General features: G+C 37.9%; 70 protein-coding genes, 1 rRNA gene and 2 pseudogenes. 24 read left to right on the top strand and 49 right to left on the bottom strand.

From position 1 onward, the window contains the following. Positions 1-219: 219 nt before the first annotated feature. Entirely contained in the window at positions 220-819 is a 600-nt protein-coding gene (locus ACQKNZ_RS18860) for an NADPH-dependent FMN reductase (protein ID WP_144540720.1), read from the bottom strand. A gap of 280 nt (positions 820-1099) precedes the next feature. On the opposite strand from ACQKNZ_RS18860, the gene ACQKNZ_RS18855 reads away from it, so the two are divergent. The 3 genes from ACQKNZ_RS18855 to ACQKNZ_RS18845 all read left to right on the top strand — a co-directional run bounded on the left by ACQKNZ_RS18855 (position 1100) and on the right by ACQKNZ_RS18845 (position 3907). Beyond that, complete coding sequence (locus ACQKNZ_RS18855) at positions 1100-1903, top strand: SDR family NAD(P)-dependent oxidoreductase (protein WP_427661229.1); 804 nt, start codon at positions 1100-1102, stop codon at positions 1901-1903. Further along, positions 1900-3417, top strand: a complete 1518-nt coding sequence (locus tag ACQKNZ_RS18850) for a class I adenylate-forming enzyme family protein (protein ID WP_427661227.1) — start codon at positions 1900-1902, stop codon at positions 3415-3417. Before ACQKNZ_RS18855 ends, ACQKNZ_RS18850 begins: the two co-directional genes overlap by 4 nt. 154 nt (positions 3418-3571) lie before the next feature. Beyond that, positions 3572-3907 (top strand): thioredoxin family protein, encoded by a 336-nt coding sequence (locus tag ACQKNZ_RS18845; protein WP_427661225.1) that lies wholly within the window; start codon positions 3572-3574, stop codon positions 3905-3907. Positions 3908-4242: 335 nt separating this feature from the next. Here the strand turns inward: ACQKNZ_RS18845 and ACQKNZ_RS18840 are convergent, their stop codons facing one another. Beyond that, positions 4243-4659: a DUF2512 family protein gene (locus tag ACQKNZ_RS18840; protein WP_427661223.1), complete on the bottom strand. Its 417-nt coding sequence runs from the start codon at positions 4657-4659 to the stop codon at positions 4243-4245. 161 nt (positions 4660-4820) lie between these two features. Further along, positions 4821-6317: a DHA2 family efflux MFS transporter permease subunit gene (locus ACQKNZ_RS18835; RefSeq protein WP_427661221.1), complete on the bottom strand. Its 1497-nt coding sequence runs from the start codon at positions 6315-6317 to the stop codon at positions 4821-4823. A gap of 165 nt (positions 6318-6482) precedes the next feature. Between ACQKNZ_RS18835 and ACQKNZ_RS18830 the strand changes: the two genes are divergently transcribed. Further along, complete coding sequence (locus ACQKNZ_RS18830; RefSeq protein ID WP_144540705.1) at positions 6483-7355, top strand: TetR/AcrR family transcriptional regulator; 873 nt, start codon at positions 6483-6485, stop codon at positions 7353-7355. A gap of 177 nt (positions 7356-7532) precedes the next feature. On the opposite strand, the gene ACQKNZ_RS18825 is transcribed toward ACQKNZ_RS18830, so the two are convergent. The 4 genes from ACQKNZ_RS18825 to ACQKNZ_RS18810 form a co-directional block, all read right to left on the bottom strand. Further along, positions 7533-9749 (bottom strand): YcdB/YcdC domain-containing protein, encoded by a 2217-nt coding sequence (locus ACQKNZ_RS18825; protein ID WP_427661219.1) that lies wholly within the window; start codon positions 9747-9749, stop codon positions 7533-7535. Positions 9750-9969: 220 nt separating this feature from the next. Next, positions 9970-10473, bottom strand: coding sequence for a lysozyme inhibitor LprI family protein (locus ACQKNZ_RS18820; protein WP_427661217.1), 504 nt, complete (start codon positions 10471-10473; stop codon positions 9970-9972). Between the two features lie 115 nt (positions 10474-10588). Beyond that, positions 10589-10951: a hypothetical protein gene (locus tag ACQKNZ_RS18815; RefSeq protein ID WP_427661215.1), complete on the bottom strand. Its 363-nt coding sequence runs from the start codon at positions 10949-10951 to the stop codon at positions 10589-10591. A gap of 39 nt (positions 10952-10990) precedes the next feature. Further along, a complete protein-coding gene (locus ACQKNZ_RS18810) occupies positions 10991-12019 on the bottom strand; it encodes an alpha/beta fold hydrolase (protein ID WP_427661213.1) in 1029 nt (342 codons plus the stop codon). 414 nt (positions 12020-12433) lie between these two features. On the opposite strand from ACQKNZ_RS18810, the gene ACQKNZ_RS18805 reads away from it, so the two are divergent. From ACQKNZ_RS18805 to ACQKNZ_RS18790, 4 genes are all read left to right on the top strand, one after another. Continuing rightward, positions 12434-13360 (top strand): DUF1672 family protein, encoded by a 927-nt coding sequence (locus ACQKNZ_RS18805; RefSeq protein ID WP_427661211.1) that lies wholly within the window; start codon positions 12434-12436, stop codon positions 13358-13360. A gap of 14 nt (positions 13361-13374) precedes the next feature. Beyond that, positions 13375-15456: an SA1320 family protein gene (locus ACQKNZ_RS18800; protein WP_427661209.1), complete on the top strand. Its 2082-nt coding sequence runs from the start codon at positions 13375-13377 to the stop codon at positions 15454-15456. A 195-nt stretch (positions 15457-15651) separates the two neighbouring features. Continuing rightward, entirely contained in the window at positions 15652-16242 is a 591-nt protein-coding gene (locus ACQKNZ_RS18795; protein ID WP_144540685.1) for a TetR/AcrR family transcriptional regulator, read from the top strand. Positions 16243-16249: 7 nt separating this feature from the next. After that, positions 16250-17662 carry a DHA2 family efflux MFS transporter permease subunit gene (locus tag ACQKNZ_RS18790; RefSeq protein ID WP_427661207.1) on the top strand — a complete coding sequence of 471 codons (1413 nt, stop codon included), beginning with the start codon at positions 16250-16252 and terminating at the stop codon, positions 17660-17662. A gap of 822 nt (positions 17663-18484) precedes the next feature. Here the strand turns inward: ACQKNZ_RS18790 and xylF are convergent. From xylF to ACQKNZ_RS18750, 8 genes are all read right to left on the bottom strand, one after another. Further along, entirely contained in the window at positions 18485-19540 is a 1056-nt protein-coding gene (xylF, locus tag ACQKNZ_RS18785; RefSeq protein ID WP_427661205.1) for a D-xylose ABC transporter substrate-binding protein, read from the bottom strand. Between the two features lie 16 nt (positions 19541-19556). Continuing rightward, entirely contained in the window at positions 19557-21104 is a 1548-nt protein-coding gene (locus ACQKNZ_RS18780) for a response regulator (RefSeq protein WP_427661203.1), read from the bottom strand. Beyond that, positions 21079-22542, bottom strand: a complete 1464-nt coding sequence (locus ACQKNZ_RS18775) for a sensor histidine kinase (RefSeq protein WP_427661201.1) — start codon at positions 22540-22542, stop codon at positions 21079-21081. The genes ACQKNZ_RS18780 and ACQKNZ_RS18775 overlap by 26 nt, the downstream gene beginning before the upstream one ends. Further along, on the bottom strand, positions 22539-23519 hold the full coding sequence (locus ACQKNZ_RS18770) for a substrate-binding domain-containing protein (protein ID WP_427661199.1): 981 nt from the start codon (positions 23517-23519) through the stop codon (positions 22539-22541). Before ACQKNZ_RS18770 ends, ACQKNZ_RS18775 begins: the two co-directional genes overlap by 4 nt. 385 nt (positions 23520-23904) lie before the next feature. Next, positions 23905-25080: a sugar ABC transporter permease gene (locus tag ACQKNZ_RS18765; protein WP_427661197.1), complete on the bottom strand. Its 1176-nt coding sequence runs from the start codon at positions 25078-25080 to the stop codon at positions 23905-23907. Positions 25081-25098: 18 nt separating this feature from the next. Beyond that, positions 25099-26619 (bottom strand): ATP-binding cassette domain-containing protein, encoded by a 1521-nt coding sequence (locus ACQKNZ_RS18760; RefSeq protein ID WP_427661195.1) that lies wholly within the window; start codon positions 26617-26619, stop codon positions 25099-25101. Between the two features lie 85 nt (positions 26620-26704). Then, positions 26705-27811, bottom strand: a complete 1107-nt coding sequence (locus ACQKNZ_RS18755) for a sugar ABC transporter substrate-binding protein (RefSeq protein ID WP_427661193.1) — start codon at positions 27809-27811, stop codon at positions 26705-26707. Between the two features lie 193 nt (positions 27812-28004). After that, positions 28005-28370 carry a hypothetical protein gene (locus tag ACQKNZ_RS18750; RefSeq protein WP_427661191.1) on the bottom strand — a complete coding sequence of 122 codons (366 nt, stop codon included), beginning with the start codon at positions 28368-28370 and terminating at the stop codon, positions 28005-28007. Between the two features lie 360 nt (positions 28371-28730). Between ACQKNZ_RS18750 and ACQKNZ_RS18745 the strand changes: the two genes are divergently transcribed. The 5 genes and pseudogenes from ACQKNZ_RS18745 to ACQKNZ_RS18725 all read left to right on the top strand — a co-directional run bounded on the left by ACQKNZ_RS18745 (position 28731) and on the right by ACQKNZ_RS18725 (position 34631). Then, on the top strand, positions 28731-30107 hold the full coding sequence (locus tag ACQKNZ_RS18745; protein WP_427661189.1) for a right-handed parallel beta-helix repeat-containing protein: 1377 nt from the start codon (positions 28731-28733) through the stop codon (positions 30105-30107). A 277-nt stretch (positions 30108-30384) separates the two neighbouring features. Next, positions 30385-31665: a VanZ family protein gene (locus ACQKNZ_RS18740; RefSeq protein ID WP_427661302.1), complete on the top strand. Its 1281-nt coding sequence runs from the start codon at positions 30385-30387 to the stop codon at positions 31663-31665. Positions 31666-32109: 444 nt separating this feature from the next. Next, a pseudogene (locus ACQKNZ_RS18735) lies at positions 32110-32190 on the top strand (exosporium glycoprotein BclB-related protein); the annotation flags it as partial. Between the two features lie 854 nt (positions 32191-33044). Further along, on the top strand, positions 33045-33509 hold the full coding sequence (locus tag ACQKNZ_RS18730) for a hypothetical protein (protein WP_427661187.1): 465 nt from the start codon (positions 33045-33047) through the stop codon (positions 33507-33509). A gap of 51 nt (positions 33510-33560) precedes the next feature. Further along, positions 33561-34631: a glycosyltransferase gene (locus tag ACQKNZ_RS18725; RefSeq protein WP_427661185.1), complete on the top strand. Its 1071-nt coding sequence runs from the start codon at positions 33561-33563 to the stop codon at positions 34629-34631. A gap of 758 nt (positions 34632-35389) precedes the next feature. On the opposite strand, the gene ACQKNZ_RS18720 is transcribed toward ACQKNZ_RS18725, so the two are convergent. Then, complete coding sequence (locus ACQKNZ_RS18720) at positions 35390-36469, bottom strand: glycosyltransferase (protein WP_427661183.1); 1080 nt, start codon at positions 36467-36469, stop codon at positions 35390-35392. 268 nt (positions 36470-36737) lie between these two features. Here ACQKNZ_RS18720 and ACQKNZ_RS18715 point away from each other — a divergent pair, with 268 nt between their 5' ends. Together ACQKNZ_RS18715 and ACQKNZ_RS18710 are read left to right on the top strand one after the other, a co-directional pair. Further along, entirely contained in the window at positions 36738-37040 is a 303-nt protein-coding gene (locus ACQKNZ_RS18715; RefSeq protein WP_427661181.1) for a hypothetical protein, read from the top strand. Positions 37041-37388: 348 nt separating this feature from the next. Continuing rightward, positions 37389-39698, top strand: coding sequence for a BclA C-terminal domain-containing protein (locus ACQKNZ_RS18710; RefSeq protein ID WP_427661179.1), 2310 nt, complete (start codon positions 37389-37391; stop codon positions 39696-39698). A 536-nt stretch (positions 39699-40234) separates the two neighbouring features. Here ACQKNZ_RS18710 and groL read toward each other — a convergent pair. Both groL and groES read right to left on the bottom strand, forming a co-directional pair. Then, positions 40235-41869 (bottom strand): chaperonin GroEL, encoded by a 1635-nt coding sequence (gene groL / locus ACQKNZ_RS18705; RefSeq protein ID WP_144540650.1) that lies wholly within the window; start codon positions 41867-41869, stop codon positions 40235-40237. Positions 41870-41909: 40 nt separating this feature from the next. After that, on the bottom strand, positions 41910-42194 hold the full coding sequence (gene groES / locus ACQKNZ_RS18700; RefSeq protein ID WP_144540647.1) for a co-chaperone GroES: 285 nt from the start codon (positions 42192-42194) through the stop codon (positions 41910-41912). A gap of 367 nt (positions 42195-42561) precedes the next feature. On the opposite strand from groES, the gene ACQKNZ_RS18695 reads away from it, so the two are divergent. Continuing rightward, complete coding sequence (locus tag ACQKNZ_RS18695; protein ID WP_151112601.1) at positions 42562-43281, top strand: CPBP family intramembrane glutamic endopeptidase; 720 nt, start codon at positions 42562-42564, stop codon at positions 43279-43281. A 12-nt stretch (positions 43282-43293) separates the two neighbouring features. Further along, on the top strand, positions 43294-43848 hold the full coding sequence (locus tag ACQKNZ_RS18690) for a GNAT family N-acetyltransferase (protein ID WP_427661176.1): 555 nt from the start codon (positions 43294-43296) through the stop codon (positions 43846-43848). A 169-nt stretch (positions 43849-44017) separates the two neighbouring features. On the opposite strand, the gene ACQKNZ_RS18685 is transcribed toward ACQKNZ_RS18690, so the two are convergent. Continuing rightward, positions 44018-44653, bottom strand: a complete 636-nt coding sequence (locus ACQKNZ_RS18685; RefSeq protein ID WP_144540638.1) for a redox-sensing transcriptional repressor Rex — start codon at positions 44651-44653, stop codon at positions 44018-44020. Positions 44654-44780: 127 nt separating this feature from the next. On the opposite strand from ACQKNZ_RS18685, the gene ACQKNZ_RS18680 reads away from it, so the two are divergent. Beyond that, on the top strand, positions 44781-46712 hold the full coding sequence (locus ACQKNZ_RS18680; RefSeq protein WP_427661173.1) for an ABC-F family ATP-binding cassette domain-containing protein: 1932 nt from the start codon (positions 44781-44783) through the stop codon (positions 46710-46712). 483 nt (positions 46713-47195) lie between these two features. Here the strand turns inward: ACQKNZ_RS18680 and tsaD are convergent, their stop codons facing one another. The 7 genes from tsaD to ACQKNZ_RS18645 form a co-directional block, all read right to left on the bottom strand. Then, the gene (gene tsaD, locus ACQKNZ_RS18675; RefSeq protein ID WP_427661171.1) at positions 47196-48215 is read right to left on the bottom strand and encodes a tRNA (adenosine(37)-N6)-threonylcarbamoyltransferase complex transferase subunit TsaD; all 1020 of its coding nucleotides are present in this window, start codon (positions 48213-48215) and stop codon (positions 47196-47198) included. After that, the gene (gene rimI / locus ACQKNZ_RS18670) at positions 48212-48670 is read right to left on the bottom strand and encodes a ribosomal protein S18-alanine N-acetyltransferase (RefSeq protein WP_340863800.1); all 459 of its coding nucleotides are present in this window, start codon (positions 48668-48670) and stop codon (positions 48212-48214) included. The genes tsaD and rimI overlap by 4 nt, the downstream gene beginning before the upstream one ends. Continuing rightward, positions 48660-49346 carry a tRNA (adenosine(37)-N6)-threonylcarbamoyltransferase complex dimerization subunit type 1 TsaB gene (gene tsaB / locus ACQKNZ_RS18665; protein ID WP_340863801.1) on the bottom strand — a complete coding sequence of 229 codons (687 nt, stop codon included), beginning with the start codon at positions 49344-49346 and terminating at the stop codon, positions 48660-48662. The genes rimI and tsaB overlap by 11 nt, the downstream gene beginning before the upstream one ends. Continuing rightward, on the bottom strand, positions 49343-49792 hold the full coding sequence (tsaE, locus tag ACQKNZ_RS18660) for a tRNA (adenosine(37)-N6)-threonylcarbamoyltransferase complex ATPase subunit type 1 TsaE (protein WP_144540623.1): 450 nt from the start codon (positions 49790-49792) through the stop codon (positions 49343-49345). Before tsaE ends, tsaB begins: the two co-directional genes overlap by 4 nt. Before the next feature lie 141 nt (positions 49793-49933). After that, a complete protein-coding gene (locus ACQKNZ_RS18655; protein WP_427661168.1) occupies positions 49934-50068 on the bottom strand; it encodes a hypothetical protein in 135 nt (44 codons plus the stop codon). Positions 50069-50309: 241 nt separating this feature from the next. Then, positions 50310-50720: a YugN family protein gene (locus ACQKNZ_RS18650; protein WP_144540620.1), complete on the bottom strand. Its 411-nt coding sequence runs from the start codon at positions 50718-50720 to the stop codon at positions 50310-50312. A gap of 74 nt (positions 50721-50794) precedes the next feature. Next, positions 50795-51421, bottom strand: a complete 627-nt coding sequence (locus ACQKNZ_RS18645; protein ID WP_427661166.1) for a GDSL-type esterase/lipase family protein — start codon at positions 51419-51421, stop codon at positions 50795-50797. Between the two features lie 108 nt (positions 51422-51529). Here ACQKNZ_RS18645 and ACQKNZ_RS18640 point away from each other — a divergent pair, with 108 nt between their 5' ends. Continuing rightward, the gene (locus ACQKNZ_RS18640) at positions 51530-52582 is read left to right on the top strand and encodes an acyltransferase family protein (protein WP_427661164.1); all 1053 of its coding nucleotides are present in this window, start codon (positions 51530-51532) and stop codon (positions 52580-52582) included. Between the two features lie 596 nt (positions 52583-53178). Here ACQKNZ_RS18640 and ACQKNZ_RS18635 read toward each other — a convergent pair. Genes ACQKNZ_RS18635 through ACQKNZ_RS18625 form a run of 3 tightly spaced genes read right to left on the bottom strand, consistent with a single transcriptional unit; the run spans position 53179 to position 56150 of the window. Then, positions 53179-54000: an ABC transporter ATP-binding protein gene (locus ACQKNZ_RS18635; protein WP_427661162.1), complete on the bottom strand. Its 822-nt coding sequence runs from the start codon at positions 53998-54000 to the stop codon at positions 53179-53181. Then, a complete protein-coding gene (locus ACQKNZ_RS18630; protein WP_154312247.1) occupies positions 53997-55001 on the bottom strand; it encodes a FecCD family ABC transporter permease in 1005 nt (334 codons plus the stop codon). Before ACQKNZ_RS18630 ends, ACQKNZ_RS18635 begins: the two co-directional genes overlap by 4 nt. Before the next feature lie 18 nt (positions 55002-55019). Then, positions 55020-56150: an ABC transporter substrate-binding protein gene (locus ACQKNZ_RS18625; protein ID WP_144540606.1), complete on the bottom strand. Its 1131-nt coding sequence runs from the start codon at positions 56148-56150 to the stop codon at positions 55020-55022. Positions 56151-56356: 206 nt separating this feature from the next. Between ACQKNZ_RS18625 and ACQKNZ_RS18620 the strand changes: the two genes are divergently transcribed. Both ACQKNZ_RS18620 and ACQKNZ_RS18615 read left to right on the top strand, forming a co-directional pair. Next, positions 56357-56998 carry a phosphate starvation-inducible protein PhoH gene (locus ACQKNZ_RS18620; RefSeq protein ID WP_427661159.1) on the top strand — a complete coding sequence of 214 codons (642 nt, stop codon included), beginning with the start codon at positions 56357-56359 and terminating at the stop codon, positions 56996-56998. After that, positions 56995-57600, top strand: a complete 606-nt coding sequence (locus ACQKNZ_RS18615; protein WP_427661157.1) for a hypothetical protein — start codon at positions 56995-56997, stop codon at positions 57598-57600. The genes ACQKNZ_RS18620 and ACQKNZ_RS18615 overlap by 4 nt, the downstream gene beginning before the upstream one ends. A 142-nt stretch (positions 57601-57742) precedes the next feature. Here the strand turns inward: ACQKNZ_RS18615 and purU are convergent, their stop codons facing one another. The 7 genes from purU to ACQKNZ_RS18580 form a co-directional block, all read right to left on the bottom strand. Beyond that, positions 57743-58648, bottom strand: a complete 906-nt coding sequence (purU, locus tag ACQKNZ_RS18610) for a formyltetrahydrofolate deformylase (RefSeq protein WP_154312244.1) — start codon at positions 58646-58648, stop codon at positions 57743-57745. A 122-nt stretch (positions 58649-58770) separates the two neighbouring features. Beyond that, positions 58771-59589, bottom strand: coding sequence for a 3D domain-containing protein (locus ACQKNZ_RS18605; protein ID WP_186318285.1), 819 nt, complete (start codon positions 59587-59589; stop codon positions 58771-58773). Positions 59590-60711: 1122 nt separating this feature from the next. After that, positions 60712-61032 (bottom strand): hypothetical protein, encoded by a 321-nt coding sequence (locus tag ACQKNZ_RS18600; protein ID WP_340863808.1) that lies wholly within the window; start codon positions 61030-61032, stop codon positions 60712-60714. A 238-nt stretch (positions 61033-61270) separates the two neighbouring features. Then, the gene (locus ACQKNZ_RS18595; RefSeq protein ID WP_340863809.1) at positions 61271-62269 is read right to left on the bottom strand and encodes an agmatinase family protein; all 999 of its coding nucleotides are present in this window, start codon (positions 62267-62269) and stop codon (positions 61271-61273) included. Then, positions 62244-63536: an imidazolonepropionase gene (hutI, locus tag ACQKNZ_RS18590; protein ID WP_154312241.1), complete on the bottom strand. Its 1293-nt coding sequence runs from the start codon at positions 63534-63536 to the stop codon at positions 62244-62246. Before hutI ends, ACQKNZ_RS18595 begins: the two co-directional genes overlap by 26 nt. A 6-nt stretch (positions 63537-63542) precedes the next feature. Next, positions 63543-65213, bottom strand: coding sequence for a urocanate hydratase (gene hutU, locus ACQKNZ_RS18585; RefSeq protein ID WP_342577540.1), 1671 nt, complete (start codon positions 65211-65213; stop codon positions 63543-63545). A 15-nt stretch (positions 65214-65228) separates the two neighbouring features. Further along, on the bottom strand, positions 65229-66509 hold the full coding sequence (locus ACQKNZ_RS18580; protein WP_154312390.1) for a YjiH family protein: 1281 nt from the start codon (positions 66507-66509) through the stop codon (positions 65229-65231). A gap of 270 nt (positions 66510-66779) precedes the next feature. Here ACQKNZ_RS18580 and ACQKNZ_RS18575 point away from each other — a divergent pair, with 270 nt between their 5' ends. After that, positions 66780-68264 carry a helix-turn-helix domain-containing protein gene (locus ACQKNZ_RS18575; protein ID WP_427661153.1) on the top strand — a complete coding sequence of 495 codons (1485 nt, stop codon included), beginning with the start codon at positions 66780-66782 and terminating at the stop codon, positions 68262-68264. Positions 68265-68381: 117 nt separating this feature from the next. Here ACQKNZ_RS18575 and ACQKNZ_RS18570 read toward each other — a convergent pair whose 3' ends face one another. The 4 genes from ACQKNZ_RS18570 to ACQKNZ_RS18555 are packed head-to-tail and all read right to left on the bottom strand — an operon-like array spanning position 68382 to position 72199. Then, entirely contained in the window at positions 68382-69719 is a 1338-nt protein-coding gene (locus tag ACQKNZ_RS18570; RefSeq protein WP_260866677.1) for an Nramp family divalent metal transporter, read from the bottom strand. Continuing rightward, on the bottom strand, positions 69671-70852 hold the full coding sequence (locus ACQKNZ_RS18565; protein WP_427661151.1) for a thiolase family protein: 1182 nt from the start codon (positions 70850-70852) through the stop codon (positions 69671-69673). Before ACQKNZ_RS18565 ends, ACQKNZ_RS18570 begins: the two co-directional genes overlap by 49 nt. 29 nt (positions 70853-70881) lie before the next feature. Then, positions 70882-71538, bottom strand: a complete 657-nt coding sequence (locus ACQKNZ_RS18560) for a 3-oxoacid CoA-transferase subunit B (RefSeq protein WP_151112566.1) — start codon at positions 71536-71538, stop codon at positions 70882-70884. A gap of 4 nt (positions 71539-71542) precedes the next feature. Then, on the bottom strand, positions 71543-72199 hold the full coding sequence (locus ACQKNZ_RS18555; protein WP_144541878.1) for a CoA transferase subunit A: 657 nt from the start codon (positions 72197-72199) through the stop codon (positions 71543-71545). A gap of 239 nt (positions 72200-72438) precedes the next feature. On the opposite strand from ACQKNZ_RS18555, the gene ACQKNZ_RS18550 reads away from it, so the two are divergent. Both ACQKNZ_RS18550 and ACQKNZ_RS18545 read left to right on the top strand, forming a co-directional pair. Continuing rightward, positions 72439-73218, top strand: coding sequence for an IclR family transcriptional regulator domain-containing protein (locus ACQKNZ_RS18550; protein ID WP_427661148.1), 780 nt, complete (start codon positions 72439-72441; stop codon positions 73216-73218). A 122-nt stretch (positions 73219-73340) separates the two neighbouring features. After that, on the top strand, positions 73341-73667 hold the full coding sequence (locus ACQKNZ_RS18545) for a nucleoside triphosphate pyrophosphohydrolase (protein WP_427661146.1): 327 nt from the start codon (positions 73341-73343) through the stop codon (positions 73665-73667). Positions 73668-73962: 295 nt separating this feature from the next. Here ACQKNZ_RS18545 and ACQKNZ_RS18540 read toward each other — a convergent pair whose 3' ends face one another. The 9 genes and pseudogenes from ACQKNZ_RS18540 to rrf form a co-directional block, all read right to left on the bottom strand. Further along, complete coding sequence (locus ACQKNZ_RS18540) at positions 73963-74337, bottom strand: immunity 22 family protein (RefSeq protein WP_427661144.1); 375 nt, start codon at positions 74335-74337, stop codon at positions 73963-73965. Positions 74338-75042: 705 nt separating this feature from the next. After that, positions 75043-75474, bottom strand: a pseudogene (locus ACQKNZ_RS18535) (recombinase family protein); the annotation flags it as partial. 652 nt (positions 75475-76126) lie between these two features. Next, entirely contained in the window at positions 76127-76534 is a 408-nt protein-coding gene (locus tag ACQKNZ_RS18530) for a hypothetical protein (RefSeq protein WP_427661142.1), read from the bottom strand. Positions 76535-76547: 13 nt separating this feature from the next. Beyond that, entirely contained in the window at positions 76548-76847 is a 300-nt protein-coding gene (locus tag ACQKNZ_RS18525; protein ID WP_427661300.1) for an EndoU domain-containing protein, read from the bottom strand. Next, on the bottom strand, positions 76811-77857 hold the full coding sequence (locus ACQKNZ_RS18520; RefSeq protein ID WP_427661140.1) for a hypothetical protein: 1047 nt from the start codon (positions 77855-77857) through the stop codon (positions 76811-76813). Before ACQKNZ_RS18520 ends, ACQKNZ_RS18525 begins: the two co-directional genes overlap by 37 nt. 224 nt (positions 77858-78081) lie before the next feature. Continuing rightward, positions 78082-78537, bottom strand: a complete 456-nt coding sequence (locus ACQKNZ_RS18515) for a YrhA family protein (protein WP_427661138.1) — start codon at positions 78535-78537, stop codon at positions 78082-78084. A gap of 391 nt (positions 78538-78928) precedes the next feature. After that, positions 78929-79201: a T7SS effector LXG polymorphic toxin gene (locus ACQKNZ_RS18510; protein WP_427661136.1), complete on the bottom strand. Its 273-nt coding sequence runs from the start codon at positions 79199-79201 to the stop codon at positions 78929-78931. 467 nt (positions 79202-79668) lie between these two features. After that, on the bottom strand, positions 79669-80295 hold the full coding sequence (locus ACQKNZ_RS18505) for an NUDIX hydrolase (RefSeq protein ID WP_427661134.1): 627 nt from the start codon (positions 80293-80295) through the stop codon (positions 79669-79671). A gap of 477 nt (positions 80296-80772) precedes the next feature. Further along, a 5S ribosomal RNA gene (rrf, locus tag ACQKNZ_RS18500) occupies positions 80773-80866 on the bottom strand; the annotation flags it as partial.

The following is an 80866-nucleotide window of genomic DNA, read 5'->3' as shown; positions in this document are numbered from 1 at the left end:
CAAATGGTTAAAAGCTCCGGTGGCTGAGGAACTGCCTCCTCGCTTTTCCCCATTTGCTTGTCGGGGCAGTAATAGGTGCTTGCGCTTTTCTTATTTGTCTAGCGCAAGCGCCTTGCCCCTCGAGGTCAAATGGTTAAAAGCTCCGGTGGCTGAGGAACTGCCTCCTCGCTTTTCCCCATTTGCTTGTCGGGGCAGTAATAGGTGCTTGCGCTTTTCTTATTATCGAATTGTTTTTAGAGCTGTTGCCCAAGGAATAACTTGGTCTAACATTTGATTTACAGAATCTGCTTGAACTGCAGCTGGTTTGAAATCAGTACCATTTTCAAAATCAGTAAATAATGATAAAGCTGGGTGTACGCGAACATCTGCAACTAGTAATTCCCCTAAGATTCCGCGTAAGTGTTCAGCTGCACGAGCTCCACCTACTGAACCGTAAGATACGATACCTGCAGCTTTGTTGTTCCATTCTACACGAAGATAATCTAAAGCATTTTTCAATGCACCAGTAATAGAGTGATTATATTCTTGAACGATGAATACGAATCCGTCACAATCAGCTACTCTTGAAGACCAAGCAGCAGCACCTGAAGCGTCTCCGCCAGCTTCCCCTAATAATGGAAGTTTGAAGTCAGCAATATCAATAATCTCATATTGAGCATCTCCACGTTTGTCTGCTAATTCTTTCACCCAGTTACCTACTTGTGGACTTAAGCGTCCTTCACGAGTTGACCCTAAAATAATACCTATTTTTAACATTTCTTTTCCTCCTATTTCTTTTTCTTTGTTATTTTGTCCAAAAAGTTTATTCCATAAACTCATACTTATTAGCCTCCTAGTTTTAGAACGCCAAATATTCTAACCCTTATATTTCGAATTCGAGATATATATCAAAGTTACCTCAACTTCATATATCTTTAATTCGAGATAATAATATCATATATAAAACTTAGAAGTCAACATTTCTTAACTTTAAATTTTATTTATACTTTATTTATAATCCAAGTGTTAAAATATAACTATCTAAATTTTCTAATAAAAAAGGATTGTTTTAATGCATAGATACAACCACATAGAAAAATTGTTGTTTTGTTCAACTCTTTTGAATGAAAAAAAACTTCATAGGAAGCTTGAAGGTAAAACAATTCTTATCACTGGAGCCAGCTCGGGGATTGGAAAAGAGCTAGCGTTTGTTTTAAAAGATATAAACGTCCACCTCATTTTAGTAGCTAGACGCGAGGAACAACTATTATTAATAAAAGCAGAAATTGAACAATCCAATGCCAAAGTTAGTGTCTTTTCTGCCGATTTGAGAGAAATAGCAGAAATGGACAACCTGTTACACTTTTTACATCGACAACCTGATGGAATAGATATTATTGTGAGCAATGCTGGATTATCAATCAACCGATCCATTGAAAAATCCTTAGAACGTTATCATGATTTTACTCGAACAATGGCTATTAATTACTTTGCTCCGGTTAAATTACTCTTGTCTACAGTTCCTTTATTAGAAAAAAATAAGGGACAAATCATAAATGTATCTACCATTAATGCATTACTTCTTCCTATACCTTTTTGGGCAGCCTATCAGGCATCTAAATCTGCCTTTGATACATGGTTTCGCTCAGCTGCTCCAGAGTTAAACGGGAAAGGTATCTCGACTACCTCCATTTATCTTCCATTAGTGAAAACTCCAATGATCGAGCCTACTGCCGCTTACCGAAATACTCCTGCCATGAGTCCAGTTCATGTAGCGAATATTATTGCGAAATCCATGTATACCAAAAACAAAATCTATAAGCCATGGTGGCTATTCATTGGTCAGATTGGTTCGTTGATTGGTCGAAGAATTTGGGAAAAAATATTACCTAGATTTTTACTGAAAAGAGGGTTGAACAAATGATTGGTTCCTTATTAAAAGTATTATGGAAGATGGGCCTCCTCTCACCTCTTGGATTATTTAGTTTAATATCTACTATTTATAAAGAAGGTATTAACTTAATGGTTTTAGTGCGCCTGGCGGAAAAAAAATATGGAAATAAAATTGCGTTAGTGTGTGACAAGGAAAGCTTTACTTATAACCAACTAGCTAAGCAATGCGAAGCTGCTTCGATTTATTTAAAAAACAATTACCATATTAGCACTGAGCTACGAGTTGCCTTTCTATGTAAGAATCATCACTATTTCGTGCAATCTATTTTTGCTGTTTCTCGCCTTGGAGCAAACATTTATTTACTTAATCCTGATATAAGTAAGAATCAGTTTAAACAATTGGTTGATGCCTATAATTTTGACTTTTACATACATGATGAAGAAGCCTTTTCACTCATAGACGAGCATCATCTATCCCACCAAGCTATTATTAGTAACTTTGCTAGCAATATTAATGAAAATATAAATATGAGGGAAGTACCACTCAAAAAGTCCTCTAAAAGTAATCTCGTCTTACTAACTGGAGGCACAACTGGGACACCTAAAGAAGCAATCCATAAACCTTCTATTCTTAATTACTTAAATCCGTTTTTAACCCTTTTAAAACGCTTGAAGTTAATGCAATACCAAACAGCTTATATAGCGACGCCACTATACCATGGTTATGGTATAGCTATATTGCTTACGTTTATTGCATTAGGGAAAAAAACGATAATTTCCGAGAACTTTCGAGCAGAAAAGGCAAGTAAAATTATTAGTGAGCATAAGGTTGAAGTAATCACAGTCGTTCCGCTTATGATTCATAAATTACTTCAGGTTTCTTCCAATGACTTAAGCTCTCTACAATGTATTGCTTCAGGTGGAGCCAAGCTAAATGCTAAGCTGATAGCTGAGGTTAGCAACAAATTAGGGCAAGTATTGTACAACCTTTATGGAACGTCGGAGGCAGGGCTTAATATAATTGCTACTCCTCAGGATTTACAGTACTCCTCTTACACTATCGGCCGATTGGTTAAAGGAGTGCGACTACAGACCATCCACAACGGGAAGCCGTTAAAGGAAGGACAGGTTGGTCAGCTTTGTATAAAAAATAAATGGTCTATGAAAAACACAGGTGCGTCATGGATAGAAACCGGAGATTTGGGCTATAGAGATCGGAATGGTTATTATTTCTTGTGTGGGAGAACAGACGATTTAGTTATCTCTGCTGGAGTCAATATTTATCCAATCGAAGTGGAACAAGTATTAATACTTCATCCTTCAGTAGAGGAAGTAGCTATTGTTGGTATACCTGACGAGCAGTACGGCCAAAGATTAGTAGCATATGTAGAATTAAAGAGCAGTACTGAGTATGTAACAAAGGACATCTTAATAGAGTGGCTTAGCCTAAGGGTCTCTCGCCTTCAACTGCCAAAAGAAATAGTATTCGTCGATCAATTACCATATACCGCTTTAGGTAAGCTAAATAAAAAACAGTTAGCTTGAAATAGTGGTTATTGCGCTGTAGGATTTGATGAAAATGGGTCTTTTAACAGCTCTTTCGAAGAATATGGTTGATTTTTGGAGTATGAGTTTTCCTGTAGATTTCTTTACTTTTGTCTAGCGGGTGGCTAAACTATGCACAGAAAGGTGGAGCAAAATGAGAACTTTCGAGGAGTTGCACACAATTGAAGCTGTGGACAGTTTCATTTCCAGCAATCCATTATCCTTTATTTATATTTCGCATACAGACTGCAGTGTTTGTCATGCCCTTTTACCACAGGTCAAGAAACTAATGGAAAATTTTCCAGAAATACAGCTTGCACATATAAATTCTGCAAAAGTGGAAGAGATTGCTGAACGGTTCATTGTTTTTTCAGTCCCTGCGCTGCTTCTATTTATAGATGGGAAAGAATATTTACGGGAAGCGCGTATTGTCCATATGAGTCAATTCGAAGAGAAATTACAGAAGATTTATGAAGGTTATACAAATTAAAGCTATTCTCGCATTCTGGGGGGATAGCCCTTATTTTTAAATCCTGATAAAGTGGATTTCTATTTTGTTGTAGGTTTTGGCTAGTAAGTTTTTTTAAGGAGCGCAAATAATTTGCAGAGGAATAAACCAACTGTTGAGAGCTATTTACCGAAGGATTGCTCTTCTTTACTACAATGTCTTCACTTTTTACGACAATCCCAACGGTTTTTACGACGATCATGCCGTATTTTACTACAATCCAGAAGTTTTTTACTACAATCCTGTTTCACGAGAGGACATTTCTTATCTTAATGTAAAAAAATCCCTTTCAAATTTCTGAAAGGGATTTTTTAAGGTTATTTTTTATAATCTGCTTCTAAATCAGCGGTTGTTCGAGTGTTTTTAGAAACTACATTTCCATCCAAGTATTGATGGAAGAACCATTCTCCTGCACCGATAATAAGCGCAGCAATAAATGAACCAAGTGCAATAGATCCGTTGGCATCTACTAGAGCAACTTGCATATACCAAATAGTTAGAAAGGCAATGATAATATCTCCGCCTGTCGCTATCATATTACGGACATTCTGACTGGAGCGATTTGCCGCAAGACGGAATAATAGAAAGTCTCCTAAAATGTAAGCTAATACAGTTAATATTAAGCTAGTCCAAATAGAATCCATAAATGGGACATCAAAAATGAGCGTCAAAACCACAATAAGGACTACTGCAATCATGACAAATTTAATAAGAAGTGCTTTTAAGTGATTCATAGTATGTCCTCCTTTTTTGTTGTATTTCTCATCTACCCTATTTTTCTCTAGTTAAATCCTGTTTTTTATGGGCTAAGCGTACTTCCATAACCTAAATAGAACTTTGCACTTACATATAAAAAGCCTCCTTCTAAATAAGAAGGAGGCCAAAATTATACACTTTATTTTGTTGTTTCTACTTGATTTTCTTCTTCTAGCTTACGAAGTGCAGCAGGGCTTACATCTACTCGTTTTAAGAAGAAGGCTAATACTAATGCGATTATGTTCATAACCAATGCTACTAGGAAAGAATATTGAATACCTGCTAGTAGGGCTTGTTGACCTAATAATCCCATAGATTGCTCAGTAAGAGTAGCAGGGTCTACTTTAGACATTAGACTTTCTCCTTCTTTTGTAGTCACATAATTCATGATCGATACTAGAACTGCAGTACCTATAGAACCAGCAACCTGTTGAGCAGTGTTATTAACAGCTGTACCATGCGGGTTTAAGCGTGTTGGTAACTGATTCAAACCATTGGTCATGATAGGCATCATAACCATAGACATCCCAAGCATGCGAGTTGTATAAATAGAAATAATATATAAGTATGAAGAATCTATTTGTAACGTGGACAATTCATACGTCGAAATTGCTGTAATAACTAATCCGATTATCGCTAAAAGACGTGGTCCAAACCTATCAAATAATTTCCCTGTAATCGGAGACATGATTCCCATAATAATTGCTCCAGGTAGCATCATTAAACCTGAGTCAAGAGGTGAAATACCACGTACATTTTGTACATACGCCGGTGTTAAAATCATACCTGAGAACATTGCTACCGAGTTAACAACAGCAATTATAGACGCTAAAGTAAACATCGGATATTTATATACACGCAAATCTAATAGTGGTTCGTCTAGCTTCAGCTGACGTACAACAAAAATTACTAAAGATACAGCTCCGACTATTAAGGTTGTTAATACAATTGCGTCATCCCAACCTGCTGAGCTTGCTGTGCTGACACCATATAATAAACCACCAAAACCAAATGTAGAAAGAATGACAGATGCAAAGTCAATGGTTGCAGTTTTATCCGTCTGCATTACATTTCCTAACTTCCATACAGCTAAGCCTAAACTAATGACTGCTAACGGCAGAATCATGATAAAAAGAACACGCCAGTCATAGTACTCTACTATAAACCCTGATAATGTAGGACCAATCGCTGGTGCTGTAATCATAACTAATCCAAAAATCCCCATTGCAGCTCCACGTTTTTCACGTGGGAAGGCAACTAGCATAACATTCATCAATAATGGCCCCATTACGGACGAACCTGCAGCTTGAACCATACGACCAGTTAATAGCAGGCCAAAATTTGGTGCTAATGCTGCCATAGCAGTACCTAATGTGAATATCGCCATTGATGTAATAAACAACGTTCTATTTGAAAACCTTCTTATTAAAAATGCGGATGCTGGTATTAATACTCCACTCACTAGCATGTAACCCGTTGCTAACCATTGTACCGTGGAATAATCGACATCTAAATCCACCATAATGGAAGGCAACGCTACGTTTAAAAGCGAGTTATTTAAAAACGACACAAATGCCCCGACAAACAGTACGGCTAGCATTAAGTACGTAGATTTTCTATTTTCAATATGACTCATCTTTCGTCTTCCCCTATTCTATTTTTCTCTTTTTATTTCATTACTCGAATTATATTAAACCATTAGTCCATTTATTTCAATATATTTATACTCAAGGTTTAAAAACATTGAACTTTATGTTCACAAAATATATACTAAAGCCATCAGTATAGTAGTGGAGGACTTATGAATAAACGTAAAAGACATGTCGCAGATGTAGCCTTAATGCTTTTTGTGGAAAAAGGCATCCAACAAACATCTATACAAGATATTATAGATCGAGCAAATATTTCAAAAGGAACTTTTTATAATTACTTTACTTCAAAAAATGATTGTATAGCAGAAATACTTGAAGGATTACGTTATGATGCTAGTCAGCTTCGTATGCAAAGTCAGGTCGGGAAAAACGAAAAAGACCAACAAGTTTTAACCGAGCAGATTTATAGTATCATTCAGTTAAATGAAGAGCGGAACCTTCATGCACTCTTCGATGCCATTCTTAGTTCTAACGAAAAAGATCTAAAAAAATTGGTTTTACAGCATCGCATATTTGAATTAGAATGGTTAGCCATAAGATTTAAAGCTGTATTTGGAGAAGAAATTTCAGAACACGCCTTTGAATGCGCTATATTATTCCATGGTATGCTACAGCACATTATGTTTACGATACGCATAACTAACGCACCATTCTCACTCCATCGGATTGTAGAGGTTTTACTTGAATACATTGGCCTTATCATTCCCCATATGATTCAACATAATACTTCTTTAATCGATCAATCTACTTTCCATTTGATGCGAATGAATATAGATAGAAAACCGCTAGAAATAAACGAACTATTGGAGATGGCCAAGCATCTTAAAGCAACAGGGAACTTCACAATGGAACAAGAGGATCTCTATGAGGCCATTATTTTTGAGCTTAAACAGGAGCGTATACGTAAAAGCGTGCTTCAGTCACTGCTTAATCCTTTCTTAGTAACCTTTAATGGGACATCTATTAAGGGTCAAACTCAGACATTCATCAATGCTGTTTGGTTTTATTTAAAACTGAAATAATAAAGTAAACTCACCAAGAGAAAATCTTGGTGAGTTTTTTGCACTGTCTTTTGATACCGTCTCGATTTCTACAAAACAGAAGAGCCTTCTAAAAATAGAGGGCTCTTCTTTAAACTTCTTTCCATTTGTACAACGTTTCTTTTCGTTATACAGCGTTCTTGACCGCTTTTTGAAAATTTAATAACCGAATCTATAGTCTCTGCCTTTTTTAGACATTTCATGTCCTAAACGGATAGTAGAAACTGCTAGATCTGCATAGGTTACTTGCTTAGTAGGGTTGAATTGATTTTTCTCTGCCTTTACTAATCCCAAAGAGTCTGCCAACACAACATAGCCTGCGTTCTCGGCTTTAATCTTTTTACTATCTGTATAATCATTTTTGAATATTTTAGATTGCTTTGCAGCTTCCTCTAAGCCTAGAGCACGGATGTACCATACTGATAGCTCCTCTTTAGTAATCGGACTATCCACATCAAAGGTAGACTTGTCTGCTGTGAGTACTCCTAGCTCTACCGCTCTTTCTATTGCCTGATAAGATGTATGCTTAGAATCTACATTAGTAAAGGTTTGTTTGACGTTTTCTGAATCTCCTCCAGGAAAACCAGAATACATATACGTCAAGGAATTCATCATTATTTTGATGGCTTCCCCCTTCGATACAGTTGCATCCCCATTAAAGGTTTTTGCATCCTTAACCGTTAACACTTTTGCTTGTATTAAATAATTTAATTCATCTGCTGCGGTTTTATGAGAGACTTCTGGCAACACTTCTCTATTATATTGATTGAACCATTTACCTGTGTTTGCCTCTAATACTTGATAATCTTCTTCATTAAACTGTGGAGAATATATTAAGTTATAATGATTATTTTCTATCTTCTGATATTCTTTCATGTAACTCGTTTTTAATGAAACAGACTTCTTGAAAATCTCTTCTGCTTCTTTTTCAGAAATCACTTTATCCTTTGATGGCCACTCGTCAATCTGTGGTCTATTAATACTTATACCGCCTAAAGTGCCATCGTTTTCTAAATGCACATTTATTTGATCTCCTGAAACAAGTACTCCATCTACAATTCGAGGGAATGAAAAGTAATAGAGACCCCTAGGATCTTCATAAAGAGAATCTGTCGGAAGTGCATATTGGTGAAGATTAGAAGGTAAATATTCCTTAGCATATTGCACTGCCTTAGCTAGTGCTTCTTCATAGGAAATAGCTTTGTCATCTTTTTTCTCTTCTATATATTCCGTTATTTCACGTTTCATACTATGAAACTGAACTAGCTCTCCTGTTTTCTTATCGAATTCTATATTAGATCCAGAACCGCTTCCGTTTGAGTAGTTATACATATATTGAACACTGATTACATCTTGTCCATTGTAATTCTTCGTCTCTTCTACCGATTGAATAGATAGCTTTACCTTACCTGAATCTACCTTTAGTAGATTCTCTGCCGTTTTTTTGGCTTCTTCCTTCGTGATACCATTTTGCTTTGCAGGCAATGCCTTTTCTACAATCATTTCATATCCCTTTTTAGCAGGCTTCTCGGCTAAAAATTCATAGCTATTAAACCATTCACCAGTTGTTGCATTTAAACTAAGCACATCTGGCGTATAAACTAATTTCACATCATATTTATTAATTTCATCCGATGCAGTAATTTGATATTGTAGTTTAGCTGTTACATTATCTTTTATTTTTGCTAGTGCTTCTTTTGAATCATTCATTTTTTTCACATCTTCAAACGTTGAAGATTTACTTGGATTAAAACGATTAAATTCTACAATCTCTCCGCTACCTAAAATAGTTACGTTTACATTCTGATCTTGAATAGCAATTCCATCCTGGACTCGATTAAATGAAAAAGAATAACGAATAGGTCTAGTTAGAAGTTGAGGAGAATAGTAAAAATCATTCATCCCTTCTGTTAGCTGGTAGCTTCCGTTCTTGATATACTTTTGTACAAAGTCATTGGCAATTTTTTTAGCTTCATCCTTGGATACCTTTGCAGGAAATAAAGCATCAGCGGTAGTCACCGGCTCATAGTGAAAAGATTCTATCTCAAAATTGTCTCCAGAAAACCCAATACTACCGTAGATTTCCTTACCTTTTACTTGCTTATTAAAAGACATATCATATCTTGTTTTGTTTTCATACGGACTTTCATAGGAGTGCATATAAAATTCACTAGCTTTTACAGAGTCAAATATCCCTGGAAAGCTCGCTTTAAATTTCTTTAGCAGGTCCTCCTTAGATACAGTAACATCCACTGCTGCAACCTGAGTCATCACATTATATGGTTGTGCCCCTCCTGTACCAGCAGCACTTACAGCAGATGAAAACATTCCAATCGATAAAGCAGAAGCCGTTAATATAATACCTATCTTCTTCAAAAATAGTCCCCCTTTTACGGTAATAATTATATTGTAAAGTAAATTCTGGAAATTAGAAACTAAAATTTACCTAATTTTAAAATTATTTAATAAATTTTTAAGAGTTAGATATTATTAGATTATTTTAATTAGACTTTCAGGTTCTGTCTTATCTAAATGTTGTCATTTCACAAATTCTTTCATAGAAAAAAACGCCACTCACTCGGAGGGGCGTTTTCACTTATTTCATATAATTATTTACTAATTCATAGCATCTTTCTTTAGTAAGATCAGCTAAAGCACTCGAATACAGGAATGGCTCAAGTGTTCCACCCTCTGCTTCCTTGGATTTTTCTTCTGCGATTTTATCACGCTGCTTAATCCAATCGCGTTGTTCTATCTTTAAATCCTCCATTTCGCTTTCAGACAGTTGCTCTTTAAGTACACCATAAATTTCATTTAGAGCATCGTCCCATCTTTTGAATGTTTCTGATTTAGCTTGATTCATATCAGCTTGTGTTCCAGACTCATATACCTTGTCGAATTCCTTTAAACTAACTTCAATCTCATTTAATTTATTTAAATAAGTTTCCTTTGTTCCTGAAGGGTCACTAGCTGTTTCTTCAGTATCCTCAGCCTCTTCTTGAGTTGGCGCAACGTTAGTTTCATTTATATCCTTTTCTGAATTAGAACTGCACCCTACGATCCAAACAAATGGTAGCAGTAACAAAAGTATTTTCTTCAATTAAATCCCTCCTACTTCCACTTCTACCCATTAGACGTAACGATAAGCAGGAAAGTTTTATTTTTTCTGTTTTTTATAAAAAATCATACAAATCTCCTAATGCATATGCTGAAACCTACTTTTCATAATAATAGATCTTAGTAAATTCATAGGCCTTGCCTTTATCCTCACACCATTGCACAAAGCCGACTGTACCTTCACTTGAAAACGAAATCCAATCACTCATCAAATTACTATAATAAGATACGAGTTGGTAAATATTTATTTTGTATTCTTCCTTTTCTACTTTCTCGCTTAGCTGTTCTATTTCTTTCAGTAGTAATCTATCTTCTTGTATATTACCTAAGTATAGGTCCTCTGAAATATGGTGAAAAGATTGTTTACGTAGACCTTTTTCCTTGTATTGGCAAAACTCTTTAAACAACGGATAATCATTTAAATTTTCACTGTTAATAATATTGGTTAAAGCCCTTTCCATTCGTTCACCTTCCTTAAAACTTGATTTAAGTTATATTTATTATGTAAAAGTGGTGGACATCCACTCATAAAATTTTTCCTTTTCCTCGAATTGTGGATAATGAGCTGATTTCTCAAAGGTAATAAATTCTTTCTGTTCTGCTTTTAAAGCATCAAAGTATTTTTTGGCTGTATTATAAGTAGTATGATAATCGTACTTTCCCATTACAAAATAAACTGGTAATTCAAGCTTTGTAACGATATTAGGTAACGGTTTTTTTAACAAATCAGGTAACATCATTTTCTGTGAGTAGGAAATCCCATAGTTATAACGAATCACGTCCAATAAATTATATTCCTTGCTAAGAAAATTATTTAAGCTATTACCGTCTGGACTTTCGATAATTCTAGAGGTCCCACCATATTTCATCACATAATTTCTTGGGGTAACCGTGTCACCAATTTTAATATCTTCCACTAACCCTTGTAAATATGTAACATCCTCCATATTCCCTTCCTTTTCAGCTTGATCAATACAGAAGGCTAAGCTCTCTAGCTCACTTTCAATGGTATCACTCATTTGCCCGATACCAATATATGCCTCATATTTTTCAGGTGATTGATATGCAGCTTGGGTAGCAATATAGGTACCTGCCGAATGACCAATTAATATGATCTTTTCTTTATTAAGTCGCTTCGAAATATAATCGGACATAGCTAACAGATCCTCTACTAGTAAATCTGTTGAAAGATTAGAATAGTCCTCTGTAAAATGATATGATTTCCCACTTGCTCTTTGATCATATTGAACAACTGTAAAATCTTGTTCTAGCAAGTCTTGGTATTGAGAAGCGTACGGTATTTCTGAACTTCCTGGTCCCCCATGCACAAAAAGGATAACAGGGTTATCGGTATCATTGCCACGGATCAATATTTCATGGCTACTTCCATTAACCTCCATTTGCTCTAAAACACTAATACTGTTTTCCCCTTTAATAGATGCTGTCCATGTCGGAGAAAAAAGGGCTCCTATTAGGACTACTACAATTGATACTAAGATACATATTATTAATTTCTTTGTCTTTTTCACGCGAACATTCCCCTATTCTCTTACTCTTTTATTCTCTTTCTAATTGCCCTATCTTTCCTTTTTTCTTTGTTTTCATAATAAGTATAACAATTTAGTAAAATTTTCTAGTACATCTCCGGAACGAAATTCTAGTACATCTTAGGGATGAGATTTTTTTATCTAAAATAAATAGTGTGCGATTGCGAAAAAGTGATTCACTCATCACTCTCCCTTCATGAATTTGCTGTTAATACATCAAAGGATGACCTTCTCCCCTTTAAAACAAAAGTCCTTATTTTACAAAATCCCTATACAACCTTTCACCTGTTTTCTCAAAATTCAAACAAAATATTAAGCTATTATTTTCTTATCTCGCAAGGTTTGATTACAATAAATAAAAACCGACGGATTTAGCTCTAAAGCGGGAGGATTAATATGAAGAAAAGTAAAATGGCCTTAGCAATTGTTAGCACAACACTTTTATTAGGAGGTTGCAACGTGGATGTAGAGAATACAAAGGAAACCAAAATACTTGGAAATGGTGATATTGCTTTAGATAGTGAAAGCTTTGTCAGCGTTCAAGATTACAAAGGGGACGAATACACCTTACAAAATGGAGAAAAAACGGACAAAATCGCGGAGGAGAATCGTGATTCGATTGAACAAGCGGTAAAGGAGTTCTTTCTAAACAAGTATAAAACAGAGGTAAAAATCCATAACATCGTGGGAGCTGTGGACGGTGCCTCTGTATTCGTAGAATCTATTGGAGAGCCTCATTTTTACACTTTTGCCATTGTACCTATTAATGTGGAAAAGGAAAAAGTAGAAACAGACAAAGTGTGGTCTCAAGAGGGACAGATAGAAGACGCAATTTCTACTGGTCTTTATGCAATGGTTAATGATCAGGAATTTTCTAACCTTGATAAATACTTAAATGAAATAACTTCAAAAAATCCTATAGTAGGAGTTCGTATGGAGGCAGTGGAAAGAGTAGGTGCTAATGGATTTGCAACTCCCTATTATTACACAAGTGCCTCAGGTGAATACTTTACAGAGCTTTATAACAAATATATAGAAGACCCAACAATTAGCAAGGAAGAATTAAAAAGCTCATTTGAAAAGTATAATTTCGATTCTAATCTAATGCTCATCACTATTACTTTATATATGAAAGAATCCGATACCGACCCAGATGAAGCACTTTATGACCAAATTGTTTCCGACATTGAGCAAATGGAAGGAATACCCCAAGGCTCTTACTCGGTAATTTTACACGATAACTTGATTAACGCAGAGTATGCTAACGGCTCAAAAAAAAGCTCGATAAACAAGACTAAATTAAATGAGATTATGAAAGAATAGGAGTGGAAATCTCGATGACTACTATTAATCCTGTTTCTAACGTCCAGACAAATGATCAAGATTTAGTAGAATTAGCTGGTTCTCATGCTTATCGAAATTATCCAGAAGGTAGAATTATAACAGTTAACGATAAAGTATTCAGAGTAGTGGATACCCAATACGGGATGTCTTCAGGTCTTGATGCACTTACCGTCCAAAACAATGAAACAAAGGAATTGACTGTAGTTTTTGTTGGTAGCGCAGACAACAAGGATTGGATCGATACAAATGCAAAGCTACTAGCGGATACTCCTCCCGCTCAATTAGAGGATGCACAAAAGTATTTTGATTGGGTAAATACTAGTCTTGGAAACGTAGATTCAGTAACAGGTAACTCTCTAGGTGGTGGACTTACTAACTCTGTTGCAATTAATAACCCTCAGGTTAAGGCTGTAACATTGAACCCCGCAATCCTTCCTGCTGGTTTAGTGGATCCTACGATGATGTATGAGAATATCACCAATTATTACAGCCGCTTCGACTTTCTTACGAGCACAGAAGAAGCTATTGGAATGGGCAATAGAATACCAGGGAAAAAATATAACATTAACAATGGGGTTCCCCTGCTTTCACAGATTGTATCGAATCATACAGGCTACGTTACCCCTGATAAAGACGGGAACTTTGTTGTTGAAGTTGGTATAAAAGGACAGCCCGGACATGGATATATCCACATTGGTGCTGACGATCATATTGTAACAAGTATTTGGACAGGAAATCCTATTTATGGAGGCTATACTGAAAAAATTGAGATTAACCAAGAAAATATGATTTTACTCTCCAACGGGATAAGAGACCAAGTAAAAGGTCGAATAACAAATGTCAAAGAGTATATAGGTAACTCGGTAAGTATTGTTGAGGATGAGAATGCTAAATTCAGTCAGCGTGTAACTACCCTCCAAGAAATCTTTCAACAAATGCTTGAAGAAATAGCCGGAGACCCCGTTTTTAAGGGCATCGCAGAGACAGGGGCCTTTATCAAGGCAGCCATAGATGATCTAATAGATCTTCTTAATACAGCTGAGGATCGTTGTAGAATATTAAACAGCATTTTAAACTCTAAACCGGCTGAAATCATTGAGTTTATTACCTCAACTGACATAAGTGTAGAAACACTCTTCGCTCCAGCAAGAGATTATTTAAATCAACTTAAGCTAGACGTAGATAATCTAGTGACGAGAGCACACAATATTATGTATAAGGATATACCTGAATTATTTAGAGGAGGAACAGACAATTTTGTCGATGCAGTCGTCGGGGAGCTGGATGCGCACTATAACATCTTAAAAATAAATAAAGAAGAAGTATACAATCAATTAACTGAGTACGAAACTCAGGTTAATGACATTGCCAATTCCTTTATTAACCGTGATGTCAGCCTAGCAGATGCTATACACATGAGATCTTCACCTGGAGATCGTGTAGATGCAGTTCAAAAAACAGAGATTAAGACGATTCAGGAATCCTCTTATTTAGTAGTAGGAATGAAAATTAAGGAAGTTCAAGTCCAATTGGCCCATAATACGATAGTTACTTTAGGAACAACGATATTAAGTCCCATCCTTTCCATCCTAGAAGTTATTGCACTTCTAATAGAAGCTGCATTAACTGCCATTATCCTCGCTGTAAAGGCTGCTCAAAATATCGGTCTGTACGGAAATCCCATCGGTTTGCTGATGAGTTTATTTACAGATTATGAACAGAGAGTAAAAAGTGCTGTAGCTAGTGCCCTCGAGCCTCTTATAGAAATGGAGGTCTTAATGGAAAGTTTGCGCATTGGATTCAATAGGATGAATGCAAACCTACCGGAAATGCTAGACAATTTTAAGCCCTATCTGGATACTGCCATTTTTGAACCAGCTAAATTTGAAAATGTAAGATTGTACAATGTCGCTGCCTTAGCTATATTAGAGGAGATGGAGCTGTTATTTAACGAAATAATTTACCAGCTAGCCGATGAAAAAGCTAATGCAATCGAAGAAACTTTAGAGGTCTCGAAGAATGTATTAGGTAATCTACAAATATTAAAGGAACAAGTAGATCGCGGAACATTGTAAAAAATACAGAGTGGAACTCCAGTGCAGCGTTGCTACATTAGAGTTCTTTTATTTTTGCCCATGCATTGATTTTTTTAATGGATTTAAGCTAAAGCTTGAGCTTTCAAGCTTGCTTTGTGTTTAATCACTCTTTATACTAGACTTTGTGCTAAAAACAAACCGACCGTTCTGTTTTTATGGAAAGGAGTAATTGATATGTCCGTTGGGCAGGAAACTAAACAGCATATAATTCAGACTGCTGGTCATCTATTTCGATGGTATGGTTTTGAGGCAGTTAGTATTGCAACAATCATTAAAGAATGTAATACAACAAAGGGTGCCCTTTATCATCATTTTCCTAATGGCAAAGAAGAGCTGTTATTAGCAGCTATTCAATATACAGGAAAAATTATGCTACAGGATGCAAGGAATTTGTTGAGTGAATCCGCAGATCCTATAAAGGTATTATCAAGCCATTTAAATCATATTGCTTCACAAGTGGAGTTGAACCGCGAAATAGATGGTGTCCCCATCGGTAATATTGCTGGTGAAATGGCGATTAAAAACAATGAGATACGCCTAGCCTGTGATCAAGTTTTTAAAAGCTGGCAACAACTCATAAAAGACATATTTATTGACTGTGGTATGCAGGAGGAAGATGCAAATAATCTTGCAATCACATTAAATGCACTATTTGAAGGTGGTATATTATTAAGCATCACAAGTGCTTCTGGTGATCCGCTCAGAGCAATCGCCAAGCAAATCCCTTATTTAGTAGCACCAAAAAGTAATTTATTAAGAGAGTAGGATTTTCATGTCACAACCAATCAAAAAAACACCAATACTAGCAGCATTTCTTATCGCTGGTTTTGTTGGACTCTTTAGTGAAACAGCACTAAACATGGCGTTAGGCCAATTAGTCATTGAGCTCGGCGTTGAACATACAACTATTCAATGGCTGACTACTGGCTATTTATTAACACTTGGTATTCTAGTCCCAATTTCCGGATTACTGATTCAAAAATTCACCACTCGTCAGCTATTCCTGACTTCCTTGATATTTTCTATAATAGGAACTATTATAGCTGGACTTGCACCGACCTTTGCGTTTTTATTGATGGCTCGTATAGTTCAAGCTATTGGTACTGCGATTTTATTGCCATTGATGTTCAATACGGTTTTATTAATTTTTCCAATTGAAAAACGTGGATCAGCGATGGGTGTCATGGGACTTGTTATCATGTTCGCACCTGCGATTTCCCCTACCGTTTCTGGAATTATTTTAGAATATTTAACTTGGCACTGGATTTTCTGGACTACACTTCCATTCCTTGTATTTGCATTGATTTTCGGCTTTTTCTATATGCAGAATGTCAATGAGCTTACCCATCCGAAGATTGATGTTCTATCTGTTATCTTCTCTAGTATTGGGTTTGGAGGCATTGTGTATGGCTTTAGTGTAGCTGGCGATAAAGGCTGGAGCAGTTCGATTGTAATTATTGCTCTAGCTGCAGGAGTAATTGGTCTTGCCTTATTCGCTTGGCGTCAAAACAACATGGAAAAACCAATGATCAATTTAAAGGTTCTAAAATATCCAATGTTTACATTAGGCTTAATCGCCGTATTTATAGCCTTTATGTGTATTCTTTCAACTATGATTTTACTTCCACTTTACTTACAAACTGGATTGGCTTTAGCAACATTTGCCGCTGGTCTAGTCTTGTTACCAGGTGGAATTATTAACGGTATTTTCTCTCCAATTGTAGGACGCCTATTTGACAATTACGGTGCAAAGGTACTTGTAATGCCTGGCTTCATTTTAATCGGGATTGCATTCGTATTCTTTATGCAAATTGACCAGCAGACATCTCAGCTAACGATTATCGTGCTACATAGTGTAATGATGATTGGTGTATCGCTTGTTATGGCTTCTGCTCAAACAAATGGCTTAAATCAATTGCCTCGTCATCTATATCCAGATGGCACCGCATTAATGAATACTCTTCAGCAAGTATCCGGTGCAATCGGGACTGCAGTGGCGATTACCATTATGTCCTCTGCCCAAGCATCCTTTGTGACAGAGCAAGGTGAATCAGCTTCATCAGTAGACGCGTTTATTTATGGGGTACAAACATCCTTTAAATATGCTATAGCTTTAGCAGTAGTTGGTATTATCTTATCGTTCTTTATTAAAGGAAAGAAACAAACGGCTAAACAAAGTAATTAGTATTTTTGCTCCATTATAAAACACCCTCCAGTTGATTTGAGGGTGACAGACTGTAGACAAACACCATGAATTTTGGGTTTTGCCTACAGTCTTTTTTCTTTTAAGGGATAAAGCTAGAAATGTTAATCTCCGCTGCGAGCGGACGCTTTCCGCGGGCACGGCTTCAGCCGCTTCCCTCGCTACGCTCAGTCCAGGGTCTTCAGCTCGCGCTATTCCCTCTGAAGTCACCGCTCTCCGCTCCAATCAACAATGCTTCCTATTAAAGGAATGAGGGGATGGATAATGTAGCTGAGGACTTGCGACACAACCATTAAAGAAATATATGGAAAGAGTAAAGAAAAGCATGGTATGCGATGGACAACCCTAATGGAATAAAAAAATTCTCCATGCAGGCGATGCTTACTTTTGCTGACTTAATTCTTAAGAAACTAGCCAGATTTAACCTAGATTAATTGGAGAAGGGTTGGAAATCGAAATGATTTCCAACCCTTTTGTCTAGACTCTAACACCCTCCAGTTGATTGGAGGGTGTTTTAATTTATAAGGACATCAAAAGTCGAGTCCTCTTAAAATGCTTTGATGACAATTAAATCAAATAAAATGCTTAGGTTAATATAAGAATAAGTTTTAAAGCTTTATACTTTAAATGACACAGTAGGTTAAATAGATAAAAACAATTATTACAGGAACATTCCATTGTTGTGTGGAATACATATAGACTGAATTACTCTGAGCGTTTTCTTAGTGTAATTTATATTGCTAAATTAGTCAGAAGTGGGTGGTTAATCAAACACATTGCCTTTTATTAAGGGGCCTACTCTTTCTACTCCTGATAAACTTCCTCTTCTGAATGAAAACCATCTGTAATAACTGTGGTATTAAGATTGGATTTATTTACTGGAATTGGTGTTAATAACACCGAAGGAACTTCAATTTTTCCGTTTTTAACTTTCTGCCCCGCATTAATATTTTCACCTTTAGCCATGGATACAGCCAGTTTCGCAACCTCCTCTGAGAGCATGTGAATAGGTTTGTATACAGTCATAGTTTGCGTTCCTTTAACTATTCTCTGTACCCCTGCTAAATCCGCATCCTGGCCTGCGACTGGTATTTGTCCAGCGAGCCCTTTGGCCTCAAGTGCTTCTATTACCCCACCAGCAGTAGCATCATTTGCTGCAATTACTGCATCAATCTGCAGATTTGTTGTACGAAGTGCTTCTTCCATATTTGCATTTGCATTTACTGGTGTCCAATCCTTCGTCCATTGGTCATAAATAATGTTGATATCTCCATTCTCTATATACGGACGAAGTACTTTAAATACTCCCTTTTTCAGAAGATGCGCATTGTTATCCGTGATTGCTCCTCCTATAATCACATAGTTCCCTTTTGGTACAAGCTCTGTAATAGCCTTGGCCTGCATTTCTCCCACTTGTTCATTATCGAAGGAAACATACAAATCGAGATTAGAGTTTTTCACAAGTCTGTCATATGCAATCACCTTTATACCTGCAAGATGAGCCTTATGGACAATGGCAGCGGTTGCCTCGGCGTTATGCGGAACAATTACTAATACATCGACACCGCTTTGAATAAGTCGCTCTGCTTGAGATATTTGAAGTGCATCATCTCCATTTGCTGCAAATATTTCTACCTCGGCACCCAAAGCCTCCACAGCCTCCTTGAACAAATCTCGATCCTTTAGCCATCGTTCTTCCAATAAGGTATCCATAGAAAACCCTATTCGTATCGGCTCCTCCTCTTTTGGAGAAGGGGGTCCTTCCTCTGGTTTAATACTTTCCCTTTCAGCATCAGGGGAACAAGCAACTAACATCAGAATGATACCCAAAAGCCAAATAGGTTTAGCCCTTCGTTTCATCCTTTTCCCCCTCTCTTCAAAATTCCACTTTCTTACTTAACTTTGTTTTTCTATATTCCTTTGGAGAGACTCCACACATCTTTTTGAATACCTTGCTGAAATAATTAGGATCATGATAGCCAATTTCAAACGTAATTTCCTTTAAGCTTCGTTCTGAATTATTAAGGAGCTTTTTAGCCTTTCCAATTCGACACTCCGTAAGAAAATCAATATAGTTAATACCTAGCTTCTCCTTGAACATTTTACTAATATAGATTGGGCTTAGGTCGACTTTTTGCGCCAGTATATCTAAGGATATGTCCTTATGGGAATTATCATATATAAACTGTTTGATTTGTTGAATTTTATCAACTTCCATCCGTTCAAAGTAGCTCTTATAAACAGTTTGCATACGATCAAGCAAACGCGTAGTTTCCAATCGCAACTGACGATACTCAAGTGCTTGAAGTGGGAAAACAGGTACCTCTGAGTCAATTCCTAGTTCATTCATGACTCTATGTGCAATCCACAATAACTCCAATACTCTTTGTTGAGTGTAGATTAGTGCATTTCCTTTTTTCTCATGCTGTTGAATCATATCCAATACAAATAAGCGAATCGACTCCCAATCCCCTAGTCTTAACTGTTCGAAATACAGCTGCTCCCGTTGTCTGATAACCTGATAGTCTGTTTCAACTGTAATAGCCTGAACTTCAGAATAAAACCGATACTTTACAACCAAAGTGGGATCCATCGTAGCAATAAGAGCCTCTTGATAGGATTGTCTAATTTCCGAGAGTTCCCCATATACTTGACCAATTCCAATAAACCAATCCATACCGATGTTTTCTTTATTTAAGGATAGAATCTCTTTTGAAAATGCTATTGCCTGTGCACGAAATGTTTTATCAGGGTTTCTAAACACAATAATTGGTAATTGTCTTCCATATAAGGCACCAACCCAAGCATTGGTTGTTTGACGAACTTTCTGCTTGATGTCCACATACAAATGCTCTGCCTCTTCCGGTAAGAGTATAACAGCTACAAATTTTTCTTGTGTAGAAGGGGTATCTAACATTTCCACTAGTAAGTCTATATGCACTTCATGAACATGATCAAATAATAGCTGTGTCACAATATCTGTCTCTGCTAGAGTCAATGTTTTTTGCCACATTTCATTTGCTAGACGGCTGCTAGCCTCCGCTTCTTTTTCTACTCTACATTCCTCTAATACTTTACCTACAGTAGAGACTATTTCGGTTACTTTACTAGGTTTGAGTAAGTAATCTTTCACTCCAAGCTTAATAGCTTGCCTTGCATAATCAAACATATCGAATGCAGTTACCATCACAAACTTGGTAGATGAATTCGTTTCTTTTATTTTTTCTATGGCTTCTAGCCCATTCATGCCTGGCATCATAATATCCATTAACACTAAATCTGGACGAATACTATCTGCAAGTTCGATTGCCTGTTTCCCGTTTTTAGCCTGATAAAAGGAGTACTCTGGAAAAGATTTTTGAAGTATAGCCTGCATTCCTTCACGTTCTATCGGTTCATCATCGACGATCAGAAGTTTCATCATCATTTTCCTCCCATGCTATTGGAATTTGTATGATTACCTTTGTCCCTTGACCTTCTATACTATGAATAGTGATAGTGCTTTTATCTCCGTAAAACAAAGACAGCCTTTTTACAACATTTTGAAAGCCCATTCCTGTCGAATGCCCCTCGCTAGGCACAATATCTCCCTTAAGTAATTCTTCAATTTGTTTCGTTGTCATACCCTTGCCACTGTCTTCTATCTCTATAATCACCAATGATTCCACTCTAAGAATTCTAAACCAAATTGTGCCTCCATCTATCTCAGGCTCAATAGCGTGAATAACTGCATTTTCGATAATTGGCTGAAGTGTTAGACCTGGGATTTTTATATGTAAGCACGTCTCATCAATGTGAGATATAAATCGTAATCGATCGATAAAGCGAGCCTTTTGAATCTCCATGTATTGATTGAGAACTATAACCTCCTCAAATAATGTTACCGTTCCATCCCCTCGCTTGAGGTTATAGCGAAGTAATCCTGCGACACTTACAAGTAGGTCACTCGTTTCCTCTGCCCCGTCCAAATAAGCTTTTTTAGAAAGGGTATTTAAAGTGTTAAACAGGAAATGAGGGTTTATTTGACTTTGTAAAGTCTTTAATTGGCTCTCCTTTAGTAGAAGTCTGCTTTGTTGTAGCTCATGCTCCAGTTGTGCTTTTTGTTGAATTTCTTGTATTAAATCATTAATATTGATTCGCATTTCATCAAATGTTTTGGCTAGAAATGCTATTTCATCATTAGATTTCACTTCTATCTGCTGGTTGAATCTCCCCTGTGCTAATTCATTGGCCGCTTTTGTAAGCTGATGAACTGGTTTAGTAATGCTCAGTGAAAACCAATAAGTCGCCAATAGTAGCACACAGGTAATCAATAGCAGCAAATAAATTCCAAGCTTTTTTAACTCTTCGGATTGGTTAATGATGGCCCGATAAAATTCGTTATATGTCTTCAGTTCACGATCCAAAATAGTCAATGTCATTTCTGATATGTACATAGAAATACGATTAGCTTCATTGAATTCCTTGGTGGAGTCTTCTATATCTCGTTCCTGTATGAGCATAATAGAACGCTCCGTGGTCTCTACTAAGCTATCAATTAAATGAATATAATTCGTTAAGGAAAATGAATTCTCCACGTTTCTAAGCTCTGCAACATCCTCTTGAACCTCTTTTATATCTACTATACTTTTCTCCAGCTGTTGCTTATGTGCTTCTGTAGGATTTAGTAAATAATTGTTTAAACTAGTTATTATTTTTTGACTAGCTGTAGTAACTTCATTCATCCTTAAGTATCGCTGTAATACATCATTTGTTTGCTCTTGTGTTCTTTGGTTGTAATACGTGAGCATTAACCAAATGATCCCCATTATAACGAGGACTACTGAAACGAGCATCCAAATCTTTTTATGAATCGTAGTCATTGCTTAGTACCATCCAATTCAGCCATTCTTATTTCAGTTAAATAACCATCAGAGTCAAGTGGAACAGTTTCATTAGTTAACCATTTCATGAGTCTTTTCACGCTTTCCTTACCCATTCTCTCCGGTTGTTGTTCCAACACACCATCTAGTAGCCCCTGCTCTAGTAAAGTTCTCGATTCAATTCCATCATCAAATGTATAAATATGATATGGCTCTACCCTTGTACGTCTCCCAATTTCCTGTATCATAGGTCCAGCATAATTTGCATTGATTGCTATAAAAGCTTGTGCCTGTGGAGTTTCGTTCATAAGTTGCTGAGTTGTAGCCATCACCTGTTCCTTAGTATCCTCGGTCCCTCTTACGGTCACCTGAATTCCCTCATAGTGTTTAAGCACTTCTTGAATTCCTTGCAAGCGTTCCTTCTGGTAATGTGCTAGTTTCTTATCTCCTAGAATGATTATATCTCCAGTTGTACCCATTGTACTGACTAATCGTTGTGCGACCATTCTTCCTGCTTCGAGCTGATTTGAACCGATATAGGTCTTTCTTAAACTTTCCTCGACCGGGACATCGTTAGCGACTGTAATGACTGGAATACCGTAGAATGCAGCCTTCACTTTGGTCAATTCTTTAAATTCTTCATTATCTAGTCCCTGAACAATTATTCCGCTAACCTTTGAATGAAGGGCTATCTCCACTCTTTTCAAAAAATCTTCCTCGTTATTACCATAACTTCCCCAGACCTCTAATTGAACATTTTCTAATTTTGCTTGTTCTGCTGCACCTTGCCCGACTTTATTCCAAAAAGGGGTGTCCAGTTCCTGAGTTATAAGTACAAGGCGAATGGTATCCTCATTAGAGGGAATGGTTTTGGGCATTTCGCTAGTAGTACGGAGCGCCTGGGTTGCCGTGGAAAAGGTCAAATAACTAAAGATCAAAATAAGTGCTCCAAGTATGAAAACTACTTTTTTCCCCATTCCCTTCTCTCCTTGCATCTCGCTTTTTCTACTATATTACCATTTGTCCATTAATTGACAATAAGCTATATAAAACGGAAGTTCATTCTTCTATGAAGACACCTCTACTAAGCTTGATTTCCGCTTTAGACTGACGCTTTCCGCGGGGGGAGCGCTAAGCCATCACCGTCGTTTGTGATGACTCATCTGTCTCACTCATCCCACTGGAGTCGTCACCTGCCGCTACAATCAACAGACTGATCAATCTTTATTTTTAAAGGAAAAGTTATAATGTTGAAAATGCATTAAGATACTGCAATAGTTTTCAAGTATTATAAAAATTGTAAGAAATAAAAAGACAAAAAGGTATTAGACCTTTCTTAATACCTTTTGTCCATTTCTTCTATTAAGCTCTTTGTTTTCGTGTCATCACATCAAATATTACTGCTCCAGCTAAAACCCCACCACGTATCATATACTGATACGATATTCCAACGCCTAGTAGGTTCATGCCACTTGAAAGAGAGGCCATAACAATTGCACCAATGATAGCGCCAGTTACTTTTCCGACTCCTCCTGCAGACGAAACCCCACCTACATAAGCCGCTGCTATAGCATCTAACTCAAAAAGAGTACCAGCTGTAGTGGTAGCTGATTGAAGACGCGAAGTAAATAATATTCCTGATAAGGCTGCAAGCATCCCCATAGAGCCGAAGACGATATATGTAATCTTTTGTACGTTTATACCACTGAGATGTGCGGCTTCTGGGTTACTACCCACCGCGTAAATGTGTCGACCAAGCACCGTTTTAGTAGATAAAAAATGATAAATAATAACCACAATTACCATAATAACAACCGTCCAAGAAAAACCATTATATCCCGCTAAAATCCAAGTGATATACGCAATAATTCCTGATATTAAAATAAGTTTAATAGTAAATATTCCATTAGACATCACTTCAAAGCCATATTTCAATTTATTTCGTCGATTAGAAAATTCACTATAAATATACAAAAGTATACCAATCAACCCAACAATCAATGTCATAAGGTGTAATCCGTTAATTTGCATAAGAGATGGTATAAACCCATTTCCAATAGCGTTAAATTGACTGTCCTTAATAATAATTGTCCCTGTTCTTTCCGTTACCTGTAAAAGCGCCCCTCGAAATATTAACATACCTGCTAAAGTGGCAACAAAAGATGGAATACCGATTCTCGCAACTAAAACACCGTTAAATAAACCTATAACTATCCCGAAGATTAAGACTACTGGAATTGTAATCCATATGGAAACTCCCCATTGTGTCAAAAATATTGCTGCCACTGCACCTAAAAACCCAGCGACAAAGCCAACCGATAAGTCAATATGACGGATGACGATAACTAGTGTCATTCCGACTGCTAGCACAGCAATGTAACCTGCAGAATCTAGTAAATTACTTATATTTCTCGAAGACATAAATAAACCGTTTGTCATAAACGTAAATGTTAATAGAATAACTGCTAGTGCAATATACATTCCATAATCTCTTATATTATCTTTCACAAGGTCCTTAGCCTCTTTGAATAAATTCATGATTCTTCCCCTTTCTATCTATTGAGTAGCGAGTTCCATAATAGCTTCCTGAGAAGCTTCTTCCGCAGTCAATTCACCTTTTATAGACCCATTAGCCATTACATAAATACGATCACTCATTCCTAGCACTTCACCGAGCTCAGAGGAAATCATGATAATACTCATTCCTTCATTGATCAGCTGATTCATAATCGTATAAATTTCAAATTTTGCCCCCACATCAATACCTCGTGTCGGTTCATCCAAAATTAAGATCTTAGGTCCAGTAAACAACCATTTTCCAAGAGACACCTTCTGCTGATTTCCACCGCTAAGTTTGCCAACTATTTGTTCTAGAGAACTCGCTTTAATATATAAAGAATCCTTATATTCTTTACCGACCTTTACCTCTTCATTTAAGTTAAGGACTCCTCTGCTTGATATCCCCTTCAGATGAGCAGCAGAGACATTGCTCTTTATATCCTGTAGCAAAAACAAACCGTCTCCCTTTCTGTCCTCTGTCACATAGGCAATCCCTGCTTTAATCGCATCACTAGTATGCTTTAGTGTTTTAGTTACCCCTTGCATTTCTAACGATCCTTGAAGTTTATAATTTTTGGGATTGCCAAAAATACTTAATGCAAGCTCTGTACGCCCTGAGCCCATAAGGCCAGCAACACCAATAATTTCTCCCTTCTTGAGTTGAAGATTTGCATTTTTAACTACGTTTCTTCCTAGCTGTGTATCATAGGCAGACCAATCTTTTAATGATAAAACGGTTTCTCCGATTTTCTTGTCAGGTCGTTTTGGATAAATATCTTCGATGTCTCTTCCAACCATATTTTTGATGATGACATTTTCAGCCACCTCTCCCTTGCTTGCATCTAATGTGCAAATGGTTTTCCCATCACGAAGCACCGTTACCTTATCTGCAATATGGATAACCTCTTTCAGCTTATGAGAAATCATAATGCAGCTAATTTCCTGACTCTTCAATTCTTTTAAGAGTTCTAATAGATTTTCGCTATCATCCTCATTCAGAGCTGCTGTTGGTTCGTCTAAAATAAGTAAGTTAACGTCCTTGCTTAGTGCTTTGGCGATTTCCACGAGTTGTTGTTTACCTACACCTAATTCCTTAATCAATGTTTCTGGAGTCACTTTTAAATTCACTTTTTTAAGTAAACCTGTAGCCTGGACAATCGTTTGATTCCAATCAACAAAGGGACCTTTTTTAACTTCATTTCCGGCAAAAATGTTCTCGTAGACCGATAAATCAGGAAAAAGGGCCAGCTCCTGATAGATGATTCCAATACCAGCCTTTACGCTATCGCTGATTACTTGAAATTGTTGTACCTGTCCTTCGAATACTATGTCCCCATCATAGGTGCCATATGGATATACACCACTTAATACCTTCATTAGAGTAGATTTGCCTGCTCCATTTTCTCCGACTAAGCAATGGATTTCTCCCTTACCTACTTTGAAATTTACATTGGATAAAGCCTTAACTCCAGGGAACTCTTTGGATATGTTATTCATTTCTAAAATATAGCCACTCATTTCTCGTACCTCCCTCACCTATACAAATTAAAGATAGAGAAAAAGTGATTGAGCGCTACAACACTTTTTCTCCTCTTATTGGCTTTTACTCTATACCGGTGAATTCACTTGCCTCATAATACTCTGAATCAATTAACTCTGATTTCACATTGTCTTTATCAACAACAATTACATTTGTTTGTTTCGCTTTCACTTCTACCGCACCATTATCATAAGAACCAGTAGTTTCAGGAGTTTTTCCATCCAAAATTTCAACTGCCATGCCCATAGCGTCTTTTACTAATGAACGAACATCTTTAAACACCGTCATCGATTGTTTTTCATCAATAATGTATTGTACAGAAGCTTTCTCCGCATCTTGACCTGTTACAAAATAGCTTGTAATAGCACTATCAGAACCAAACACATCTGCGATCGACCGTGCAGTTCCATCATTAGGAGCAAGGATTAAAACATCCCCTTTTAAGTCATCACTCGCGGCAGTTAAATGTGTTTGTGCCTTGTTTTTTGCTTCATTTGAATCCCAGTTAGTCGTAATTTGCCCAATGATTTTTCCAAGCTGATCACGAGAAAGATCTGCAGAATCCTTTAAAGCCTCTGCTTCACTGGAGTTAGCAATTTTAAATGTGCCATCAGCGATTTTAGGCTGAAGCACCTGCCAAGCTCCCTCAAAAAATAGGAATGCATTATTATCAGATGCCGCCCCAGCATACAGGTAAAGTGGTGCATTAGAACCCTTTGCATTGTCCACTAAGTACTGAGCCTGTGCTGCACCAACTGCTAAACTATCAAAAGTTACATAGTAATCCACTGCATCGGTATCAGTTATTAAACGGTCATATGCAATTACTGTAACTCCCTCTTTCTTAGCTGCCTCTACTGCAGATGCAGCTGCCGCACCATCATGAGGAGTAATGATTAATACTTTAATACCTTTATTCAACAATGCCTCTACATTTTCTTTTTCCTTTGCAGATGATCCTTGGCTGAATAGGATTTCCGTAGAATAATCCGAATCCGCTAGAGCATCCTTAAAACGTTGCTCATCCTGTACCCAACGAGGCTCATCCTTCGTAGGCAACACTATTCCCACATCTACTGAGCTACCCCCACTTGCGTCACAAGCTGCTGCTACTATGGCAAATGTCATTAACATAAGTAAAAATGTGAACCCCTTGAACTTCTTCAACATTTTTAACACTCTCCCTTTGTATAAAATCCTTACATTTTAATTATAAATTCTGAATACTTTTATGAAAGCGCTATCAATAGCACTCTTTTAATATTACCTATACTTTTTTAGCTTTTTAGTATAAAAATAGAGACGAGCCACCTTGGGTTCGTCTCAAACAGAGAGTTAAGTTTAAACAAAAAATAGAAGCTGGCTAAAAGTATTCATAAATGAGCGTTTTGGTCAGCCTCTCCTTGGCTTTACTTTTTATTCTATAGTCTTTAAAAGTTTTTGCATTTCTGTAGCCTGTTTTTGTTGAGTAGTTATTATGTTTTCTACAATTGTCCGACATCGATACAGCAGCTTGGTGATGTGGAATCATTTCATAAAGGAAATCAAGACTGGGATCACCTGTTTCAGGTGCATCTTCCATCCCTTTTTCCATTATTTTTAATATATTTTGGTAATTATCATAATACGCTTTTTCATCCGGACCCAACTGTGCATGTGCTTGAATACTAAACATGCCTAGTATAAATGTAAAAAATCCTATTCTGGTTATTTGAATGCCTGTCCTCATATAATTGTACCCACCTACTTTTATGCTCATTTTATTATGCAAAATAGAGAATTACTTTATACAAGTCAGAATGTGTCATTTCTTGTTCAATAGATTGCGTTGTAATGCTCTTTCATCAGATTATTTATTTGTATTTAGGGTATACATTTAAAAGATTGAACAACTGAATCCAATATCGATTTCCACTTTAGATGGACAGTTTTAAGCGGGGTGAGTGATAAGCCATCACCTTCGCTTCCGCATGTTTGTGAGGTTTATCTGTCTCACTCATTCTGCTAGAGTTGGGCCTTCCGCTACAATTGATAAAGAGCTAAGTTTACAATCATATTTAAAAGCATTGTCAGGAGGAACATAGGAATCATGAAAAAATTATTACTGATCTTAGTTGTCTGGAGTTTGTGGGCTATCTATCCTTCGAATTCAATTGAAGCTAAGGCAGAAACATATACTATTTCGCCAAATAGCGAAACATATAATAGGAATCTAATGAACGATTCTAATTACAATAATGATACGAAACATTATTATTTACTTCGTACATATCTTGAACGACTTGAAGAAACAGGTGGTGGCACACTCGAATTAGAAAAGGGAACATACATAGTTTCTAATGTATTGTTCGTACCATCTAATACAACGATAAAACTTAAGGATGGCGCGAAAATTATGAATGGTAGTAAAACAGGTAAATCTAAGCTCGATGCTGACCACTCACTTTTCCATTTCATTCGTCCTTCTCTTGGTAAAAAAGAAGGTGTCTATGGAGGGTATGATGGTGAAAAAAATATTTCCATCATTGGAGCTGGTTCAGCGACGATTGATTTGAATTTCGAAAAGGATGCTATTGCTATAATTGCTGGTCATAATCAAAATATTAGGATTGAAAATATTAATTTTCAAAACATGTATTCCGGTCATTTCATTGAGATAGATGCAACAAAGGATGCTGTTATAACCAACAATAAATTTATGAATTCAATACCTTCAACAACTGAAATCAAAGAAGCAATTAATATCGATACTCCTGATAAGCTAACAAATGGCTGGAGCTCTGTTTGGAGTACGTTCGACAAAACACCTAACTCCAATATGAAGATAGAAAACAATATTTTCTACGGCCTTGATCGTGCAATTGGCACCCATAAATATTCAGGTGGTAAATATCACGATAAAATCATAATCAGAAATAATAAAATAGAGAAAATGCGTCAGGATGCAATTCGCGTGTTGAACTGGAGTAATGCAACGATAGAAAACAATATGTTTAAAAATGTTGCCCCAGGTAAATACAACGCTAACAGGGGGATTATAGCAAGCGGCGCCCTTAATCCTACCTTCCAAAATAATGTGTTTATAGACATACCACGGGCAATGCAATTTACTGCCTGGAAAAACAGTGATTCTGGTTCCGAATATGATATAACTTATAATGAGCTAAGTGAGGATAATAAAGATGCACTTTCTACAAATACTATTATGAATTATGTAGAGGATTTTATCCGTATTAATCCTACATTTAGAAAGTTTGATCAAGCGCATACAGAATTTATTCCTTTAAAAACAGTACAGTCTCCTTCTTCACCGAACAGATACCCTGGCTCATCAAAAGCGCTAAATTTAAGGGGGCAAAATAACTCTGAAGAGAAACTTGAAAGTACATTTGGTTTTAATGAAGATCTATCCAACTCAAAGCTACTAAATTTACATTTACAAAACTATTTAAGAATGTATCAGTGAGAAAAATGATTGGTACACGAGAAGTAATCATTGCTGTATAAGAGAAGAACATATTACTCATAAAATATTAAGATTTATACTAACAGCCTCTTAAGAATTCCTTGCTACGATAAACGTACCAAAATTGTTGGAGGTTACGTTTCATGGATTTACTGAGTATAGTGTCTGGTCTTTTACCTTATATAAAATATTCTATTTTCATTTTCATCATCTTAATGATTGGCTACTTCGTATTTAAGAGCTTTTTTCATAAAAAATATACAATACATCTATCTAAATTTTTTTTTTTATCATTTTACTAATTTGCTGGGGAATTGTTGTATTAGGTATCACAACTTTAAATAGACCGGCAATGTTTGCAGGTCAGTTTAATCTTAGTCTTTTGAGTAGCTATGTAAGTTCATGGAACAAATGGTCAGTGTCTGAATTTCAGCTAATCATCTTTAATATGTTAATGTTTGTGCCATTAGGAGTACTCTTACCGTTAATTCACCCAAAAAACAAATCGTTTTCGCGTGTACTAGTTATAACAATTGTATTCACACTTTGCATTGAAATTTTCCAATTTGTTTCAGGTAAAGGAATTTTCGAATTGGATGACCTTTTGCATAATACAATAGGGAGTTTAGCTGGATACTTTTTCGTAATGGCAATCATATTAAGCATAGAGCAGCGTAAGTTAAAATTTGCTCCAATTGTAAAAGCTATATCTATTCCTATTTTTTTTGTTGCATTATTTGGTGTAGCAACCGTTATATATAATGCACAGGAATTTGGAAATCTGCCATTCGAGCCTTCACAAAAACAAAACATGGATCAAATAGATGTCGAACTGGAAACAAAGCTCTCCAACAAATCATCGAACGCTTGCGTTTATTACAATTCAGATGTTAAAGATATGAAAAATTTAAAATCCATCTCTCGATCCATTGCACAACAATTTGATTTACAACAGCAAGGCGGCATCCGCAGGGAAGGAGAAAACCGTCAATTAAAATTTATAGATGATGAAGGCCTTGTCTATTATTTAACTTATTTCATGTCAAATGGTTTTTGGTCCTTTTCCTCTGAAAATTACAGTGAACAGCCGCCAAAAGTTGATATTGAACAACAAAAGCAGGTTATAGAAAATTGGTTAAATAACGAAGGTTTATTCCCAAGTAACGCTATCTATCAGCAGCAGGATGAACTTACAATTCGTTGGGATTTGGCTGAAGCAGTGGATTTACAAACTGTATGTGATGATTTTTCTCAAGGTTTCCTCGTAATCACACTCTCTGATCAGCAAATACCCGACAACATAATCTACGATGTTAATAACAATGAAATGGTTGGGAAAGAGAAAATCATTTCACAACAGGAAGCATATGAAGCTTTGACAAACGGAAAGTTTAACTTATTCAATCCTTTACAAAAAGGAGATACGCTAACAATAACGGATGTTCAATTAGACTATACTTATGATACTAAAGGTTATTATCAGCCTATCTATGTCTTTACTGGCAATGTTAACGATCCAGACTCCACAGTTGAAATATCAATTCCAGCTATTCAGTAAAAAAACAGCACTTACTTTGGTTAGCTAAAGTAAGTGCTGTTTTTTTACTGAATTTTATTGTGACCCTAATCTCTCATATTCAAAAGATGAAAAAGAGTCTTCTCGAAAGTCTAATAAACTTTCGAGAAGCCTCCGTTAATAACCTCATGTTAGCAAATCACTTTCACCTTACATACAAACCCATTCATATTATGGGTTCATACGGCAGGTTACATCATGCCGCCCATAGATCCCCAACTTAGTAACATGTTTAACGAATGTGAATATTAGTTGCCTAAAGCGCAGTATATAAACGTTTTTTCAGGATTGGTACTGTAATATCTTTAACTCTAAATAATGCAATAACGGGATTATGTTACCCTCTTGTTACCCCATTTAAAATTGAATAAAAAAATTAAAATAGCTCTTCCAAAGGTTCTTTGTTGGGCTTTTTAAAATGAACAGGTGTTCTCTGCCACAGCAGCTGGTCTTTTTTTAGTAAATACTGTAGTAGGTTATGCAAGCGCGGGTGTTGCAATTAATTAAGCCAATTAAAAATCAATTTCTTTAAACATTAGGAATATCACCTTAATTGGTGGTATTCCTATTTTTATTATCTAAATAGTTAAGCGTTAAAAAACTATACATTTTTAAAGTAGAGGAGAGAAAATATTCAAAGGATTAATTTTTTTCGAACTAGCACCTAATTGTTAGCCTTGAATACAATGTTATATAGTTGGGTGTTTATCACGTCATGGTTCTTTAGAAATCACTAACTTTATGAAGAACATTAATTATAAAAATAATTGCGCTATTTAGAAGGGACATGATTGTTAACCCACCTACTCCCTTACAATTTAAAATAAAGAAAGTGGTGAATTTTATGTCTCTTCCTAATATCCCTAATATAACGCCTTTAATTTCACTAAATCGTTGTGACACGATTAATTTACTTCTATCTTCTATAGCCTTAGAGGAGATTGGCTTATCCCATATATTAAATGCAGAAGGAGAAAAACTTCAAGCATTTCTAAAATGCGCTCCAAGATGTTTGAGTGACTTTTTGGACATAAATGAAAGCGTAAATAAGACACTTCGTACAGTAGTAAAATCTCAAATTTTGCTTGAATTTAAACTAGAGGATGTAGTTGAGTTAGATAGAAAAACACATTGTAAAGATGAATGTTGCGATGATTGCCGTAAGTCTCGTTGTAAGCATCATAGTAAAGATGAATGTTGCAGTGATTGCTGTACGAATCGTTGTAAGCATCATAGTAAGAATCCTTGTAAGCATTGTCAGGATAGAAAACTGGGATGAAATTTCCAAGGAAAGATGCGTACTTATATAGAAAGTCTTCAGATTGTTTAATACTATCTCATAGGAAAAGGAGAACACACTAATGAAAATGGATTATGCCTCAGCTCATAATGAAGAACTAGAGTATATAAATTTCTTTCAGTCTTTTTTACTATTTCTTACTAAAACATTCGACGCCATTTTAACTCACGAATCCTTATCTTTAGAAAAAAGCAATCAAATGGAACGGAATGTTATGACCTCCCTCTTCTTATTGTGGACTTTGCATGTATGCATTTTTTCCAAGAGAATATTAAATCCTAAAGCTTCGCATGAAAAATTAATCATTCAAACATTTGATGAAGATCAAACAGAAAAGATTTTTCTTCTTCTTCAACAATTAAAGAAAGAAGTTGAACAATATGCTTTTCTTAACAAAAGTTACAAAATACAATGCGAAAATACATTAGAACAAATTCTTGAATATTATCATTTAAAATCTTTTTCCAAGCCCATTGTAGAATCAAATCTTCAAGCTCCTCCTCCATGGATATCAAAGAACTATTAAAAAATAGGATTTGCCTCTTTATAAGGTCATCCTAATTTAGGAAGTGAGTATATGATTACATTTCCAGCAATTACTCTGTGTATGATTGTGAAAGATGAAGCTAATTGCATTCAGGATTGTTTAGAAAGTGTCAAAGGAATAGTTAGTGAGATTATTATCGTAGACACTGGTTCTACTGATCAAACAAGTGAAATATGTGAGAATTATGGCGCAAAAGTACATTCTTATAAGTGGAATAACAACTTTGCGGATGCCAGAAATTATGGATTATCTTTTTCAACAGGAGACTGGATTTTATGGTTAGATGCAGATGAAGAATTAGATGCAACTAATAAAGCAAAAATTCCAGAGTTTTTAGCAAATACCAATGCCTATCTACTTTCTCTACCTGTCCTTAATTACTATGGAAAATCAACACCTGTTGATAAAAACAATGCTTATTTGATATACCAGTTGCGGTTATTTCGTAATCATATAAATATTACCTTTCAGAACCATATACACGAGACACTTTTTCTACCGACAGAAGTAATGGAGAAAGATATCGAAAACATTCCAGTACCTATCCATCATTACGGTTATTTACAGGAGGTAACAGAAGCGAAACAAAAGGGTCAACGAAACCTTCAGCTTTTGCAACACGAGTTGTCTAAACCTGCACATAGCCCTTGGATAGAATACCATCTGGCTAGTGAATTTTATAGACAGGAAAAATATCTTCAAGCATTTCATTTAGTAAATCAATCAATTTTGCTTTTTTTACAAGAAAGTCAGAAACCGCCTTCATTACTTTATAAATTGAAATATGCGATTTTAATAGAAACAAATAATCTAGAAGGGGCGTGGCCAAGTATCGAGAAAGCGATTCTTCTCTACCCAGATTATGTAGACTTACATTTTTATATGGGCTACATTCTTTATGAATTGGGAAAATATACTGCAGCATTACAAGCATTTGAAAAGTGCCTTGAATTAGGGGATTACCATACAAAATATCTTGTTCTAAAAGGGGCGGGAAGCTTTAGAGCGTGGCGATACAAAGGATTATGTCTTGAAAAATTGGGCATGGTAGACGAGGCACATGAAGCATATCAGTGCGAAAAGAATGCAAAGATATCTTAGTGTTGTATTAAAAATTTAAAACTAAAGAAAACTCTAGTATCATTCTAGAGTTTTCTTTAGTTTTTTCTCTGCTTATTATTAATATAAGAGACATTTCGCTTATTCACTTTCCTTACCTGAATAGATTATTAACAGAACAGAACTTGTTCTATCAGTCGATATACCTAATAATTCAAAATGATAACAAATAAGAGAAAAATATCTAAAATGAATATCCCTAATATATTCTCAACCACTTTAATCACGAGAGAAGCTACTATTAAACTACTCTTACTCCCGTACAATAGTGAGGCTGTTTAACCATTAAAGCCTAAATACATCTAGCAACCGACCCACTTAACAATAGCTTTAGCCTTATGCTCAGACAATGGTTCCAACAGCATCCTTGCCTTGGTTCTTTCTACTCGCTCATTTCAATACTTGTTGATGTTCAAAAAATTCCTTATATCCAATATTGTTTCATCTAGTGTACTCCCTCTTGCTATTTAAGGTGGGCAAGTACTGGTCTTAACATAACATAATTATTAATTTAAAGAACTTTTGCTAAGGTCATCCGAAGGTGCTAAAAAAATTCGCATTTAATTTCATAAATCAAATGCAAATCGAAAAGGCAACTTTTCGTTCAACATTGAACGGAAGGTCGCTTTTCTTCATGCTCTATTTTTTTCCTTCATTAGTTCATTAATCTTCTTCCATTGACAGTTATACACTTCTTAAAAGTATAGAACTTTTTTTAGTTACTCAATTCATCCTTATTTTTATTTATTATTTTTAAAAAATTCCTCATTGTATTTTACTTTAGGGTCATTGGGTCGATATTTCTTAGCTTTATTATTATGTTCTTCCGCAAGGCCAATGTCTCCTATTTCCCAATAACATACACATAACTGAAGATGTGGATACCAGGTCGAGTAAGCCTCTTGTTTAAAACCTTGGTGATCTTCTTCCTCTATTTCAAGGGCTAAACGATACCATGTGATTGCCTTTTTAAAATATTTTTTATTTTTATATAGATCACCTAATCGACAAGAAACCTCTGGGCGTGGGACATCATAACAAATAGACATGACTAGTGATTCTTTTTCTTTTTCTAACTTGCCCAGATTTCTATAACACTCAGCCATATTTATACATGCGCGTATTTCATCCTCCACCCACCCTTTTTTTGTTGCTAAGAATGCTTGATAATAAAGAGTCGATTTGTGAAATTGAGAATGATCTTTTAATTCATTTGCATAGTAATATAAATCTCTTGGTGTGAATTCTTCTCCCCTTTTCAAACGATACTCATAAATTTTAAGGTTGCGGTCACTTTGAATAGAATGAATTGACTTATCATTTTTGCGATGAGTTATCGCTATGTCAGCAGAAAGAATATTGCCGCCAACTTCTAAATATTCATGGACAGGGCCGATCCATTTAAAGTAATTTTCCCGTTTAACTAAACGATTCCTTCTAAAACTAAAGCTTGGATTGCCGTATTCATCAAATGCAATATGATAATTCATTGATACTGCATCTATTGAAAGATCCAGTTTCTTCTTTAAATTTTTAAACTTTTGCAGGTCCTCTTTACGTAAAATATCATCCGCATCTAGCCATAAGATATAGTCCATTGTTGCATGACTGAATGAAAAATTTCTTGCAGCAGAAAAATCATTAATCCATGGAAAATCAATAACCTTTTCCGTGAACTCCCTTGCGATTTCCTTTGTCTTATCTGTTGAACCTGTATCCACAATAATTATTTCATCACAAATTTCCTTTACACTGCTTAAACATTGGTGTAATACCTCTTCTTCATCTTTCACAATCATACAAAGAGTTATTGTACACAACTCAATCACCACCAAATTAGAAAATTATAATAATATATGGTGTTTTAAGATATTTGGGAACCAAGTTGGTATGAATCCTTACATAGTATGTATTGTATACTTTGTAGCATGTCTTATCCAAAGTAAATCGAAAAAGGAACATAATAATACAAACCATTTCTTTATGTCTTGAATAATCTATTGAAAGAACAACTTATCTACTCTCAGAACACTTTTTAACTATTAGAAGTACTTCGTTGTTCAATAAAAAAAGAAAGAGAGAGGTTGTATGTCCCAGCCAAATATTCCTAATATCACACCAATAATTACGATCGATAGAGATGATGTGATTAACCTACTCTTGGCTTCCATTGCTTTGGAAGAAATTGGTCTTGCTCACATCGTTAATGCGGAAGCAGAAAAAATTCAATATGCTCTTGGTACCTTACCTGGATTGACTCCAGCAGCTACATTAGACCAAATATTAGCAGTGAATAACAGCGTTCAAGATATGCTTGATTTGGTAATTAAAAAAGAATTGCTGTTAGAAAGTAAATTAAAAGAAGTAATCAAAACCATTCCGAGACCGTGAAAAGAAGACTCCAGTGTCATCTCTGGAGTTTTTATTTATATGCTTCTAAATATCCTTTATTTGAGATAAATAATACATTTTATTAGCGGCATTGCACACTACAATAATGATGCAAGTAGTCATCTCGTTCAAATGGCAAGCTATCGCCTCCCTTCTCATTCCCTGTTATAAGGACATGCTCGCTTATTCTTTTGATTAAAGTGCTGTTAATTTCTCGCTTCATTAATAACATAAGAGACATTTAACTTATCTCCTTTCTACTTACCTGAATAGATTATAGACAGAGCACCCCATGTTTTATAATTTACTATATGAAGGATTGTTCAAAATTTATAAAGGAGAGATTAAATGTCACAACCAAATATCCCTAATATTTCCCCAAACATTACAATTACAAGGGATGATGCAATTAACCTACTCTTAGCTTCTATTGCGATGGAAGAACTAGGATTAGCCCATATTATTAATGCCGAAGGAGAAAAACTTCAATATGCACTCGGCACGTTATCTGGCTTGACTCCGCCAGCTTCATTGGAGGAAATCTTGCAAGTAAATACTAGCGTCCAAGATATGCTCGAATTAGCGATGAAAAAAGAACTATTACTTGACAGCAAATTGAAACAAGTAATTCAAATTACTGCTGGAGGTGGGACTACCGGTCCTACTGGTAATACTGGTCCAGCTGGTCCTACCGGCAATACTGGTAATACCGGTCCGGCTGGTCCTACCGGCAATACTGGTAATACCGGTCCGGCTGGTCCTACCGGCAATACTGGTAATACCGGTTCGGCTGGTCCTACCGGCAATACTGGTAATACCGGTCCGGCTGGTCCTACCGGCAATACTGGTAATACTGGTCCGGCTGGTCCTACCGGCAATACTGGTAATACCGGTCCGGCTGGTCCTACCGGCAATACTGGTAATACCGGTCCGGCTGGTCCTACCGGCAATACTGGTAATACCGGTCCGGCTGGTCCTACCGGCAATACTGGTAATACCGGTCCGGCTGGTCCTACCGGCGCTACGGGCGACACTGGTCCGGCTGGCGCTACCGGCGCTACGGGAGCTACCGGCGACACTGGTCCGGCGGGCGCTACTGGTGCTACTGGCGCTACCGGCGACACTGGTCCGGCGGGTGCTACGGGAGCTACTGGTGACACTGGTCCAGCTGGCGCTACCGGCGCTACCGGGGCTACCGGCGACACTGGTCCGGCGGGCGCTACCGGCGCTACCGGGGCTACGGGCGGCACCGGTGCGGCGGGCGCTACCGGCGCTACGGGCGACACTGGTCCAGCTGGCGCTACGGGCGCTACCGGGGCTACTGGTGACACTGGTCCAGCGGGCGCTACGGGGGCTACCGGCGACACTGGTCCGGAGGGCGCTACTGGCGCTACCGGTGACACTGGTCCGGCTGGGGCTACTGGTGCTACTGGTGCTACTGGTGACACTGGTCCAGCGGGCGCTACCGGGGCTACCGGCGACACTGGTCCGGCGGGCGCTACCGGCGCTACCGGGGCTACGGGTGACACTGGTCCAGCTGGCGCTACCGGCGCTACCGGGGCTACGGGCGACACTGGTCCGGCGGGCGCTACTGGCGCTACCGGCGCTACCGGGGACACTGGTCCGGCTGGGGCTACGGGCGCTACCGGGGCTACGGGAGCTACGGGCGACACTGGTCCGGCGGGCGCTACTGGAGCTACTGGAGCTACTGGTGACACTGGTCCAGCGGGCGCTACCGGCGCTACGGGAGCTACGGGCGACACTGGTCCGGCTGGGGCTACCGGCGCTACCGGGGCTACCGGCGACACTGGTCCGGCGGGCGCTACTGGAGCTACTGGAGCTACTGGTGACACTGGTCCAGCGGGTGCTACTGGCGCTACCGGGGCTACTGGTGCTACGGGGGCTACTGGTGACACTGGTCCAGCGGGCGCTACCGGCGCTACGGGAGCTACCGGCGACACTGGTCCGGCGGGCGCTACGGGGGCTACTGGTGCCACAGGCGACACTGGTCCAGCGGGTGCTACTGGCGCTACCGGGGCTACTGGTGCTACTGGAGCTACTGGTGACACTGGTCCAGCGGGCGCTACCGGCGCTACGGGGGCTACTGGTGACACTGGTCCAGCGGGCGCTACCGGCGCTACGGGGGCTACGGGCGACACTGGTCCGGCGGGCGCTACCGGCGCTACCGGGGCTACGGGCGACACTGGTCCGGCGGGCGCTACCGGCGCTACCGGGGCTACGGGTACAGGGTTATCCGAATTCGCCTATATTTATAACTTACTTGCTCAAACAGTTGCAATAGAAGCGGACGTTCCTTTTAGTACAAATGGTGTTCTTACACCTGGAATTACACATGCTCCCGGAACATCTCCGATTCTATTTTCCACTCCAGGTATTTACGAGGTTACTTTCTCCGTGTCAGGCACAGAACCCAATCAATTTGCACTATTTTTAAATGGCACGGAGGTTCCAGGAACGGTCTACGGTCAAGGTGCCGGTACGCAGCAAAATAACGGGCAAGCGATATTCTCTATAGCAGCTGGTGATACTCTTACTCTTCGTAATCATTCTTCTTTTGCAGCGGTTGGCCTAGCTAGTGTCATCGGAGGCACACAAGCAAACGTAAACGCCTCTCTTGTCATAAAAAAATTAAATTAACTTTGAATGAACAATCTAATTCTCACAAAGAGTACGTGAATTTGAAAAGTGCTCCTAAGAATTAATGGATTAATCAGCGCTTATAGATATAGAGAAATATTGCATGATATTCAATTATTTTTCAAAGGGACTCTCCTAAAGGTCACTTGTAGATGAAAAGCCTTTAAAAAGTAGGAATTTACTCATCGCTATTGTTGCACAATTAAAAAGAGTAAAATACCACTCGTAAAACAGATAATACCCCGCCTACAGATTGCAGGCGGGGTATTATTTGATTAATCTACAGGAAATGTCTGGGCATTTAGGTAAATGTAATAACAATTAGGTTATAACGATTTAAATATCACCATTAACATTTAAGCACATATGACAAAAAACATGGAAGAAAAGGCCTCCCAACAGTTTAGCAAACTGATGAAAGACCTTCTCTAAAATTAGTCATATGCATTTTTTTACACACCGAAGTGGTCAAAAAGTGGTCAAGTAGTATAAAACAAACTGGAAAGCTCTCATTTACAAAGGCTTTCTGGTTCTTTTTACATCATGCCGCCCATTCCGCCCATGTCAGGCATACCCATGCCGCCAGCGCCTGCTGGTTCTGGGATGTCTGCTACTACTGCTTCTGTAGTTAAGAATAGAGAAGCTACAGATGCAGCATTTTGAAGTGCTGAACGAGTTACTTTAGTTGGATCTACGATACCTGCGTCGATCATGTTCACCCATTCGCCAGTTGCTGCGTTGAAGCCCATGCCGATGTCTTCGCGTTTTAGACGATCTACTACGATAGATCCTTCTAAGCCAGCGTTGTTAGCGATTTGACGAACTGGCTCTTCTAATGCACGAAGTACGATACGAATACCAGTTGCTACGTCGCCTTCTTTTGTTTCTGCAAGCTCAGCTACTTTGTTGTATACGTTTACTAGTGCAGTACCACCACCAGATACGATACCTTCTTCTACAGCTGCGCGAGTTGCGTTAAGTGCATCTTCAATGCGAAGCTTGCGTTCTTTTAGTTCAGTTTCTGTTGCTGCTCCTACTTTCACTACAGCTACTCCACCAGCAAGCTTAGCAAGACGCTCTTGAAGTTTTTCTTTATCGAATTCAGAAGTTGTATCTTCTAATTGGCCACGGATTTGAGCAACACGGCTAGCGATGTTTTTTGTATCTCCGTTACCTTCTACGATTGTTGTGTTGTCTTTTGTTACTACTACTTTAGAAGCGCGTCCTAATTGAGTGATGTTCGCAGATTTTAGGTCTAGTCCTAAATCTTCTGTGATTACTTCTGCACCAGTTAGGATAGCTATATCTTCAAGCATTGCTTTACGACGGTCACCGAATCCAGGAGCTTTAACAGCTACTGCATTAAATGTTCCGCGTAATTTGTTTACTACTAGAGTAGCTAATGCTTCCCCTTCTACATCTTCAGCGATAAGTAAAAGTGGTTTGCCTTGTTGAACTACTTGCTCAAGCACTGGTAAGATTTCTTGAATGCTAGAGATTTTTTTGTCTGTGATTAAGATATATGGATTGTCTAGGTTAGCTTCCATTTTATCTGAATCAGTTACCATGTATGGAGAAGCATAACCGCGGTCGAATTGCATACCTTCTACCACATCAAGCTCTGTTGTGAATCCTTTAGATTCTTCGATTGTAATAACTCCATCGTTACCAACGCGCTCCATAGCTTCAGCGATTAGCTCACCAACTTCTTCATCACCAGATGAAATAGCAGCTACTTGAGCGATAGATTCTTTACCTTCGATTTGTTTAGAGATTGCTTTTAGCTCTGTCACAGCAGAAGCTACAGCAAAGTCGATACCTTTACGAATACCAACTGGGTTAGCTCCAGCAGTTACGTTTTTAAGTCCTTCACGAATCATAGATTGTGCAAGAACAGTTGCAGTTGTTGTACCGTCACCAGCGATGTCATTAGTTTTAGAAGCAACCTCTGCCACTAATTTCGCACCCATGTTTTCGAATGCATCCTCTAGCTCGATATCTTTTGCGATTGTTACACCATCGTTAGTGATAAGTGGTGAACCAAATTTTTTCTCTAGAACTACGTTACGACCCTTTGGCCCTAAAGTTACTTTTACAGCGTCTGCTAATTTATCTACCCCACGTAGCATTGCACTACGAGCGTCTTCACTAAATTTAATTTCTTTTGCCATGTTAATATGCCCTCCTAATTTTTCTTTTTAAGTTCTTTTATTAGCCAATTACAGCAAGAATATCGCTTTCGCGTAAGATTAAATAGTCGTGGCCTTCATATTTTACTTCAGTTCCAGCATATTTAGAGAAGATAATACGGTCCCCTTCTGCTACGTCTAATTCAACGCGGTTTCCGTTTTCTAGTACTCGTCCAGTACCTACTGCAACGACTTTACCCTCTTGTGGTTTCTCTTTAGCAGAGTCTGGAAGTACGATGCCAGATGCTGTTTTTTCCTCAGCTTCGATTAATTCGATTACAATACGATCACCTAATGGTCTTAACAAGTGAAACTACCTCCCTAAAATAGTTGAATTTATTTTTATTAGCACTCTCACACTTTGAGTGCTAACACACTTATAATAATAATTAAACTTAGAAGAATTTGCAAGTGAGAACATCATTTTTTTTAATAATTTTTAACGCTCTAATCCTCAGTTGGTTTAAAACCTATGAGGCTTCTAGTTTTTGAAAACGAAGATACTAAAGTTGACTATTAAAAATGATTATAAAATGGCTAAGGAGCGATTTTATTTTTGTTTTCCTTTACAATAAGGCTAAGGCTAGTACATCTGACAAAAGCAAGATTATCTATTTACTATCCTGATTAGTAAACTTATAAAAGCAACTGCTATAAATAGAAAGGATATTTAGATGAAACAACAAAAGACAGGTTTATACATATTAATCACCTACTGTGTGATGCAGCTCTCCGGTGCATTATTTGCTCCTCTTCTACTAATAATCTTTAACTATTTCGGCTTAGAAAACGCCAGGTACCTAGCTTCTGGATGGTGGGTTTTCCTTGGAATGGGAATTGCTACAGCTATCACCTTGCTTATGATTCGCCAAGACAAGAATTTTATACGACCTTTAAAAGGGAAGGCATCTGGTCTTCCCGGAGCAATTGGCTGGGGAATTCTTGGCTTTCTCATGGTTTTGTACGGCCAAACATTAGCTGCTAATATTGAAATTAGATTTTTTGGTATAGAAGCTGGTTCTGAAAATACGTCGCAGTTTATGGATCTTGGCAATTCAGTACCTTTTGTCTTTTTCTCCATTGTGCTCTTCGCACCTATTTTAGAGGAGCTTATATTCCGTCGCATCATTTTCGGAACTTTACTGCCTAAAACGAACTTCTTTGTAGCAGCGCTCGTTAGCTCACTGTCCTTTGCCGTCATTCACTTTGAGTTCACACACATACTAATATATGCTGTGTCTGGGTTTATATTCGCTTTCATTTACTATAAAACAAAGCGAATAATCACCTCTATTATTGCCCATATGCTACTTAATGGATTCGTAGTAATTGTTCAGCTGTATAATGAAGAAATCGTCAACTTTTTAAAAAGACTTGCTGAGTTGCAGCAATAAGGGGTAATCATAATGACTTTTTCATTTGTAAGTTTTCCTACAATAGAAACAGAAAGACTCATCCTCCGAAAAGCAATCGAACGGGATGCAAAGGATATTTTAGAGTTATATTCTAATGAAAACGTAGTACAGCATATGGCCATTGGTCCCTTTACTTCTGTTGAAGATGCTCAGGGCGAAATTAGTTGGTACGAGAAAATTTTTCTCGAACAAACTGGTATGCGCTGGGTAATAGAAGATAAAATAACCTTAAAAGTAATCGGTACTTGTGGTTATTTAAACTATGAGGCTGAGCATAAGCGTATAGAAATTGGCTATGATCTTTCACCTAATGCTTGGGGAAAGGGAATTATGACGGAGGCGCTTAAGCCCATCATTCATTTTGCCTTTCATGATATGAACATGAACAAAATTGAAGCTGAGGTCACTTCAGAGAATGATGCCTCCCTTCACCTTTTGAGTAAGCTAGGCTTTCACAAAGATGGAGTCCTAAGACAGCATGAGTTTGAAAAGGGACGCTATATCGATCTTGCTATCTATTCCCTACTAAAAAGCGAATATAAATAGGAAAGCCTTCGACTAGATAATAGTCGAAGGCTTTTTTTCTTATAAGATTGGTATCAGCGCCCGCCTTGCCCCTCGAGGTCAAATGGACAAAAGCTCCGGTGGCTGAGGAACTGCCTCCTCGCTTTTCTCCATTTGCTTGTCGGGGCAGACATAGGCGCTTGCGCTTTTCTTAGATCTCGTTTCGAATCATGTAGATGAGTGTTTGAAGTTCAACTGAAAGGTCAATCGTATGTACGCGAATCTCATCTGGAGTACTTATTGGGACTGGGGTGAAGTTTAAAATTCCTTTTACATTAGAGCCCACTAAAAGATCAGCTACTTCCTGAGCCGCACGACTCGGAAGTGTAAAAATCACTAATTCAATTCCGTATTCCTTTAGCTTTTCCAACATCACACTAGAATGAAATACAGGAATGTCACTAATTATCGTTCCTTCGAGTGGTGCCTTCGTATCGAATGCCACTACAATTCTAGTGTTATGGTTTTTTTGAAAGTTATATTTTACAAAAGCTGTTCCTAAGCTACCAACACCTATTAGTGCGACCCGTGCCGCCTCATCTTGGTCTAGTGTTTTTCTGAAAAACTCAAGTAGATGGGGTACATCATAGCCGTACCCTTTCTTTCCTAGCGCACCGAAATGAGAAAAATCTCTTCGGATGGTTGCTGAATCTATCTTCATCGCTTCACTTAGCTGTTGGGATGAAACTCGTTTATGATCTGCATTATGAAAGCTTTGTAAAAATCTATAATATAAAGGAAGTCGTTTCATTGTCGCTTGAGGGATGCGAGGTACATCACGTTTCATAAGTGTCCTCCTATTGTATAAGGCAAATTCATTTTTACACGTAACCTTTCTTTTATTGTAAAGGGAGAACGTTGCAACGACAAGTCCTATCTATTACACTTAGGATAGAATTGAGGTGCAAATTAACGTGATTGTTTTACAAGTAAACCAAGTAACTAAATCCTTTAACGGTGAAGATATATTAACAAACGTAAAGTTAGAAATTCAAGACCGCGACCGAGTTGCACTGGTTGGGCGTAATGGTGCGGGAAAATCTACTTTACTTAAAATAATTGCTGGAGAAATGTCATACGATTCCGGTGACATTATTATGCCTAAAAATATTAGACTTGGCTATTTAGAGCAGCATGCGGGTCTTGAATCGAAGCTGACGATTTGGGAGGAAATGAAATCCATTTTTAGTCATTTGATTGATTCTGAAAGAGAACTGCGCTCACTAGAAGCACAAATGGCTGACCCTTCTATCTATGAAGATTCAGAAGCCTATGCTAGAGTTGCAGCTACCTATGACGAGCTTCAGCTTGCCTTTAATGAGGCTGGTGGATACCGCTTTGAATCGGATATCCGCTCCATCTTACATGGTATGCAATTTTTCCCGGAGGATTATGATAAGCCAGTACAAGCGTTATCCGGGGGACAAAAAACGAGATTAGCATTAGCTAAAATGCTGTTGAGCAAGCCCGATTTACTTATACTCGATGAGCCTACAAACCATTTAGATATTCAAACACTCAGCTTCCTTGAAAACTATTTGAAAAACTATAGTGGTGCCATTTTGATTGTATCCCATGATCGATATTTCCTAGACCAGGTAGTAAATTTAGTGTATGAGGTTTCACGTCATAACGTTACGAGATACGTAGGTAACTATAGCGCGTATTTAACACAGAAAGCGAAAAATTATGAGCTCGATAAAAAGAAATATGAGAAGCAGCAGGAGGAAAAAGCAAAGCTAGAGGACTTTGTTAGCCGTAACCTGGCGCGTGCATCTACAACGAAGATGGCACAATCTCGAAGAAAGGTTATCGAGAAGACTGACTGGATGGATGCCCCAGATGGCGATGAGAAATCCGCTAACTTCGGCTTTACCATTGACCGTCCTAGCGGTAATGATGTTCTGCGTTTAGAGGATATTGCTGTAGGTTATCCAAATAAAACCGTTTCCTCTAACATCTCATTTTCCGTTTATAAGCAGGACCGCATCGCTTTGGTTGGACCAAATGGTGTCGGTAAGTCCACCTTGCTAAAAACTATTATGAAGCAGCTCCCTTCAGCTGGTGGTAATATTCAATACGGCACAAATGTGCAATTTGGATACTATGACCAGGAGCAGGCAGCTCTTACTGGCAATAAAACCGTCCTTAAAGAGCTATGGGATGAATGGCCTCTGATGAATGAGAAAGATATACGCAATGTGCTAGGTCGCTTCCTCTTCTCTGGAGACGATGTGCAAAAAACTGTGTCTAATCTATCCGGTGGAGAAAAGGCTAGACTTGCACTTGCAAAACTCATGCTATTGAAGTCGAATACACTTGTACTAGATGAGCCTACTAACCATTTAGACTTAGACAGCAAGGAAGTCTTGGAGAATGCATTGCTTGATTTTCCTGGAACGATTATTTTCGTATCACATGACCGTTACTTTATTAATCGAATTGCAACGAAGGTAATTGAACTTTCCTCTGATGATGCCACCCTTTTCTTGGGAGACTATGATTATTATTTAGAGAAAAAGGAAGAGCTCGAGGAAATCGCCATGGAAAATGCAGTGGTTCAAAACACTGTAGTTCAAAAGGTCAATACGTCTACAATTGATAAAGAGGCGAAGAAAAAGGAACGCCAGCTACGTCGTCAAATTGAGGAACTAGAAGGACAGATTCCTTCCATAGATTCAGAAATTGCTTCTATAGAAGAGAAGCTATGTGATCCAGAGATATTCCAGGATCATGAGGCAGTCCAAAAGCTACAAGGCGAATTGGATATACTAAAGGTAAAGCAAGACACAATCTCCAACGAATGGCTGGAGCTACAGGAACAATTAGAAGAGATTACAGGGTAAACCGATTGACTCGGTTTACCTTTTTTTATATGGGGAAAAATAATATTGTCGAACGGTCCGATTTTAGAGAGAAAACGACCAATTTTTGGGGTGAACTGTCCAATTATTTTCTCAAACCGTCCGATTTTTGGAGATGGTTCTGCGCTCCTTCTGAAAGAATATATAATAGCCTTGTTGTATTTTGTCGAACACTGGCATATATATAGGTCAAGTACCTTTTTCAACAAATTCTTTTTCCACATATTTATTAACATCAAAAATACTGTTATATCAATCTATCAACAGGTTTATCCACATTATCCACAGTTTTAAAACAAACTTTTCCACAAGGTGTAAGCATAAATAACCACAATATATTGAAAAAACACAACTTACTAACAAGTTATTCACAGATTGTGCATAAGTACGAATGTTCTCTATTGACAACAGAAATAATACGTGGTAAAAAATCCTCTTTTCTTGTCGAAGAAAAGAGGATTTCATTTAGTTCCAACTATTTAGTTCTAACCCTGGTCTTCCATTCATCGACAAATCTCCCGTTTGCCCTGCTGAGTACTTAGAGCTCCCAGCAGCTGCGATCATTGCAGCATTATCTGTACATAAATTTATAGGTGGTACATAGAATGGAATGTTTTCTTTTTCAAAGGCTTCTTCTAAAGATTTACGAAGTCCTTTATTTGCGGCTACTCCACCAGCAGCAATTACCTGCTTTACATTGAACTCTCTAGCTGCTCGTACGGTTTTAGTAGTCAGTACTTCTATTACACTTTGCTGGAAGCCAGCTGCTAGGTGGTTTGGATTGATCTCTTCCCCACGTTGCTCCGCATTATGCTGATAGTTGATGACTGCCGATTTTAAGCCACTAAAGCTAAAATCATAAGAGCCTTCCTCTAGCCAAGCTCTTGGAAATGGAACTGCTTCATCGCTCTCATTCGCCAGACGATCAATATGTGGACCACCCGGATAAGGAAGATTCAAAACTCTTGCAACTTTATCATAGGCCTCACCAGCTGCATCATCGCGTGTTTCTCCGATTAGCTCAAACTGACCGTCTTTCTTCATCAATACTAACTCGGTATGCCCTCCCGAAACTACTAGAGCAAGTAACGGGAATTCCATCGGTTGGACTAATGCATTTGCGTAAATATGTCCTGCGATATGGTGGACGCCTACTAAAGGAAGGTCATTTGCAAACGCGAATGCTTTTGCTGCGTTTATTCCTATTAAAAGTGCCCCAACCAGTCCAGGTCCTTCAGTCACCGCTACTGCATCTAGTTCCTGCGGTGTCATGTTCGCTTGCTTCAATGCTTCTTCGATAACAAGCGTAATCTGCTCCACATGATGTCGAGAAGCAACCTCAGGCACTACTCCACCAAATCGTTTATGACTTTCTATTTGAGATGCTACTACATTGGTTATAATCACTGTTCCATTTTTGACGATGGAAGCTGCGGTTTCATCACAGCTCGTTTCTATTCCTAATATATATTGATCTTTTGTCATTTGAATTCCACCCACATTACAAGAGCATCCTCTTGTGTATCTGTATAATAGTTTTTTCGAATGCCTCCGTCTTGGAAGCCTAGCTTATAATATAAATTTTTTGCGACTATATTGGATACGCGCACCTCTAATGTCATGAGGACTACTTTTTGCTCCTTCACGACACGAATAGCCTCGCGCATTAAGCCTTCCCCAATTTTATGTCCTCGCATCCGCTCAGCAACAGCCACGTTCGTGATATGACTTTCATCCATAACAATCCACATTCCACAGTAGCCAACAATATCCTTTTCCTCTGTTTCTGCTACTAAATAGTAGGAATATAGATTGGTCGACATTTCATGCTCGAATGCTTCTCTAGTCCAAGGAAGAGTGAATGCTTCTTCTTCTATTAAAAGAACCTGGTCAATATCTTCTATTGTCATTTTGCGATAGGTGATAGTTTTAGTTTCCATTTTTCTTCTGCTCTTTCATCCAGTTTGCCTCTGCCTCAGTTATTCGCAAATATTCTGGCACCGCTGTATGTACATTTGTAGGCTCCATGCTTTGAGCAATTTCTATTAGAACAGCTGCACTTGGTAAGGAGAACGCCGCTCCCGCCTGTTTTACCTTATCACCAAGCACCTCATTTATTTGTTCCCAATGAAGATTTACATCCATTCCAACAAATAAAACAGGCTGCTCCATTTCATCTAACAAAGTTAACAGGTCTACCATCGACATATGAGCTTCCTTCACTGTTTCTCCGTTTACATAAATTCCTGCAAATACATTTCCACGTCGCGCATCCATAATTGAACAAACTGCACCTTGGAAATATGGCGCATTCCCAGCTAGCACCTGTAGGCTTGAAACAGAGTAAATCGGAAGGTTCAGCGTCCATGCAAGCGTTTTGCCAATTGTTACACCAATTCGCACTCCCGTATAAGAGCCCGGGCCTTTTGCAACAGCAATCGCATTTAGCTCACTCGGCTTGATGTTAGCTTTTTTCATGAGTTCCTCTATCGCGGGCATCGTTCCAATAGAATGAGTTACCTTCACTGAGGATTTATATTCCGCAAGCACCTGTCCATCTTTCACGATTGCTACTGCAAGCGGTGTATGAGATGTATCTATTCCTAACCAAATCATTCAAAAAGCTCCTCACATAATTGTTCATATCGTTTCCCAAAGGGTTCAAACGTAAATCTGCGTTTGTCTCCTTCTAGTCGGTGAATCTGTATCGCTAAACGTTCTGATGGTAAATCATCCTGTATTAAATGAGCCCATTCGATAATACTTACCGCTTCACCATAAAATAGCTCGTCCCATCCTAAATCTTCATCACTATTAGCTAAACGGTACACATCCAAATGATTTAAAGGCAGTCTGCCCTCATATTGCTTCAATATCGTAAACGTCGGACTGTTCACATTTCTCGTGATTCCAAGACCCTTCGCCACACTTTTCGTAAATGTTGTCTTTCCCGCTCCAAGGTCTCCCTCTAATGTCAGGACATCTGCAGGATTTAGTTTTTCAGCGAGCTGTCGGGCTAATGCTTCCGTCTCCTGCTCCGAATCAATCAATCGTTCATACATCGTCGATCGCTTTCCTTTCAAGTACAAATCTATTTGACTCTATTATAAAGAATTACAGCTCATAATGTAACTATAGGGCATTTTTGTGGAGAGATCTCTTAAACAAATTAACGATAATCTATTTTGCAATAAGCAGTCCGCTCACTGGACTTCGAACGGTTTGAGACATTCCTCAATCTGTTCTACTATTTCCCGCTGTTTTACTACAATCCCATCGTTTTTTACGACAATTCGCGCTTGGTTTACTACAATCCACGTCTGGATTACTACAATCAACCCGTAGTTTACTAAAAACCTATATCCGCTCTACATTTTCCCTCTGATTTACTACAATCCAATCGTTTTTTACGACAATTCATGCCTGAATTACTTCAATCCCCTCGTAGTTTGCGACAATCCCCTTCCAGTTTACTACAATCCCCAATCTACTCTCCCTCTCCCATGCAATTTTCTCCAAACACTCCAAAACGCAAAAGGACCGCCTCACATCCCTTGTGAGACAGTCCTAAGTAAGATTTTATTGCAGTAATCGAAGCACTTTTTGAACTTCCTGCTCTCCAGCATGCTCCCAACGGTTTTTGTCAGTGATATTGCCATCCTGATCAACAGGCGACTGAAACTGATCGAAGCCAGTAGTGGTAAGCAATGAATTTTCATCCTTATCTAAACCGACGTTTACGACATGCTTAATCAAATAGGGGGACTGGAATCTAATGTGTGCATCAGAATCATCAAGCATCCCTTGAGTCACTGTAAAGGGAATTCGAAGGTAGATTGTTTCCCCTTCCTCGCGACAGAGGATAGAGTCAAAGCTACCTTTATGGTAATCCCAGTTTCCTCCGATTGAATAGCCTAGACTTGAGATACGATCCTGTAAATCTCCAAAATTTGCGAACTTACCTTCTAGTTCTGTGTTAAGCTGAAGCATTTGCTATCACTCCTTCATATGAATTCTCGTTTATAGAGTTTCCCAAAGCGAGCGATAACATACAGATGAGAAAATCATTTTTCTTTTTCAAAAAATAAGCTAATGACCTTTTCAAAAAGCCCTTTTTTTGGTGGATCTCGATTTATTTCTACGAGCTTATTTGCGATTAAATCAGACAATATTTCGTATCCCGCCTCTCCAAAATGGAGGCCATCATCTTTTTCTCCAATTAAAAGCTCCTTGTAGTTTTCTCTGGAATACATAGCGGTAAAAAAATCGATATAGTGACTTCCAGTTTCTTTGGCGACCTCATTTACTACAGTTGCATACCTTTGTAGTCTCTCATTAGTGCGATTTTCTTGTAAGAATTCATCTACAGGAGCTGGAGTGATGAGAATAGTTTTATGGGGACCAATTACTTTAGCAAATGTACATAAGTTTCGCTTATACTGCTCAATGTCTACTAATCGATGTGAGGCAGAATCATTGGCTCCAAATAGAACAGTTACAAAATCTGGCTTTTTCGCAATAACATCTGCGGCAAAGCGCTCGATTGCCTGTTCGGTTGTATTTCCCGAAACTCCAGCATTAATAAAGTCATAGTCAGGCAATTTATGAGATAGCTTAAACGTTAGCGCTGGAGCAGGGTAACCTTCTTTTCTTGCGGTGATACTATCACCAAAGCAAACGACAGTAGTCATATTACAAACCTCCAATCTATTAATTTTTATATTTTTATAGTGCTCTATAAGTTTATATTCACTAAAAAACGGTTATACAAACATATAAGACTGCCTTGGAGGAACATCATGAATAAAAAAAGAGTTACTTGGGTAGATGTCACAAAGGGTTTTTTAATGATTTTAGTAGTTATAGGTCATTATCCTGGTGAACTAAACTTCCCATTATCCAAATATATCTATTGGTTTCATATGCCAGCTTTTTTCTTACTAAGCGGTATATTTTTTAAGGAAATTAAAGAAGATGAAGCATCTAATAAAACCGTCAAAAAGAGATTCTTACAGCTTATGGTTCCGTATCTATTTTTCCTTTTATCCATTACCAGCATTCGTTACGGAATGGAGGTAGCTCAAGGTAATTATAATATATCTTGGTATCTTCAAGATTTATGGAAGCTAATTATTGCAGGAAGATTTGTACGAGGTGCATACGGAGTTTTCTGGTTTGTAACCACTTTATTCTTTACGTATTTACTATTTATGTGGATGACTAAATATTTAAGCAAAACAAAACAAATAAGCCTAATCGCTATTTGCTATTTAGCTGCACATTTGCAAAGTATTTTTGCTAGAGAAGTAATTAGTGAATCTGCAGTAGAGTCAGCACAATCTATTCCAATGGTATGGAATTTAGATGTAGTATTAATGGCAGTTGTATATTTCTCCTTAGGTTATTATGGTAAATCTCTTTGGATGAATGTAACCAAGCCTTGGCTTTTCAGTGCAAGCTTTGTAGCGTTTGGTATGATTCTAGCTGACCAAAACGGATTAATCAATTATAAGCTAAGTATGAAATTTTTACGATATGACCATATGTTATTAGATTTAATCGTTCCGATCTCCTTTATCATCGTCATTGTCGGTCTTTTCCAAAGAGTTACGAAGATGATTTCGTTAGATTGGTTAAGAAAAATCGAAAATCATTCCATTGCAATTATGTACTTACATATTTTTACGGACATGATTCTAAACGATTACGTTGAATATGGAGTCGTCGGTTACACTATATTATGTACTCTAATTCCAATTATTATTTCGGTCATTATTCAAAACGTTATCCCATATGGTAAATTTTTGCTAGGAGATATCCGCGCAAAAAAACCAATGCAGATAGAAATTTAAAAACCGCCATTTTGGCGGTTTTTTGATGTTTCAGTAAATATTTTCTAAATAAAAACTTTACGAATAAGAACATTTGTTCTAAAATGTGTTATAATAGAAAAAGCAATTGCATACCAGGTTGGGCGGCGGTCACTTCTTTCAAAGGGGTGATGCCAATGACAATTTACGAAACGATGAATTTGTTAATGCAGCTAAGTGCTGTCTTTCTAACAGCTTTTTCTATCGTAGTGACATTGATTATTTTCTTCATAAAAAAGAAATAACCGTCCCCTGGCAAAGGTTTGACGGTTATTTCTGACCTAGGACCAACCGCTCTTTCTGCGGTCTGCATATTGTTGGACTGGATATTGCAGTATCCAGTCCTTTAACTTACTTGCTTATTGTTATTATATACAGAAAGCAATGCATATTCAACTCATACTGGTCAAATATGCCTTACTTCTCTGCTTTTTACTAATAGATTTCATTACTAATGGATTACTTCATTTTATGCAACTATATTTTATATGTGTATCCTAAACAGTACAAATCTTAGATTATATAAAAAAGAATAGACATTTAAACGTCTACTCTTTTCTGATTTCTTCAACTCGCCCCTAATAAGTATCATTTCCGAAATATGTAGGCACCACGGTTTCATAAACCTGTCCGTCCAATTCATGTCTTAGACGCTTTACTTCAATTTGGAAATAATTCAAAATGTTTTCTTCGGTCATAACCTCAGAAACACTTCCGGTTATCACTGGCTTTTCTTTGGAGACCATTAAAACTTTATCTCCTAAATAAAATGCATGGTTGGCATAGTGTGTATTGATGACACAGGCTAACCCTTTTTCTTTCACTAACCTTTTAATTGTTTGTAGTATAATCTTTTGCTTTTGCATATCTAGATGCGATTCAGGTTCGTCTAATACTAAAATTTCTGGCTCTGCCACTAATGTTCGAGCGATTAATGCTAATTGCAACTCTCCCCCACTGACAGATGTACAGGATTCCTCTGCTAAATGCTTAATGCCTACAGAGTCTAATGCTTCTAACGCTAAAGCATAGTCCTTTTTAGATGGCTGGGCGAATGAGCGAATGTAAACTGCTCTTCCCATCGTCACTAAATCTAAAATGGAATAGCTGAACGTCATACTCGAAGCTTGAGGAACGTAACCAATTTTTGTCCAGACTTCCTTAGAATTCATATTAGAAAGCGGCTCGCCATCGAGTAAGGTTGCCCCTCTTTTCCAATCCTGTAAACCCATCATGCATTTTAATAGAGTTGTCTTCCCTGCACCATTTGGGCCAAGTATGGACAATATTTGACCAGGATGAAGCTCAAAGTTGATATCATTTGCATAAAGTAGTTTTTGAGCATCAGGATTTTTGGCTTTTTTGTAAAAATAATTGCCGTCCTTTACCTGTAATATCATTTCCAGCCACCTCCTGTTTTACGAAGTAAATATGCGAAAAAAGGAGCTCCGATAATAGCTGTCAAAATAGAAAGTGGGATTTCAGCTGCCGTTAGACTTCGAGCAAGATTATCAATGACTAATAAGTATACTGCTCCTATGGAAATAGATGCAGGAAGGACATATTGATTGTTACTCCCTACAATCATTCGAGCTATATGTGGGATAATCAGCCCTACCCAGCCAATGATACCAGCTATTGAAACTGCTGCCGCAGTGATCAGGGTTGCCCCTAAAATAATTAGCCATTTCAGCTTGTTTACAGAAATACCTAATGATAATGCCTCTTCCTCCGAAAGGGAAAGGATATTCAATCTCCAGCGCAGCACATACAAAATTAGTATTCCAACCAAAATAATTGGTCCACCAATCATTAAATCGCTATAGCTTGCAGTACCAAGACTACCCATCAACCAATATGTTATTGCTGGCAGCTTTTCTTCAGGATCAGCTAGGAACTTCACGAGAGAGATTAAGGCCTGAAACAATGCACTAGTAACTACTCCTGCAAGGACAAGCATAAATATAGGCATATCTCGTTTTACTCCACCTATTAAAAATGTGAAGCCAATTGCAAGCATCCCCATTACTAATGCAATGATTTGCATCGTAAAGCTATTACCGAATAACAAAATTCCAATTGATGCACCAAATCCTGCACCAGCGGAAACACCTAAAATATCAGGGCTAACTAAAGGATTGGCGAACATTCCCTGGAACGCTGCACCGGCGATAGATAAACCTCCACCGATCAGCATAGCTAATAAAATTCTCGGCAAACGGACATTCATGACGACTGTTTCTTCCATATTAGACCATGTTTGCTCCATTGGAATTATTTGTGAAAGTAATATTTTGATTTGAACAATGAAATCAATTTGATACCGGCCTACCCCAATCGAAATCAGACCAACTATGACAGGCAATGTCCAAAGTAATATCTTGATTAATTTAGACTTCATTTTTAAGACACCTTTGTATTAGTATTTTGCTGCTTCCGATGGTGGATTTAGAATTTCTTCCACTTGTGTATCAGTTAAATCATAACTATAGTAACGTTTGTAATAGTCTTTTATTTCTTCGTTCATGTCATACGTAAACAAATCTGGATGATTTTTTTGAGCCATCCATTTTAGCATCAATGGTGCATCTCCACTTGGTGGATACCAGCGATAAATACCGAGCGGCATTTTATAAACCTTTTTATCTTGAACTGCCTTTACTTCACTCCAGTCTTGGCTTTCGAAAACGTTGTTATACAAGTCCTCAGGCTGAGTTTCTGTAAAATTAGTGATATAAATGATATCAGGGTTCCATTTATAAATTTGCTCCATATTTACTGCTTTAATACCATCGACCTCTTCTGCTGCAACATCAATTCCACCAGTAGAGTTCAACCAACGGTTACCGTGCATACCTGTTCCAGCTACAGAAATCTCTCCATTATTATGGTATTGCAATACCATTACTCGAGGCATATCTTTCTCTTCAATACCTGCTTCGTCCAACGTGTCATAAATCATTTGTTGATTTTCTTCACCCTCTGCAATTATCTCTGCAGGTCGATCTGTTACACCAGTAATCTCTCCAGTTAAGGTCAACCAGCGATTCAATGTATCTAGCGGGTTAAGTGAGTCAGTAGCAGTGTCTAAAGCGACCGTTGTTATACCCGTATCTTCAAGTTTTTTCACCGTTTTTTCTTGATTAGCAATCTCAAAATATACATCTGGATCTAAAGACAATAGCTCCTCTACATTTACTTCACCATTTTCAATAAAGTTCGTTTTAGCATCTAGAATAGATGGTGAAATTTCCTTTAAAATAGAGTGGGAAGCTGCATTATAAGAATTTGGATGTATCCCTGCAATCTCCTCAGTAGAATTTGTAGCGATAAACCATGTAGAGAAATATGGTAGGATTCCACCCATTACAATACTATCCAATGTTCCTGGTATCTCTACCTCTCTATTTAATTCGTCTACAATTAGCTTCGTTTCTTGGCTAGCCTCTAAATCCTTACTGCCCACTTCATTATCATTATTACCGCAGCCTGCTAGCAATAAAGCTATGGAAGCCGATGCAATTAAATATCTATATGTACGTTTCCTCATTACATTTGTCCCCGCTTCTTATTGAGAATCATTTTCAACTACTAACTAACTTATAATAATTATCCCAAAAGGTCAAGAAAGCTTATTAAAAAAATAATATTCAGAATGCAATATAGTAAGATTTTGTCTTTTCATATTTTTAATTTTTGTGTTATGATGCAAACAAATGAGAATAGTTATCAATTAAATTAAATGGAGGGCTCTTTTTGGCTAACTCAAACAGTATTCTATATTTGGATCCAGGTCATGCCTTTGGATTGTCCAACCGTACCAATCCTTTCATGAACAAACATTTTACAATTATCGATCAATACCAATTAACTCAACATAATCTAGAGCCATACTGCTGTATAGTAGTTCACGATTTTGCAGACCAAGAGTATTTATATAAAAATAGAGCAATTATTGAAGGCTTTTTAGAGGCAGGTAAAATTGTTATTTTCGGGGGACATTTATTTAGAGAGTGGCTTCCTGGTTCTCCTATTTTTACTCCTAGAACTATTGAATCCCATGAAGATTACAAGGTATATAAGAAAATAGATCATCCCATTTTTGAAGGAGTAGACACGGATGATATGACCTATAACAAAGGTGTGGCAGGCTTCTTTGCTAGGGTGACACACTCCCCTGTTCCAGCTGGTTCAGATGTACTTCTGACTTTCCGAGACGGAATGGCTATTACATATATCGATAGACAGTCAACGAAAGGCACGATTTTAGTCCATTCTGGTCGAGATCTTTTCGCTCATCGCATGCAAAATAAATCGACAGATCGCATTAGCACTCAGCTGCTTCAATGGATTCAAGATGAATATCAGGAATTACAAAAGGGAGGCAGCACCAAATGAGAAAAATTGCCGTGATTTACAGTGGACATGCGCCTCATCACCGAACTTTTAATGAACCAAAATATAAGCAATACATTGACCGACTAATCTATTTCCCTGAATTCCAAGATGCTTCATTAGAGGGAGTAGATGTATTGTTTGTGCCCTCTCAATTAAATGAGCATTTATTGATGAATGCGAAGGCGAAAATTCATGCTTTTGCTAATAATGGAGGAATTGTAGTAGCCTTTGGGCCTCAGCCTTGGGAATGGCTCCCAAATCAAAAATGGGAAGAACGTGAGACTAATTTTTGGTGGTGGCTAGAAAAGGACGCAAAAAGTGGTTTAGTGTTAGCTGATCCAGAATATGATTTGTTCAACTATATAACCTTGAGAGATGCAACTTGGCACCAGCACGGTGTATTTTGGCCAGCGGAAGGTGCTCAAAAGCTGATCACTACTGAGGACGGAGGAGCTGTTCTTTACGTTGATAAGGCCAGCACAAAGGGTACTTGGATTATTACTACACTTGACCCAGACTATCATTTTGGCTCTTATTTCATGCCCGCAACTGAACGATTCCTAGATGGCTTTTTACCTTGGCTTGCTAAAGGTAATATATAAAAGAAACCTGTATCGAGATAAATCGATACAGGTTTTTTATTTATATTCGTTCTCTAATCCTAACTTATCTATGATATGTTACGTTTCCTTCGCTTGAAATCTCTAGCGATTTACTAATTAAAGCTCCCACTATGGGTTCTATTTAATGAAATACGATTGTTTTATTGCCCTCTACAATTATTCGGTTTTCCAAATGCCATTTTACAGCTCTTGCAAGCACTCGTCGTTCGATTTGTCGTCCAAGTTTCTTAAGGTCAGTCACATCATCCCGATGGTCTACTCGTTCCACATCTTGTTCGATGATTGGCCCTTCATCCAAATTGTTTGTTACATAATGAGAGGTAGCGCCAATCAGCTTTACTCCTCGTTCATATGCACGTTCATAGGGACCAGCTCCTATAAATGCCGGCAGGAATGAATGGTGGATATTGATAATGCGATTCTCAAAATGAGCTACAAAATCAGGAGTGAGTATTTGCATATATCGTGCCAAGATTAATAAATCCACCTCATATTGCTCCATTAAGCGAATCTGCTCCTCTTCCACCTGCTTACGAATTTCTTTGTTAGCGGGAATATAGTGAAATGGAATTCCTAAAGACTCTACCATCGGGCGAGCCGTTTCATGATTGCTTATGACAACAACAATATCAGTGTCCATATCGCCATTTTGCCATTCCCATAGAAGTTCAATTAAACAATGTGGTTCTTGAGAGACAAAGATTGCAGAACGAATTCGCTGTGCTGGATATGAAAACTTATATTCCATTCCGTGGGTATGTGCAACTTCCTCAAAATCCTTTTCCATTTGAGCTGCCTTTGCCACTAAGTTGTCCCCATGGTACGCAATTCGTATAAAGAACATCCCATTCTCAGGATTGCTTGAATACTGGCTAGACTCTATGATATTGCATTCATGCTCATATAAAAAAGTAGATAGCACTGATACAATACCCGGCTTATCTACACATTTTACTAATAGGCGTCCTCGATTTTCCAAAGTATTGTGATGCGTAATCAACACTTGCTTAACTTGTACATCGTCCATTTTTTATAACACCCTTTACGTAAATATTAATTTTCTCATTATCCTTCATTTTGAAAATCTTCACAAGTGCTTTATCTTCGACCAGAGAAAAAGCCTATGTAATATTTACATAGGCTTCTAACTTAATCTAAAATGATTAATTTAACTTGCTTTCTACCCCATTGCATTGCATTTTCATAGGATGGCATAAATACATCAATTTTATTACCTTTAATAGCCCCACCAGTATCACCTGCAATTGCCTCTCCATAACCTTCTACCCATACTCTTGTCCCAAGTGGAATTATACGTGGATCAACGGCAATTACTTTTTCTTCGGGATTGGCTCTTAAATCAATACCGTAGGCAGTTGTACCCGAGCATCCTGTACAATAGGCTGTATAGGCTGTTGCTTCCATCGTCATCTCAATGGAACCATCTGTTTTTGGTGCTTCTGCTACAACTGGTGCAGATACTTCAATCTTTGTCGATGCTGCGCTTGGAGCTACTGGCTCATTTGGTGGAGCAGTAACCCCCATCACCTGTCTCTTCGGTGAATCCTCCGATTTCCCAGTTCCTTGCTTCACTATTAATTCATCACCTGGAAATATTAAATCTCCTGTTATATTATTCATATTCATAAGTTCGCTGAGTGACAAATCATTTGCTAGAGCAATCCTATAGAGATTGTCCCCCTCGGTAACCGTGTAAATTACTGGCTCAGAACGAATTTTCATAAGCAATTTCATTGCATATAAGTCATCAAAATGTATATTAAAATCGTCCATCTCAGTTTCTAAGTCAGTTTCTTCGTCTACTAAATTCCTTTGGTCTGAAGCGTCGGTAAGAAGAATCATTTCATCCCTTTGATCCGTAGGGGATAAAACATTCGATGCGTGCGCTACTGAGTTTGTAGTTAAAGTAATTAGCGCAACGAATAAAATAGTCCTAACCTTGAACATAAAGTTCCTCCTTTGTACCTCTTTTCGTAAACTCTCTAGAGTATTGCCCCAAAACTTTAAAAAACAAACCCTCTAAATAAAAAAATAGAAGGTTTCGTTCGAAACAACTAAAGTTTTTAGAGAAACAAAGGACTTTATATCATAATAGATTGAGATTAAATTCATCAAATTCCTATTAATTCCACATTATAAAAATATCATAAAGAGTCATTGTATTAAATAAAAATACCCATTTTTTTCTAAATAAAACAACCCCTTTTCAACATCTACAAAATTGTATTTTCATTTAAAAATAATCGAATATTCACACTTTTAAGTGGGCAATTTTTAAAACTTAACGGGCGCAAGCTTAGTTTAGGACCTATATTTTTCGATTTTGGAGCGACTTTTGCATGGTTAGGAGACACTTCTGGCTATGATATGGGCGCTTTTCCCTGTTTTAGGAGCGAAAAATTCGTTTAGTCTGGCTTCCTTACGGGCGCTTTTCTCCATTTTAGGGGCGAAAGCTTAGTTTAGGAGCTATATTTTTCGATTTAGGAGCGACTTTTACATATTTAGGAGACACTTCTGACTTCCTTATGGGCGATTTTCTCCATTTTAGGGGCGAAAACTTAATTTAGGGGCTATATTCTTCGATTTAGGAGCGACTTTTACATATTTAGGAGACACTTTCAGCTTCCGTACGGGCGCTTTTCTTCATTTTAGGGGCGCAAACTTAGTTTAAGAGCTATATTTTTCGATTTTGGAGCGGCTTTTGCATATTTAGTAGACACTTTCTACTTCGTTATGGGTGCTTTACTTCATTTTAGGGGCGAAAACTTAATTTAGGGGCTATATTCTTCGATTTAGGAGCGACTTTTACATATTTAGGAGACACTTTCAGCTTCCGTACGGGCGCTTTTCTTCATTTTAGGGGCGAAAACTTAGTTTAAGAGCTATATTCTTCGATATAGGAGCGATTTTTACATAATTAGGAGACACTTCTGAATCCATTACGGGTCCGGGCTAGGAGACATATTTCTCATCATTTATTAATTTCACTATCGATTATTAATTAGAATTTTAAGCAAACAAAAATCCAGAGAAGAAAGCGATAAGCTCGTTTCTTTCTGGATCAGACTTTTATATCCATTTTAGGTTCTCCAATAGTTGATGAAAATTTTTTAAAAAGTTCTCCTTGCTCTCCTCGTTATTTAACGATTTAACATCTATCTGACTCATAAAGTGTAAAACCTCGGGATGATGATCCCAATTTTGTTCGAATCGATTCTTCAGCTCTACATACCAATCATATTGGTACATCCTTCGCATATGTCGGACGGCCCTTCGACTCTCTTCCGTGGTTACTTCCTTTGTCCTTCCATCTGAAAGAAACATGGACACTACAAACTTTGAAATATTATTAATATATTGGATAAACGTAGTGGATATCCTTTCTATCATACAATTCCTCCCCTGTCCCATTTACTACTATTATACGCTAAAACAGGTGGAAAAGATTTATTTTTCTGAATTTTATTTGAAAGAGCGTGAAGCTATATTTAGCCTCACGCTCTTTTTATATGAACGGTCATAAAAATTTTTATCCGGTCATAAATCTCGCGCGAACGGTCATAAAAATTTCTATCCGGTCATAAACCTCTCCCGAACGGTCATAAATTTCCCCATCCGGTCATAAACTTCATAATGCCTCGCGTTTCTTCACCTGGTGCTGATAAAAGGACGCTAAAAACGTTAAAAATGCGTAAGTGGTCGTCTTGACAGTAGCTTGTACTGGGTTATCCTTCGTTGGATCAATACATACAAAGTCAATGGCTCCTATCCCTTCACATTTCCCTACTTCATATAAAATATCAAATAGCTCATCCGAACGCATGCCGCCGGGTGTGGATGCTGGAACTCCGGGCGCATAGGCTATATCTAGGACATCCATGTCTACGGTGACATAAATAAAGTCTACTTGCTCCATCAATACAGATAGTACGTCCTGTATCGTTTGCTCGATGCCTTTTTGTCGCAGCTCCTTCAATCGTATCCGGTGAACCTCATAATCATTTGCAGCCTCTATTAGAGAAGGTGCATTATAAAAACCATGCAATCCAATATTGTAGACATGCTTCCCCTCGATCACTCTACCTTCTATTAATTGGCGAATGGGGGTTCCGTTTGTCGGACCGTGGTCATCTGTGGAGCGCAAATCTAAATGTGTATCTAACTGTAAAATACCAATCTTCTTTTCTGGCATAACCTTCTTTAATCCACGAATAGTTGCAGCCGTTACTGAATGATCTCCGCCAATTGTTACCTTCAATGCGTTTGGATATTCTCCTGCCACATTCTCCATAGCGTCCTCGATGTGTTGATGGCTACGCAATATGTCGGTGAAATGCATCTTTACATTTCCGATATCCGCCACCTTCAACTCACGAATGTCTATATCTTCATCAATATAGTATGTCGAGAATTTTTCCCATGACTGACGAAAGACATTTGGAAACTCAGATGCTCCTGAAACACTAATAGAAGACCTGGAAAGCGGTGCCCCAAGAAGCACTACCTCCCAGTCCTTTTTCTCACTTCGCCACTGGGGAACAATCCAGTCCTTGACCTTCATATCTTGATGTTCTATTCTCTGCCAGTTAAATGGAGCAGGCTCAATTGGTGCTTTTTTGTAGTCCATCTATGATCACCCCATTATCCACAACTACTTTTCCATTTTTTACAACGGTCTTCGTATGGTTCATTCCGTAAAAATATTGAAGTTGCTGATAGTTTTCGACATTTAAAATAAGCACGTCCGCCTTCTTACCAGATTCTAAAGAACCTATCTCATTTCCTCTGTTAATCGCATATGCGGCGTTAATGGTGGTCGCTGTCAGAACCTCCTCCATCGTCATGCCCATATTCATACAGGCTAAATTCATGATGAAAGGCAGCGAAATCGTTGGAGAAGAACCCGGGTTAAAGTCAGTTGAAATGGCAACCGGCACACCTTCATCCACCATCAATCGCCCTCGCGCAGAAGCTGCCTTTAAGAAAAAAGCCGTCCCTGGCAACAAAACAGCCACTGTTCCAGCCTGCGCCATTGCTTGGATTCCTTTATCCGAGGCTACCAATAAATGCTCCGCTGAAATAGCTCCTACCTCCGCTGCTAGCTCTGCTCCCTCATATGGCTCGATTTCATCTGCATGGATTTTAGGGATGAGCCCGTGTTCTTTACCAGCCAATAAAATTCTACGAGACTGCTCTGGAGTAAAGACACCCTTTTCACAGAAAACGTCATTGAACTCCGCTAGACCTAACTCTGCTACTTTCGGAATCATCTCATTGACAATCAAGTCTACAAACGCATCAGGATTTCCCTTATACTCAGCAGGTACCGCATGGGCCCCCATGAACGTTCTTACTACATCGATTGTATGATTCTCCTGAAGCTTCTTTGCAACCTGTAGCTGTTTCTCCTCTGTTTCCCAATCTAAGCCATAGCCACTTTTTGCTTCTACTGTTGTTATCCCATGACGAAGAAAATCATTTAGGTGTGCATATGTTTTCTCATATAAATGGTCAAAGGATGACTCTCTCGTTTTCTTCGTGGTAGCATGAATTCCTCCGCCGGCATTCATGATTTCCATGTAGGTAGCTCCATTTAAACGCATTTGGAATTCATTTTCACGAGTTCCCCCGAATACTAGATGCGTATGTGCGTCAACAAGTCCCGGCATAACTACACTGCCAGTGGCATCTAATATCTCTGCCTTCTCCATTAACTCTGGATGCTGCTCCTGAAGTTCTTCCTTAGTACCAACCGCTACAATGCGGTCTTCTTCTATTAATAGACTTCCATTTTCTATAATGTTAAGCTCAGTCATTTCTTTTCCCGTACGCGCTTTCTTACTAGCCGACGCTAGAGTAATTAATTGATTTGCATTTGTAATTAGTAGTGTCATGTATTCTCATCCTTTTGTGTTTAGCATTGGTATATGAACATTCTTCTCCTGGGCAGTTTTAATGGCAATCTCATAACCTGCATCTGCATGGCGAGCAACCCCCATACCAGGATCAGATATTAGCACACGGCTAATCTTCTCTGCTGCCATATCCGTGCCGTCTGCTACGAGCACCTGACCAGCATGCTGTGAATACCCCATTCCTACGCCACCACCGTGATGTACACTTACCCAGCTTGCTCCACCAGCAACATTCACTAATGCATTTAAGATTGGCCAATCGGACACTGCATCAGAACCGTCCTTCATTCCCTCTGTCTCCCGATTAGGGGATGCCACAGAGCCTGAATCTAAGTGGTCACGTCCAAAAACGATCGGAGCCTTAAGTTCACCTGAAGCGACCATTTCATTGACCTTAAGCGCAAAGCGGTGACGATCTCCATAGCCTAGCCAACAGATTCGAGCAGGAAGTCCCTGCCACTTCACCATCTTCTGAGCCATATCGATCCAGTTCACGAGCGCCTCATCGTTTGCAAACATTTCCTTTGCCAGTGCATCTGTCTTAAGGATATCCTCTGGATCCCCTGATAAAGCTGCCCAGCGGAACGGACCTTTTCCTTCACAAAACAATGGTCTAATATAAGCTGGTACAAATCCTGGGAAGTCAAAGGCATTCGCCACTCCCATTTCCTGTGCGTACTTTCTTATGTTGTTGCCATAATCAAACACCTCAGACCCCGCTGTTTGAAAATCCAGCATTGCCTGCACATGGTCAGCCATTGCCTTTTTCGCCTTTTGTTCATATGCTTTTGGATCAACCTTGCGAAGCTTTAGTGCCTCCTCTAATGACATATGGTTTGGAATATATCCGTTTAACGGATCATGTGCGCTTGTTTGGTCTGTCACTAGATCAGGAACAATACCACGTTCATAGATTTCTCTGTATACATCTGCACAATTTCCTACTAGCCCGATGGATGCTGGCTCTTTCTTTTCCTGTAATTCCTTCGCCATTCTCAGGGCATCATCTAAATCTTCTACTAAGTAATCGCAATAGCCTTCTTTTATTTTTCGTTCAATTCTTTTCTTGTCTACTTCTACTACAAGAATGACTGCACCTGCCATCTTACCAGCAAGTGGCTGAGCACCACTCATACCTCCCATACCACCTGTTAGGATTAATTTTCCACGGAGATCTGAACTGCCAAACACCTTTTTACCGGCCTCCACGAAGCTCAAATATGTTCCCTGTAAAATTCCTTGAGCACCGATATAAATCCAACTCCCTGCAGTCATCTGACCATACATCATCAAATCCTTATCCTCTAGCTCGTAAAAATGCTCCCAGTTTGCCCAAGCTGGCACCAAATTAGAGTTTGCAATTAGTACACGTGGAGAATGCTCATAGGTACGAAACACTGCTACTGGCTTACCAGATTGAATGAGTAGAGTTTCATCGTTTTCTAGCTTTTTCAAGGATTCAATTATTTGTTCATAGCTCGCCCAGTTTCGTGCTGCCTTACCAATTCCTCCATACACAACTAGCTCATCTGGATTTTCTGCCACCTCTGGATCCAAATTATTCATGAGCATCCTCATAGCAGCCTCTTGTGTCCATCCTTTGCATGATAGCTGACTTCCTGTTGGTGCCTTTATATTTTGTAATACATTTTTCATAAAATAACACTCCCTTTAAAATAATATAAATGCGATTGGTGTAACAATGATTAAAGTAAGTACAACCCGTTGGAACCAAATAACGACCATCTGACGAATTGTTAGCGGAATGTCGGTAGAGAGAATGACTGGAATAACAGCCGAGAAAAATAAAATCGCCGATACCGATACGACAGCTACGATAAATTTCGTCAAAGTAGTAGCAGAGGTCACTAATAAGGCAGGAAGGAATATCTCTGCAATAGATACAGATAATGCTTTTGCAGTAAGTAATGGATCTGGAATTTGCAAAGCCCAAGTAAATGGTAGGAAAATATACGCAATCCAATCAAACACCGGGGTATACATAGCAAGCAGCAACCCTAAAAGTCCAATAGAAAGAATGGATGGCAGAACACCCATCGTCATTATTAAGCCTTCCTTTAAATGCTGCAAAAGGTTTTTCCACAACGGCGGATTTGTTCGCACTGCCTGCATCGCCTCTGACCAAGCTATCTGCAGTCGATTTTCGTTAACAATAACCTCAGGGTCTCCTTCATCTACGATGTACTCATCCTTCAGTTTTGCTAAAGGCCAAATACGTGCCGTAATAGCTGTCACTAAAAATGTTACGACTAGTGAAACCCAGAAGAACCAGCTCCAATAAGCCATTAAGTCCAATGTATTTGCAATTACGACCATAAATGTAACAGAAACAGTGGAGAAGCCTGTTGCAATAATTGCAGCTTCTCTGATTGTGTACTTCCCTTGGTTAAACACGCGATTAGTCAGCAACAAACCAACAGAATAACTTCCTACAAAGGAAGCAACTGCATCTACTGCAGAACGTCCGGGAGTTCTAAAAACCGGTCGCATAATTGGTTGCATGAACACACCTATAAATTCAAGTAAGCCATAGCTGACTAGCAATGCTAAGAAGATAGCTCCTATCGGAATCAAAACACCAACTGGCTTAATCAGCTTATCCATTAAGAATGGTCCTACATTTGGGTCAAATAGCCAAGCAGGTCCGACGCCTACCAACAACAATATCCCTACTCCCAGACCAACCACTTTAAATAAGGACATGATAATACTGACCTTATCCTTATTCCATGTTTTAGTGACAAATGGATATACAGCTCCACATACAAGCATGATTACTATATAGATTGTTACAAAAGTAGGTGCATTCACTGATAGCCACGTTACAAGATGATCAAGTAGAATAGAAGATTTCTCGTTATACGTAAAGGTAACAAAGAAGCTAAAGATTCCTATTAAACTGCAAATAACAAACTTGAAGACAGAAAGCATCTCGGTCTTACCCTCTTGAACGAGCCCTTTATTCGGGATATTTACCAAACCCACCACTCCTTTTTCAATCAATTATAAAATTCAGAAAAGATTAAATATATGTAATATTGTTATAAAATAAAGGAATTTCTTTAGATAAGATGGAATTTTATTAAGAAAGAGAAGGAATAATTTATGATTTTTTGACAGAATGAATAAAATCATAAGAAATTCCTAAGGGGATACAGATTTAAAGCTAGATAACTATCGTAAAAAATGAGGTGTAATTGAGTGAAGCTCTTAGTAATTGACCGAGATCAAACAGAAAGAAATGGAATTCAGTGGTATATCAAGCGGTATCAGTTAAATATTACGACAATTTTAGAGGCGGGAAATATTAATGAGGCGGTTCAACAGCTTGAAGCAGAGAACCCAGAGGTTATTTTATTGGAGATGGAACTGCTTACTCAGGAGGAGTCAAATCGATTGAGAAAGGCTTTATCGCTAAATTCTCAGCACATCATTGGTATGACTGCAGAGCCTCTTTTTAAGCACGCATTAAATGCTCTATCTCTACGAGCACTCACCCTACTCGTTAAACCCCTCGATTTAAACATGCTAAAGCAATATATAACTCATGCAATAAGACAGAAAATAAATGTTCAAAGAGAGGTTCTCCCCTTAGTTGGCGATCATTCTATTTATCCTTCTTTATTTTTAGAGAAGCATCAGGTAGTAAATAATGAATTTACATTCTGTCTCATGTTAGAAACAGAGTTTTTGGAGCAAAACGAGCAGCTATTTCATTGGCTAGAATCTTTAAATCATCTGACTCTTTTACCCCTTTCTAAGCGCATTGTGGCATTTTCAACGGATGATTCCCTGGAGGGGCTTACTAAAAGAGCAAAAGCAATTATTAGAGAATGGACAAGCACACATAACGCAAACTTAAATATCGCGATCTATGATTTACCGAGAAAATCCATTAAGGAAATGTATCAAGCTATAAAAGAAACTCTAAAGCTACGTTTTCAGCATGGCTTCGGACAAGTTTTTCTTGTCAGCAAGCTTCCTAAATTTCATAGTTTAGATCCTTTTTTGACTATAGAGCAACAACGACTGTGGATAACAAGTCTTGAACAAAACGATGTTCAAACTATCAAGAGGTTTTTATATAGCATCACAGCCAATGACATCTACTATCAGCCGGACACCATCCGCATTCAGCTTACTAGCATACTTGCTCAGGTAAGGAGGTTCATGCTGAAATACCAAATGGAAAAGCGATTAGATTTAGAATTGCGATACAACCGACTCTTCGATATCATCCTGAATCATCCGGTCCTTTACACGATTATTCAGGAATTCGTCCTATTCTGTCAGGACACCATGAACCAATCGATAAAACAAAAAGAAAAAGGCCAGTTCGACTATGTAAATGCCGCCCTAGACTTTATCGATTATTCCTATACGGATCCTAAGTTAAATTTAGAGGTACTAGCTAGTTTTATAGGGATCAGCCAAAGCTATTTAAGCATGCTCTTTTCACAAACAAAAGCGATGACATTCAAGCAATACCTTAATCAAAAACGTCTTACTCATGCAAAGCAGCTGCTTCAGGAAACCAATTTAACCATCCATGAAATTGCATCAAAGACCGGCTTTAATGACGCCAACTACTTTTCAAAATTGTTTAAGGGGAAGTATGGAGAAAGCCCACTTTTGTATAGGCAACATGCAATTTTATCTATAGCGAAAGGCGCAGGTACCCTTTAAGTGTCATTTTTAAAATAGCTGTTTTCCGTTGAAGTAGTCGCCTGTTGCTATAGCTATAACAATAAAAATCGTATAAAAAATAAAACCATCACGTTAACAAACGTGATGGCTCCTATATTAACCAAACAATATTTTAACCAATTCACTTATTCCCAAATAACCAAACATAATGAGACATCCTATTAGTACGGCATTGGACACTAATTTGTTACGTGATTCTAAATTCTTGGCATTAAGAAGCAATACTAAAGAAAGGGCTAAAAATGGCATGAATAGAGATCCTAACGCTCCATAAATAATGATTAGTTCTACTGGTTTTCCGAAATAAAACAGAACCATTGGAGGGAATGTCAGCCATGCTAAATAGAAGCGATAAGCTGGTTCCTTTGTAGAAACCTTCTCTTTTCCAGGGCCTTTCTTTTTACGAATGGTTTTCATGAAATCTGCGAACAGATAAGGAACGCCATTCCAAACACCTAGTAGAGAAGTGTATGCTGCAGACCAGAAGGCCACTAAGAACATCCAGCGCATAGGTGTTCCGAATTCAGCTCCTAGCATGTCAGCTAGCTTAACCAGTCCTTCATCATCTCGAATACTCACTCCCGTACCTGCTAGGAACTGTGCCCCTATGACTAAACCAGCTAGTGTAAAAAGAGCTGTTAGAGTATATGCGACTTTGGCATCCAGACGCATGGCACTAACCCATTCCTTACCCTTCCACCCTTTCTCAGTCAACCAATATCCGTAGGAGGCCATTGTTATTGTCCCACCTACTCCACCGATTAAACCAAGCATAAGAATAAATGAACCTTCTGGAATACGGGGTACAAATCCAAACGCGAAATCACCAAAGCTTGGTAAGAACATTACTGCTGTACCGATAATCGTGATAAACATGACTCCAACTAAAACAGTCATTACTTTTTCAAACAGAAGATAGCGACCAACCCATATTAATATAAAACCTACGATTGAGTGGATGATAGCCCAAGCCCAAATTGGCATAATTGGGAACATGGCATGCATCGCCATCCCTGATGTGGAAGCAGCTGCTGCACCATATACAAAGCCCCATATAATTGCATAAACACCAAAGTAACCAGTTGCCCATTTACCGAGAGAATGCCAGCCATCCACAATCGTTTGACCGGTTTCTAAATACAGTCTCCCTACTCCCTCGTTCAAGAAGTATTTTAAAATGGCACCAACAATTACTGCCCATACAAAAGTCATTCCAAAAGATGTACCTATTACAAGCGATGTTATTAAGTCGGCCGTTCCAGCACCGGTTGCCGCCACGACGATTCCTGGACCAACCTGCTTCAGCTTCTCACCAAATGTAGCAGGTGGAATTAAATATTGATTTACCTCTTTACTCATCATATCATCCTTTGTTTTATGTATTTTTACATATTCTCCAGAAGTACAGCCATCCCCTGGCCACCTCCAACGCATAGCGTTGAGATTCCAAATTGTTCATTTCTATGCTTCATTTCATGTAATAGCTTCGTAAGAATAATTGCACCCGTAGCACCTAGTGGGTGTCCTAAAGCAATAGCCCCTCCATTAACATTTACCTTACTTATTGGAATCCCCACTTGTCTGATAACTGCAAGTGATTGAGAGGCAAATGCTTCATTTAGCTCCCATAGTCCAATATCCTGTACCTTCAAGTCTGTTTGTTTTAGAAGTTTTTCAATTGCTGGGACTGGGCCAATCCCCATATAACGGGGGTCTACTCCAGCTGTGGACCAACTTTTTACTTTCGCCAACGGTTTTAAACCTAGTATGTTTGCTTTCTCTGCAGTCATAAGGATAATCGCACTTGCCCCATCATTTCTTCCGCATGCGTTTCCAGCAGTTACTGTTCCGTCCTTTTTAAACACCGGCTTTAAACTTGCTAATTTTTCTAATGAGGTGTCACGCATATGCTCATCTCTTGCAAACACACTAGTTTCTTTTTTATACTTTATTTCAATTGGTACGATCTGAGAGTCAAAACGGCCTTCCTCCCAGGCTTGCTTCGCTCGTTTTTGACTTTCCAAAGCAAATGCATCCTGGTCTTCGCGAGATATGTCATATTTTTCAGCTACATTTTCTGCTGTCATACCCATTCCTAAATCCTTCCCATACATCTCCATCGGTTGTTGTCCATTTTCTAAATTGGAATCTACGATATATGGATTTCCTTCTCCAAAACGAGAATTTCGTAAATACAAAGGTGCTCTACTCATATTCTCTGCTCCACCCGCTAGAACAATATCTTGAGAATGGAAAGCGAGATGCTGAACACCGGATATAACCGATTGCATACCTGATGCACAAAGGCGATTTACTGTATAACCAGATGACTCGATTGGAATTCCTGCTTTCAGAGCCGCGACTCTAGCCAAATTGGAGGCTTCCGTCGATTGCCTTACTTCACCGAACACTACTTCATTAACTTGTTCGACTGTCAATCCTGCTTGGGTAATTGCTTCTTTCATCACGGTAGCAGCAAGATCAGCAGCTGGAACGTTTCTTAGCTGCCCACCAAATCTGCCTACCGCTGTTCGATTGGCACTAACAATCACAAATTCATGCTCCATATTCTAATCCCCCTTGTAGTTTCTTCTATCTAATAAATTGATAATGTTGGAGACACAATAAATTTCGCAGGTGTAATTTCTTTTAGCTTCTCTACTGTCCAACCGTCTGCTAGTTCCTCCAGAACCATTTTGTTTTCTACAAAACGAAACACGGCATACTCCGAAATAAGTGTACTTACGATATTCTTTGCTGTTACTGGGTAGGTACATTCACTAACGATTTTCGGCTCGCCATCCTTGGAGCAATGCTGAGTCGTTATAATGACTTCCTTTGCACCAGCTACTAAATCCATAGCCCCACCTACTCCTAAAATATCCTTTCCAGGAACTGCCCAGTTTGCTAAATCCCCTGTTTCACTAATCTGCAATGCTCCTAGAATGACCGTATTCACATGCCCTCCACGAATCATGGCAAAGGATTCGGAGGAAGAAAAATAGGAAGCGCCTAGTTGAGCGGTAACTGGTAGCTTACCCGCATTAATAATTTCGAGATCTAACTGTTTCTCGCTCGGAGATGGACCAACGCCTAGCAATCCATTTTCCGTATGTAAATAAACTTCTTTGCCTGTGTCTAAATAATCCGCTACTAACGTCGGGATACCTATTCCAAGATTCACAATGGAACCGTTTTTTATTTCTTCCGCGGCTCTTTTCGCGATTTTTGCTTTACTACTTATAGTTTCCATTTTTTCACTTCCCCTCCTCCACAATATAATTGACAAATAAATGTGGGGTGATGATATGCTCAGGATCTAGTTGCCCTACCTCCACTAACTCTTCTACTTGCACAATAGTGATTTTGGCAGCCATCGCCATATCAGGATTAAAGTTTCTAGCAGTCTTTGAAAAAACTAAATTGCCTAGCTTATCGGCCTTTTTAGCTTTAATAAGGGCCACATCCGCCTGAAGAGGAAACTCCAATACATATTCCTTACCATCTATTACTCGTGATTCCTTGTTCTCTGCGAGCAATGTACCAGCTGATGTACGAGTGTAAAAACCACCAAGCCCTGCTCCAGCAGCTCTAAGCCTCTCTCCAAGCGTCCCCTGAGGTACAAGCTCTACTTCAAGTTTTCCATCCTTTGCATATTGGACCGCATCCCTATTGCTTGTAAAATAAGAGCCGATTGCTTTTTTTATTTTGTTTTGCATTAATATTTTGCCTAAGCCCTTACCACCTGGTTCTCCTAAATTGTTGCTAATAATTGTTAAATCAGAAACCTCATGCTCAGCTAGTGTATCCACAAGCTGAAGCGGACAGCCTATTAAGCCAAAGCCTCCCACTGCAACGATATCCCCATTTTTAATAGAAGAGATTGCTTTCTCAGCAGTCACAATCTTGTTCATGTTGATAAATCCTCCTTTGTAGAAAACCTGAAAACCCTTACATTTATGTATAAAAAATATAGACATCATTGCCATACTTCTCATTAAGTTGTACACTATCCGTACAGTAATACGTTATGTGTTCTATAATTATATATATTAATTTTTTATTTTTCAAGAATAATATAAAATATTTAGAATATTTAAGGATAATATTGTAAAATAATCGTAAGGTTTCATATATAGAGGAGAAGATTTTTTTGGAAAAAAATAATAATGGTTACTTTGTAAATTCCGTTGCCAAAGGATTTGAGGTGTTAAATGCCTTTACCTCCAATGCTAGTACAATGTCCCTTCGTGATTTGGAAGAAAAAACAGGTATCAACAAGGCTACAGTCAGAAGATTTGCCCTCACTTTAGTCGATTTGGGCTATCTTCGATTATTACCAGAGAATAAATTTCAGTTAAGCCCTAAAGTATTAGATCTAGGATCAAATTACTTAGAGACTCTAAGCCTGCCTGACCTATCACTACCAATCCTTCAGGACATTGCTAAAAATGTGAAGGAGTCAACCAATATGGCAGTACTTGATGGCCCAGAGGTTGTCTATGTACTACGTGTCAATGCCGCCGAACGAATCATTGGATCAAATTTGCGCATTGGATCTAGACTTCCCTATTTTGCAAGCTCCCTAGGAAAAGCACTTGTTGCTTGGCTTCCAGAGAGCGAAAGGAAAAAAACATGGGACTCTGCAACTATAGAGGCCTTTACGGAAAAAACCATAACATCCTATGAAGAATTTGAAGCCCATTTGGCCATTTGCCGTTCCCAGGGCTATGCTGAAGGCAATGGCGAGCTAGAGGTTGGACTACGTTCCATAGCAATGCCCATTTTCAATCGCAGGGGATTACCAATAGCAGCCATCAACATCTCTACCAATTTATTACGAAGCTCTGAACAACAAATTGCTGACGTCTATCTGCCAGCCCTAAAAGAAGGCGCAAGGAACATCAACCGACAAACTGAACATTTAAGTTGAATAAATAGAAGTAAACAGAGACAACTTAACAAATTCCTGTATTGTCAGGATACATAAAACTAATATAAGTTATCCTGACTCTAGCCAATTTAATGAAAGGAATAATGACAGGAGGAATTTAAATGCCAGTTTACAATAAGCTAGTTCGAGACCTAATTCCGCAAGTAATCGAGAATTCTGGAAGTAGGTTTTCCACTCGTATTTTAGACAAATCAGAGCATCTAACCGAAGTTAAAAATAAATTTTATGAAGAAATGAGAGAATTTGAAGCTACGGATAATAGAAAGGATGCCCTCGAGGAGCTTGCTGACATTCTAGAATTAATACACGCAGCGCTTCCCATTCTTGAAGCTACATATGAAGAGCTTGAACAAATTCGCACAGCTAAAAAAGAAAAGCGAGGGGGCTTCAATGATGGAGTCTATTTGATAGAGGTTGAGGATGCGTAAGCTGGGGATAATTACATCTAATATTATCGAGGTTTTAAAAAGTCTTTCTCTAATACTTTATGAAAAGATAGCAGTTATTCAACCGCCACCCGAATTGATTAACTAACTTTTGTTTCCGGCATTTCAGGTATGATATAAGCCGTAATAAATAGTTCATTCGTCACTAGGTATCTCTTCAACAAAGAAACCTTGAAAGGCATTTTGCCAATCAAGGTTTCACATAAATTACATTATACCTCAGATATATCAATCTCTTTACATGGAGACTTACTAATTAGAACCTTTAAGAGTTATCTTATTCATAATTTGTAGTAGCAATAAAATCAAAAGCACCTATTGAACTAATTTCATTTTTATATTCAAAATTATATATTAAAATTATTGCATTATATGATTTCTTTAGATTAATACTTTTCTGGACTTTTGGGATGACAATTTCTTCATACGAACAGCCATCTAATAATGCTGAAATATCACTACTACTATTCTTATAGACCGCTTTTTCTATAGTATCCTCATCTGTTTCATCCATATCAATATTAAAATCGATAAAGAATTCGGAAGGTACAGACTCGCCATCCTCATCATACGTTAAATCAACATACTCTCCTATTGAGTCCTCATCGTTAATATTCCCTAACCAAAATGAAACCCATCTTTGTTTTTCCATTATAGTATCCTCCTACTTTAATCTGAGATCTTGTGGTAAAGACGAAACTCCACCCTCTAATCTATAATTAGCCCAATTATTAAGTCGTCCAACAAATGTATTATAGTCGCTAGAAGTATCTATTATTGCTAACAATTCATTATGTGCTTTAGTTGAGCCTAATCCTCCATGAACACCGTTTGGATTGACAAATTTGACATCGGTTATAGCTGTTCTTAAATCTTTAATCTCTTCAGCACCAATATTTCAATACTTAAATTGTGGAGCCCTTAAAACTAAGTGCCACTCATGTAAACCTCCAGGTTCTCTAAGTTGACGTTCAATTTTCTTTCTAATTTTTTTATCATTCCAAAGTTCGTCTAGTTCACTACTTGTAAGGAAATTGAAGAATTTATTAAAATTCCCACTCTTTGCAGTCGGTATATCTTCAACAGTTAATTTAGTTATATCTTTAGCATTATCTGTACCCTTAGTCTGTTGGTTATTATTTTTGAAGTCACAACTGAATCACAATTATTATTTTTTGTTTTCTGTTCTGACTTTTCTTTTTTGATAATTTCAGCTGTTGCTTTAGTTGTTCTTTTACCTCTTGACAGTAACTTTGGCAATTCCACCACCAAAAAAGATGCTTGCTACGTTTATTGTTCAGTCCACCACACTCAATTTACGTATCGCAATTGAATCAAGTCTTATATAGTTACAATCAATTTCAAGTCGTTGGTATTTGTCTAATAACTCCATTAATCCATTGACCAAAAAGTCATTTGGGTCTTTCTTATGGATACTGTACAAGGGTTGTTCAATGCTTTTAATATCACAGCCATATTTCTTCAACTCTCGTTGTATCAACACTTTTACAATATCTGACCTCCATAATCGGCTTGTGTTGAGCACCACTACATTATGTATTTGGACAGAAGAAAGGTGAGCCAACATTTCTTGTAAGCCCAACCTGTCTATTTCGAATGCTTCTTCATTTAGTTTTGCACCACTAATTCCTTCATCTCTAAAGATGTGTATCAAGTTAAAACCCTGTTCTTCACAGTATGCTTTAATTTTCTCTTCCTGATATTTCAAGCTATATCCATCTCTTGCCTGCCCTTGAGTTGAGACTCGTATATACCCAACAACGTTCAACTTCTCACCCTCCCGTTACATAAATTTTAATTTTCGTAACGCTTTTAAACGAATAGCGAGTATTATACGACCGTCTCTAGTAAAAATACAACCTTAAACATATTTAACTATATAAAGCAAACACCCCCCTCTCACATTAACCATTGTTTAACGCCACGAGCTTTGTCATTATCGTTTATTTAATCACTCAAAACTACCTCCTGCATGTAAAATGTCATCTCGCCTAATTCTCACACTTTTCTTCCTAGACCACTGTTTACGAATTACTCCTTGACGGTCCAGCCTTCATGAGCTCTCGATTCTCAAACAAATCATTTTCTTTTTGTCTCACTCAATATCAGCTGATTTATATAAATTAAAGTAAAAACCTTGAAAGGCATTTAGCCAATCAAGGTTTAAGAATAGTATTAAGATTTATTGACTCATATACTAGTCACCTAAGTCTATTTTTTCATAATGCTTATCAATTAATATTCGTGATTTAGGCTTTGCTAAATAATCATCTAATTTTTCAATACTATACTTTGACTTTTTAGCTTTCACAAGATTTGAGACATTCCACCATAAATTTACTCTATCAATTCACTCCAAATTTTAGGAAATCAAGTGATTTTGTACATTTTTTAAGTTTAATAATATTTGCGAATTTTTATCATTTGTTTTGTTGTAAAAATGCTTCTAAAATCCTTTCAATAGGTAAACTAGCATTTTTTAATAATTTCTCTACTTTGTCCTTTATTTGCTTATTAGAAGCAATTATTTTTTTATACTCTTCTCCATCAAAAGAACGTAAAGAATCTATTGCATATTCAGCCACTTCATCACTCTCATTAAGTAAGTCTAATAATAAATTAAATCCATATACTCCGTTATCTTCATCTATACAGTAGGCCAATCTAATTTTATATTTATCATCTTTATCTTTTAATCCTCGAATTAAATTCTCCCAATCAATATTAGTAAACTCACTCATCAATTCTTGCACATACATAAATTCATCGTCATAAAAATAATTATCTGCGCTATTTTCAGATAATACTGCATCTACTTTTTCATACATTCACTTTCCTCCTCTATTTACTAAAACCACCTGGTAATGGAGCATTAATTTGTCCTGTTGGGTAGCCGCTCACTACCGTATCACCTATTTTAATAACATCAATTTCTACACCATCAACAATTCCCCTATGGAAAGTTGCTCCATCTCTACCTCTAATACTTATTGGAGGAGAATTACCAATATCAGTTATACTATCTAAGATTTTAATATCACTCCAACCTTCAGGAAATATTGTACTATTTTTTATTTTTGAAAGATTCCCATCAGGAAATTGAGTTATATATTTGATATCTTTTGTACCATCAGGATTGATTTTAATAGCTTCTGTAGCATAGTTAGAATGGCTATTATTAATGTTTGATGAATGCCCCCATTTTTATTAGGGTTCTTTCTTTGTCCCAAAAGGATTTTTTCCTTCATTTCAGGTGTGATAATTGATTTAGCTCCGCTGACTGGCTTACTATTATTAACCGTAACCTTAGTCGTAACATCCACATTCTTTATATCTGTATTACCATTACCCTCTAAACTTTTAGATGTTGTTGGGACATCCGGTTTCGTCAACGGCAAATTGCTAGTAAGAGGATTGCTATACGTAACAGACTTTGGTGTCATATTATTGAAATCTGTTTTGAACAGATACATGTTGGACTGTGTCCTGCTTAGTGGGCCATTGATCACTTCTTGGTAAGTGGGTGTAAACATAGATGCCACTTTTTCATCACTTAATACATTCCTAGCTTGATATAACTGACTACCTTTATTTACAAATTTTGCTCCGGTACTTCCCCAGCCTGCAAATGGAATCATCGCACCAAAGGAGAGTGTTGCGTTCAACTTATCTCCTCTAGCTGTATAAATAATCCCATTTGCCCCATCCGCTATTTCTCCGATTCCGGGTATTAGCCCTACTAGATCTAATCCAAACTGTATTCCATCCAACAGTTTATTTTCTTTTGGTGGCTCAACTTGGACTACTTCTTCCTTGTATTCTACTTTAGAAACGATTTCGTAGTATACTGTCCCGTTTTCCGAGTACTCTTTTATCAGGAGACTATTTGCATACTGATGGTATTTTACATTCTCTCCGACGTTTTCTTCAATTGTATTCATTCTTTTCAATTCTAGGGCTTGAAAATTTTTAGCACTGATCATCGTGCCGATTATTTTGTCTCTTTCTTCTACCCATAGTTTATGAGGATCTAGGTATACCTTTGGGAATAGCTCCGTTGGCTTACGGATATGGACGGAATGTTTACAGCAGGGGTAAAGGACATTACTTTCCAGCGTCCGGCCTTCATGAGTTTTTGAAGCTATTTTCATATTACTTTTTAAACACAAACTTCTTTGAATTAAGAAAAAACCTTGAAAGGCATATAGCCAGTCAAGGTCAGAAATAGTAATTTAAAATCTTCATTTTTCTTTACCAATTCCACTAATAAATTTCCAGATTGAAATTGCTATTATCTCATACCTTTAAACAGTTAGCCGTTGGTTCTATGTGCTACACATTCCTTTTCGTCAATAGTTGGCGTCGGATTGTACATTTAAGTAAGTGCTGCAGAAAAAGCAGATTCAAGCATAGTTTCAAAATCGTGAAATGTTTCCATATGCTCACCTGAAGGCTTGTCTAATTCAACAAAACTTTTTTTAGAAACATTGTAACAATACCAAGCTATATCTGAATCTCCCAAAAAAATCAGCTCATCTTCTTCTTTAATTGACTCCCATGTTTCATTGGCATCAAAAAAACTATCTACCAGATTTATTGGCTTAGAATCCATAAACTTTTGGTCAATCCCATAGATTTTAAGTCCATTAAATTCAATTCCATTAACTGTTTGTAAAAATTCATAGTATTCCTGTGGCAGTACATCTTCACCAAACTTTTCTACTACAGATTTACGAAATCTTGATAACTCATTTTTATTGGTAGGTAAATTGAGTTTTCGATTTCGTTTCTCTCTCATTTTGGAAATCTGACTAACTTGCTCTCTCCACATATAATAATTACCTTCTAAATATTATTTATTCCTTGTTAGGAGGATAAATGTCTCCATCTGGAATAGGAAAATGTTATTAGACCAATATCAACGATTAGCAATTGCATTAAAGTTAGGGAGAGGGCGAAGAAAGCCCAATAGTAGACAATCAAGTGCTTTAATTTTATTACAGCCCTTTTAAAATATTTCATAATATCATCTTTTTAGCACGACCGTCTCTAGTAAAAATACAACCTAAAATTTAAAAGCCAATGCAGAGTAAGAACACTTTTTACGTTAGCCATTGTTTATCGCCACGAGATTTGTCATTCTCGTTAGTTTTTTAGCCATTCCATGTCATAACTACCCCTTCCATGTAAAATGTCATCTCGCCCAATTCATACTTTTCTTCCTAGCCAGTATTAAAATAAAACTCCTTGATGGTATAACCATCATGTTGCTTGAAGCTATCTGAGAAAACAAGAAAAAAATGAAGGAATGGCAAATGAACATCCGAATAGAAGCCTCGGATTGCACTACCTCCCGCCCCCTTCAATACCTCTTCCATTGCTACTAATTCTTTAACTGTGTCTTGAATATTTTCTACTTCGTTTTGCAGTCGTTCAAGCATAGCTATGTTACGTTGCAGCCCATCTTGAAGTAAGTCTACATCTAGGATTTTCATAGGCATGCCCTCATTGAATCAGGTACAATGAAGCATTTCCAATTTTCTCTATTATACAATATTCCCCACCAGATAGACATAAAATCTCCTCCTCTAGCAAACTTCCATTATCTATAATATTCCATTTTTTATATAGAAAGGTAAAGTAAAGACTGGCATTTCATATTAAAATGATTCAGAAGAATTGTTGTCTTTTTTTAGAAAACTGGTTATTTAGAAGGAATGTCATATAGGAGCAGAGGTGCATTTATAAAGTGCTAATTATTATTATTTAATTCTAATTTTGATACTCTTCGTATAAAAAATAAAAAGACTCCCTATCAATAGAGAGCCTTTTAAAACCAATATTAATTTAGTACTCTATTACTTTTATACAATGCTAAAACCTTTGTGTTAAATTTATCTCCTTAGTATTACGAAAGTATCATGGTACATATTTCTCCCCCTTTTTAGATTATTTCTTATTATTATCTATTAACATTTCTTATTGTTTCCACAAAATGTTTTAATACCCGTGCTGTTAATCCCCAAATTGTATAGTTTTTATAATCATAAAACCATTCTTCAATATCACGGGGTCTCCATTGGTATTTGTCTCCATTAAAAATTTTTTCAAATGGAAAGTCCATCGGAGGCATAGGTTGAACAGAGACGGTGTGCATATAAGGCTCATAGTTTAAGAGCCAGTTGATTGGCACTGTAAATACTTCTTCAACCTCTTGTTTGTTAAAATTTTCGATTTGATGATGATCAATAGTCGCTACAAACGGATAAACCACGAAAGATGAAGAAGTGATATAAGGACTCATTTGTCCTAAAATTTTTATAGATGTCGGGGCTACACCCAACTCTTCATGGGTTTCTCGTATAGCAGCTTCCATTGGAGATGCATCTGTAGCATCAATACGACCACCTGGAAAGCTAATATCTCCAGGCTGCTTTCTCATCGTTAAGGAGCGCACCTCAAACAAAATATGCCATTCTCCTTCCACTTCCACAAGTGGAAGCATGATTGCCGAGCGCAGAGCTGTTTCCTCCCCAATAAATAGTGGCTGTCTATGGTGTAATTCTTTCTTTAGCTCCTCCAAGAACATGGAATTCCCCCTTGCTTAGTTTCTCTATTATAAGAGTAACATTAATATTGTCTCGTTTAAAATAATGTGAAGTGCCATTTAGATATATGAAACGTCTAATTATGTATTTTACTTAGACTTAATTTATTTATATTCACTTTAATAAATGACAAACTAAAAAGTCGTCACCGATTACTCGGTAACGACTTTTTTCAGTGCCCAGCAACGTCCTACTCTTGCAGGGGAACCCCCAACTACCATCGGCGCAGGCTGCGAAACCAGATGGACGGCAGATTTCTTATTCAGCTACAGTCGATCGGTTCTCGCGTATGCTATACGCTCCGAGCCTCTCTTCCTTGCTTCCTCGAACTCTTTGCCCCTCTGCTTTCTCGCTCACTTGCTTAATTAGAAATGGTAAGGTGCCTTCGGCACTTTTAATTTCTTTATAGAATAAACAAAAAAGCCGTTACCGATTTCTCGGTAACGACTTCCTATAGTGCCCAGCGACGTCCTACTCTTGCAGGGGGAGACCCCCAACTACCATCGGCGCTGAAGAGCTTAACTTCCGTGTTCGGTATGGGAACGGGTGTGA

Origin of the sequence: Psychrobacillus sp. NPDC093200, assembly GCF_050280345.1 — a bacterium.
In the GTDB taxonomy this organism is placed as follows: domain Bacteria; phylum Bacillota; class Bacilli; order Bacillales_A; family Planococcaceae; genus Psychrobacillus; species Psychrobacillus faecigallinarum.
Note: the sequence above shows the minus strand (reverse complement) of the source record. Positions and strands in the feature narration are given on the sequence as shown.

Bases quoted from the DNA above. Each gene is read 5' to 3' on its own strand.
- ACQKNZ_RS18860 (WP_144540720.1), bottom strand. From the start codon at position 819: ATGAGTTTATGGAATAAACTTTTTGGACAAAATAACAAAGAAAAAGAA.
- ACQKNZ_RS18850 (WP_427661227.1), top strand. From the start codon at position 1,900: ATGATTGGTTCCTTATTAAAAGTATTATGGAAGATGGGCCTCCTCTCA.
- ACQKNZ_RS18845 (WP_427661225.1), top strand. From the start codon at position 3,572: ATGAGAACTTTCGAGGAGTTGCACACAATTGAAGCTGTGGACAGTTTC.
- ACQKNZ_RS18840 (WP_427661223.1), bottom strand. From the start codon at position 4,659: ATGAATCACTTAAAAGCACTTCTTATTAAATTTGTCATGATTGCAGTA.
- ACQKNZ_RS18835 (WP_427661221.1), bottom strand. From the start codon at position 6,317: ATGAGTCATATTGAAAATAGAAAATCTACGTACTTAATGCTAGCCGTA.
- ACQKNZ_RS18830 (WP_144540705.1), top strand. From the start codon at position 6,483: ATGAATAAACGTAAAAGACATGTCGCAGATGTAGCCTTAATGCTTTTT.
- ACQKNZ_RS18815 (WP_427661215.1), bottom strand. From the start codon at position 10,951: ATGGAAAGGGCTTTAACCAATATTATTAACAGTGAAAATTTAAATGAT.
- ACQKNZ_RS18805 (WP_427661211.1), top strand. From the start codon at position 12,434: ATGAAGAAAAGTAAAATGGCCTTAGCAATTGTTAGCACAACACTTTTA.
- ACQKNZ_RS18800 (WP_427661209.1), top strand. From the start codon at position 13,375: ATGACTACTATTAATCCTGTTTCTAACGTCCAGACAAATGATCAAGAT.
- ACQKNZ_RS18795 (WP_144540685.1), top strand. From the start codon at position 15,652: ATGTCCGTTGGGCAGGAAACTAAACAGCATATAATTCAGACTGCTGGT.
- ACQKNZ_RS18790 (WP_427661207.1), top strand. From the start codon at position 16,250: ATGTCACAACCAATCAAAAAAACACCAATACTAGCAGCATTTCTTATC.
- xylF (WP_427661205.1), bottom strand. From the start codon at position 19,540: ATGAAACGAAGGGCTAAACCTATTTGGCTTTTGGGTATCATTCTGATG.
- ACQKNZ_RS18780 (WP_427661203.1), bottom strand. From the start codon at position 21,104: ATGATGAAACTTCTGATCGTCGATGATGAACCGATAGAACGTGAAGGA.
- ACQKNZ_RS18775 (WP_427661201.1), bottom strand. From the start codon at position 22,542: ATGACTACGATTCATAAAAAGATTTGGATGCTCGTTTCAGTAGTCCTC.
- ACQKNZ_RS18770 (WP_427661199.1), bottom strand. From the start codon at position 23,519: ATGGGGAAAAAAGTAGTTTTCATACTTGGAGCACTTATTTTGATCTTT.
- ACQKNZ_RS18765 (WP_427661197.1), bottom strand. From the start codon at position 25,080: ATGAATTTATTCAAAGAGGCTAAGGACCTTGTGAAAGATAATATAAGA.
- ACQKNZ_RS18760 (WP_427661195.1), bottom strand. From the start codon at position 26,619: ATGAGTGGCTATATTTTAGAAATGAATAACATATCCAAAGAGTTCCCT.
- ACQKNZ_RS18755 (WP_427661193.1), bottom strand. From the start codon at position 27,811: ATGTTGAAGAAGTTCAAGGGGTTCACATTTTTACTTATGTTAATGACA.
- ACQKNZ_RS18750 (WP_427661191.1), bottom strand. From the start codon at position 28,370: ATGAGGACAGGCATTCAAATAACCAGAATAGGATTTTTTACATTTATA.
- ACQKNZ_RS18745 (WP_427661189.1), top strand. From the start codon at position 28,731: ATGAAAAAATTATTACTGATCTTAGTTGTCTGGAGTTTGTGGGCTATC.
- ACQKNZ_RS18730 (WP_427661187.1), top strand. From the start codon at position 33,045: ATGAAAATGGATTATGCCTCAGCTCATAATGAAGAACTAGAGTATATA.
- ACQKNZ_RS18725 (WP_427661185.1), top strand. From the start codon at position 33,561: ATGATTACATTTCCAGCAATTACTCTGTGTATGATTGTGAAAGATGAA.
- ACQKNZ_RS18715 (WP_427661181.1), top strand. From the start codon at position 36,738: ATGTCCCAGCCAAATATTCCTAATATCACACCAATAATTACGATCGAT.
- ACQKNZ_RS18710 (WP_427661179.1), top strand. From the start codon at position 37,389: ATGTCACAACCAAATATCCCTAATATTTCCCCAAACATTACAATTACA.
- groL (WP_144540650.1), bottom strand. From the start codon at position 41,869: ATGGCAAAAGAAATTAAATTTAGTGAAGACGCTCGTAGTGCAATGCTA.
- ACQKNZ_RS18695 (WP_151112601.1), top strand. From the start codon at position 42,562: ATGAAACAACAAAAGACAGGTTTATACATATTAATCACCTACTGTGTG.
- ACQKNZ_RS18690 (WP_427661176.1), top strand. From the start codon at position 43,294: ATGACTTTTTCATTTGTAAGTTTTCCTACAATAGAAACAGAAAGACTC.
- ACQKNZ_RS18685 (WP_144540638.1), bottom strand. From the start codon at position 44,653: ATGAAACGTGATGTACCTCGCATCCCTCAAGCGACAATGAAACGACTT.
- tsaD (WP_427661171.1), bottom strand. From the start codon at position 48,215: ATGACAAAAGATCAATATATATTAGGAATAGAAACGAGCTGTGATGAA.
- rimI (WP_340863800.1), bottom strand. From the start codon at position 48,670: ATGGAAACTAAAACTATCACCTATCGCAAAATGACAATAGAAGATATT.
- tsaB (WP_340863801.1), bottom strand. From the start codon at position 49,346: ATGATTTGGTTAGGAATAGATACATCTCATACACCGCTTGCAGTAGCA.
- tsaE (WP_144540623.1), bottom strand. From the start codon at position 49,792: ATGTATGAACGATTGATTGATTCGGAGCAGGAGACGGAAGCATTAGCC.
- ACQKNZ_RS18650 (WP_144540620.1), bottom strand. From the start codon at position 50,720: ATGCTTCAGCTTAACACAGAACTAGAAGGTAAGTTCGCAAATTTTGGA.
- ACQKNZ_RS18645 (WP_427661166.1), bottom strand. From the start codon at position 51,421: ATGACTACTGTCGTTTGCTTTGGTGATAGTATCACCGCAAGAAAAGAA.
- ACQKNZ_RS18640 (WP_427661164.1), top strand. From the start codon at position 51,530: ATGAATAAAAAAAGAGTTACTTGGGTAGATGTCACAAAGGGTTTTTTA.
- ACQKNZ_RS18635 (WP_427661162.1), bottom strand. From the start codon at position 54,000: ATGATATTACAGGTAAAGGACGGCAATTATTTTTACAAAAAAGCCAAA.
- ACQKNZ_RS18630 (WP_154312247.1), bottom strand. From the start codon at position 55,001: ATGAAGTCTAAATTAATCAAGATATTACTTTGGACATTGCCTGTCATA.
- ACQKNZ_RS18625 (WP_144540606.1), bottom strand. From the start codon at position 56,150: ATGAGGAAACGTACATATAGATATTTAATTGCATCGGCTTCCATAGCT.
- ACQKNZ_RS18615 (WP_427661157.1), top strand. From the start codon at position 56,995: ATGAGAAAAATTGCCGTGATTTACAGTGGACATGCGCCTCATCACCGA.
- purU (WP_154312244.1), bottom strand. From the start codon at position 58,648: ATGGACGATGTACAAGTTAAGCAAGTGTTGATTACGCATCACAATACT.
- ACQKNZ_RS18605 (WP_186318285.1), bottom strand. From the start codon at position 59,589: ATGTTCAAGGTTAGGACTATTTTATTCGTTGCGCTAATTACTTTAACT.
- ACQKNZ_RS18600 (WP_340863808.1), bottom strand. From the start codon at position 61,032: ATGATAGAAAGGATATCCACTACGTTTATCCAATATATTAATAATATT.
- ACQKNZ_RS18595 (WP_340863809.1), bottom strand. From the start codon at position 62,269: ATGGACTACAAAAAAGCACCAATTGAGCCTGCTCCATTTAACTGGCAG.
- hutI (WP_154312241.1), bottom strand. From the start codon at position 63,536: ATGACACTACTAATTACAAATGCAAATCAATTAATTACTCTAGCGTCG.
- hutU (WP_342577540.1), bottom strand. From the start codon at position 65,213: ATGAAAAATGTATTACAAAATATAAAGGCACCAACAGGAAGTCAGCTA.
- ACQKNZ_RS18580 (WP_154312390.1), bottom strand. From the start codon at position 66,509: ATGCTTTCTGTCTTCAAGTTTGTTATTTGCAGTTTAATAGGAATCTTT.
- ACQKNZ_RS18570 (WP_260866677.1), bottom strand. From the start codon at position 69,719: ATGCGTTGGAGGTGGCCAGGGGATGGCTGTACTTCTGGAGAATATGTA.
- ACQKNZ_RS18565 (WP_427661151.1), bottom strand. From the start codon at position 70,852: ATGGAGCATGAATTTGTGATTGTTAGTGCCAATCGAACAGCGGTAGGC.
- ACQKNZ_RS18560 (WP_151112566.1), bottom strand. From the start codon at position 71,538: ATGGAAACTATAAGTAGTAAAGCAAAAATCGCGAAAAGAGCCGCGGAA.
- ACQKNZ_RS18555 (WP_144541878.1), bottom strand. From the start codon at position 72,199: ATGAACAAGATTGTGACTGCTGAGAAAGCAATCTCTTCTATTAAAAAT.
- ACQKNZ_RS18545 (WP_427661146.1), top strand. From the start codon at position 73,341: ATGCCAGTTTACAATAAGCTAGTTCGAGACCTAATTCCGCAAGTAATC.
- ACQKNZ_RS18540 (WP_427661144.1), bottom strand. From the start codon at position 74,337: ATGGAAAAACAAAGATGGGTTTCATTTTGGTTAGGGAATATTAACGAT.
- ACQKNZ_RS18530 (WP_427661142.1), bottom strand. From the start codon at position 76,534: ATGTATGAAAAAGTAGATGCAGTATTATCTGAAAATAGCGCAGATAAT.
- ACQKNZ_RS18520 (WP_427661140.1), bottom strand. From the start codon at position 77,857: ATGAAAATAGCTTCAAAAACTCATGAAGGCCGGACGCTGGAAAGTAAT.
- ACQKNZ_RS18515 (WP_427661138.1), bottom strand. From the start codon at position 78,537: ATGTGGAGAGAGCAAGTTAGTCAGATTTCCAAAATGAGAGAGAAACGA.
- ACQKNZ_RS18510 (WP_427661136.1), bottom strand. From the start codon at position 79,201: ATGAAAATCCTAGATGTAGACTTACTTCAAGATGGGCTGCAACGTAAC.
- ACQKNZ_RS18505 (WP_427661134.1), bottom strand. From the start codon at position 80,295: ATGTTCTTGGAGGAGCTAAAGAAAGAATTACACCATAGACAGCCACTA.